The sequence below is a fragment of the Streptomyces sp. NPDC054794 genome (assembly GCF_053611585.1).
This window is the reverse complement of record NZ_JBSHAQ010000003.1, coordinates 170703-286045: the sequence shown is the minus strand read 5'-3', so window position 1 is coordinate 286045 and position 115343 is coordinate 170703. Positions and strand designations below refer to the sequence as shown.

General features: G+C 71.6%; 93 protein-coding genes, 2 tRNA genes, 2 pseudogenes and 1 riboswitch (2 of these 98 cut by a window edge). Of the genes and pseudogenes, 40 read left to right on the top strand and 57 right to left on the bottom strand.

Annotated elements, in window-relative coordinates; all coding sequences use genetic code 11:
- The 3 genes from cofD to ACWGKT_RS04940 all read left to right on the top strand — a co-directional run.
- On the top strand, positions 1-76 hold the final stretch of the coding sequence (gene cofD / locus ACWGKT_RS04950) for a 2-phospho-L-lactate transferase (protein ID WP_453272480.1). The gene continues 884 nt to the left of window position 1, outside the view; only the last 76 of its 960 coding nucleotides appear in the window; its start codon lies beyond the left edge, outside the window; its stop codon occupies positions 74-76.
- Between the two features lie 32 nt (positions 77-108).
- Complete coding sequence (locus ACWGKT_RS04945) at positions 109-1443, top strand: coenzyme F420-0:L-glutamate ligase (protein WP_453272495.1); 1335 nt, start codon at positions 109-111, stop codon at positions 1441-1443.
- Positions 1444-1602: 159 nt separating this feature from the next.
- Positions 1603-2610, top strand: a complete 1008-nt coding sequence (locus ACWGKT_RS04940; RefSeq protein ID WP_453272479.1) for a DNA-3-methyladenine glycosylase family protein — start codon at positions 1603-1605, stop codon at positions 2608-2610.
- Positions 2611-2829: 219 nt separating this feature from the next.
- On the opposite strand, the gene ACWGKT_RS04935 is transcribed toward ACWGKT_RS04940, so the two are convergent.
- Together ACWGKT_RS04935 and ACWGKT_RS04930 are read right to left on the bottom strand one after the other, a co-directional pair.
- The gene (locus ACWGKT_RS04935) at positions 2830-3912 is read right to left on the bottom strand and encodes a sugar phosphate nucleotidyltransferase (RefSeq protein WP_453272478.1); all 1083 of its coding nucleotides are present in this window, start codon (positions 3910-3912) and stop codon (positions 2830-2832) included.
- 164 nt (positions 3913-4076) lie between these two features.
- Positions 4077-4264: pseudogene (locus tag ACWGKT_RS04930) on the bottom strand (N-acetylmuramoyl-L-alanine amidase); the annotation flags it as partial.
- Positions 4265-4407: 143 nt separating this feature from the next.
- On the opposite strand from ACWGKT_RS04930, the gene ACWGKT_RS04925 reads away from it, so the two are divergent.
- The 5 genes from ACWGKT_RS04925 to ACWGKT_RS04905 all read left to right on the top strand — a co-directional run bounded on the left by ACWGKT_RS04925 (position 4408) and on the right by ACWGKT_RS04905 (position 12031).
- Entirely contained in the window at positions 4408-5163 is a 756-nt protein-coding gene (locus tag ACWGKT_RS04925; RefSeq protein WP_453272477.1) for a TIGR03089 family protein, read from the top strand.
- Positions 5164-5267: 104 nt separating this feature from the next.
- Positions 5268-6473: an LCP family protein gene (locus tag ACWGKT_RS04920; protein ID WP_453272476.1), complete on the top strand. Its 1206-nt coding sequence runs from the start codon at positions 5268-5270 to the stop codon at positions 6471-6473.
- Between the two features lie 233 nt (positions 6474-6706).
- Positions 6707-8476, top strand: a complete 1770-nt coding sequence (locus tag ACWGKT_RS04915; protein ID WP_453272475.1) for an LCP family protein — start codon at positions 6707-6709, stop codon at positions 8474-8476.
- Positions 8477-8604: 128 nt separating this feature from the next.
- The gene (locus ACWGKT_RS04910; RefSeq protein WP_453272474.1) at positions 8605-10209 is read left to right on the top strand and encodes an LCP family protein; all 1605 of its coding nucleotides are present in this window, start codon (positions 8605-8607) and stop codon (positions 10207-10209) included.
- 103 nt (positions 10210-10312) lie between these two features.
- The gene (locus ACWGKT_RS04905) at positions 10313-12031 is read left to right on the top strand and encodes an LCP family protein (RefSeq protein WP_453272473.1); all 1719 of its coding nucleotides are present in this window, start codon (positions 10313-10315) and stop codon (positions 12029-12031) included.
- Positions 12032-12053: 22 nt separating this feature from the next.
- On the opposite strand, the gene ACWGKT_RS04900 is transcribed toward ACWGKT_RS04905, so the two are convergent.
- Positions 12054-13082 (bottom strand): glycosyltransferase family 2 protein, encoded by a 1029-nt coding sequence (locus tag ACWGKT_RS04900; protein ID WP_453272472.1) that lies wholly within the window; start codon positions 13080-13082, stop codon positions 12054-12056.
- A 128-nt stretch (positions 13083-13210) separates the two neighbouring features.
- Here ACWGKT_RS04900 and ACWGKT_RS04895 point away from each other — a divergent pair, with 128 nt between their 5' ends.
- The gene (locus ACWGKT_RS04895; RefSeq protein WP_356144318.1) at positions 13211-14716 is read left to right on the top strand and encodes an LCP family protein; all 1506 of its coding nucleotides are present in this window, start codon (positions 13211-13213) and stop codon (positions 14714-14716) included.
- Between the two features lie 402 nt (positions 14717-15118).
- Here the strand turns inward: ACWGKT_RS04895 and ACWGKT_RS04890 are convergent, their stop codons facing one another.
- Positions 15119-15694, bottom strand: a complete 576-nt coding sequence (locus tag ACWGKT_RS04890) for an acyl-CoA thioesterase (protein WP_453272471.1) — start codon at positions 15692-15694, stop codon at positions 15119-15121.
- Between the two features lie 92 nt (positions 15695-15786).
- Between ACWGKT_RS04890 and ACWGKT_RS04885 the strand changes: the two genes are divergently transcribed.
- The gene (locus ACWGKT_RS04885; RefSeq protein WP_453272470.1) at positions 15787-17091 is read left to right on the top strand and encodes an LCP family protein; all 1305 of its coding nucleotides are present in this window, start codon (positions 15787-15789) and stop codon (positions 17089-17091) included.
- Between the two features lie 275 nt (positions 17092-17366).
- Here ACWGKT_RS04885 and ACWGKT_RS04880 read toward each other — a convergent pair whose 3' ends face one another.
- Both ACWGKT_RS04880 and ACWGKT_RS04875 read right to left on the bottom strand, forming a co-directional pair.
- The gene (locus tag ACWGKT_RS04880) at positions 17367-17729 is read right to left on the bottom strand and encodes a four-helix bundle copper-binding protein (protein ID WP_356144312.1); all 363 of its coding nucleotides are present in this window, start codon (positions 17727-17729) and stop codon (positions 17367-17369) included.
- A gap of 147 nt (positions 17730-17876) precedes the next feature.
- Complete coding sequence (locus ACWGKT_RS04875) at positions 17877-19034, bottom strand: acyl-CoA dehydrogenase (RefSeq protein WP_356144310.1); 1158 nt, start codon at positions 19032-19034, stop codon at positions 17877-17879.
- Positions 19035-19226: 192 nt separating this feature from the next.
- Here ACWGKT_RS04875 and ACWGKT_RS04870 point away from each other — a divergent pair, with 192 nt between their 5' ends.
- Positions 19227-20570, top strand: a complete 1344-nt coding sequence (locus ACWGKT_RS04870) for a UDP-glucose dehydrogenase family protein (RefSeq protein WP_453272469.1) — start codon at positions 19227-19229, stop codon at positions 20568-20570.
- Positions 20571-20683: 113 nt separating this feature from the next.
- Here ACWGKT_RS04870 and ACWGKT_RS04865 read toward each other — a convergent pair whose 3' ends face one another.
- Positions 20684-21190 (bottom strand): CGNR zinc finger domain-containing protein, encoded by a 507-nt coding sequence (locus tag ACWGKT_RS04865; protein WP_453272468.1) that lies wholly within the window; start codon positions 21188-21190, stop codon positions 20684-20686.
- Between the two features lie 112 nt (positions 21191-21302).
- Between ACWGKT_RS04865 and ACWGKT_RS04860 the strand changes: the two genes are divergently transcribed.
- Both ACWGKT_RS04860 and ACWGKT_RS04855 read left to right on the top strand, forming a co-directional pair.
- Positions 21303-21662: a VOC family protein gene (locus ACWGKT_RS04860; RefSeq protein WP_356144304.1), complete on the top strand. Its 360-nt coding sequence runs from the start codon at positions 21303-21305 to the stop codon at positions 21660-21662.
- 32 nt (positions 21663-21694) lie between these two features.
- On the top strand, positions 21695-22087 hold the full coding sequence (locus ACWGKT_RS04855) for a VOC family protein (protein ID WP_356144302.1): 393 nt from the start codon (positions 21695-21697) through the stop codon (positions 22085-22087).
- Here the strand turns inward: ACWGKT_RS04855 and ACWGKT_RS04850 are convergent.
- The 4 genes and pseudogenes from ACWGKT_RS04850 to ACWGKT_RS04835 all read right to left on the bottom strand — a co-directional run.
- Positions 22073-22591: pseudogene (locus tag ACWGKT_RS04850) on the bottom strand (membrane dipeptidase); the annotation flags it as partial. The gene ACWGKT_RS04855 and the pseudogene ACWGKT_RS04850 overlap by 15 nt on opposite strands.
- Before the next feature lie 99 nt (positions 22592-22690).
- Positions 22691-23869: a dipeptidase gene (locus tag ACWGKT_RS04845; protein ID WP_356144300.1), complete on the bottom strand. Its 1179-nt coding sequence runs from the start codon at positions 23867-23869 to the stop codon at positions 22691-22693.
- Positions 23870-23874: 5 nt separating this feature from the next.
- A complete protein-coding gene (gene purE, locus ACWGKT_RS04840) occupies positions 23875-24402 on the bottom strand; it encodes a 5-(carboxyamino)imidazole ribonucleotide mutase (RefSeq protein ID WP_453272467.1) in 528 nt (175 codons plus the stop codon).
- Complete coding sequence (locus tag ACWGKT_RS04835; RefSeq protein ID WP_235458206.1) at positions 24399-25538, bottom strand: 5-(carboxyamino)imidazole ribonucleotide synthase; 1140 nt, start codon at positions 25536-25538, stop codon at positions 24399-24401. Before ACWGKT_RS04835 ends, purE begins: the two co-directional genes overlap by 4 nt.
- A 174-nt stretch (positions 25539-25712) precedes the next feature.
- On the opposite strand from ACWGKT_RS04835, the gene ACWGKT_RS04830 reads away from it, so the two are divergent.
- Positions 25713-26213, top strand: a complete 501-nt coding sequence (locus ACWGKT_RS04830) for a GtrA family protein (RefSeq protein WP_356144366.1) — start codon at positions 25713-25715, stop codon at positions 26211-26213.
- Between the two features lie 355 nt (positions 26214-26568).
- Here the strand turns inward: ACWGKT_RS04830 and ACWGKT_RS04825 are convergent, their stop codons facing one another.
- Both ACWGKT_RS04825 and ACWGKT_RS04820 read right to left on the bottom strand, forming a co-directional pair.
- On the bottom strand, positions 26569-27840 hold the full coding sequence (locus ACWGKT_RS04825) for an ATP-binding protein (RefSeq protein WP_356144296.1): 1272 nt from the start codon (positions 27838-27840) through the stop codon (positions 26569-26571).
- A 107-nt stretch (positions 27841-27947) separates the two neighbouring features.
- Positions 27948-28625, bottom strand: a complete 678-nt coding sequence (locus ACWGKT_RS04820; RefSeq protein WP_018566970.1) for a response regulator transcription factor — start codon at positions 28623-28625, stop codon at positions 27948-27950.
- Positions 28626-29139: 514 nt separating this feature from the next.
- On the opposite strand from ACWGKT_RS04820, the gene ACWGKT_RS04815 reads away from it, so the two are divergent.
- Complete coding sequence (locus ACWGKT_RS04815) at positions 29140-30636, top strand: oligopeptide:H+ symporter (RefSeq protein WP_453272466.1); 1497 nt, start codon at positions 29140-29142, stop codon at positions 30634-30636.
- Between the two features lie 63 nt (positions 30637-30699).
- Here the strand turns inward: ACWGKT_RS04815 and ACWGKT_RS04810 are convergent, their stop codons facing one another.
- From ACWGKT_RS04810 to ACWGKT_RS04785, 6 genes are all read right to left on the bottom strand, one after another.
- A complete protein-coding gene (locus tag ACWGKT_RS04810) occupies positions 30700-32001 on the bottom strand; it encodes a hypothetical protein (RefSeq protein WP_453272465.1) in 1302 nt (433 codons plus the stop codon).
- A gap of 2 nt (positions 32002-32003) precedes the next feature.
- Complete coding sequence (locus ACWGKT_RS04805; RefSeq protein ID WP_453272464.1) at positions 32004-33077, bottom strand: hypothetical protein; 1074 nt, start codon at positions 33075-33077, stop codon at positions 32004-32006.
- Positions 33074-33955: a COG1470 family protein gene (locus ACWGKT_RS04800; protein ID WP_453272463.1), complete on the bottom strand. Its 882-nt coding sequence runs from the start codon at positions 33953-33955 to the stop codon at positions 33074-33076. The genes ACWGKT_RS04805 and ACWGKT_RS04800 overlap by 4 nt, the downstream gene beginning before the upstream one ends.
- Positions 33956-33986: 31 nt before the next feature.
- Positions 33987-34685 (bottom strand): LPXTG cell wall anchor domain-containing protein, encoded by a 699-nt coding sequence (locus tag ACWGKT_RS04795; RefSeq protein WP_453272462.1) that lies wholly within the window; start codon positions 34683-34685, stop codon positions 33987-33989.
- A 220-nt stretch (positions 34686-34905) separates the two neighbouring features.
- Positions 34906-35475 (bottom strand): ATP-binding protein, encoded by a 570-nt coding sequence (locus ACWGKT_RS04790; protein WP_356144284.1) that lies wholly within the window; start codon positions 35473-35475, stop codon positions 34906-34908.
- A 204-nt stretch (positions 35476-35679) separates the two neighbouring features.
- The gene (locus ACWGKT_RS04785) at positions 35680-36057 is read right to left on the bottom strand and encodes an STAS domain-containing protein (protein WP_356144282.1); all 378 of its coding nucleotides are present in this window, start codon (positions 36055-36057) and stop codon (positions 35680-35682) included.
- A 250-nt stretch (positions 36058-36307) separates the two neighbouring features.
- Here ACWGKT_RS04785 and ACWGKT_RS04780 point away from each other — a divergent pair, with 250 nt between their 5' ends.
- Positions 36308-37204 (top strand): RNA polymerase sigma factor SigF, encoded by an 897-nt coding sequence (locus ACWGKT_RS04780; protein ID WP_356144280.1) that lies wholly within the window; start codon positions 36308-36310, stop codon positions 37202-37204.
- A 143-nt stretch (positions 37205-37347) separates the two neighbouring features.
- A complete protein-coding gene (locus ACWGKT_RS04775; protein ID WP_453272461.1) occupies positions 37348-38937 on the top strand; it encodes a ricin-type beta-trefoil lectin domain protein in 1590 nt (529 codons plus the stop codon).
- Here the strand turns inward: ACWGKT_RS04775 and hutI are convergent, their stop codons facing one another.
- The 4 genes from hutI to hutU all read right to left on the bottom strand — a co-directional run bounded on the left by hutI (position 38938) and on the right by hutU (position 44409).
- Complete coding sequence (gene hutI, locus ACWGKT_RS04770; RefSeq protein WP_453272460.1) at positions 38938-40110, bottom strand: imidazolonepropionase; 1173 nt, start codon at positions 40108-40110, stop codon at positions 38938-38940.
- 62 nt (positions 40111-40172) lie between these two features.
- A complete protein-coding gene (locus ACWGKT_RS04765; RefSeq protein WP_453272459.1) occupies positions 40173-41534 on the bottom strand; it encodes a formimidoylglutamate deiminase in 1362 nt (453 codons plus the stop codon).
- The gene (locus ACWGKT_RS04760) at positions 41531-42748 is read right to left on the bottom strand and encodes an allantoate amidohydrolase (RefSeq protein WP_453272458.1); all 1218 of its coding nucleotides are present in this window, start codon (positions 42746-42748) and stop codon (positions 41531-41533) included. Before ACWGKT_RS04760 ends, ACWGKT_RS04765 begins: the two co-directional genes overlap by 4 nt.
- A complete protein-coding gene (gene hutU / locus ACWGKT_RS04755) occupies positions 42745-44409 on the bottom strand; it encodes a urocanate hydratase (protein WP_356144272.1) in 1665 nt (554 codons plus the stop codon). Before hutU ends, ACWGKT_RS04760 begins: the two co-directional genes overlap by 4 nt.
- Positions 44410-44538: 129 nt before the next feature.
- Here hutU and ACWGKT_RS04750 point away from each other — a divergent pair, with 129 nt between their 5' ends.
- The 5 genes from ACWGKT_RS04750 to ACWGKT_RS04730 all read left to right on the top strand — a co-directional run bounded on the left by ACWGKT_RS04750 (position 44539) and on the right by ACWGKT_RS04730 (position 48417).
- Positions 44539-46119 carry a diaminopimelate decarboxylase gene (locus ACWGKT_RS04750; RefSeq protein WP_453272457.1) on the top strand — a complete coding sequence of 527 codons (1581 nt, stop codon included), beginning with the start codon at positions 44539-44541 and terminating at the stop codon, positions 46117-46119.
- A 171-nt stretch (positions 46120-46290) separates the two neighbouring features.
- Positions 46291-46677, top strand: coding sequence for a hypothetical protein (locus ACWGKT_RS04745; RefSeq protein ID WP_235457609.1), 387 nt, complete (start codon positions 46291-46293; stop codon positions 46675-46677).
- Positions 46674-47486, top strand: a complete 813-nt coding sequence (locus tag ACWGKT_RS04740) for a transcriptional regulator (protein WP_356144268.1) — start codon at positions 46674-46676, stop codon at positions 47484-47486. The genes ACWGKT_RS04745 and ACWGKT_RS04740 overlap by 4 nt, the downstream gene beginning before the upstream one ends.
- A gap of 31 nt (positions 47487-47517) precedes the next feature.
- The gene (locus tag ACWGKT_RS04735; RefSeq protein ID WP_235457611.1) at positions 47518-48012 is read left to right on the top strand and encodes a roadblock/LC7 domain-containing protein; all 495 of its coding nucleotides are present in this window, start codon (positions 47518-47520) and stop codon (positions 48010-48012) included.
- Between the two features lie 30 nt (positions 48013-48042).
- Entirely contained in the window at positions 48043-48417 is a 375-nt protein-coding gene (locus ACWGKT_RS04730; protein ID WP_235457612.1) for a roadblock/LC7 domain-containing protein, read from the top strand.
- Between the two features lie 25 nt (positions 48418-48442).
- Here the strand turns inward: ACWGKT_RS04730 and ACWGKT_RS04725 are convergent, their stop codons facing one another.
- From ACWGKT_RS04725 to ACWGKT_RS04715, 3 genes are all read right to left on the bottom strand, one after another.
- Entirely contained in the window at positions 48443-48997 is a 555-nt protein-coding gene (locus ACWGKT_RS04725) for a hypothetical protein (RefSeq protein WP_453272494.1), read from the bottom strand.
- A gap of 169 nt (positions 48998-49166) precedes the next feature.
- Positions 49167-50027, bottom strand: coding sequence for a MurR/RpiR family transcriptional regulator (locus tag ACWGKT_RS04720; RefSeq protein ID WP_356144265.1), 861 nt, complete (start codon positions 50025-50027; stop codon positions 49167-49169).
- On the bottom strand, positions 50024-51532 hold the full coding sequence (locus tag ACWGKT_RS04715) for an aromatic amino acid ammonia-lyase (RefSeq protein ID WP_453272456.1): 1509 nt from the start codon (positions 51530-51532) through the stop codon (positions 50024-50026). Before ACWGKT_RS04715 ends, ACWGKT_RS04720 begins: the two co-directional genes overlap by 4 nt.
- A 179-nt stretch (positions 51533-51711) precedes the next feature.
- Here ACWGKT_RS04715 and ACWGKT_RS04710 point away from each other — a divergent pair, with 179 nt between their 5' ends.
- Together ACWGKT_RS04710 and ACWGKT_RS04705 are read left to right on the top strand one after the other, a co-directional pair.
- A complete protein-coding gene (locus ACWGKT_RS04710) occupies positions 51712-52461 on the top strand; it encodes a carbonic anhydrase (RefSeq protein ID WP_453272455.1) in 750 nt (249 codons plus the stop codon).
- Between the two features lie 66 nt (positions 52462-52527).
- Positions 52528-52959, top strand: a complete 432-nt coding sequence (locus ACWGKT_RS04705) for a hypothetical protein (RefSeq protein WP_356144259.1) — start codon at positions 52528-52530, stop codon at positions 52957-52959.
- Positions 52960-53340: 381 nt separating this feature from the next.
- Here ACWGKT_RS04705 and ACWGKT_RS04700 read toward each other — a convergent pair whose 3' ends face one another.
- A complete protein-coding gene (locus ACWGKT_RS04700; protein WP_356144257.1) occupies positions 53341-54732 on the bottom strand; it encodes a cystathionine beta-synthase in 1392 nt (463 codons plus the stop codon).
- Positions 54733-54892: 160 nt separating this feature from the next.
- Here ACWGKT_RS04700 and ACWGKT_RS04695 point away from each other — a divergent pair, with 160 nt between their 5' ends.
- The 3 genes from ACWGKT_RS04695 to ACWGKT_RS04685 all read left to right on the top strand — a co-directional run bounded on the left by ACWGKT_RS04695 (position 54893) and on the right by ACWGKT_RS04685 (position 58355).
- Positions 54893-55924 (top strand): SGNH/GDSL hydrolase family protein, encoded by a 1032-nt coding sequence (locus ACWGKT_RS04695; protein ID WP_356144255.1) that lies wholly within the window; start codon positions 54893-54895, stop codon positions 55922-55924.
- Positions 55925-56058: 134 nt separating this feature from the next.
- Positions 56059-57279: an acetyl-CoA C-acetyltransferase gene (locus tag ACWGKT_RS04690; RefSeq protein WP_453272454.1), complete on the top strand. Its 1221-nt coding sequence runs from the start codon at positions 56059-56061 to the stop codon at positions 57277-57279.
- A gap of 293 nt (positions 57280-57572) precedes the next feature.
- A complete protein-coding gene (locus ACWGKT_RS04685; RefSeq protein WP_453272493.1) occupies positions 57573-58355 on the top strand; it encodes a hypothetical protein in 783 nt (260 codons plus the stop codon).
- Positions 58356-58397: 42 nt separating this feature from the next.
- On the opposite strand, the gene ACWGKT_RS04680 is transcribed toward ACWGKT_RS04685, so the two are convergent.
- Positions 58398-58709, bottom strand: coding sequence for a hypothetical protein (locus ACWGKT_RS04680; protein WP_235457621.1), 312 nt, complete (start codon positions 58707-58709; stop codon positions 58398-58400).
- Between the two features lie 98 nt (positions 58710-58807).
- Between ACWGKT_RS04680 and ACWGKT_RS04675 the strand changes: the two genes are divergently transcribed.
- Entirely contained in the window at positions 58808-59038 is a 231-nt protein-coding gene (locus tag ACWGKT_RS04675) for a DUF4287 domain-containing protein (RefSeq protein WP_235457622.1), read from the top strand.
- Positions 59039-59114: 76 nt separating this feature from the next.
- Here ACWGKT_RS04675 and ACWGKT_RS04670 read toward each other — a convergent pair whose 3' ends face one another.
- The 4 genes from ACWGKT_RS04670 to ACWGKT_RS04655 form a co-directional block, all read right to left on the bottom strand.
- Positions 59115-59999, bottom strand: a complete 885-nt coding sequence (locus ACWGKT_RS04670; protein WP_356144252.1) for a Bax inhibitor-1/YccA family protein — start codon at positions 59997-59999, stop codon at positions 59115-59117.
- A 214-nt stretch (positions 60000-60213) separates the two neighbouring features.
- Positions 60214-61389 carry a 4-hydroxybenzoate 3-monooxygenase gene (locus ACWGKT_RS04665; protein WP_453272453.1) on the bottom strand — a complete coding sequence of 392 codons (1176 nt, stop codon included), beginning with the start codon at positions 61387-61389 and terminating at the stop codon, positions 60214-60216.
- A 246-nt stretch (positions 61390-61635) separates the two neighbouring features.
- Positions 61636-65472, bottom strand: coding sequence for a S8 family serine peptidase (locus ACWGKT_RS04660; protein ID WP_453272452.1), 3837 nt, complete (start codon positions 65470-65472; stop codon positions 61636-61638).
- Between the two features lie 287 nt (positions 65473-65759).
- Positions 65760-65842: transfer RNA gene (locus ACWGKT_RS04655), tRNA-Leu, on the bottom strand.
- Between the two features lie 416 nt (positions 65843-66258).
- On the opposite strand from ACWGKT_RS04655, the gene ACWGKT_RS04650 reads away from it, so the two are divergent.
- Together ACWGKT_RS04650 and ACWGKT_RS04645 are read left to right on the top strand one after the other, a co-directional pair.
- Complete coding sequence (locus ACWGKT_RS04650; protein ID WP_235457627.1) at positions 66259-67029, top strand: ABC transporter ATP-binding protein; 771 nt, start codon at positions 66259-66261, stop codon at positions 67027-67029.
- Positions 67029-69557, top strand: a complete 2529-nt coding sequence (locus tag ACWGKT_RS04645; protein ID WP_453272451.1) for an ABC transporter permease — start codon at positions 67029-67031, stop codon at positions 69555-69557. Before ACWGKT_RS04650 ends, ACWGKT_RS04645 begins: the two co-directional genes overlap by 1 nt.
- An 82-nt stretch (positions 69558-69639) precedes the next feature.
- Here ACWGKT_RS04645 and ACWGKT_RS04640 read toward each other — a convergent pair whose 3' ends face one another.
- From ACWGKT_RS04640 to ACWGKT_RS04570, 15 genes are all read right to left on the bottom strand, one after another.
- The gene (locus tag ACWGKT_RS04640; protein ID WP_453272450.1) at positions 69640-70929 is read right to left on the bottom strand and encodes a class I SAM-dependent methyltransferase; all 1290 of its coding nucleotides are present in this window, start codon (positions 70927-70929) and stop codon (positions 69640-69642) included.
- 941 nt (positions 70930-71870) lie between these two features.
- Positions 71871-73253, bottom strand: a complete 1383-nt coding sequence (locus ACWGKT_RS04635) for an NAD(P)/FAD-dependent oxidoreductase (protein ID WP_356144240.1) — start codon at positions 73251-73253, stop codon at positions 71871-71873.
- A gap of 455 nt (positions 73254-73708) precedes the next feature.
- Positions 73709-74650, bottom strand: coding sequence for a Ppx/GppA phosphatase family protein (locus ACWGKT_RS04630; RefSeq protein WP_235457632.1), 942 nt, complete (start codon positions 74648-74650; stop codon positions 73709-73711).
- On the bottom strand, positions 74647-75177 hold the full coding sequence (locus tag ACWGKT_RS04625; protein ID WP_453272449.1) for a DUF501 domain-containing protein: 531 nt from the start codon (positions 75175-75177) through the stop codon (positions 74647-74649). The genes ACWGKT_RS04630 and ACWGKT_RS04625 overlap by 4 nt, the downstream gene beginning before the upstream one ends.
- A gap of 243 nt (positions 75178-75420) precedes the next feature.
- Positions 75421-75897 carry an FtsB family cell division protein gene (locus ACWGKT_RS04620; RefSeq protein ID WP_356144237.1) on the bottom strand — a complete coding sequence of 159 codons (477 nt, stop codon included), beginning with the start codon at positions 75895-75897 and terminating at the stop codon, positions 75421-75423.
- 102 nt (positions 75898-75999) lie between these two features.
- On the bottom strand, positions 76000-77286 hold the full coding sequence (gene eno, locus ACWGKT_RS04615; RefSeq protein ID WP_453272448.1) for a phosphopyruvate hydratase: 1287 nt from the start codon (positions 77284-77286) through the stop codon (positions 76000-76002).
- 318 nt (positions 77287-77604) lie between these two features.
- A complete protein-coding gene (locus tag ACWGKT_RS04610) occupies positions 77605-78261 on the bottom strand; it encodes a transglycosylase family protein (RefSeq protein WP_453272447.1) in 657 nt (218 codons plus the stop codon).
- Between the two features lie 4 nt (positions 78262-78265).
- Positions 78266-78435: riboswitch (cyclic di-AMP (ydaO/yuaA leader) on the bottom strand.
- 182 nt (positions 78436-78617) lie between these two features.
- Positions 78618-79649: a transglycosylase family protein gene (locus tag ACWGKT_RS04605; protein ID WP_453272446.1), complete on the bottom strand. Its 1032-nt coding sequence runs from the start codon at positions 79647-79649 to the stop codon at positions 78618-78620.
- Between the two features lie 193 nt (positions 79650-79842).
- A complete protein-coding gene (locus ACWGKT_RS04600; protein ID WP_453272445.1) occupies positions 79843-81138 on the bottom strand; it encodes a cytochrome P450 family protein in 1296 nt (431 codons plus the stop codon).
- A 90-nt stretch (positions 81139-81228) separates the two neighbouring features.
- Positions 81229-82236, bottom strand: coding sequence for a nucleoside triphosphate pyrophosphohydrolase (locus ACWGKT_RS04595; RefSeq protein WP_356144229.1), 1008 nt, complete (start codon positions 82234-82236; stop codon positions 81229-81231).
- A 150-nt stretch (positions 82237-82386) separates the two neighbouring features.
- Positions 82387-83034 carry a SurA N-terminal domain-containing protein gene (locus ACWGKT_RS04590; protein WP_356144227.1) on the bottom strand — a complete coding sequence of 216 codons (648 nt, stop codon included), beginning with the start codon at positions 83032-83034 and terminating at the stop codon, positions 82387-82389.
- Positions 83035-83175: 141 nt separating this feature from the next.
- Positions 83176-84006, bottom strand: coding sequence for a glycoside hydrolase domain-containing protein (locus tag ACWGKT_RS04585; protein WP_356144226.1), 831 nt, complete (start codon positions 84004-84006; stop codon positions 83176-83178).
- 140 nt (positions 84007-84146) lie between these two features.
- On the bottom strand, positions 84147-85640 hold the full coding sequence (locus tag ACWGKT_RS04580; RefSeq protein ID WP_356144360.1) for a serine/threonine-protein kinase: 1494 nt from the start codon (positions 85638-85640) through the stop codon (positions 84147-84149).
- 38 nt (positions 85641-85678) lie between these two features.
- Positions 85679-86290, bottom strand: a complete 612-nt coding sequence (locus ACWGKT_RS04575; RefSeq protein WP_453272444.1) for a hypothetical protein — start codon at positions 86288-86290, stop codon at positions 85679-85681.
- Positions 86291-86584: 294 nt separating this feature from the next.
- Entirely contained in the window at positions 86585-88867 is a 2283-nt protein-coding gene (locus ACWGKT_RS04570) for an N-6 DNA methylase (RefSeq protein WP_453272443.1), read from the bottom strand.
- A 190-nt stretch (positions 88868-89057) separates the two neighbouring features.
- On the opposite strand from ACWGKT_RS04570, the gene ACWGKT_RS04565 reads away from it, so the two are divergent.
- Together ACWGKT_RS04565 and ACWGKT_RS04560 are read left to right on the top strand one after the other, a co-directional pair.
- Positions 89058-89753, top strand: coding sequence for a hypothetical protein (locus tag ACWGKT_RS04565; RefSeq protein WP_453272442.1), 696 nt, complete (start codon positions 89058-89060; stop codon positions 89751-89753).
- 132 nt (positions 89754-89885) lie between these two features.
- Positions 89886-90641, top strand: coding sequence for a hypothetical protein (locus ACWGKT_RS04560; protein WP_453272441.1), 756 nt, complete (start codon positions 89886-89888; stop codon positions 90639-90641).
- Between the two features lie 18 nt (positions 90642-90659).
- On the opposite strand, the gene ACWGKT_RS04555 is transcribed toward ACWGKT_RS04560, so the two are convergent.
- The 6 genes from ACWGKT_RS04555 to ACWGKT_RS04530 form a co-directional block, all read right to left on the bottom strand.
- The gene (locus ACWGKT_RS04555) at positions 90660-91403 is read right to left on the bottom strand and encodes an N-acetyltransferase family protein (RefSeq protein WP_453272440.1); all 744 of its coding nucleotides are present in this window, start codon (positions 91401-91403) and stop codon (positions 90660-90662) included.
- Between the two features lie 60 nt (positions 91404-91463).
- The gene (locus ACWGKT_RS04550) at positions 91464-92177 is read right to left on the bottom strand and encodes an HNH endonuclease family protein (protein WP_453272492.1); all 714 of its coding nucleotides are present in this window, start codon (positions 92175-92177) and stop codon (positions 91464-91466) included.
- 166 nt (positions 92178-92343) lie between these two features.
- On the bottom strand, positions 92344-93258 hold the full coding sequence (locus tag ACWGKT_RS04545; RefSeq protein WP_453272439.1) for an SCO6745 family protein: 915 nt from the start codon (positions 93256-93258) through the stop codon (positions 92344-92346).
- A gap of 200 nt (positions 93259-93458) precedes the next feature.
- Positions 93459-97010 carry a transcription-repair coupling factor gene (gene mfd / locus ACWGKT_RS04540; protein WP_453272438.1) on the bottom strand — a complete coding sequence of 1184 codons (3552 nt, stop codon included), beginning with the start codon at positions 97008-97010 and terminating at the stop codon, positions 93459-93461.
- A 259-nt stretch (positions 97011-97269) separates the two neighbouring features.
- Positions 97270-99837, bottom strand: coding sequence for an ABC transporter permease (locus tag ACWGKT_RS04535; protein ID WP_453272437.1), 2568 nt, complete (start codon positions 99835-99837; stop codon positions 97270-97272).
- Positions 99834-100622 (bottom strand): ABC transporter ATP-binding protein, encoded by a 789-nt coding sequence (locus tag ACWGKT_RS04530; protein WP_453272436.1) that lies wholly within the window; start codon positions 100620-100622, stop codon positions 99834-99836. Before ACWGKT_RS04530 ends, ACWGKT_RS04535 begins: the two co-directional genes overlap by 4 nt.
- A 406-nt stretch (positions 100623-101028) precedes the next feature.
- Between ACWGKT_RS04530 and ACWGKT_RS04525 the strand changes: the two genes are divergently transcribed.
- The 3 genes from ACWGKT_RS04525 (at position 101029) to ACWGKT_RS04515 (ending at position 104785) form a co-directional block, all read left to right on the top strand.
- Entirely contained in the window at positions 101029-102522 is a 1494-nt protein-coding gene (locus tag ACWGKT_RS04525; protein ID WP_453272435.1) for an MFS transporter, read from the top strand.
- Between the two features lie 236 nt (positions 102523-102758).
- On the top strand, positions 102759-103169 hold the full coding sequence (locus tag ACWGKT_RS04520; RefSeq protein WP_356144204.1) for a DUF485 domain-containing protein: 411 nt from the start codon (positions 102759-102761) through the stop codon (positions 103167-103169).
- Entirely contained in the window at positions 103166-104785 is a 1620-nt protein-coding gene (locus tag ACWGKT_RS04515; protein ID WP_453272434.1) for a sodium/solute symporter, read from the top strand. Before ACWGKT_RS04520 ends, ACWGKT_RS04515 begins: the two co-directional genes overlap by 4 nt.
- Before the next feature lie 104 nt (positions 104786-104889).
- On the opposite strand, the gene ACWGKT_RS04510 is transcribed toward ACWGKT_RS04515, so the two are convergent.
- The 3 genes from ACWGKT_RS04510 to ACWGKT_RS04500 form a co-directional block, all read right to left on the bottom strand.
- Positions 104890-105777 carry a cellulose-binding protein gene (locus tag ACWGKT_RS04510; RefSeq protein WP_453272433.1) on the bottom strand — a complete coding sequence of 296 codons (888 nt, stop codon included), beginning with the start codon at positions 105775-105777 and terminating at the stop codon, positions 104890-104892.
- A 248-nt stretch (positions 105778-106025) separates the two neighbouring features.
- The gene (locus ACWGKT_RS04505) at positions 106026-108926 is read right to left on the bottom strand and encodes an SUKH-4 family immunity protein (protein WP_453272432.1); all 2901 of its coding nucleotides are present in this window, start codon (positions 108924-108926) and stop codon (positions 106026-106028) included.
- An 8-nt stretch (positions 108927-108934) separates the two neighbouring features.
- Positions 108935-109930: an SMI1/KNR4 family protein gene (locus ACWGKT_RS04500; protein WP_356144198.1), complete on the bottom strand. Its 996-nt coding sequence runs from the start codon at positions 109928-109930 to the stop codon at positions 108935-108937.
- Between the two features lie 296 nt (positions 109931-110226).
- Between ACWGKT_RS04500 and ACWGKT_RS04495 the strand changes: the two genes are divergently transcribed.
- Together ACWGKT_RS04495 and ACWGKT_RS04490 are read left to right on the top strand one after the other, a co-directional pair.
- The gene (locus tag ACWGKT_RS04495; protein WP_453272431.1) at positions 110227-110769 is read left to right on the top strand and encodes a YwqJ-related putative deaminase; all 543 of its coding nucleotides are present in this window, start codon (positions 110227-110229) and stop codon (positions 110767-110769) included.
- Between the two features lie 169 nt (positions 110770-110938).
- Positions 110939-111433 carry an SUKH-3 domain-containing protein gene (locus ACWGKT_RS04490; RefSeq protein WP_356144194.1) on the top strand — a complete coding sequence of 165 codons (495 nt, stop codon included), beginning with the start codon at positions 110939-110941 and terminating at the stop codon, positions 111431-111433.
- A 27-nt stretch (positions 111434-111460) separates the two neighbouring features.
- Here the strand turns inward: ACWGKT_RS04490 and ACWGKT_RS04485 are convergent, their stop codons facing one another.
- A complete protein-coding gene (locus ACWGKT_RS04485) occupies positions 111461-112777 on the bottom strand; it encodes a sensor histidine kinase (RefSeq protein WP_453272430.1) in 1317 nt (438 codons plus the stop codon).
- A 166-nt stretch (positions 112778-112943) separates the two neighbouring features.
- On the opposite strand from ACWGKT_RS04485, the gene ACWGKT_RS04480 reads away from it, so the two are divergent.
- From ACWGKT_RS04480 to glmU, 3 genes are all read left to right on the top strand, one after another.
- Positions 112944-113804 carry a hypothetical protein gene (locus ACWGKT_RS04480; RefSeq protein ID WP_453272429.1) on the top strand — a complete coding sequence of 287 codons (861 nt, stop codon included), beginning with the start codon at positions 112944-112946 and terminating at the stop codon, positions 113802-113804.
- 14 nt (positions 113805-113818) lie between these two features.
- A tRNA-Gln gene (locus ACWGKT_RS04475) sits at positions 113819-113894 on the top strand.
- A gap of 123 nt (positions 113895-114017) precedes the next feature.
- Positions 114018-115343, top strand: the 5' portion of a protein-coding gene (gene glmU, locus ACWGKT_RS04470) for a bifunctional UDP-N-acetylglucosamine diphosphorylase/glucosamine-1-phosphate N-acetyltransferase GlmU (protein WP_453272428.1). 123 nt of this gene lie beyond the right edge of the window; 1326 of the gene's 1449 nt are visible here — the first part of the coding sequence; its start codon is at positions 114018-114020; its stop codon lies off the right edge, out of view.

The following is a 115343-nucleotide window of genomic DNA, read 5'->3' as shown; positions in this document are numbered from 1 at the left end:
GATGACCGACCTGGACGCGACCGCCCGGATGGCCCACGAGGCGCTGGAGCTCGCGGAGGAGGTGCGCGGAGCGTGAGCGGCGGGGTGACCGAGGGGACAGCCGGCGCGGTGGCCGAAGACGCCGCCGCGGCGAGCGGTGTGGGCGATGCGGGCGGATTCCGGGTCTGGGCCCTGGACGGGCTGCCCGAGGTGCGGCCGGGCGACGACCTCGCCAAGCTGATCGCGGCCACCGAGCCGGGACTGACCGACGGGGACGTGCTGATCGTCACCTCGAAGATCGTGTCCAAGGCGGAGGGCCGGATCGTCGAGGCGGCCGACCGGGAGGCGGCGATCGACGCCGAGACCGTACGGGTCGTGGCGCGGCGCGGGGCACTCAGGATCGTCGAGAACCGGCAGGGTCTGGTGATGGCCGCCGCCGGGGTCGACGCCTCCAACACCCCCGCGGGGACGGTGCTGTTGCTGCCCGAGGACCCGGACGCGTCCGCGCGGGCGATCCGGGACGGGCTGCGCGACACCCTCGGCGTCCACGTCGGGGTTCTCGTCACCGACACCTTCGGGCGCCCCTGGCGCACGGGGCTCACGGACGTCGCGATCGGCGCAGCGGGCGTAAGCGTGCTGGACGATCTGCGCGGGGGCACGGACGCGCACGGCAATCCGCTCAGCGCGACGATCGTCGCGACGGCGGACGAACTCGCCGCCGCGGGCGACCTCGTCAAGGGCAAGGCGACCGGGCGGCCGGTCGCCGTGGTGCGCGGGCTGGCCCACCTGGTCGCCGAGGGGCACGGGGACGGAGCGCGGACCCTGGTGCGCGACGCGCGCACCGACATGTTCCGACTCGGGACCTCCGAGGCGGTCCGGGAGGCGGTGACCCAGCGGCGTACCGTGCGGGCCTTCACCGACGAGCCCGTCGACCCCGGAGCGGTACGGCGGGCGGTGGCCGCGGCGGTCACCGCGCCGGCGCCGCACCACACGACGCCGTGGCGGTTCGTGCTGCTGGAGTCGCAGGAGTCCCGGACCCGGCTGCTGGACGCCATGCGGGACGCCTGGATCGCCGACCTGCGCCGGGACGGCAAGAGCGAGGAGTCGATCGCCAAGCGGGTCCGGCGCGGGGACGTGCTGCGCAACGCGCCGTACCTGGCGGTGCCCTGCCTCGTCATGGACGGCTCGCACACCTACGGGGACGCGCGGCGGGACGGCGCCGAGCGGGAGATGTTCGTGGTCGCCACGGGCGCGGGAGTGCAGAACTTCCTGATCGCGCTGGCCGGTGAACAGCTCGGTTCCGCGTGGGTGTCGTCGACGATGTTCTGCCGGGACGTGGTGCGCGAGACGCTCGGGCTGCCGAAGAACTGGGATCCGATGGGGGCGGTGGCGATCGGACGTCCGGCCGAGGACCCGCGGCCACGCCCGCCGCGCGAGGCCGGGGCCTTCATCGAAGTGAGGTGACGCGAGGGGGCGTGAGGTGGCGCCGCCGGGGCGTACGACCCCCTAGGCTCGAAGGGCGAACCTCGTGGCTCGCCCCGCTCACCTCGTTCACCTCGCTCGCCTCGGTCACCTCCTACCGCTCCGGCACCACTCCGCTCCGGCATCCCTGGGATCTCATCCGTGTCAGGACGTTTCGCTCCGCGGCCCACGCGTACGACCGTGCGCGGTGGCCATGTCGCCGTGCCCGCGGCGCCGGGCCTGCCGCGGCAGGCCGTGGCGCCGGGGCGGGTACGGACCTGGGCGCCGGCGGGGCCGCTCGACCTGGGGCTGGTGCTCGGGCCGCTGCGGCGCGGACCCGCGGATCCGACGTTCCGTACGACGACGGACGGGAGTGTGTGGCGGGCCAGCCGGACGCCCGCCGGGCCGGGGACGCTGCGGGTCGCGGCGTACGGCGGTGAGGTGCGCGCGCAGGCATGGGGGCCGGGGGCGCAGTGGCTGCTGGAGGGGCTGCCGGACCTGCTGGGCGCCGCCGACGATCCCGACGCGTTCGCGCCGCGGCACCGGCTGGTGGCACTGGCCCGGCATCGCCGACCGGGACTCAGGCTGACGCGGACCGGGCTGGTGCTGGAGTCGCTGATCCCCTCGATCCTGGAGCAGAAGGTCACGACCGACGAGGCGTACCGGGCCTGGCGGCTGCTGGTGCGGAAGTTCGGGGAGCCCGCCCCGGGGCCCGTGGACGGGCGGCTGTGGGTGATGCCCGAGCCGCGGACCTGGGCGCTGATTCCGTCCTGGGAGTGGCATCGGGCCGGCGTCGACAACAAGCGGGCGTCGACGATCCTGCGGGCCGTGCGGGTCGCCGCGCGGCTTGAGGAGGCGGTCCGGATGGAGCCGGCGCAGGCGCAGGCGCGGTTGGAGGTCGTGCCGGGGATCGGCCCCTGGACGTCGGCGGAGACCGTGCAGCGCAGTCATGGGGCGCCGGACGCGGTGACCGTCGGGGACCTGCATCTGCCGGGGATCGTGGGGTGGGCGCTCGCCGGGGACCGGCACGCGGACGACTCCCTCATGCTGGAACTGCTGGAGCCGTATGCCGGGCAACGGCATCGGGCGGCCCGCTTGATCCTGCTCAGCGGGAAAGCGCCGGCGCGGAGGGCCCCACGGATGCCTCGCGGCGATATCGGCCGGTTGTGAGCCGCGTTCGGGTCGGCTTCGGGGGTGCTCGGAGCTGCCGCTGGGCGGGGGTGGGTCGCGCAGCCCGGCGCTGACGGGGCGCGGCTGCGCCCACCCGTGCCGCCTGGGGGTCCCCCCTGCTCGAAGAGCTTGGGGGAGGCACGATTGCCCGCAGCTACGGCTGGGGCAGGGGGTTTGGGGGCGCAGCCCCCAAGGACCGGACCCTCAATCACCCACCCTTTACTGATCGGAAGAGAAGCGGAGCGCCCCCGCTGGGATTTGGGCGTCGCACCACACCCGTACGCCCTCGCGGAGTTCGTTGTCGGCGCCGACGACCGCGCCGTCGCCGATGACCGTGCCGGTGAGGACGGAGCGTTCGCCGACGCGGGCGCGGGTGCCGATGAGGGAGTCGGTGATGACGGCGCCGGGGCCGATCACGGCGCCCGGCAGGATCGTGCTGCCGAAGACCCGGACGCCCTCGGCGACGAACGCGCCCTCACCGACCACCGTGCCGCCGGTCAGCTTGGCGTCGGGGGCCACCGTGGCCGTGGGCAGGACGAGGCGGTCGCCGCAGCGGCCGGGGACGGCGGGTGACGGGGCCCGGCCCAGGACCAGGTCGGCCGAGCCGCGCACGAAGGCCGCCGGGGTGCCCAGGTCCAGCCAGTACGTCGAATCCACCATGCCCTGCAGATGGGCCCCGGCCGAGAGCAGGTCGGGGAAGGTCTCGCGCTCCACCGACACCGCGCGGCCGAACGGGATCGTGTCGATGACCGAACGCCGGAACACGTACGCCCCGGCGTTGATCTGGTCGGTGACGATCTCCTCCGGCGTCTGCGGCTTCTCCAGGAAGGCGAGGACGCGGCCCGTGTCGTCGGTGGGGACCAGGCCGTAGGCGCGCGGGTCCGTGACCTTCGTGAGGTGCAGGGACACGTCCGCGCCCGTCGACTCGTGCGTGTCCACCAGCGCCCTGATGTCCAGCCCGGTGAGGATGTCCCCGTTGAAGATCAGTACGGGGTCGTCCGGACCGGAGTGGAGACGGGAGGCCACGTTGCGGATCGCGCCGCCCGTGCCGAGGGGTTCGTCCTCCGTGACGTACTCGATGTGCAGGCCGAGCGCCGAGCCGTCGCCGAAGTACGGCTCGAAGACCTGCGCCAGATAGCTCGTCGCGAGCACGATGTGGTCCACGCCGGCAGCCTTCGCCCGCGCCAACTGGTGCGTGAGGAACGGGACTCCGGCCGCCGGAACCATCGGCTTGGGAGTGTGCACCGTGAGCGGACGCAGCCGGGTGCCTTTGCCGCCGACCAGGAGGATCGCTTCTGTCACCTGTCGTCTCTGCTTCCTGCCGGGACCGGCCGAACTGTGTTCCGGCCGGCCAGTGTATGCAGACCGTGCGACGGCGCCCTCGATGGCCGCGCGGTGTTCCGCGACATCCGCGTGCGGTTTCCCCCGGCTGCCCCCGACGGCGGTGAACGCGCGCCCCGACCTCGGCGCCCCTGGTGGCGAGCCGCGGTGGAACGGGCCGAGACGAGCCAGGCGTAGAACCGCTTGCCCGGGCAGTCCGTGGCGAACCCGTGGCGAACCCCAGTCGTACGTTCTTCCCCTTTGGGTAGAGATTGCCACCGTCGGACTTCAGGTATGTCTTTCCTCGCGGATTGGCCCCGTAGAGCCCGAGCTTCCCCTGCGCACGTGGTAGCGGTGGATACCGCGAATGACGCACGGGGCCTGCGAGCAGCCGTACTTGTCACCTCTGTCCGATCTGTCCGAGCCGGTGGCCCCGCCACCCGGTGCCCGGCATGGGCGCCGCGTACGCTTGCGCGGGTGAATGCCACCGATCGCACCCCTGCCGGCCTGCTGCGTTCCGCGCTCGCCGCGGACCCCGGACGCCCCCTGGTGACCTTCTACGACGACGCCACCGGCGAACGCGTCGAACTGTCCGTGGCCACCTTCGCCAATTGGGTGGCCAAGACGGCGAACCTCCTGCAGGGCGATCTGGCGGCCGCGCCCGGCGACCGGGTCGCGCTGCTGCTGCCCGCGCACTGGCAGACGGCGGTGTGGCTCCTGGCGTGTTCGTCGGTGGGCGCGATCGCGGACGTGGCGGGCGACCCGGCGGCGGCCGACGTCGTGGTCAGCGGTCCGGACTCGCTGGAGGCGGCGCGGGCCTGCCGCGGGGAGCGGGTCGCCCTCGCGCTGCGGCCGCTGGGCGGGCGCTTCCCGCAGCCGCCGGAGGGTTTCGTGGACTACGCCGTCGAGGTGCCGAGCCAGGGCGACCGCTTCGCGCCGTTCGCGCCGGTGGATCCCGAGGAGCCCGCCCTGATCGTGGCCGGGGCGGAGTACACGGGGGCCGAGGTCGTCGAGCGGGCGCGCGCCGACGCGCCCTCGCTGGACCTGACGGGGCCCGGGTCGCGGCTGCTGTCGGGGCTGCCGTACGACACCTGGGAAGGCCTCAGCGCGGGGCTGTACGCGCCCCTGGCCGTCGGGGGGTCCGTGGTCCTGTGCCGCCATCTGGAGGAGCTGGGCGAGGACGCGCTGGCCAAGCGGATCGAGAGCGAACGAGTGACCGCGTCCCGGCACTGACTGTCACCCGATCGGAGTAACACCGCCCGCCCTCGGCGCCCACTCGGGGCCATGGTCGTAAGAGCAGGACGACACGCTCGTACGCCATGAGGGGTGGCCCAGACGTGACCGACACCGCAGGTACGCCTTCTGGAGGCACCCTCGGTCCCGGCGCGGGTGCCTCAGCCACCGGCGACGGGCTCATACGCAGGCGCCGACGACGCTGGGTGCGGGGCGCGGCCCTGGGCCTGGGCGTCCTGGTGCTCGCGGCCGCCGGCGGCGGCTGGGCCGTGTACGCGAAGCTCAGCGCCAACATCACGCCCGACGAAGCGGCGGCGGCCGAGCTCGCCCGGTACGAGCGGGAGCGGCCCACCGCCCTGGTGCACGGCGCGCAGAACATCCTGCTGATCGGGTCCGACACCCGGGCGGGGGACGGCAACGGGAAGTACGGCAAGGACCTCGGCAGCGAGCGGTCCGACACCACGATCCTGCTGCATCTGGCGCACGACCGGCGCAGCGCGACCGCCGTGTCCATCCCCCGCGATCTGATGGTGGACGTGCCGGGCTGCCTGCGGGCGGACGGCCGCCGTACCGCGCCGACCTTCACGATGTTCAACTACGCCTTCGCGATGGGTGGTTCGGCCTGCACCATCCGTACCGTCGAGAAGCTGACCGGCGTTCGGATCGATCACCACGTCGTCGTGGACTTCCACGGGTTCAAGGAGATGGTCGACGCCGTCGACGGCGTGCAGGTGTGCCTGAAGGAGCCCATCGACGACAAGGCGGCCAAGCTGAAGCTGCCCGCGGGCCGGGTCACCCTCGACGGAGAGCAGGCGCTCGGTTACGTCAGGGTCCGCAAGTCGCTCGGCAACGGCAGCGACACTGACCGGATGGACCGGCAGCAGCAGTTCCTCGGGGCACTGGTCAACAAGGTGCGCAGCGGTGATGTCCTGCTGAACCCGGTGAAGCTCTATCCCGTCCTGGACGCGGCCACGTCGGCGCTCACCACCGATCCGGAACTGGCGAGTTTGCGCGGTTTGTACCAACTGGTGCGCGGGCTGCGAGACATCCCCACCGAACATGTGCAGTTCTTGACCGTTCCGCGGGAGTCGTACGTCTACGACCTCAATCGCGATCAACTCGTGGAGCCCGAGGCGGAGAAGCTGTTCGCGCTGCTGCGCGCCGACAAGCCGGTGACGATCGCCAAGTCGATTCCAGGGGAATCGACAACAAAGAGTGGTAATTCGGATAGCAACGGGGACGCTTCCGACACCCCCTCCGCCGCTCCCACGTTCCGCGGAAACACGGCCGCCGAGGACAGCTGCGAGTAAAGCACGCGCCAAGGCCGCGAACTTCGCTTCAGGAAAATGCGGCGGATTGCCCGGTTGTAGGGACGTGGAATTTGTCACCGCCGTCGCTTGACGCTGAACTGGGCGGATAGTGTGAGCGACCCGGTGCACCCAACCACGAGAACCTTCTTGGGGCCGTGCACTGATTGACCGAGACCCGAGCGCCTTTGAGGGGGGAAGGCGCCGCGTGGCCCCGACGGAGGATTCGGACAACCGTGGACGCGCAAAGCCGTGGGCGGGCGGACAACATCGATCCCGCAGACCAGTGGGTGCTCAATCCGAACACAGGCGAATACGAACTGCGACTGAGCCCTTCCACACCGCAGTCGGCGGTACCCGGTCCCCGTAGATCCGGAACACGCGGCTCGGGCCGTCCCGGTGGCGGGCCGCGGGACCGGGCCGGCGCGCCGGGGCGGGAGGGGCGCCAGGCGCCGGGCCGGGAGACTCGTGAGTCGCCCGACGGTGACGTGCCGCCGCAGCGCAGGCGCCGCGGCGAGCCCGAGCCATTGCCGGGGCGCCGCAACCGGCGGCCGGTGAAGAAGAAGTCGAAGGTCAAGAAGGTCCTGATGTGGACCGGCGGCACCATGGCGTTCGTGCTGCTCGCCGCGTGCGCGACCGCCTACCTCTACCTCAAGCACCTGGAGGGCAACGTCACCACGACGGACGTCGGTGACGCGGGCTCGAAGGGGTTCAGCAAGGACGAGGCCTTCAACATCCTGATCATCGGCACCGACAAGCGCACCGGCAAGGGCAACGAGGGCTACGGCGACCAGGGCAGCGTCGGGCACGCCGACACCAACATCCTGCTGCACGTCGCCAAGGACCGGACGAACGCCACCGCGATGAGCATCCCGCGCGACCTGATCGTGAACGTGCCGGACTGCCCGACGAAGCAGGAGGACGGCACCGACAAGGTCATCCCGGGCACACGGAACGTCCGCTTCAACACCAGCCTGGGCCAGGACGGCCGCGACCCGGGCTGCACGATGCGCACCGTCGAAGAGGTCACCGGCATCCACGTGGACCACTTCATGATGGCGGACTTCAACGCGGTGAAGACGCTGACGTCCGCGGTGGGCGGTGTGCAGGTCTGCCTCGCGCACCCCGTCAACGACAAGCAGTCGCACCTCAAACTGCCCGCGGGCAAGTCGGTCGTGGAGGGCGAGCAGGCCCTCGCCTTCGTCCGCACCCGGCACAGCTTCGGCAACCAGGGCGACCTCGACCGGATCAAGGTGCAGCAGCAGTTCCTGAGTTCGCTGATGCGCAAGATGTCCTCCGGCGACACCCTGACCGACCCGACCAAGCTCGTGCAGCTGGCCGAGGCCGCCACCAAGGCGCTGACCGTGGACACCGGCATCGGCAAGGTCAGCACGCTCAAGGACGTGGCCCTGGAGCTGAAGAAGGTGCCGACCAAGAACATCAGCTTCCTGACGGTGCCGGTGATCGACAACCCGGCGGAGAAGATCCACGCGACCGTCGTCGTCAACCAGACCACGGCACCCGAGGTCTTCGACGCGATCAAGAACGACGTCTCCTTCACCCAGGTGAAGAAGAAGCAGAAGGCCCAGAAGGACGCCCAGGCCGCCCGGCTCAAGGGCACCAAGGCCGCGGCCTCCGAGGTCCGGGTGCGGATCCTCAACGGCGGCGCCCCGGCCGGCAGCGCGCAGGAGACCCTCCAGTGGCTGCAGAACGACGAGGGTGTGCTCAAGTCGGAGAACGCGGGCAACGCCCCGGCGGCACTGGGCAAGACCACGCTGGAGTACGGGCCCGACCAGGCGGCCCAGGCACGCAGGCTGGCCGCGATCATGGGTCTGTCCGGATCCGCGATGAAGCCCGGCAAGAGCGTGACCAACTCCCAGGGGCTACCGGCGATGACGCTGACTCTGGGCAAGGACTTCAAGGGTGCGGGCGTGTCCCTCACCGCTCCGTCGAAGGCGCCGGAGGTCGACAAGTCAACTGCGGACAAGGTGAAGTGCGCCTCGTAGGTAACCCAACGGGCCCCTCGTGCGTCTAACCGGACGCGGGAGGGGCCCGTTGTCAGGCGCACGGTGGGGAGGGCAGGTCGTTGGCGCAGAGCAGTGTGCGGGGGGAGGTTCCTGCGGTGGAGGACACGATGTCACTCACGCCGCAGGGGCCGAGTACGTCCGACGGACAGGGCCGGCACGGCGGAGGCGGGCGGCGCAGAGGCGGCTCGAAGGGTGACGGCCCACGGCGCAGACGGCGCGCGTTGCGCTGGTCGGCGACCGTGCTGTCGGTGCTGATACTCGGCACGGCCGGCGCCGGATACCTGTACTACCAGCACCTCAACGGCAATATCCAAAAGGGCCGTCGGGACATCGGCGACTCCAAGGCGTCGAAGACCGCGCCCAACGCGGCCGGCCAGACGCCGCTGAACATCCTGCTGATCGGCTCCGACAGCCGTAACTCCGCGCGGAACCTGCAGCTCGGCGGACACCGGGAGAGCGTCGGCAGTCCGCCGCTGGCCGACGTGCAGATGCTCATCCACCTCTCCGCGGACCGCAAGAGCGCCGCGATGGTGAGCATTCCGCGCGACACCCGGGTCGAGATCCCCAAGTGCACGGACCCGGACACCGGCAAGGTGTACCCGGCGACCGACGACATCATCAACACGACGCTGGCCCGTGGCGGGGCCGGCTGCACGCTGGCCACCTGGCAGAACCTCACCGGGGTCTACATCGACCACTGGATGACGATCGACTTCGCCGGCGTGGTGTCCATGGCGGACGCCATCGGTGGCGTCGACGTCTGTGTGAAGCAGAACGTGTGGGACCACTCGACGCCCACGGTGCGCGGTGGCTCGGGACTGAAGATGACGGCGGGCACGCACAAGGTCAAGGGCGAGAAGGCCCTGCAGTGGCTGCGCACACGGCATGCCTGGGGCAGTGACCTGATGCGGGCCAGGGCCCAGCACATGTACCTGAACTCGATGATCCGCACGCTGAAGAAGCAGAACGTCTTCACCGACACCGGGCGGCTCACGGACCTCGCCGAGGCGGCCACCAGCTCGCTGAAGGTCTCCGAGGAGATCGGCACGGTCAAGAAGCTCTACGACCTGGGCATGGAGCTCAAGTCGGTGCCGACGGACCGCATCACCTCGGTGACGATGCCGAACGTCGAGGACGCGCGGAACCGCGATCACGTCGTGCCGGACGGCGCCAACGCCGACAAGCTGTGGCAGATGCTCCGCGACGACGTGCCGCTCGACAAGAACGGCAAGAACGACAAGGGCACGGACGCGAAGAAGACCGGCAAGGGCCCGGCCGCCAAGCCCGCCTCGGTCGACGCGAGCCGGCTCGGTGTGACGGTGCAGAACGCCACCGGGACCTCCACCGAGCCCGCGGTCGGCGGCCGGGCGAACGCCATCGCCCAGGAGCTCGCCGGCAAGGGCTACGCGGGGGCGGGGGCGGACCGGACGGCGGCCCTGTCCGAGGACAAGACGGTCGTGCGGTACCCGAGCGCGGAGTTGGAGGGGGACGCGCAGCGCGTCGCCAAGGCGCTGGGCATCCCGCTGAGCGCGGTGCAGAAGTCGACCGATGTGTCAGGTGTCACGGTCGTCGTCGGCTCCGACTGGCGTACGGGCGCGGCGTATCCTAAGCAGTCCGCGCCGAAGGCGGGCGACCTGCCCAGCAACTCCGACGCCATCAACGGCTCGGACACCAAGCAGTGCATGGACGTCTACAAGGTCTACCAGTGGTAGCGCCTTCTCCCTAGGACACCCGGTGCCGGTGCCCGCACACCGTGCGGGCACCGGCGAACCGCGTCTTCGTGCGCACAGGTAACTCTTACCTGTCTGCAGAACAATGCGGGCACGCCCGGGCCCGAAGGCCGGGCACCAGTGGCATGAGCGGGTGGGAGGGCAGGCAGTGGTGCGAAGCAGTGTGCGGGGCGAGGCTCCCCCGACCGGCGACACGACCGGCGGCACGACGTCCCCCACGCGGCACCGCCAGGACTCCCCGGCCGACGGTGACGGTGGCCGGCACGGCGGCGGGCGACGCGGTGGCCGCGAGGACGCCGGCGACGACCACAGACCTCGCAGACGCCGCGCCCTGCGCTGGTCGGCGACGATCCTGGCGGTCGTGATACTCGTCACGGCCGGGGCCGGATACCTCTACTACCAACACCTCAACGCGAACATCAAGAAGGACGCCCTCAACATCGGCGACGCCAAGGACAGGGCGGCCGCGTCGAGGGCGAACGCGGCGGGCCAGACCCCGCTGAACATCCTCCTCATCGGCTCCGACGCGCGGAACACCGAGGAGAACCAGAAGCTCGGCGGCGCCAAGGACACCTTCGGCACGCCGCCCCGCGCCGACGTCCAGATGCTGGTGCACGTCTCGGCGGACCGCTCCAACATGTCGGTGATCAGCATGCCGCGCGACACCCTGCTGCGGATACCGAAGTGCACGGACCCGGGCAGCGGCAAGGTGTACGAGGCGAGCACCTCGCTCGCGATGACGAACGACTCCCTGGGCCGCGGCGGCCCCGGCTGCACGGTGGCCACCTGGGAGAAGCTCACCGACATCCACATCGACCACTTCATGATGGTCGACTTCGCCGGCGTGGTGTCCATGGCCGACGCGATCGGCGGCGTACCGGTGTGCGTGGACGCCAACATCTACTCGCACACCGCCTCCGGCCACGGTTCGGGCCTGAAGCTGACGAAGGGCACCACCTCCATCAAGGGCAAGCAGGCCCTGCAGTGGCTGCGCACGCGCTACGGGTTCGAGGACGGCAGCGACATAGCCCGGACCGAGGCGCAGCACATGTACATGAACTCGATGGTCCGCCAGTTGCGCGCCAACGCCACGCTCAGCAACCCCAACAAGCTGCGCAAGCTGGCCGAGACGGCCACCAACGCGCTGACGGTGGACGACGGTCTCGGCACCGTCGCGAAGCTCTACGACCTGAGCACGGAGCTGAAGAAGGTCCCCACCAAGCGCATCACCATGACGACGATGCCGTGGGTGTACTCCTCGGACGGCAACCGGGTGCTGCCCAAGCCCGCCGACGCCGCGAAGCTGTTCCGGCTGGTGCGCGAGGACATCGCGCTGGACGGCAAGGACAAGAAGAAGACCACGAAGCCGAAGACGTCCACGGACCCGGCCGCGCCGGACGGCGAGATCGCGGTGCAGGTGCGGAACGGCACGCGCGGCGACAGCGGGGTGGCCGTCACCGGCCGGGCGGGCGCGATCACCCAGCTGCTCGTCGGCAAGGGCTTCGACAAGGCCGTGGCGGACCCCTCCGCGCAGCTCGGCGAGGAAAAGACGGTCGTCCGCTACCCGAGCGCCGACCTGGAGGGCGACGCCTGGCGGGTCGCCAAGGCGCTGGGCATCCCGGCCGGCCAGGTGAAGAAGTCGACTGACGTGTCCGGGGTCACGCTCGTGGTCGGCGCGGACTGGCGCTCCGGCACCAAGTACGTCGCCGTGGCGGACGACGACAGGACGCCGGAGTCGGCGAGCGCCCTCAACGGCGCGGACACCACGGCCTGTATGCACGTCGACCCGAACTACACCTGGTAGTCCGGGCCGGGGCGGGCGGTGCTCAGCGGGAGGTGAGCACCGCCGGACGACGGGACGCGATGACCTTCTTCGCCAGCGCCTTCGGGCTGGTGAGGAAGCCCCAGCCCCACGACATGTGCATGGTGGCGAGGGCCACGGGGATCTGCAGCCGGGCCTTGAGCGGCAGCCCCTTGCCGGCCGGTACGGAGCCGAGCGCGATCGCCGCGAGATAGCCGCCCGGGATCACGAGACCCAGCGGGGTCAGGGCCGCGCCGACCACGAGTCCGGCCGCGATCGCGCACACGGCGACCGGCGGGGCGAGATAGCGCAGGTTGATGGAGCCCTCGTGGTAGCGGGCGACGACGTGCCGCCAGCGGCCGTAGTCCTTGTACTGCTTGGCGAGGGCGCGCACGCTCGGCCGCGGCCGGTACGACACCTTCAGCTCGGGCGAGAACCAGATCAGTCCACCCGCCTCCCTGATCCGGAAGTTGAGCTCCCAGTCCTGGGCGCGGATGAACTCCTCGTTGTAGCCGCCCTGTTGCTCCAGGGCCACGCGCCGGAACACGCCGAGGTACACCGTCTCGGCCGGTCCGGCCGAACCGCCCGTGTGGAAGGCGGCGTTGCCGACCCCGATCTTCGAGGTCATCGCGGCGGCGACCGCGTGCTCCCAGTCGTTCTCGCCCTCGGCGTGCATGATGCCGCCGACGTTCTGCGCTCCGGTCTCCTCCAGGAGCCGTACGGCGGTGGCGATGTAGTTCGGCGAGAGCATGCCGTGACCGTCGACGCGGACCACGATCGGATGACGGGAGGCCTTGATCGCGGCGTTGAGCGCGGCGGGGGTGCGGCCGGTCGGGTTGGGGACGGTGTGCACGCGCGGGTCGTCCCGTACGAGCTCGGCGGCGATCTCGTCCGTGCGGTCCTTGGACGGACCGAGGGCGATCACGACCTCCATCTCGCCGGCGTACTCCTGCGCGAGGATCGCTTGGACGGCTCCGCGCAGATGCCGCTCCTCGTCGAGGACGGGCATGATGACGGACACGGCGGGGAGCTGCACGTCGGGATTGGCGTTCATAGGGGGCTCACGTTACCGCGAACGGGGGACACCGGTGCGCGCCGCCGGTCCGCCGCCGCGGGCTGGAGATCGTATGGGCCTACGGTGCTCACGATCCCACGTACGGCCCCGCCCCCAGCGGAGGTTCCATGCCCGCTCCACCGCCCCGCTCCCCCGCACGGCCGCGACAGAGCCCCCGGCCGCCCCAGCCGCGGCGTGCGCCGCAGTCATCCGTACGGCGCAAGCCGCCGCGCAGACGGCCGCGCTGGGCCATGCGGGCGGTGACCACCCTGTCCGTGGTGGTGCTGGCCTCGGCCGGGATCGGGCACGCGGTGGTCACCAGCCTCGACGCGGACATCGCCCGGGTGGATCCGTTCAAGGACATGAAGAACCGCCCGCGCGGGAGCCACGGCATGAACGTGCTGCTGGTCGGCACCGACGGCCGCGACAAGATCACCGAACAGGAGCGGCGCCGGTTCCGGCTGGGCGGGGCACCCTGCCACTGCACCGACACGATCATGATCGTGCACATCTCGCAGGACCGGGAGCGGGCGAGTGTGGTGAGTCTGCCGCGCGATTCGTACGCCGAGGTGCCCGAGCACGTCGACGAGGCGACCGGACGGTCGCTGGCGCCGCACCCGATCAAGATCAACGCGGCGTACGCGGAGGGCGGGCCGCAACTGACCGTGCGCACGGTCGAGAACATGACCCATGTGAAGATCGACCACTATCTGGAGGTCGACTTCACCAGTTTCATGCGGACCGTGGACGTGCTCGGCGGCGTGCGGGTCTGCACCGCGCAGCCGCTGAAGGACTCGTACACCGGCCTGGACCTGCCGGCCGGCACGCACACGCTGATGGGCGGGCAGGCCCTGCAGTACGTCCGGTCCCGGCACATCGACGGTGCCTCGGACCTCGGCCGGATGAAGCGCCAGCAGCGGTTCCTGGCGGCGCTGATCGAGCGGGCGACCTCCTCGGGGGTGCTGCTGAATCCGATGAGGTTCCGGGACGTGACGCGGGCGGTGCTGGGCTCGGTGCGCGCGGACAAGGGCTTCGGCGCGGACGAACTGCTCGACCTCGGCCGCGCGATGCGCAGCTTCTCCCCGTCCTCGTCCGAGTTCACCACCGTGCCGATCGGCCGGATGGGATTCCCGGTGAAGGGGATCGGCTCGACGCTGAAATGGGACCCGGCCGGGGCGGACCAGCTGTTCCAGGCCCTGCGCGACGACAAGCCACTGGCCCTGAAGCGCCCGCGGCACGAGCACGGCCCGGCGGCCGTGCCGGTGGAGGTGGCCCCGCAGCAGGTCCGCGTCCAGGTGGAGAACGGCACCGCGACGGCGGGGCTGGCCCGGCGGATGGACACGGCCCTGGCCGCGACGGGCTTCGCCACCACCCGGCAGCCGGTGACCTCCACGGAGCACTCCGTGCGCCGGACGGTGATCGTCTACGACCCCCGCTGGGACCGCTCGGCCAGGACCCTGGCGGCGGCCCTGCCCGGCAGCGAACTGCGGCCGACGCCGGGCCGGGGGCCAGTGCTGCGGGTCATCGCCGGCGCGGACTTCAAGGACGTACGCAAGGTGAAGCCGGACACCCTGGACCAGGGCCGAGCGGGAGTGGTCCACGGCGACGAGGTGGTGTGCCCCGGCAACGCGTGACCCAGGGCGCGCCCGCGACGCCGGGCCCACGTCACCGACACGAGCCACCGGGCAGACTCCAGGGCCTGTCCGGGGTTCCGGGCCCCGCGTCGCGCTGGCCGCCGGGTAGGGCCCAAGGCCTGTCCGAAGTGCCAGGGCCCCGCAACACCGGCGCGAACCGCCGGGCACAACCCAGGACCTGTCCGGGGTTCCGGGCCCCGCGTCACCGACGTGAGCCATCGGGCAGAGCCCAAGGCCTGCCTGGGGTGCCAGGCCCGCGTCACCGGCGTGAGCCGCCGGGGAGGGCCGAAGGCCTGTCCGAGATGCCAGGGCCCCGCAACATCGGTGCGAGCCGCCCGGCAGAGACCAAGGCTTGCCCGAAGTGCCAGGCCCGCGTCTTCGACAGGATCCGTGGGGCGGGCCCTAGTCCTCGAAGCCCTCCGCCGCGCGCCTCTCGCGGAGTTCCCTGATCTCGCGGCGGCGGGCCAGGCGGTGGGTGCGGCGGATCTGGGCCTCCTGGTAGCGGCGCTTGTCGCGTTCCGTCTCCGGGAGGACCGGTGGGACCCGGCGGGGCTTGCCGTCGGCGTCGACGGCCGCGAACACCAGGTAGGCGGAGCCGACCTGGGTGGGCGGGGTGGACTCGTTCCAGCGCTCGGCGAGGACCCGTACGCCGACCTCCATGGAGGTCCGGCCGGTCCAGTTGACCTGGGCCTTCACATGGACCAGATCGCCGACCCGGACCGGTTCCAGGAACGCCATCTCGTCCATGGACGCGGTGACGGCGGGACCCCCGCAGTGCCGGCCGGCCACCGCGCCCGCCGCGTCGTCGACCAGCTTCATGATCACACCACCGTGCACCGTCCCCAGAAGGTTGGTGTCGTTGTGGGTCATGATGTGGCTGAGGGTGGTGCGGGACGCCGAGGTCACCTTGCCCGGAATGTTCGGATCTATGTCCGCAGCCTGGTCTGTCATGGCCTCCACCTTATGCCGAAGCAACATGCGCGGACTTTGTGTCATCTTCGCAACAGCGCTGCCCTGATTTTTCGACGCCCCTTGTCGAGCACACAGTCCGTCCCTGCACACTGGGGCCCATGAACGATTGGCCCGAGCGATGGTCCGACGACAACGGCAACCGCTACGGACGCGGCAGTGCCAACGCGCAGCCCGAGAGCGCGCGGGTGATGCGCCAGGTCCGGCGCGGCCCGGCGGCCCCGTCCGGGCGCCAGGGCGGGTACGGCAACGGCGGCCCGTCCGCACCGCCGTACGGCGCCGGTGTCCCGCAGCAGCCGACGTACTCCGACGGTCAGGGGTACGACGACGGCTACGGTGACTACGACAGCGGCTACAACACGGGCCAGGTCTACGGTGGCGGCCCGGGCGGCGGCGACGGTACGCCCGACTACGGGCCTCGCCCCGCCCCGAACTGGCGGCGCCGCCTCAAGTGGACGGCGATCACCCTCGTGACCGCCCTGGTCGTCACCTCCGTGGCGACCTATTTCTGGGCCGACTCCAAGCTCCACCGCGACGTCGACCTGTCCAAGGTCATAGACCGGCCCGAGACGGGCGACGGCACGAACTACCTGATCGTCGGCTCCGACAGCCGCAAGGGCATGACGGCCGAGGACAAGAAGAAGCTGCACACCGGCTCCGCCGAGGGCCAGCGCACCGACTCGATGATGATCCTGCACGTCGGCGACAGCGGCGACACGCTGATCTCGCTGCCGCGTGACTCGGACGTGGTGATCCCGTCGTACAAGGGATCGGCGTCCGGGAAGGTCTACCCCGCCCAGGGCCGCCACACCAAGCTGAACGCGGCCTACGCCGAGGACGGCCCGACGCTCCTCGTACGCACCGTCGAGTTCAACACCGGCCTGCACATCGATCACTACGTGGAGATCGGCTTCGGCGGCTTCGCGAAGATCGTGGACGCGGTCGGTGGCGTCGAGATCGACATCGACAAGGGCTTCAAGGACAAGTACTCGGGCGCCGACTTCAAGGCGGGCAAGCAGACGCTGAACGGCGAGCAGGCCCTCGCCTTCGTCCGCACCCGGCACGCCTTCGCCACCTCCGACCTCCAGCGCACGAAGAACCAGCAGAAGTTCCTCTCGGCGCTGGCCCACCAGGTGGCCACCCCGTCGACGGTCCTGAACCCCTTCAAGTTCTACCCGACCATGGGCGCGGGCCTGGACTCGCTGACCGTCGACAAGGACATGAGCCTGTGGAACCTGGCCTCCATGTTCTGGGCGATGAAGGGCGTCAACAGCGGTGACGGCACCTCGCTGAACATGCCGATCTCCGGCTCCACCGGCGGCAACCTCGTCTGGGACAAAACGAAGGTCAAGACGCTGGTCAACGAGCTCAACAACGACGAGAAGGTGACCGTCACCGGCAACTAGGGCCGGTCAGTCCCAGGCCGTCGCGGCGGCGAGCAACGACACAGGGGAAGGGCCAGGTGCCCTTCCCCATCCGTTTCCGGGACGGTGAACCCGGCGCACAGCCGCGCGAAGCTTCTGCCGTAGGCCTCGGCACGGCCGTCCCGCGTGGCCCGCTCGGCGGCGTCGAAGGCTTCGGTCGCGCTCGGAGAGATCGTCATGGGGTGAGCCTGCCGCCGTGTGCGTCAGAAGAAGTCAAGGGCGCCCCGTGAGGCGCCCTTTGGTGGTGCTGGGGTGGGTCACATACGGGTGCCCGCCATCGCGCGGCACATGTCGGCGCAGCGGCGACACGCCTCGGCGCAGCGCATCATCTGGGGATCGTCCGGCATCGCCATACACGCCTCGGCGCACATGTCGCACGCCTTGGCGCACATCGCGCACATCTCGGCGGACATGGGCGAGCGGCGCATCATCATGTCGGCGCACATCCGGGTCATCTCGGAGCAGTCCATGAGCGCGCGCATGATCTGCATCTGGGCCTGTCCGCCCATCTGCATGCAGGAGCTCATGGTCTCCTCGCAGACCGTGTGGCAGGACATGCACGCCTCGACGCAGTCCTGCATCTGCTTGCTCATGGCGCTCATGGTTCCGGGCTGGGTCATGGCTCCTCCTGAGAGGCAGAGGGGCCCAGGGCGGGCCCCATGTGGTTCCGTCCTACGCCCGACCGCCGGGTAGTGCCATTCAGGAGACGCCCGTGGCCCTCCGTCCGGGCGGGACGAAGGGCCACGAAGCCGCGAAGAAGGCGTGCCCTACGGCAGGTTGCGGGCCATGACGATGCGCTGCACCTGATTCGTGCCTTCATAGATCTGGGTGATCTTGGCGTCGCGCATCATGCGCTCGACCGGGTAGTCACGGGTGTAGCCGTAGCCGCCGAGGAGCTGGACGGCGTCCGTCGTGACCTCCATCGCCACGTCCGAGGCGAAGCACTTGGCCGCGGCGCCCTGGAAGGTGAGGTCGCTGTCGCCGCGCTCGGAGGCGGCCGCGGCCTGGTAGGTGAGGGCGCGGGCGGCGGCGATCTTCATGGCCATGTCGGCCAGCATGAACTGGATGCCCTGGAAGTCGGCGATCGGCTTGCCGAACTGCTTGCGCTCCTGGACGTAGCCCTTGGCGTAGTCGAGGGCGCCCTGGGCGACGCCGAGGGCCTGCGCGGCGATGGTGATACGGGTGTGGTCCAGCGTCTTCATCGCCGTGGCGAAGCCGGTGCCCTCCTCGCCGATGATGCGGTCGGCCGGGATGCGGACGTTGTCGAAGTAGACCTCGCGGGTCGGGGAACCCTTGATGCCGAGCTTCTTCTCCGGGGCGCCGAAGGAGACGCCCTCGTCCGACTTCTCGACGACGAAGGCGGAGATGCCCTTGGTGCGCTTGGTCGGGTCGGTCACGGCCATGACCGTGTAGTACTCGGAGACGCCCGCGTTGGTGATCCAGCGCTTCACGCCGTTGAGGACGTAGTGGTCGCCGTCGCGGACCGCCTTCGTCGTCATGCCGCCCGCGTCCGAGCCCGCCTCCGGCTCGGAGAGGCAGTACGAGAACATCGCGTCGCCCTTGGCCAGCGGCGCCAGGTACTTCTTCTTCAGGTCCTCGGAGCCGGAGAGGATCACCGGCAGCGAGCCCAGCTTGTTCACCGCGGGGATGAGGGAGGAGGACACACAGGCGCGCGCCACCTCCTCGATCACGATGACCGTGGCGAGCGCGTCGGCACCGGCGCCGCCGTACTCCTCGGGTACGTGCACGGCGTGCAAGTCGTTGGCGACGAGGGCGTCGAGCGCCTCCTGCGGGAAGCGGGCCTCCTCGTCCACCGCGGCGGCGAACGGCGCGATCTTCGCCTCGACCAGTGAGCGGACGACATCGCGGAGCATGTCGTGCTCCTCGGACGGGCGGTACAGGTCGAAGTCAGCCGATCCGGCCAAGGTCTCTCACGCTCCAAAGACGCAGTGAATAATGGCGTGGCATTGATGCTAATTACCGTTAAGTAACTCAAATTTTAGGGCCCGGCCCCGGGGACGCCTACGTGAGCTTGGCGACAGCGGGAAAGTTGCCCTGCGCAGGGCCCGGATATGCTCGGGCCCGCACCACCGCCGTCCCGTCTGCTGGAGCACTTCATGAGCCTCAAGATCACCGTGATCGGCACCGGCTACCTCGGCGCCACGCACGCCGCGGCCATGGCCGAGCTGGGGTTCGAGGTGCTCGGACTCGACGTCGTGCCCGAGAAGATCGCCCTGCTCCAGCGGGGTGAGGTGCCGATGTACGAGCCCGGTCTCGAAGCCCTGCTGAAGAAGCACGTGGCGGGCCTGGAGGGGGCCTCCGGGCGGCTCCGGTTCACCATGGACTGGGCCGAGGTCGCCGCCTTCGGCGACGTCCACTTCGTCTGTGTGAACACCCCGCAGAAGCACGGCGAGTACGCGGCCGACATGTCGTACGTCGACAACGCCTTCGCCCTCCTCGCTCCCCATCTCACCAGCCCTTCTCTCGTCGTCGGCAAGTCCACCGTGCCCGTCGGCTCCGCCGAGCGCCTCGCGGCCTACCTGGCCGAGCACGCGCCCGCCGGTGCCGACGCCGAGCTGGCCTGGAACCCGGAGTTCCTGCGCGAGGGCTTCGCCGTCGCGGACACGCTGCACCCCGACCGGATCGTGGTGGGTGTGCACAGCGAGCGGGCCGAGAAGCTGCTGCGGGAGGTCTACGCGACGCCGGTCGGCGAGGGCACGCCCTTCGTGGTCACCGACTTCCCCACCGCCGAGCTGGTAAAGACGTCCGCGAACTCCTTCCTCGCCACCAAGATCTCCTTCATCAACGCGATGGCCGAGGTGTGCGAGGCCGCGGGCGGCGACGTCGTGAAGCTGGCGGAGGCCATCGGCCACGACGACCGGATCGGCAAGAAGTTCCTGCGGGCCGGGATCGGCTTCGGCGGCGGGTGCCTGCCCAAGGACATCCGGGCCTTCATGGCGCGGGCCGGCGAGCTGGGCGCCGACCAGGCGCTGACCTTCCTGCGCGAGATCGACTCCATCAACATGCGCCGCCGCGGCCAGATGGTCGAGATGGCCCGCGAGGCGCTGGGCGGCGGCTCCTTCCTGGGCCGCCGGGTCGCGGTCCTCGGCGCCGCCTTCAAGCCCGACTCGGACGACGTCCGGGACTCGCCCGCGCTCAACGTGGCGGGCCAGATCCACCTCCAGGGCGGCCAGGTGACGGTGTACGACCCGAAGGGCATGCACAACGCCCGCCGGCTCTTCCCGACCCTCGGTTACGCCGACTCCGCGTTGGACGCCGTCCGGGGTGCCGACGTGGTCCTGCACCTCACCGAGTGGCGGGAGTTCCGCGAGCTGGACCCGGCGGCGCTGGGCGAGGTCGCGGCGGCGCGGGTGATCCTCGACGGGCGCAACGCCCTCGACCCGCAGGTGTGGCGGCAGGCCGGGTGGACGTACCGGGCGATGGGCCGTCCCACCGCGTAGGGACGGCAGACGTACGCGTGACGCCGGTTCGGCCGAGGCTCAGTCGGCCGAACCGGCGTCTTGTTGCATTCTGCACCACGCGACCCCGGCATGGCCGGTGAACCTGCTGTGGCCTACGGCTCTTTGGCCCGGTACCGCCGCATCTTCGCGCGCGCCCCGCACACCTGCATCGAGCACCAGCGGCCGCGGCCGGCCGGGCTGCGGTCGTAGTACGCCCAGTGGCAGGTCACGGCCTCGCACGCCTTGAACCGGCTCCAGGTGCCCGCGACCAGCGCCTCGGCCACGGCGGCGGCGACCCGGGAGAGCAGGGGGCCGTCGCCCGCGGGGGCGAGGCTCGCGGAGCCGTCGCTCGGGTCGACGGCCAGGTACAGCGGGGCACCGGCGAGCAGGTCGCCCAGGGGGGTCACCTCGCGGTGCGGCGGGTGGCCTGCGTGGGCCAGCAGCGTGGCGCGCAGCGACTCGCGCAGCTCGCGCGCGCCCGGCAGCTCGTCCTCGGCGAGCCCGAAGGGGGCCCGGCCGTCCGGCGTGTCGAGCAGGTCGCCGTCGCTCGCGATGTCGAGCGTGTTCAGCAGGGCCTCGATCAGGGCCAGGCCTCCCGGCGCGGGCGATCTCTCACTCATGCCTGCAAGTTACCTCCCGAATTCACTTGCGACGTTACCTCCACTACGGGAGCATGCGGTAACCGTTACCGGTTGCCCGTCTCTATGGGTAACCCGCTCCGAGGAGGAAGTCATGGCACTCGCCAAGCTCGGCCCCGTCGTCCTGGACTGCCCCGACCCGCGCGCGCTCGCCGGCTTCTACGCCGAGGTGCTCGGCGGCACCGTGGAGGGCGAGGGCGAGTGGGTGGACCTCCGGCTGCCCGGCGGGCAAGCGCTGGCCTTCCAGGCCGCGCCCGGCTTCGTAGCGCCGCGGTGGCCCGCGGCCGATCACTCGCAGCAGTTCCACCTGGACCTGGTGGTGGAGGACCTGGACGCGGCGGAGAAGGGGGTGCTGGAGCTCGGCGCGCGGCCGCTGGACACCGACGACCGCTCGCGCGGCTTCCGTGTGTACGCGGACCCGGCGGGGCATCCGTTCTGTCTGTGCGCCAGCTGACAACAGGGCCGGCGAGGACCAGGGAGGACGTCATGGGCTCCATCGCCCGTTTCCGCAACGTCGTGATCGACTGCCCCGACCCGCGGGCGCTCGCCGCCTTCTACGCGGAGATCGTGGGCGGCACACCCGAGGTGGAGGACGACGAGTGGGTCGTCCTCCAGGTCCCGGACGGACCGCGGCTCGGCTTCCAGCGGGTGGAGAACCACACCCCGCCGGAGTGGCCGCGCGCGGATCGCAACGCGCAGCAGCTCCACCTCGACCTCGACGCCGGGTCGACGTGGGAGGAGGTGGACGCCGCCCACGAGAAGGTGCTCGCGCTGGGCGCGCGGCCGCTGGACCTGGAGGACCGGGAGGAGAAGGACTTCCAGGTGTACGCGGATCCGGCGGGGCACCCGTTCTGCCTGTGCCGGATCGAGCGGCCGTAACCCGGCTCCGCTCGACGTCCGGCGGGCGGCGCGGGCCGTGAAGTCGGCGGTGCGTAGCACCCGCTGGACGTTTCCCCAGGTCAGCAGGGCGAGCTCGATGTCGGACCAGCCGCGGTGGAGCAGTTCGGCGATCAGGTGCGGATAGCAGGAGGCGTCGGTGAGGTCCTGGGGGTGGGCGGCGCCGGAGTCGTGGGTGCCGGACAGGCCGACGCTCTGTGGCCCGGCGACCGTCCGCACGTGGTCGAGATGGTCGGCGACGTCCCGGACGTTCGGGCCGGTCTGCTCGGCGGTGAGCGGCACCATGCCGCAGGCCCTGGGCGGCGAGCAGGTTGGCGGGCGCAGGGCGCGGGCCGCGGAACGGGTGCACAGCACCGGTGTCCTGGAGAGCACGACGGCCCGGCCGACCGTGGCGTCGCAGGCACCGGAGACGTCGGCGAGCACGCCGAGCCGGTCCATCTCCCACAGGACCTCCTCGCCGAACCGGGTCAGCCCGGCCCCGCCTGCCCTGACCTGCGCTGCCGCGCCGACAGCGACGGCTCGGCCCCTTCTCCCGGGCCGAGCCGTCGCTCTGTCCCGGCGCGCTCCCCGCGCCGGATCCGGCGCTCAGCCGTCGAGTTCCTCGATCCTCGCGCGGGAGGGCGCGCGGGTCGCCCGCAGGTCCCGGGAGACGTCCTCCGCCGCGCCGAGCACCCGCAGCGAGTTCTGCCAGGTCAGCTTGGCCAGGTCGGGCTTGGACCAGCCGCGGTCCAGGAGTTCGGCGATCAGGTTGGGATAGCCGGAGACGTCGTTCAGGCCGTCGGGGGTGAACGCCGTGCCGTCGTAGTCGCCGCCGATGCCGAGGTGGTCGATGCCGGCGACCTCGCGCATGTGGTCGAGGTGGTCGGCCACCGTCGCCACCGTGGCGATCGGGCGGGGGGTGCGCTCCTCGAAGGCGGCGTGCACCTTCATCGCCTCGGCGGTGGTGTCGAGGTGGTGGAAGCCGTGCGCGCGCATGTTCTCGTCGGCCGCGGCCGTCCAGTCCACGGCCGCCTGGAGCACGAACTTCGGTACGAACGTCACCATCGCCACGCCGCCGTTCGCGGGCAGCCGTTCGAGGATCTCGTCCGGGATGTTGCGGGGGTGTTCGCACACGGCACGGGCCGAGGAGTGCGAGAAGATCACCGGCGCCGCCGAGGCGTCGAGCGCGTCGCGCATCGTCGTCGCCGCCACGTGGGAGAGGTCGACGAGCATGCCGAGGCGGTTCATCTCCCGGACGACCTCGCGGCCGAAGGCCGACAGACCGCCGACGTTCGGCTCGTCCGTCGCCGAGTCGGCCCAGTCGTTGTTGTCGTTGTGGGTGAGCGTCATGTAGCGCACGCCCAGCTCGTACAGCCCGCGCAGGGTGCCCAGCGAGTTGTCGATCGAGTGGCCGCCCTCCGCGCCCATGAGGGAGGCGATACGGCCCTCGGCGCGCGCCGCCTCCATGTCGGCGGCGGTCAGCGCGGCCCGCAGGTCTGCGGGGTAGCGGTCGATCAACTGCCGTACGCAGTCGATCTGTTCGAGCGTGGCCGGGACCGCGCCGGGCAGGTCCGAACGCACGAACACCGACCAGTACTGCGCGCCCACGCCGCCCTCGCGCAACCGCGGGATGTCGGTGTGCAGATGCGCGTTCTGGTGGGCGGCTATGTCGCGGGCGGCGAGGTCGTAGCGGACCTGCTCGCGCAGCGCCCAGGGGAGGTCGTTGTGGCCGTCGACGACCGGGAACTCGCGCAGGAGTTCCCGGGCTTCCTCCAGCGGGGCCATCGGCGTCACTTCCCCGAGCCGAAGCCGAAGCCGCTCGCGCCCTCGACCTTGGCGCGCAGGCGCTTGCCCTTCTCGGTGGCCTGGTCGTTCAGCTCCTGCTGGAACTCCCGCATCCGGCCGAGCAGTTCCTCGTCGTGCGTGGCGAGGATGCGGGCCGCGAGGAGACCGGCGTTGCGGGCACCGCCCACGGAGACCGTCGCGACGGGGACGCCGGCCGGCATCTGCACGATCGACATCAGGGAGTCCATGCCGTCGAGGTACTTCAGCGGGACCGGGACGCCGATCACCGGCAGCGGGGTGACCGAGGCGAGCATGCCGGGCAGGTGGGCGGCACCGCCCGCGCCGGCGATGATCACCTTCAGGCCGCGCTCGGCGGCCTGCTCGCCGTACGCGATCATCTCGCGCGGCATGCGGTGCGCGGAGACGACGTCGACCTCGTACGCGATCTCGAACTCGTCGAGGGCCTGCGCCGCGGCCTCCATGACGGGCCAGTCGGAGTCCGACCCCATGACGATGCCTACAACTGGGCTCATTCGGTGATGGTGCCTCTCAGGTAGCCGGCAGCGTGACGGGCGCGCTCCAGCACGTCGTCCAGGTCGTCGCCGTAGGTGTTGACGTGGCCGACCTTACGGCCGGGCTTCACGTCCTTGCCGTACATGTGGATCTTGAGCTTGGGGTCGCGGGCCATGCAGTGCAGGTACGCGGAGTACATGTCCGGGTAGTCGCCGCCGAGGACGTTGACCATGACCGTCCACGGGGCGCGCGGGCGCGGGTCGCCGAGAGGCAGGTCGAGGACGGCGCGGACGTGGTTGGCGAACTGCGAGGTGATCGCGCCGTCCTGGGTCCAGTGGCCCGAGTTGTGCGGGCGCATCGCCAGCTCGTTGACGAGGATGCGGCCGTCGCGGGTCTGGAACAGCTCGACGGCGAGGTGGCCGACGACACCGAGTTCCTTGGCGATGGTCAGGGCCATCCGCTCGGCCTGCAGCGCGAGGCTCTCGTCGAGGTCGGGGGCGGGAGCGATCACCGTGTCGCAGACGCCGTTGACCTGCTGGGACTCGACCACCGGGTAGGCGACGGCCTGGCCGTGCGGGGAGCGGACGACGTTGGCGGCGAGCTCGCGGACGTAGTCGACCTTCTCCTCGGCGAGGACCGGGACGCCCGCCCGGAACGGGTCGGCGGCCTCCTCGGCGGTCTCCACGACCCACACGCCCTTGCCGTCGTAGCCACCGCGGACGGTCTTGAGGACGACCGGGAAACCGTCGCCCTCGGACGCGAAGCGGACCACGTCCTCGGGATCGGACACGATCCGGTGGCGGGGACAGGGAACGCCGATGGCGTCGAGTTTGGCGCGCATCACCCCCTTGTCCTGGGCGTGCACGAGCGCGTCGGGGCCGGGGCGCACGGGGATGCCGTCCGCCTCCAGGGCCCTGAGGTGCTCGGTGGGCACGTGCTCGTGATCGAAGGTGATCACGTCACAGCCGCGAGCGAAGGCGCGCAGTGTCTCCAGGTCGCGATAGTCGCCGATGACGACATCGCTCACGACCTGGGCCGCGGAATCCTGTGGGGTGTCACTGAGGAGCTTGAACCTGATGCCGAGCGGGATGCCCGCCTCGTGTGTCATACGAGCGAGCTGGCCCCCGCCGACCATGCCGACTACCGGGAACGTCACGCCCCTAGGGTATCGGCCACGCCGCGCGGACCGGATTCCGCGCCTCTTACCTCACTTCTTACCTGGGCTTTTCCTGTGTGTTGCCCGTCAGTGGCCGGATGCGCGGGCGGGACGGGGAGGGGGGTGGTTAGCATGACTGGGCTGACGAAACCTACGGACGGGGACTGCACGATCATGGAACGTGGTTCCTCGGGGCTGGACAGGTTCGTCCACGAGGTCGCGAAATTCGGCGCCGTGGGCGCCCTGGGCACGGTCGTGAACTTCGGCGTGTCCAATCTGCTGTGGCACCTGACCAGCCTGCAGGCCGTGCGCGCCAACGTGATCGCCACGGTGGTCGCCATCGCCTGCAACTACGTGGGCTTCCGTTACTTCACGTACCGGGACCGTGACAAGGGCGCCCAGAGCCGGGAGCTCACGCTGTTCCTGGCCTTCAGCGCCGTCGGCCTGGTGATCGAGAACGGCATCCTGTACGCGGCCATCTACGGCTTCGGCTGGGACAGCTCCCTGCAGCGCAACATCTTCAAGGTCGTGGGCATCGGCATCGCCACCCTGTTCCGCTTCTGGTCCTACCGCACGTGGGTATTCCGCACCCTCCCCACCCACGAGGCCGTCGCCGACGCGGAATCCTTCCTGGAGGAAGAGACGAAGACCCGCAGAGCGACCCAGCGGGCCTGAACAGGTCCTGGACAACGCCTGCGCCGCCCATCGGGCCGGCCAAGCGGGTCACCGGCCCGGCGGGCAGGCCACGTCGGCCGGCGCACCGGTGCGTCGCCCGACGCACCCAAACACGGCGCCGCTGGATGCGGTGACCGCGCCGCAGATCCGGGTCGCCGGGCCGACCGCCCCAGCCGCCGAACCGCCCCGCCGGGCACCACACCACCGGATCCGGCCACCACACCCCCACGCCGGCTGTCTCACCGCCGACACACGGCCACCTGCCGCCCGCCCCGGTCACCGTGCGGCCCCGCCGGAAACCGCACCGCCCACGTCACCCGCCTCGCCGCCAGTACCAGAACCCGTGCCGGTCGGGTCAGCGGACCGTCGGGGAGTCCTCGTCCGGCTTTCGGGAAGGTGGGGTGCGGGAGAGGAACAGGCCGAAGACCGGGGGCTGGGACTGGAGGAGTTCCAGGCGGCCGCCGTCGGCTTCCGCCAGGTCGCGGGCGACTGCCAGGCCGATGCCCGTGGAGTTCCGGCCGCTGATGGTCCGCTCGAAGATGCGGGCGCCCAGGTCGGCCGGGACGCCGGGGCCCTCGTCGGTGACCTCGACGACCGCCTGGTTGCCGGTGACCCGGGTGCGCAGCGCCACCGTGCCGCCGCCGTGCATGAGCGAGTTCTCGATCAGCGCGGCCAGGACCTGGGCCACCGCGCCCGGCGTACCCACCGCCCGCAGATGCCGTTTGCCCGAGCTGACGATCGCCCGGCCCACGCTGCGATAGGCGGGCCGCCACTCGGCGAGCTGCTGCTGGATGACCTCGTCCAGGTCGAAGGAGACCGCGGAGCCGGTGCGCGGGTCGCGGGCGTTCGTGAGCAGCCGCTCCACCACGTCCGTCAGCCGCTCCACCTGCGTGAGCGCGACGTTCGCCTCCTCCTTCACCGTGTCCGGGTCATCGGTGAGGGTGATCTCCTCCAGCCGCATCGAGAGGGCCGTGAGCGGCGTACGCAGCTGGTGGGAGGCGTCGGCGGCCAGGCGGCGCTCCGCCGTCAGCATGCGGCCGATGCGCTCGGCCGAGGAGTCCAGCACATCGGCGACCCGGTCCAGCTCGGGGACGCCGTACCGCTTGTGCCGGGGCCGCGGGTCGCCGGAGCCGAGGCGCTCGGCGGTCTCCGCGAGATCGGTCAGGGGGGAGGCCAGGCGGTTGGCCTGGCGTACCGCCAGGAGGACCGCGGCCACCACCGCCAGCAGCGCCACCGCCCCGATGATCAGCAGCGTACGGCCGACCTCCCGGGTGACGGACGAGCGCGGCTCCTCCACGGTGACCGACTCACCCTCCTCGCCCTGCTGCGTGGCGCGGATGACGTCGCCCTCCGGCTTGGTGCCGATCTCGATGGGCGGCTGGCCGGGGATGCGGATCTGGGCGTGCTGGTCCTTGGTGACCTGGTTGCGCAGTATCTCGGCGGTCACGTCCTCCGCGCCGAGGATCCGGCTGTCCACGATGCTGGCCAGCCGCACCGCCTCGGAATCCACTCTTTCCTGGGCGCTGTTGCTGATGGTGCGAGTCTCGACGATCACCAGGGACACGCCGAAGACCGCGATCACCACCAGGACGACGGCAAGGGTGGACTGAATGAGACGACGACGCACGAGGCCCTCCGGGCGATGGCTTGACGACGACCAGTGTGCCCCGGGATCCGGACACACCGGTCTTCAACGGCGTGACGCGCGTAGTCGGCCAGGCCCGGCGGCAGCGGCTAGCTCTTCTCGAAGCGGAAGCCGACCCCGCGCACCGTGGCGATGTACCGGGGGTTCGCCGCGTCGTCGCCGAGCTTCTTGCGCAGCCAGGAGATGTGCATGTCGAGGGTCTTGGTGGACGACCACCACGTGGTGTCCCACACCTCGCGCATCAGCTGGTCGCGCGTCACGACCCGTCCGGCGTCCCGCACGAGCACCCGCAGCAGGTCGAACTCCTTGGCCGTGAGCTGGAGTTCCTCGTCGCCCATCCACGCGCGGTGCGACTCGACGTCGATCCGTACCCCGTGCGTGGCCGGCGGCTGCTGCGGCTCGGCGGCGCCGCGCCGGAGCAGGGCCCGTACCCGGGCGAGCAGTTCGGCGAGCCGGAAGGGCTTGGTGACGTAGTCGTCGGCGCCCGCGTCGAGGCCGACGACGGTGTCCACTTCGTCGGCGCGCGCGGTCAGGATGAGGATGGGCACCGTGTGGCCCTCGGCACGCAGCCGGCGGGCGACCTCCAGGCCGTCCATGCCGGGCAGGCCCAGGTCCAGCACGACCAGGTCGACGCCGCCCTGCATTCCGGCGTCGAGCGCGGTGGGTCCGTCCTCGCGCACCTCCACCTCGTAACCTTCCCGGCGCAGGGCACGGGCCAGCGGCTCCGAGATGGACGCGTCGTCCTCGGCGAGCAGTACACGGGTCATGAGGTGATGGTAGTCCGCCCGCGCGTAGTGCTGGGGTGTGATCGGAACCCGGGATTCTTACCTTGGGGCGCAGTGGTACGAACCTTGTGTCGCCTTGGTATGAACCTATGGCCAAAAGGTGCGATCGTAGGAAGAGCCTTCGAATCAGGTCCTGCGGTTCCATGGACACCTGTGATCCCTGTCTCAAGTCCTTCCATATCCGGCAGTGTCCTGACGTAAAGTGACCGTGAACGCCTGTAGTACACCGGGGACCTTTGGCGGGCACTTGACGCTGAAGGTCTCTTTTGTGTGCGGGCCGGACCCCCTCCGGCCTTGAAAGGAATGACCTCTGGCCGGGCGCCGGACGCACGACGCGTCACGGGGCGTGGATCCCGGTGGTCGCCGTCCACCGCTCCGCGATCCGGGGCGGACTCCCCCTGGGCGTGGGGTGGACGGACCGACCCGCCGGTGTCGGCCGAATCCCCCACCGGGCGCGCAACGCTCCAACGCGCGTCCCGACCAGCAAGGAACGACCATGGCGTCCAGCCTGACGAAGGACTCGGTCCACCCGGGCACCCCCGGTTCCGAGAAGACCTTCTTCGGCCACCCCCGCGGACTGGCCACTCTCTTCATGACCGAGATGTGGGAGCGTTTCTCCTACTACGGCATGAAGGCCCTGCTCCCGCTGTACCTGGTGGCCCCGGGCGGGCTGCACATGAGCGCGGCCACGGCGACCGCGATCTACTCGGTGTACCTGTCGCTCGTGTACCTGCTCGCCCTGCCCGGCGGCTGGTTCGCGGACCGCCTCCTCGGCCCCCGCAAGACGGTGGCGGTCGCGGGCACGATCATCATGGCCGGCCACCTCACGCTGGCGCTGCCCAGCTCCGGCACCTTCTTCGCCGGTCTGGGTCTGGTCGCGATCGGCTCCGGTCTGCTGAAGGCCAACATCTCCACGATGGTCGGTCACCTCTACGACGGCCCGGAGGACCCGCGCCGCGACGGTGGCTTCACCCTCTTCTACATCGGCATCAACCTGGGTGCGTTCGCCGCTCCGCTGGTCATCGGTACCGTCGGTGAGAACTACAACTGGCACCTGGGCTTCGCGCTCGCCGCGCTCGGCATGGCGCTGGGTCTGGTCCAGTTCCTGCTCGGCACCCGCCACCTGAGCTCGCGTTCCGACGTCGTCCCCACGCCGCTGTCGGACGCCGAGAAGAAGGCCACGCTGGCCAAGGCCGCCCTGTGGGCGGGCGTCGCGGCCGTCTTCTACCTGGTCGTCGGTGTCTCCGGCGTCTACACGCTGAACTGGCTGCTGGTCCCGATCACCATCGCGGGTCTGCTCATCCCGGTCGTGGTCATCGCCCGCATCAAGCGCGACAAGGACCTGAACCACGCCGAGCGGTCCAAGATGAGCGCCTACATCTGGTTCTTCGTCGCCGCGGCCGTGTTCTGGATGATCTACGACCAGGGTGGCTCCACGGTCTCCCTGTTCGCCGAGTCCTCGGCCAAGAACACCGTCTTCGGCTGGGAGTTCCCGGTCTCCTGGTACCAGTCGGTCAACCCGGTCATGATCATGGCGCTGGCCCCGGTCTTCGCCTGGGCGTGGCTGGCCCTGGCCCGGCGCGGCAAGGAGCCGAGCACCGCGGTGAAGTTCGCGATGGGCCTGGTCCTGATCGGCGCGTCCTTCTTCCTCTTCCTCGCTCCGCTGTCGATCGCCGAGGGCGGTCACAAGGCGGCCGCGATGTGGCTGGTGGCCATCTACTTCGTGCAGACCGTCGGTGAACTGATGGTCTCCCCGGTCGGCCTCTCCGTCACCACGAAGATGGCGCCCGCGAAGTACGCCTCCCAGATGATGGGTGTCTGGTTCCTGGCCGTCACCGCCGGTGACGCCACGACCGGTCTGCTCTCCATCGCCGGTGTCGACCTGAACAAGACGGGCATCGTGACCCTGCAGGCCGTCCTCGCCGTGGTCGCCGGTCTGGCGGTGGGGTGTTCCCGCACGGGGTTCACGGAGCTCTGGGGCGACGTCCACTGACGTACGCCCCGTGCGGGGGGGGGGGCCGTCCCCCCCGGGGGGGGGGGCGCCCCTCCGCGCATGTCAGCGGGTCCGCCGTCCCGGCATGAACGTGAACACCGCCGCGCCCAGCAGGATCGCGGTGCCCGCCACCAGGCCGAGGGCCTTGAGGGCGCCGTGGTCGCTCGCGCCGGTCTCGGCCAGGCCGCCGCTGCCGCTGCTGCCGCCGGACGAGGAGCCGCCGGAGGTCGACGAGCCGCCCGAGGCACCGTTCGCCTGCTGCGTGGTGTCGAGAGTGAGGGACACCTCGGACTTGGTCGGCGTGCAGGTCGTCGTCGTCCCGAGGGCCTTGATGGTCAGGACGCCCGGGGACAGCGTCGACTCACCGCTCGCGCCCGGCTTGTAGGTGCCCGTCAGGTCCGGGATCTCGATCGGGTCGCCGGACTTGATGGGGGCGGAGTTGGTCGGCCCCTCCACATGCACGGTGCCCTTGTCGGCGCCGCCCAGGGCCACCTCCATCGACGGCTTCACGGAGTCGGCCGGAATGTCGGCGGGGCTGTCCATCACCGACTTCTTGAACTGCACGGTGAGGTCGAAACTCCCGCCGTTCTTCTTGGCGTTGATCTGCACGGGCGAGGTCGCGTTCTTGTCGCCGATGGGCGTCTTGCAGGCGTAGGGGACCTGGACCTCCTTGCCGGTGAAGTCGGTCTGGCCGGTGCCGTCGCTCGGGCTCGCCGAGGCGGAGACGCTGGAGGAGTTCGTCGGCGTGGGCGTGGCCGACTGCGTGGCCGAGCCCGTCGGCGTCGGCGTCGTACTCGACGAACTCCCGCCGCCCGCCGTCACCTGGATGGTCGCCGCCTTCTGCACGGTCTCCTTGGGCGTGCACTTGGTGTCCGTCGACATGGCGTTGACGGTGTACGCGTCCGGCGTCAGCGTCACCTCGCCGGGCGCCGTCAGCTTCAGGCTGCCCTTCATGTCGGACAGCACCATGGCAGCGCCCTTGGGGATCGGGGGGTTCTGCCGCGGCCCCTGCATCGCGATGTCGGACGTCTGCGCGCCGGCCGCCTTGAGCGTGCCGGACGGCTGCACCGAGTTGGCGGGCAGGTCGATGATGTTCGGGTTCTTCGACGCGGCCTGCGTGAACTTCCACACGACGTCGACGGTGTCGCCCACCTTCGCGGTGGCCGGCGCGGTGATCTCGACCTTGGTGGTGCCGTCGACGGGGTCGATGCCCGCGGGCGGTACGCAGTGCGTCGCGAACGACACCTCCGCGGCCTGGGCGGGCCCGGCGGCCAGGCTCAGCACGACACCCGCCGAGCCCAGTACCAGCGCCGCCGCCAGCGCGCCCGCCCGCCGTCCGCCGGCCGGTGTGACTCTCCTTCGCATACTCACGTGGGTCCCTTCGTGGTGGGAGTCGTAGGACTCGTCGGGCTGTCGTCGTGCGGTGCGGAGAGCCGACCGGCCGCCGTGCCCGGATCGGAGTCCGGGGTGAACCACGGCAGGGTCGAAGTCGAGGTGGCGGAGGTGTCCGGCGCGCGGAGTGCCGGCATCCGCAGGGCGAGCCGAGGGCGTCCCCGGTGGCGGACGCCGCCCGCCGCGCGCGGCCGTACCCGGTCCACCACCGCCATGCCGGCGCGGAACACGGCGGCCGGTACGACCAGGCAGACCAGGATCCAGAACAGCGTCACACCCCAGGGGCGGCCGACGCCCCAGGGCTGTTCGGCGAGGACCCTGCCGCCGTACTTGAGGGAGACGGTGTAGTCGCCGTGCGCCCCGGCCGAGATCTCGACGGGCAGGCTGATCCGTGCCTTCCCGCCGGGTGCGAGGGTGCCGCGCCACTGCTGGTCGTCCCACTGCGGGGCGAACACGCCGTGCGAGGTGCCGACCTGGAAGACGGGGTTCTTCACGGCGGACGAGCCGACGTTGCCGACGGTGAAGACGAGTGTGCGGGAGGGCGGGGCGCCGAACCAGGTCAACAGCCCGCCGGCGCCGGTGAGCCGGGTGTCGGTGAGGATCGAGAGGCGGCCGCCGGACGGTTCGGCGGGCAGCGGTTCCACCGCGTGGCCGGCGACCTGGAGGACGGCGTCCGCCTCGGCCTTCGCCCCGGTCGCGGTGGCCACGTGCACCACGCAGGGGCACGGCACCGGCGGCTCGGCGACCGGCAGTTTCTTGCCGAAGGCGCCCTCGGCGTCGGTGGTGACGGCCCTGCCGTCGCCGTTGGCGCAGGAGTTGGTGCCGCCGATCACGCCCCGGGACGGGGTGGCCTGCCCGCAGATCAGCACCATCAGCAGGGTGTGCGGGCGCCAGCCGCTGCCGCTGGCGGTGACCGAACCTCCGGTCCCGGCCTGGGAGGCGGACAGCCGCACCGTCGGGCCGTCCGCCGAGGCCGCCGGCGCCGCGAAGGGCAGCAGGAGCAGCGCGAGCACCGCCGCCAGCGCGGGGATCCGCAGTCTGCCGCTCACCTCACCGCTCCCGTCAACTCGGCCCGCGCGCCCTCGGACGCGGTCGTCGGCTCGGGCTCGGGCCCGCGGCGCCCACGACGCCCGCGATGTCGTACGACCAGGCCGGCCCCGGCGAGGGAGACCAGCCCCGCGCCCAAGGCCACGGCGCCCCACGGCACGAACCGCGCGGACACCTCGGCCGAGTCGCGCGCGCCGCCCTCGGCCGTCACCGTCAGCCGTACGTCGACGGCGTCCAGGGCGGGCCGCCCGTGCCACGGTTCGTCGAGGGTCAGGCGGCGGCCCGGCGCCAGACGGACGGGCAGGGTGCGCGGGGCGCGGTCCAGGACCCGTCCGAAGACGCCGTCGGCGCGCACCGCGAGGGTCGGTACGAGGACGGTCGTACCCCGGTTGACGAGGTCGTAGGTGATGCGGTCGGCGTGTACGGCGACATGCTCGACGGTCAGCGCGGACAGCGCGGGGCCGGTCACGCGCAGGCGGACGGGGACGGTGGCGGTCCGGCCGTGGTCGTCCCGTGCGGTGATCGCCGCGGGGCGGTCGCCGGGGGCCGCCTGCGCCGGGACGGCCAGGGTGAAGGGGACGTCGGCCCGGGTGCGGGCGGGCACGCGGAGGCGGGTGCCGGCGAAGGTGACGCGCACGCCGGTGCCGCGCAGCCGTACCGTGACCGGCTTTCCGCCCGGGTTGGTCACGGACACCGTGTCCCGCAGGACCGTCCCGGGCGTGCCCTCCGCGTAGAAGGACGGGCGTCCACCGCCGGCGGGCGCGAGGGACCAGCCCCCGTGCCCTTCGAGCAGGGGGGATCCCCAGGCGGCCGCGGCCTGCGGCGCGGTGGCGAGCAGGGTCAGCAAGGACAGGCACAGGGCACGGGCGGCGGACGGCATCGGCGGCTCCAGCGGTCGAGGACCCGGGTGTTCAGCGACGTACGGTCTGGTTCCGCCGCGTCAGCCACAGGGCGCCCGCCGCGCCCGCGAGCAGGACGGTACCGCCGAGCGTGCCGAGCGCGATCGCCGAGTCCTCGGGGCCGGTCTGCGGCAGTTGGCCGCCGGAGTCGGTGCCGCTCTGCGAGCCGCCCTGGGACGTCCCCGTGGATCCGCCCGCACCGGCCGCCGTCACGTCCAGGCTCAGGGACGGCTTGGGGTTGTTGGCCGGCGTGCAGGTGGTGGTGGTGCCGAGCGCCTTGATGGTGAGCACGCCCGCCGTGAAGGTGACCTTGCCGGTCTTCTTCGGCGTGTAGGTGCCGCTCAAGTCGTTGATCTTGATGGGCGTGTTGGCGGGGATCGCGGCCTGGTTGGCCGGTCCGGACACCGCGAGCGTGCCGCTGTCGGCGCCGCCGAGCTTGATGGTGGCGCTCGGGCTCATCGCGCCCTTGCCCAGCTCGACCGGGCTGGAGGAGACGCCCTTCTGCCAGGACATGGTGATCTTGTATCCGCTGCCGCTCTTGACGCCCTTGATGTCGATCGGCGAGACGGCGCTCTTGTCGCCGATCGGTGTCTTGCACTGGTAGTTGACGTCGACGACGTCGGCCCGGGCCGCCGGGGCGGCCAGCAGCACCACCGAGCCGGCCAGCGCCGCGGCGGAGGCGAGCGCGGCGGCTCGTTTGGGGTACGACACGGCGGTCCACCTCGTTCCTGACGGCACATCAGATCGGCCGTCAAGGTACGCCCGGGGTCGTGAGGAAGGAAGACACGGCGCACCCCGGAGTTGTGACGATCCGGCGTGCGCGAAAGGGGGTTCGAGTGGAGAGAGGGGTCGCCGGTGACGACGGCCCGGGGCGCGGGGCCGAGGGAGGGCGGGCGCCGGGCGGGCGGCGGCGGAGGCCGCCCGTCACGTCCTACGCGGGTGCGCCCAGCTCCGCCCACACCGTCTTGCCCGCCACGCCCGGGGTGCGGACGACCCCCCAGTCCAGGCACAGCCGCTGCACGATGAACATGCCGTGCCCGCCGGGGCGCCCGGCCCGGTGCGGGGTGCGGGGTGCCGGCTGGCCGGTGCCCCGGTCGGTGACCTCCAGCCGGATCACCTTGTCGTCGCAGGCGAGGAACAGCTCCTCGGGACCCTCGGCGTGCAGGCACGCGTTGGTGACCAGCTCGGAGACGACGAGGAGGACGTCCTCGGCGGCGGCGCGCCGGTCGGCCGTAGCGGCGGGCAGCCAGCCCCACGCGTACAGCGCCTGGCGCGTGAAGTCGCGCGCCAGCGGGACGACCCCGCTCTCGCCGACCAGGCGCAGCCTGCGGACCTGACGGCCCTCGGAGCCTTCCGACGACACGGTCGACGTGGCCGACACGTTCGATACGGCCGCCCCCACGGACCCGCCGGTCCGCGGCGCTTCCCCCTCGGACGCCCCGGAAGCACCGCTGGGCTCCGGGCCGCGGTCGCCCGGCGAGCAGGGCCGGGTGGTGCTCATCAGCGCTTCACCTCACCGATTCACCAGTTCACGATTCACACGATGCAGAGGTCTGTATCGCTCGATACCTGTCACTACGTACGTCGTACGCAGGGCGTTCGCCGGTTCCACGACCCCCGTGGCCCAACAGGTCCAGGATGTCTCCTGCCCGGCAGATCCGGCGAAACACCCCCCTGTCCGGCGCGGCCGCGACACGGCCTCGGGTCAGCCGCTTTCCTCGGCCAGGGCCGCCTCGACGGAGTCGTGGACGGTGAAGACCGCCTCCGCCCCTGTGATCTCGAACACCCGGGCCACCACCGGCAGCATCCCCGCCAGGTGCACCCCGCCCCCGGCGGCCTCCGCCTTCAGGCGGGCACCGAGCAGCACGTTCAGACCGGTGGAGTCACAGAACTCCAGCCGCGAGCAGTCCACGACGAGCCGTGAGAAACCCTTCGCCAGCAGGTCGTCGAGTGGCTCACGCAACAGATCGGCGGTGTGGTGATCGAGCTCACCCGCCGGCGTCACCACCGCGCTGGAGCCCTCTTGTCGCACCTCCACCAGAAGCCGGCCCGACTGTGCGCTGCCGACCGTCCCGTGGTCCATGCGTCTCTCTCCCGAGGTCGTGCCTGCCCTGCTCAACGTTCTCGAACACTACGCCTTCCCTACGCCGTCCGACACCCGAACAACCGCCCACAATCGGACATATAGCCACAGAATGTACTTGCGATGGGGTCCGGAAAGCGGGTAGGGCTAGTAGGGACACGTAACCGACACGGCCGGCTTTGGAGGCGCCGCACACCGCAGTGCACGTGAACGGCTTCGGCAGCCTTATGCCGAGAACGATGGAGGCACCATGTCACCCCGGCTCGACGCATCGCATACCCGGACGGCGACGTCGACACCCCCTCCGGAACAACTGGATCCCTTCGCGGACCACGCGGATCCCCTGGACGGGCTCCCCGAGATCCCGCCGTACGACGAGGTCGGTCCGGTGGACGCACGGGCCCTCTCCAAGACGCTGTTCGAGCGGCTGGAGTCCCTCGAAGAGGGCACCCACGAATACGCGTACGTCCGCAACACGCTGGTCGAACTCAACCTCGCGCTGGTCAAGTTCGCCGCCTCCCGGTTCCGCTCCCGCAGCGAGCCGATGGAGGACATCATCCAGGTCGGCACGATCGGCCTGATCAAGGCGATCGACCGCTTCGAGCTCTCCCGCGGTGTCGAGTTCCCCACTTTCGCGATGCCGACCATCATCGGTGAGATCAAGCGCTTCTTCCGCGACACCTCGTGGTCGGTGCGCGTCCCGCGCCGGCTCCAGGAGCTGCGGCTCGATCTCGCCAAGGCCGGGGACGAGCTCGCCCAGCGGCTGGACCGCGCCCCCACGGTGGCGGAGCTCGCGGAGCACCTGGGCCTGTCCGGGGACGAGGTCGTCGAGGGCATGGCCGCGTCCAACGCGTACACGGCCTCCTCGCTGGACGCCCAGCCCGAGGAGGACGACTCCGAGGGCGCGCTCGCGGACCGCATCGGCTACGAGGACCACGGGATCGAAGGCATCGAGTACGTCGAGTCCCTGAAGCCGCTGATCGCCGAACTCCCGCACCGGGACCGGAAGATCCTGTCCCTGCGCTTCGTCGCGGGCATGACCCAGTCGGAGATCGGCGACGAGCTCGGCATCTCGCAGATGCACGTGTCGCGGCTGCTGTCACGGACGTTGGTACGACTCCGCCGGGGACTGACCTTGGAGGAATGAGCCTCCCGTCGCGCAGGGGCCACTCGGGTTACCCATAGAAACACCTTCCCCCAAAGGCCCCCCTCCACCACTATGGGCACGCCAAACCGGCCGGTACGTCAACGAGGACGCGCCGGCCGCACGGGGTGCAAGGAGGCGCGGACATGGGCCAGGGCGTCGACCCGGCCGACGACGGTGACGTCGACGACACACACGCGGGTACGGACGAGTCGCACGCGGACGCTCCGGACGCGCGGCTGACGGAGCTGCTGCGGGCCCGCACGGCGACCGCGTATCCGGCGCTGCGCGAGCTGCGTCGGCGCCACGGCGCCGCCGTCCATGCCTATGCCGGCCTGTGCACGGCGAGCGAGTCGTCGGCGCGGCAGCTGGCGATGCAGGTCTTCACCACGGCGGCGCGGGAGACGGCACGCGGAGTGGAGCCGCAGGTACCCCTGCGGCACCAACTCCTGCTGCTGACCGCCCGGCTGGCCGCCTCCTGGGCGCAGGACCAGCGGTCGGCGGGCCTGGACCCGGCCCTCCTGCTGATCCTCAACACGTCCCGGCTCCCCGGGGGCCCGGTCCCGCCGATGCTGGAGGCGTTCCGTTCGCTTCCCTCCCGCGGCCAGGGCCTGATCTGGTACGGGATCCTGGACGGCGAACCCGAGGACACGACGGCCACCTTCCTCGGCGCGAGCCGCGAGGACGTGCGGTACGGCACGCCGCAGGCGCTGCAGACCCTCGCCCAGGCCTGTCTGAAGTCCCGGCTGGCCGCCTCCGACGACCCGCGCTGCGGCGACTTCCGCCGGCTCATCGAGGAGTCGGCCCGTCCGGAGAACCCCCGCTACAGCGCCGACCTGCACGCCCACATGGCGCACTGCCCGCACTGCACGGCCGCCTACGAGGACCTCACCGCCCTGCGGGACGCGCCGCGGGCGGCACTTGCGGAGGGGCTGCTGCCGTGGGGCGGGGCGGCGTACATCCGGGGCGCCGCGCCGGACGGCGGCCCGCCGGTCGCGAGCGAATCGCGCGGGCACGGGAGCCGGCCGCCCGGGCGGCGCGTGCTGTTGACCTCGGCGGCCCTCGGCGTGGCCCTGGCGCCGCTGCTGGTCCTGCTGCTGTCGCCGACGGGTTCGCGGCACCAGAACGAGGCGGCGACGGTGACACCCACGAGCCCGCCGGTGACCGTGACGGCGACGGCCACGGTCTCCGCGCCGCCCCCGTCCCCCACCTCCGAGTCCCCGTCCCCGTCCCCGACGAAGACTTCGCGTCCGCCGGTCACCCCGTCCACCACGCCGAAGCGCAAGCCGAAGCCGAAACCCAGCCCGACCCCGACCCCGACGTTCGCGCCCCCGGGCAGCGCCTACGCCCAGGTGGTGAACGCCGCCACGGGCCGCTGCCTGGACGTCGACGGCGGCTGGTTCGACAACGGCACGGATGTCATCACCGCCACCTGCACCGGCTCACCCACCCAGCGCTGGCGCGTCGACTCCGACCGCGGTGTCCTGCAGTCGGCCGCGGATCCCGACTACTGCCTGGACAGCCGCGGCTCCGTCGATCGGGGCGTCGGCATCTGGACGTGCGACTCGGTGTACGGGCGCAACGGCCAGAACCTCCGGTTCGACGTGGACTCCGACGGAGTGATCCGCCCGGAGATCGCCATCGAGACGGGCCTGACCGCGCACGGCGACGACTGGCCGTCCCTGGACCCGTTGAACGGGGGGTCGGCGCAGCGCTGGCACGCGGGGGCCGCCTGATCAGACCTCGCGCACGCCCGCCCGCCACACTCCGCCGACCAGGGGAACTCCCGGCCGGTAGGCCAGGTGCACATGGCTCGGTGCGTCGAGCAGGATCAGGTCGGCGCGCGCCCCGGGGGCGAGGCGGCCGATGTCGTCCCGGCGCAGCGCCGCCGCACCGCCCGCCGTGGCCGACCAGACCGCCTCGTCCGGGGTCATGCCCATGTCCCGTACGGCGAGGGCGACGCAGAACGGGACCGACGAGGTGAAGGAGGAGCCCGGGTTGCAGTCCGTGGACAGGGCGACCGTGACGCCCGCGTCCAGCAGACGGCGGGCGTCCGGCCACTCGGCGCGGGTGGAGAACTCGGCGCCGGGCAGCAGGGTGGCGACCGTGCGGCCGCTCGCGAGGGCGTCGACGTCGGCGTCGGTCAGGTGGGTGCAGTGGTCGGCGCTGGCCGCGTCGAGCTCGACGGCCAGCTGGACGCCGGGGCCGTAGGAGAGCTGGTTGGCGTGGACGCGGGGGTGCAGGCCCCTGGCCTTGCCCGCCGTGAGGATCGCGCGGGCCTGGTCTCCGTCGAAGGCGCCCTTCTCGCAGAAGACGTCGACCCAGCGGGCGTGCGGGGCGCAGGCGTCGAGCATCTCGCCGGTGACCAGGGCGACATAGGCGGCGGGGTCGTCGGCGTAGTCCGGCGAGACGATGTGGGCGCCCAGGTAGGTGACCTCGTCCGTGTGCCGGGCGGCGATGCGCAGGGCGCGGGACTCGTCGGCGACCGTCAGGCCGTACCCGGACTTCGTCTCGAACGTCGTCGTGCCCTGGCGGAGGGCCTCGGCCAGATAGCGGGTGAGGTTGGCCTCCAGCTCCTCGTCAGTGGCGGCGCGGGTGGCGGCGACCGTGGTGCGGATGCCGCCCGCGGTGTAGGAGCGGCCCGACATACGGGCGTTGAACTCCTGCGTGCGGTCGCCCGCGAAGACCAGATGGGAGTGGGAGTCGACGAAGCCCGGCAGCACCGCCCGGCCGCCGGCGTCGACGCGATTGTCAGTGGCGGGTGTTTTGCTGGATTCACCGGTCCACACGACGCGGTCGCCGTCGATGACGACGGCCGCGTCCTGGATCAGACCGAGGGGAGTTCCGTCACCGAGGGAGGGGTCGTTGGTGACCAGCGTGGCGATGTTGGTGATGGCGGTGCTGCTCATGGCGTCGTCCTTGGGGTCCTCGGCGTCCTTGTCGGTGGCCGGTGTGGGTGGGGGTTTCGGGGTCAGCCGCGCAGCGCGTCGACCGCGGCCGCCAGTGCCTGCGGGACGTCGGGGACGAGCGTGTGCGCACCGTCGCGCACGACGTGCCGCCCTCCCACGATCGTGTGCCGTACGTCCGCTGCCGTCCCGGCGAATACGGCGGTCTCGGCGCCGAGCCTGGGCAGTGGCCCGGCGGTCCTGACCGAGTCGAGCGCGATCGTCGTCAGGTCGGCGAGCGCGCCGGGCTCGATGGTGCCGGCCCCGTCCCAGCCCAGGGCCGCGTGACCGTCGGCCGAGGCCGCGCGCAGCAGTGCCGCGGCGGTCCAGTGACCCCGGGTGCGGGTGCGCAGCCGCTCGTTCAGCTCCATCGCGCGGGCCTCTTCGAGCAGGTCGATGACGGCGTGGCTGTCGGAGCCTAGGGAGAGGGGCGAACCGGCCCGCTGCAGGGCGACGGCGGGGCCGATGCCGTCGGCCAGGTCGCGTTCCGTCGTCGGGCACATGCAGGTGCCGGTGCCCGAGCCGCCGATGAGGGCGATGTCCTCGTCGGTGAGGTGGGTGTTGTGCACGCCGGTGGTGCGCGGCCCGAGGACGCCGTGGTCGGCGAGCAGCCGGGTGGGCGTGCGGCCGTGCGCCTGGAGGCAGGCGTCGTTCTCGGCGGTCTGCTCGGACAGGTGCACATGGAGCGGGGCCCGCCGCTCCTCGGCCCACCGGGCCACCGTCGCCAACTGGTCCGCGGGAACGGCCCGTACGGAGTGGATCGCCGCCCCGATCCGTGCGTGATCGCGTTCCTTGAGAACTGAACAGCGTTCGGCCCAGGCCTCCGCGCTGCCGTCGGAGAAACGGAGCTGGTGGGCGTTGGGCGGCTGCCCGAAGCCGGAGGAGAGGTAGGCGGTGTCGAGGAGGGTGATGCGGATACCGGCCTCGGCGGCCGCCGCGACGAGCGCCTCGCCCATGGCGTTCGGGTCGTTGTACCGGGTGCCGCCGGGCGCGTGGTGCACGTAGTGGAACTCACCGACCGAGGTGACGCCCGCCAGCGCCATCTCGGCGTACACGGCGCGCGCGAGGGCGTGGTAGGTCTCCGGGGTCAGCTGGTCGGCGAAGGAGTACATCACCTCGCGCCAGGTCCAGAAGGTGCCGGAGCCGACCTGGACGGTGCCGCGCAGGGCCCGGTGGAAGGCGTGGCTGTGGGCGTTGGCGAGGCCGGGCAGGGTCAGTCCGCGCAGGATCTCGGCGCCCGGGGGCGGGGTGGGCACATCGGTGCGGACGGTGGTGATCCGGCCGTCCGCGCCCGCGGCGGAGCCGCTGATCGACACCGTGAGGGCCACGCCCGGCTCGACGTGGGTGTCGAGCCAGGCGTGCTCCAGCCAATAGGTCCGTGTGGTCACCTGCAGGCCAGCCCTTCCAGTACGTCGGCGAGCGCCGTCACCCCGGCCAGGCAGTCGTCCTCGGCGGCGAACTCGGCCGGGGAGTGCGAGACGCCGGTGGGGTTGCGCACGAACAGCATGGCGGTCGGGATGCTGCCGGAGAGGATTCCGGCGTCGTGTCCGGCGCCGGTGCCCAGGACGGGCACCGTCAGCTCGGTGTCCTGGCCGAGGATGCGGGCCAGTTCGTCGCGCAGGGCGTGGTCGAACTCGACGACGGGCGTGAAGGACTCACGGGTGACGTCGAGGTCGACGCCGTGCGCGGCGGCGTACTCCCGCGCGGCCTTCTCCACACCCGTGACCACGGTGTCCAGGGTCTCCTGGTCGGCGGCGCGGGAGTCGAGCCAGCCGCGCACCAGCGAGGGGATCGCGTTGACGCCGTTCGGCTCGACGGAGATCTTGCCGAAGGTGGCGACGGCGCCGGCGAGTTCGGCCTCGCGGCGGGCGGCGAGCACGGTCTCGGCGTACGACAGCATCGGGTCGCGCCGGTCCACCAGCCGGGTCGTGCCGGCGTGGTTGGCCTCGCCCCGGAAGTCGAACCGCCAGCGGCCGTGCGGCCAGATGGCGCTGGCGATGCCGACCCGGTCGCCGGACAGGTCCAGGGCCCTGCCCTGCTCGACGTGCAGTTCGACGAAGGCGCCGATGCGGGCGAGCCGCTCGGGGTCCGGTCCGATGGCCTCCGGGTCGTACCCGGCGGCCTCCATCGCCCTGGGCAGGGTGACGCCCTCGCCGTCGGTCAGGCGGTGCGCCTGCTCGACGGTGAGCTGCCCGGCGGTCAGCCGTGAGCCGACGCAGGCGAGCCCGAACCGGGCGCCCTCCTCGTCGCCGAAGTTGGTGATGGCGAGGGGCTTGGCGAACCGCGCTCCCCTGTCGCGCAGTTCGTCGAGGGCGGCGAAGGAGGACACGACCCCGAGGGGCCCGTCGAAGGCTCCGCCGTCCGGTACGGAGTCGAGGTGCGACCCGGTGACGACGGCGTTCCCCGCGGTGGGGTCACCGAGCCAGGCCCACTGGTTGCCGTTCCGGTCGACCTCGTAGGTCAGCCCGCGCGCCTCGGCCTGCTCCTTGAACCAGGCGCGGCAGTCGGCGTCGGCACCGGTCCAGGCGTAGCGCCGGTAGCCGCCGGAGGCGGAGCTGCGGCCGACCGGCAGCAGCTCCGTCCACATGCTGTGGAAGGTCACGCGTCGTCACCTTCACGCATCGGCACGCGCACGCCCCGCTCCTGCGCGACCGACTCCGCGATGTCGTACCCGGCGTCCACGTGCCGGATGACGCCCATGCCCGGGTCGTTGGTGAGGACACGGCGGATCTTCTCGCCCGCCAGCTTCGTGCCGTCGGCCACCGAGACCTGGCCGGCGTGGATGGAACGGCCCATGCCGACGCCGCCGCCGTGGTGGATGGAGACCCAGGAGGCGCCGGAGGCCACGTTGACCATGGCGTTGAGCAGCGGCCAGTCGGCGATGGCGTCGGAGCCGTCGAGCATGGCCTCGGTCTCGCGGTACGGGGAGGCGACGGAACCGCAGTCGAGGTGGTCGCGGCCGATCGCCAGCGGGGCCGCCAGCTCGCCGGAGGCCACCATGTCGTTGAAGCGCTCACCGGCCTTGTCGCGCTCGCCGTAGCCGAGCCAGCAGATACGGGCGGGCAGGCCCTGGAAGTGGACGCGCTCGCCGGCCATCTTGATCCAGCGGTGCAGGGACTCGTTCTCCGGGAAGAGCTCCAGGATCGCCTTGTCGGTCTTGGCGATGTCCGAGGCCTCGCCGGACAGGGCGGCCCAGCGGAAGGGGCCCTTGCCCTCGCAGAACAGCGGGCGGATGTAGGCGGGGACGAAGCCGGGGAAGGCGAACGCGCGGTCGTAGCCGGCCAGCTGGGCCTCGCCGCGGATGGAGTTGCCGTAGTCGAAGACCTCGGCACCGGCGTCCATGAAGCCGACCATCGCCTCGACGTGCTTGGCCATCGACTCACGGGCGCGGGTGGTGAAGCCGGCCGGGTCCTTGGCCGCGGCGGCGGCCATGTCCTCGAACTCCACACCCAGCGGCAGGTACGACAGCGGGTCGTGGGCGGAGGTCTGGTCGGTGACGATGTCGATCGGGGCGCCCTCGGCGAGCATGCGCGGCAGCAGCTCGGCGGCGTTGCCGAGCAGTCCGATGGAGAGCGGACGGCGGGCGTCGCGGGCCTCGACGGCGAGCTGGAGGGCGTGCTCCAGGGAGTCGGCCTTCACATCCAGGTAGCGGTGCTCGATGCGGCGCTCGATGGCGCGCGGATCGCAGTCGATGCAGATCGCGACGCCGTCGTTCATGGTGACGGCGAGCGGCTGGGCGCCGCCCATGCCACCGAGGCCGGCGGTCAGGGTGATGGTGCCGGCCAGGGTGCCGTTGAACTTCTTCGCGGCGACGGCGGCGAAGGTCTCGTAGGTGCCCTGGAGGATGCCCTGGGTGCCGATGTAGATCCAGGATCCGGCGGTCATCTGGCCGTACATGGTCAGACCCAGGGCCTCCAGACGGCGGAACTCCTCCCAGTTGGCCCAGTCGCCGACCAGGTTGGAGTTGGCGATCAGGACACGCGGGGCCCACTCGTGGGTCTGCATGACGCCGACCGGGCGGCCGGACTGGACCAGCATGGTCTCGTCCTGCTTGAGGGTGCGCAGCGTGCGGACCATGGCGTCGAAGGAGCGCCAGTCACGGGCGGCCTTGCCGGTGCCGCCGTAGACGACGAGCTTGTCGGGGTGCTCGGCGACCTCGGGGTCCAGGTTGTTCTGGAGCATCCGAAGGGCGGCCTCCTGCTGCCATCCCAGGGCGCTCAGTTCCGTACCGCGCGGCGCTCGTACGGGGCGGGGTCCTGACATGGTCTGCCTCCTAGCGGATTGCTCCCAGTGGATTTTTACTGCGGTTATTCACATCCTCGCGCCCTGAATAGAACTAGTCAATACATCGGCGCGCCAGCGTGAGCGCGTCGCGAGTGTTTGGCTGGATGCATGGGCACGGCAGACGACAGCACGGGGGGCGCTGTGGACGGTGACACGGGCAGGTACGGGGGCGTGGGCGGCGCGGCCGGGTACGGGGGCCGCGTCGGTGACGGTGACGCGGACGGGCACGGAGGCGGCGGCGCGGGCGGCTACGCGGTCGGCGACGGCGGTGCGGGCAGGCGTGGAAGCGACGGCGCGGGTGGGCGCGGCGCGGGCAGCGGTGCGGGCGAGTACGGGGGCGACGGACAGCGGGTCGTGCGGCGGGACGAGGCCGTGCGGGCCGCGGTGGAGCGAGGGCTGCTCGGGCCCGCGGCGCCCGTGGTCGGGCTGCTGGACGTGGCCGGTATCCGGGAGTCGGCGGCGGCGCTGCGGGCGGCCTTCGACGCGGTACTGGCGCCGGGGACGCCGGTGCTGCACGCCTTCGCGGTGAAGGCGACCCCGCTGGTGCCGGTGCTGCGGCTGCTCGACGCGGAGGGCATCGGCGCGGAGGTGGCCAGCCCCGGCGAGCTGGCGCTGGCCCGGGCGGCGGGGGTGCCGCCGACCCGTACCGTCCTGGACTCGCCCGCCAAGACGCCGGCCGAGCTGCGCGAGGCGCTGGCGCTGGGGATCGCCGTCAACGCGGACAACCCGCAGGAGCTGGAGCGCATCGACGCCCTGATGCGGTCGGCGCCCAGCCGCTCCCCGCTCGGGATCCGGGTCAATCCGCAGCTCGGCGGCGGTTCCATCGAATCGACCTCGACGGCGACGGCGACCTCGAAGTTCGGGGTGGCGCTGCGCGACGAGGGGGCCCGCGAGTGGGTCGTACGGGCGTATCTGGACCGGCCGTGGCTGACCCGGCTGCACGCGCACACCGGCTCGCAGGGCATCCCGCTGCCGCTGATGGCGCGCGGTGCGGCGGAGACGTACGCGCTCGCCGAGGAGATCAACGCGCGGGCCGGACGGCGGCAGATCGACACCCTGGACATCGGCGGCGGGCTGCCGGTGAACTTCGCCTCGGACGCGACGACGCCGACGTACGCGCGGTACGCGCGGCTGCTGCGGGAGGCCGTGCCGGGGCTGTTCGACGGGCGGTACGGGCTGGTGACCGAGTTCGGGCGGTCGCTGCTGGCCAAGCACGGGACCGTGGTGGCACGGGTGGAGTACGCCAAGAGCGCCGGCGGGCGACGGGTCGCGGTGACCCACGCGGGCGTGCAGGTGGCGACGCGGACGGTGTACGTGCCCGCCGCCTGGCCGCTCAGGATCGTGGCGTACGACGCGAAGGGGCGGCCCAAGTCCGGGTCCGAGGTGGTCCAGGACGTCGCGGGCCCGGCCTGCTTCGCGGGCGACCTGCTGGCCGAGGCGCGGGCGCTGCCGCGTCTGGACCAGGGCGACTACGCGGCGGCGCTGGACACGGGCGCGTACTACTTCGCCCACCACTACGCCTACAACTCCCTCGCCCGGCCCGGGATCTACGGCTTCGCGCCGGACGGTGCCGGGGGCACGGCCTTCGCGACGGTGCGCGAACCGCAGACCCTGGACGAGATCGTGGCCGAGGCCGGAGGGGCGCACGCATCGGCCCTCACCACCCTGCGCACACCAGAAAACCGCTGACGCACTCCCGTCGCGCCCGCGATGAACGTGCCTGAAATCAAGGCAAGTTGACCCACCTTAGTACGCCGACGGCAAGTTCCACCGGGAAATGCTGGAAGGCTCACTCCCCCCGCACACGGTGCGTAGCCTCACAGTCACTCAGCCGGAGTCCCAGGTGGGAGGGGAACCGCGGTGCCCGGAATCGACGAGTGCCTGCTCGAAGCCATGCGCGTGCCCGGCGCCAGGGGCGCCGCACTGGTGGACTGGACGAGCGGGCTGGCGCTGGGCACCGTCGGGGAAGCCCCCGGCGGCGACCACGAGACGACCGCGGCCGAGGCCGCCGAGCTGGCCCGGCTGGCCGCCGAGCACGGGGCGTTCGCGGCCGAGCCGGACGGCGAACGACCCCCGGTCGAGGACCTGATCGTCAGCAACCGGGACAGCTACCACCTGCTGCGGTTCGTGGTCACGTCCTTCGACAGCACCGTGTTCCTGCATCTGTGGCTGGCCCGTGACGAGGGCAACCTCGCCCTCGCCCGGATCCGGCTCGGGGAGATGGCGGATCGGCTGGTGCTGGCATGACCATGGTCGGCACCCCTCCCCCGCCACCGCTGCCGGTGCGGGACAAGGAGGGCGGACAGGGGCGGACCCAAGGTGCCCTGTCGCCGATGCTGAGCCGGCTCGCCGACGAGCGCGCCACCGGCGTCCTCATCCGCGAGCACGGCACGCTGCACCTGTCCGACGGTCACGTGGTGCACGCCGAGAGCCGCCTCGCCCCCGGTCTCGACCTGCTCCTGACGGCCCACGGCCCGCTCGGCACGGCGGACTGGCAGCAGGCGGGGCGCCGGACCGACAGCCTGCCCGGCGCCGCCCGGCTGCTGCTGGACGCCGGTCGGCTGACCACGGGCGTGCTGGAGCTGTGCCACCTGGGCGCGCTGTTCGACGCGGGGTACTTCGCGCTGGCCCCGAGCAGCGCCCCGGGCCGCTTCCGCTACGGCATCGCACCCGGTCCGGCGCCCCTGCGTCCGGTCCCGGTCACCGCCCTGGAGCGGGAGACCGTGCGCCGCCGCGAGCTGCTGCACCGCATCTGGCCGGACCCGGCCACCGACAGCGCGCCGCTGATCCGGGCCGACCCCGTCGCCGCCCCGCCGGTCACGTCCCGCCAGCGCGCGGTCCTGGAGCTGGTGGACGGCGTGCGGGCGGCACCGGACATCGCACGGGAGCTGGGCAGACGGACGTTCCAGACGCTGGTGGACGTGCGGCGGCTGGCGGCGGCCGGACTCGTCGCACCGGGCACGGCGCCCGGACCGTCACCCCCACCCCTGCCCCAGGTCACCGACCCCGACATCGCGCTGCTGAAGAGGCTCAGAGATGCGCTGGAGGCCCTTTGAACGCCAACGACCCGCCGAGAGGAGACACCTGATGGCGGCCGAGCCCGAGATCGACGCCGTCCTGGACGAACTGCGCCGGCTGCGCAGCCGCGTCCCCCAGCTCACCGGCACCCTGGCGGCCGGCGTCGACGGTCTCGTCATCGCCCACGACACGCCCGGTGTCGACCCGGAGGGCCTCTCGGCGCTCACCGCGGCCGCGCTCGGGGTCGCCCGGCGGATGTCGGACGCCACCGACCAGGGCGGCTTCCGGGAGCTGCTGGTCCGGGGCGCGGACGGCTACGTCGCCACCTACGCGGCCGGCGAGACCGCCGTACTGACCCTGCTCGCCGAGGACCGGGTCAACGTCGGCCGGCTGCACCTGGAGGGCCGCCGGGCGGGCGCCCGGATCGGACAGCTGGTCGACGCCGCCGAGGCCGCGGCGGCCAAGCGGTCCGCCCGGACGGAGGCCAGGTCCACCGCCCGCACCAGAACCACCCGCACACCGCGCACCAGCGCGGTCACCGAACCGCGAACCACTACCGACTAGTCGAATCACACAGAACGAGGGAGCACCGTCATGGCCAACACCGAAACCGCGCTGAAAGAGGCCCTCACCTCCATCGAGGGAGCCACGGGCGTCGCGCTCGTCGACTACACCAGCGGCATGGCACTGGGCACGATGGGCGGCGGCAAGAGCTTCGACCTGAACGTGGCCGCCGCCGGAAACACCGATGTGATCCGGGCCAAGATGCGCACCATGGAACACCTCGGCCTGAAGGGCGAGATCGAGGACATCCTGATCACCCTGTCCAACCAGTACCACCTGATCCGGCTGCTCAAGGGCCGCGGCGGCAACGGGCTGTTCCTCTACCTGGTGCTCGACCAGGCCCGCGCCAACCTGGCGATGGCCCGCCACCAGCTGAAGAGGATCGAGGAGGTACTCGAAGTCTGAGGCCGCTCGCGGGCCAGGACCGCGGTCAGACGCGTGCGGCGGTGCGGCGGCGGGTCCCGCCCGGGGCCGCGTCGCCCGCGGCGATGCCCGTGCCGCGGTAGCCCTTGGCGGCCTTGCCGGCCGGGCTCCCGCCGCGCCGGTCGAGCCAGTCGACGCGCAGCCACAGCAGCTGCTCCCCGGCCCGTTCGCGCCGGCCGAGCCAGGCCGCCTTCAGCCACAGCCCGGTGCCCGTCCCGGCGAGCAGCATGCCGCCGGCCGCGGGCACCACGAAGGAGCTGCCCAGCGCGACGGCGAAGGCGAGCAGCAGCCACCACCGGTGGCCCCGGCGCCAGTTGCGCGCGGTCACCGCGCGGTCCTGGAGCAGGTCGTGCTTGCCCGCGCGGGCCGTGCCTTCGGCGAGGGTGGTGTAGCGCCGTCGGCGCGTGAGCGCCACGACCGCGGCGCCGACGAGGAACAGGGCGGCCCCGGCCGGCAGGCCGATCCCCCGCCCGGTCACCCCGGACGGCACGGCTCCGATGCCCGCCGCGAACACCCCGCACCACCACAAGGGCGCCGCCCCGGCCCGTACGACGACGGCCACCCGGGCCAGGGCCTGCCCTCCGCGTACGCCGCGTACGCCGCGTCCTCCGCGCTCCCGGCGCTCTTCACGTACTCCGCGCGCCACGTTCCGCCTCCTCGTCCTCGCGGCACAGTTCCCGTCGGGCGGGCAGGCTAACGAGCCAAGGTGAGACGACTCTGAGAGACGCGCGTCACTCCACGAACAGCCCCCGGGCCGCCGCCCGCGCGTCGAACTCCTCCAGCCGTACCTGCGCCTCGGGCAGGTCGTCGCACATGGCCTCCAGCAGCACCCGCCCCAGCAGCATCGGCGCGCACGCCGTGTCGAAGGCGAGGCCGGTGCCGACGGCGGCGGGCAGCAGCAGGTCGGAGTACTTGGCGACCGGCGCGAACGCCGAGTCGGCGACCGTGACCACGGCCAGCCCCGCCTCCTTGGCGTAGGAGAGGGTGTCCACGACCTCGCGCGGATGCCGCGGCAGCGCGAAGCACAGCAGCGCGGAGGCGCCCGCGCGGACGGCGCCGTCGATGCGGTCGTGGATCATCGTGCCGCCCTCGTCCAGCAGCCGGACGTCCGGGTGGACCTTGCCGGCGAAGTACGCGAAGCCGTACGCCTGGGAGGCCGCGGCGCGCAGCCCGAGCACGGGCAGCGGGCGGGAGGCGGCGAGCAGCCGGCCGGCCTCCTGCACGGGGCGCGGATCGGCCAGCATCTGGGCCAGATGCCGCAGGTTCTCGATCTCGGCCTCGACGGCCTGCTGGTACTCGTTGTACGACCCCGAGCCCGGCGCCGGTTCGGCGGGCACGACCTCGCGCAGGTGCCGGCGCAGGGCCGGGTAGCCGTCGAAGCCGAGGGCCACGGCGAAGCGGGTCACGGACGGCTGGCTGACCCCGGCCAGTTCGGCCAGCTCCACGCTGGACAGGAACGGCACATCGGCGGCGCGCCGCACCATGCTGTGCGCGATGCGCCGCTGGGTCGGCGTGAGCCGGTGCCCCTCGAAGAGCGTCTGCAGCCGGGTGGCCGGGCTGTCCGCCACTCCCGCGCTCCTGTCCACACTCATGACGTGCTCCCCCTCCAGATGACCGTGAACCGGTCCAGCAGTCGGGCCGCCGCGCTCACGTCGTCCGTGAGCGGCCGGTCGGCCGGGTCCTCGTCGAGCACCGACTCGGCGACGGCCAGCGCCCGCCCCGCCGGAAGCTCCGGGTCGGGCTTCAGGTCGCGCTGGCGCAGTGCCCGTACGGCGGCGACGAGTTCGCAGCCGACCACCAGACGGTACGCACCGCAGGCACGCAGCGTCTGCCGGGCGGCGAGGGAGGCGAAGCTGGCCTGTTCCTCGACGCCCCGGGAGAGTACAGCGTGCCCGAGGGAGGCGGGCGCGGAGAAGGCGCGCAGATCGCCGAGGGCGGCTCCGGCGGCGTACTCCAGGATCATCACGCCGGAGGAGGCGGGCTCCTGGTCGGCGAGGAAGGGGCGCAGGCGGGTGTAGGCGGGCTCGTTGAGGGTGGACAGGCGGGACGTGGACAGGCGGGCCACCTGGGTCACGGCCAGCCTGAAGTGGTCCAGGGCGAGGGCGAGCTGGGCCTGGTAGAAGCCGCCGTGGTGGTAGGCGGCCAGATCCTCGGGGGAGATGAGCGGGTTCTCCGCGGCCGCGTTGATCTCGACCGTGAGCACCTGCTCCAGGGCGTCCGCCGCGTCCTGGGCGGGGCCGTGGATCTGCGGCAGGCAGCGGAAGCCGTACGGGTCCTGGATGCGGCCGAGCGGCGGCGCCGGCCGGTCCGCCGCGCCGATCAGCTCCCGCATCCGGCGGGCCACGTCGACGCTGCCCCGGTGCGGGCGGGCGGCGTGCACGGGGGCGGCGTACGCCTCGTGCGAGCCGTCCACGGCCAGCAGGGACAGGGCGGCCACGACCTGCGTGGCTCCGATGAGCCCGCGCAGCTCGTGCAGGGCGAGCGCGGACTGGCCGAGGGTGAGCGCGTTGCTGCTGATGAGGGCGAGGGCGTCGTTGTTGTCCAGCGGCTGGGCGGCGGGGGCGCCCGGCCCGCACCACGGGTGCTCCCCCGCCAGCGCGAGCCCCAGCTGCGCCAGCGCCGCGATGTCGCCGGTGCCGACCGAGCCGAACTCGTTGACCACCGGGTAGGCGCCCGACTCCAGCGCCTCGCACAGGGCCGTGACCACGCCGGGCCGCAGTCCTGCGCCGCCGGCGAGCAGCTGGTTGGCGCGCACGGCGAGCATCGCCCGCACCTGGCGGGCCGGGAGCGCCTCGCCGATGGCGCCGGCGTGGCTGCGCAGCAGGCGCAGACCGTGTCCGGCGGCGGCCTCGGTGGGCACGTCCTCGGTGCGGTTGGCGCCCACGCCGGTGGAGCGGCCGTACACCCGTCCGCCGGCCGCTATCCGCAGGGCGGCGGTCCAGGACTCCTCCACCCGGCGCAGTGCGTCGCCCGCCGGAACCGGGCGGGCGGTCGCGTCGGCGAGGCGTACGACGTCCTCGACGCCGAGGCCCCTCCCGTCGAGGACCACGGGTCCGGACCGCACGGATCCGGGTGCGTCCATCGTGCGCGACGCCATCACACCCCAGCTCCCCTCGATCCTGACCTCGCCCTTTGATGGCCTATTCACTCACCAAGAACTCTGCATGACGATATACAGCCGGGCAAGAGCCAAGCGTTATTAAAAGGGCACACAGGGTGACCGTCCGGATGCTTACGGTGAAGTAGCGCATCCAGCACGACACCCGAGGAAGCCGCATGGCCTGGAACCGCAGGGCCTTTCTGACGGCCACCGCCGTCGGCGCGCTGGCCGCCGCCCCCTCGGCGGCGGCCGACACGCCCCGTCCGCTCCCACCCGACGTACCCCGCCCCCGCCCACCCGACGTACCCCGCCCCCGCCCGCCGGACGCACCCCGCAGCACCTCGTCGAGGTCCTCGCCGGCCACCGCCCGCGCCGCGCTCGACGCCCTGCTGGCCGGCAACCGGCGCTTCGCCTCCGGCCACTGCCGGTACCCGCACCAGGACGGCGGGCGGCGCCGCACGCTGGCCCCCGGGCAGGACCCGTTCGCGGTGATCGTCGGCTGCGTCGACTCGCGCGTGCCGCCGGAACTGGTCTTCGACCAGGGGCTCGGGGACCTGCTGTGCATCCGGACGGCCGGCGAGGTCCTCGACGAGGCGGTGCTCGGCTCCGTCCAGTACGGCGTCCAGGAGCTGGGCATCCCGCTGGTGCTGGTGCTCGGACACGAGCGGTGCGGGGCGGTCGCCGCGACCCTGGACCACCTGCGCACCGGGGCGCTCGTGCCGGACCACCTCCAACTACTGGTCGCCGAGATCGCCCCCGCCGCGCGCCGGACCCACGCGGTCCCCGGCGACTGGGCCGAGCACGCGATGCGGGCGCACACGGCCTGGGTCCGCGACGCCATCCGCGCGGACCCGGCGTTCGCGCCGGCGCACATCGCCGCCGCCCGCTTCGACCTCGACACCGGACTCGTCTCCCTGCTGCCCTGAACCCCCGCGCGGACAGGGGGGTTAGCCCCAGTGCGACGGGCGGCCCGGCTCCCTAACCTGGCCCGTATGACGGGAATCGAAGCGCGGGACGCCGACCTGAAGAAGGAACTCGACGCCACGCTGCAGGCGCGCCGGGAACTGGGCGAGGAGTACGAGTCCGCCCTGGTCGACTCGTTCCTGGAGAAGGTCGACCAGCGCATCGACGGCGCGGTCGAGCGCCGGCTGCGCAGGCAACTCGCCGAGCAGCAGATGCAGGTCGCGCGTGGCGCCCGGTCCCCGAAGCCCACCGACACCTGGGGCGAGCGGTTCGGCTTCGGCATCATCTCGCTGGTGCTGGCGATCCCGCTGTCCGCGATCGGCGGCGGCATCGGCCACCTGCCCGGACTGCTCGTCGCCTGGGGCGGCATCGTCGGCGTCAACGCGGTCCAGGCCGCGCGCACCACTCCCGGCCTCTTCCGCCGCCGCAGGTCCTCCCAGGACAGTGACTGGGAGGAGTGACGGTCCGTCACAGGTGCCGACCGGCCGACGGATCGTCGAACCGCGCGCGTTGAAAGAGATGTGCGCGGGGACCGCCGCACCCCCGTTGCCGGGGGGCGGGACGACGGCGGTCCCCGCGAGGGACGCGGGCCGGGTCAGGGCCGGGCTGCGCGTCCGTGGCGTCCATGGAGGTCCGGGAGCCGCTCCGGAGGTCCTAGGCGCCGTTCGGCGCCGGCCGGGGCGGGGAGCCGCTCCCGCCCTGCCGACACCCCCTAATGTGCCGGACCCGTGTTAAGCGTGTGCTGCGCGCACGTGACACGCTCGTACCACTTCCGCGAAGTCCACCGCTTGGACAGGAAACCGCAAGTTCCCCTCCGCCACGGGCCGGTCACCGGAGGTTCGCTACGCCTTTCCGCCCTTGGCCAGGAAGGCCAGCAGGTCCTGCCGGCTGACCACACCGGTCGGCTTGCCCTCGACGAGGACGATCGCCGCGTCCGCCGTGCCGAGCACGTTCATCAGGTCGCCTACCGGCTCGCCGGAGCCGACCTGGGGCAGCGGGGCGCACATGTGCTTCTCCAGCGGGTCCTCCAGCGAGGCCCGCTTGTTGAACAGGGCGTCGAGCAGCTCCCGCTCCACGACCGAGCCGACGACCTCGGCGGCCATCACGTCCGGGTGACCGGCGCCCGGCTTCACGACCGGCATCTGCGAGACGCCGTACTCGCGCAGCACCTCGATCGCCTGGCCGACGGTCTCCTCGGGGTGCATGTGCACGAGGGAGGGGATGTGGCCGCCCTCCTTGTGGTCGAGGACGTCGGCGACGCGGGCGCTGGAGCCCTCGTCCTCCAGGAAGCCGTAGTCGGCCATCCACTCGTCGTTGAAGATCTTGCTGAGGTAGCCGCGCCCGCTGTCGGGGAGCAGGACGACCACGACGTCGTCGGGACCGAGCCGCTCGGCGACCCGCAGCGCTGCGACCACGGCCATGCCGCAGGAGCCGCCCACCAGGAGCCCCTCCTCCTTGGCCAGGCGGCGGGTCATCTGGAAGGAGTCCTTGTCGGACACGGCGACGATCTCGTCGGCGACGGTGCGGTCGTAGGCGGTCGGCCAGAAGTCCTCACCGACGCCCTCGACCAGGTACGGCCGCCCGGAGCCGCCGGAGTACACGGAGCCCTCCGGGTCCGCGCCGACGACCTGGACCTTGCCGTCGCTGGCCTCCTTCAGGTAGCGGCCGGTGCCGGAGATGGTGCCGCCGGTGCCGACGCCCGCCACGAAGTGGGTGATCTTCCCCTCCGTCTGCTCCCACAGCTCGGGGCCGGTCGAGTGATAGTGCGAAAGGGGGTTGTTGGGGTTGGAGTACTGGTCGGGCTTCCAGGCGCCGGGCGTCTCACGCACCAGCCGGTCCGACACGTTGTAGTACGAGTCCGGGTGCTCGGGGGCCACGGCGGTGGGGCACACGACGACCTCGGCGCCGTAGGCCCGCAGCACGTTGATCTTGTCCGTGCTCACCTTGTCCGGGCACACGAAGATGCACTTGTAGCCCTTCTGCTGGGCCACGATGGCGAGCCCGACGCCGGTGTTGCCGCTGGTCGGCTCGACGATCGTGCCGCCCGGCTTCAGCTCCCCGCTCTCCTCGGCGGCCTCGATCATGCGCAGGGCGATGCGGTCCTTCACGGAGCCGCCCGGGTTGAAGTACTCCACCTTGGCCAGGACGGTGGCCTGGATGCCCTTGGTCACGCTGTTGAGCCTCAGCAGCGGGGTGTTGCCGACGAGGCTGATCATCGAGTCGTGGAATCGCACCGTTGTCTCCGGTTGCTTGCAAAAAATGTGGTCTCAGTGGTTCCGCCAGCCTACGGCCACCGGGTGCGCCGCGGCGGGCGTTCACTCCCTGTTGAGATTGGCCGACGGGCTGTACGGGGCAAGGAGTGGTTGTACGGCTACGAGGAGGTGGCGGCGACGCATGACGAACATGTCCAGGGCGAGGGTGGCCCGGCGTATCGCGGCCGGTGCGGCGTACGGCGGCGGCGGGGTCGGGCTGGTCGGTGCGGCCGCCGTGGGGCTGTTGCTGGCCGAGGTCCAGATGGCCAAGCGCCATGTGGGCAACGGCACGGACAACCACGTCCCCACGGCGGAAGGCCTGTACGGCCTCTCCTACTCCGTCCCGGGCGAACCGCCCCTGCGCATGACACTGCTGGGTGACTCCACGGCGGCGGGGCAGGGCGTGCACCGGGCGGGCCAGACGCCGGGCGCGCTGCTGGCGTCGGGCCTGTCGGCGGTGGCCGAGCGCCCGGTGGACCTGCGCAACGTCGCGCTTCCCGGGGCTCAGTCCGACGACCTGGACCGCCAGGTCGCCCTGGTCCTGGCCAGTCCGTTCCCCACCCCGGACGTCTGCGTGATCATGGTCGGCGCCAACGACGTCACCCACCGGATGCCCCCGACGCGCTCGGTGCGCCATCTGTCGGCGGCGGTACGACGGCTGCGCACCGCCGGTGCGGAGGTGGTGGTGGGCACCTGCCCCGACCTGGGCACCATCGAGCTGGTGCAGCAGCCGCTGCGCTGGCTGGCCCGCCGGGCCTCGCGGCAGCTGGCGGCGGCCCAGACGATCGGGGTGATCGAGCAGGGCGGCCGCACGGTGTCGCTCGGCGACCTGCTGGGCCCCGAGTTCGCGGCGAACCCGCGGGAGCTGTTCGGCCCCGACAACTACCACCCCTCCGCCGAGGGGTACGCGACGGCCTCGATGGCGCTGCTGCCGACGGTGTGCGCGGCGCTGGGGCTGTGGCCCGCGGACGAGGAGCGGCCGGACGTCTCGCGGCGCGAGGGCTTCCTGCCGGTCGCGCGTGCCGCCGCCGAGGCGGCGGCGGAGGCCGGCACGGAGGTCACGGCGGCCATGCCCACCGGTCCGCGCGGGCCGTGGGCGCTGCTGAAGCGGCGGCGCAGGCGGCGGGTGCCCGAGCCGGAGCCGACGACCGAGCCGTCGACGCAGCCTTCGTGAGAAAAGCAAGCGCTTAGAAAATTGCGGCCAGTGTCACATCGCGACACCGGTGACCGACAAGGTACGTACGGGTAACTTCCCAAGCAGCCCTGCCCATCCCCGTACCGTTGAGTACGTACGCCCATGGAGCTGTGATGCCCGAAGCCGTCATCGTCTCGACCGCCCGCTCCCCCATCGGCCGCGCCGGCAAGGGCTCCCTCAAGGACCTGCGCCCCGACGACCTCACCGCCACGATCATCCAGGCGGCCCTCGCCAAGGTCCCCGAACTGGACCCGCGGGACATCGACGACCTCATGCTCGGCTGCGGCCTGCCCGGCGGCGAGCAGGGCCACAACCTCGGCCGGATCGTCGCCGTGCAGATGGGCATGGACCACCTCCCCGGCTGCACGATCACCCGGTACTGCTCCTCGTCCCTGCAGACCAGCCGCATGGCGCTGCACGCCATCAAGGCCGGCGAGGGCGACGTCTTCATCTCGGCCGGTGTCGAGACGGTCTCCCGGTTCGCCAAGGGCAGCTCCGACGGCCTGCCGGACACGCACAACCCCCTCTTCGCCGAGGCCGAGGCCCGCACCGCCGCCGTGGCCCAGCAGGAGGGCACCACCTGGCACGACCCGCGCGAGGACGGACTCGTCCCGGACGCCTACATAGCGATGGGGCAGACCGCCGAGAACCTCGCCCGCTGGAAGGGCGTCACCCGCCAGGACATGGACGAGTTCGGCGTCCGCTCGCAGAACCTCGCCGAGGAAGCCATCAAGAACGGCTTCTGGGAGCGCGAGATCACCCCGGTGACCCTGCCGGACGGCACCGTCGTCTCCAAGGACGACGGCCCGCGCGCGGGCGTCACCCTGGAGGGCGTCGCCGGCCTCAAGCCGGTCTTCCGCCCCGACGGCCTGGTCACCGCAGCCAACTGCTGCCCGCTGAACGACGGCGCCGCCGCGGTCGTCATCATGAGCGACACCAAGGCCCGCGAGCTCGGCCTGACCCCGCTCGCCCGCATCGTGTCCACCGGCGTCTCCGGCCTGTCCCCCGAGATCATGGGCCTCGGCCCGGTCGAGGCCTCCCAGCAGGCCCTGCGCCGCGCCGGCCTGACCATCGACGACATCGACCTGGTCGAGATCAACGAGGCCTTCGCCGCCCAGGTGATCCCCTCCTACCGCGACCTCGGCATCGACATCGACAAGCTGAACGTCAACGGCGGCGCCATCGCGGTCGGCCACCCCTTCGGCATGACCGGCGCCCGGATCACCGGCACGCTCATCAACTCCCTCCAGTGGCACGACAAGCAGTTCGGCCTGGAGACGATGTGCGTCGGCGGCGGCCAGGGCATGGCGATGGTCATCGAGCGCCTCAGCTGACCCCTACGCATTACCCATAAGTAACCCCCGAGGGACCCACCGTGACCCTCTGGCCCGGAGTTCGGGGAACATCCGAACTCCGGGCCGATTTGTGATCCAATCTCCCCCAGGATGTGACCTATCTCCCTTCGGGAAGGGATTCAGGCAGGTCAGAGCGGTTTCACGGCGAAACACCAGGCCCAAGTTCCTGTCCGGTTCGTGACGTTACGCACTGACAGCTGGTTAGTCCGCCCTTCAAGCTGATGTAGGAAGTCGGGGGTCGACTTTGAACCGGGAGAACGTCAGTGAGCGCCATGCCGATCGCCCTGCTGCTCACCACGGTCGCCACGGGCGCCGTGGGCGTCGCCGTGCTGCGCACCGTCCTGCTGCTGCGGCGCCAGGTCGCTGAGCTGCACACCCAGCTGGCCGAGAGCCAGGCGGCCGCGACGCGTGCCCTGCTGCCCGCCGCGCGCACCACGGCGGACACCGAGGAGATACGGGCCGCGGTGGCCGAGGCGCTCGCCGAGGAGCGGGAGCGGGAGCTGGCCGAGGCCCGCGCGTTCTGGGCGGCCCAGGAGGCCCGTGACACCTCCGACGCACCGTCGCTGCTCGGCCTGCCGGACAGCGAACCGTTCCTGCCCCGCCAGTCCGACTTCATCGGCCTGGAGCCGCTGGAGCCGGTGACCGAGTCGAGCACGGAGGCCGACGAGTTCCCCGGGGACTCCCCGGAGCTGGCCGCGGCCCGCCGCCGTCACCCCTCGCACCCCGACTTCGTACCGGTGCAGTCGCCGGCCGGGAACGACCACGAGCGCACGGTCAGCACGCTGGAGCAGCTGGCCGACTCCGGCGTCGAGCTGACCGACGTCCGCCCCGGCCCGCTGGGCACCCTCGACGTCTACGTCTTCGCCGACGGCACGACCCTGTGCATGACGCCGGGCCACCGCGAGACCGCGGAGCGGCTGGCGGCGGCCCTGCGCGCGGGCCAGACCCCGTATCTGCTCGGTGGTTCGGGCATCTCGGGGGCGTACACGCTGACGTTCGCGTGCGGCGAGGAGAACGTGTACATCCTGGCGGACCGGGTCATCGCGTCCCTGTAGACGCGGGTCGTACCCACGCACCGCACACGCGCGCCGGAGGTCTCAGACCCCGGCGCGTTTCTGTGCCTCCTCGACCAGTACCACCGCCTCCTCGACCTCGGCGTCGGTTTTCAGCACGAGTGCCAAGTCGTGTCCGGCGACGGTGATCTGGTCGGCCACCGCGAACATCCCGGCGTCGGGCATCTCATGAGGCTCCCCCGAGGGGTCCTCGATCCGTTGGGCACGGCGTGCCAACTCCCTGGCCAGGTCCAGCGCTTCGGCGGCCGCGCTGCGCTGCAGCCGGCTCTGCGGTGCGGCTCGCAGACGGTCCGCGAAGTGCTCCACAGCTCGGGTCAGAGGTGTCGTGTCAACCACGTCGCGAGACTACGCGTCGCGGCGGGACTGTTGCCAATACGCCAACGCTCAGGCACGGTGACGTGAAGGACCGGCTTCGAATGCGTCCGGAGGCGCCGATGTCCCAAGTCTTCTCCGAAGAGACCCATCGCAATATGCTCGCCCGCATCCCCCACTGCACCGGTCGTGAAGTCTCCGACTGGCTTCGCACCATGGAAGATGGACCCGCTCTCTTCCGCTTCGAGGAGAAGGTCAGCTGGCTTCGCCACGAGCACAACCTCGCGTACGGCCACGCCAAGGCAATCGTTCACGAATTCGACCTGAGGAGGGCCGCGCGCAAGCTGCTCTAGGCGCGCACCACCGGAACGACGAAGGGCCCCGGGAAGAACCCGGGGCCCTTCGCGCGGCGTCGGCCGCGGCGTCGTGCTAGTCGTTGTTGCTGAAGATCGCCACCAGCCGCAGCATCTCCACGTAGATCCATACGAGGGTCAGGGTGAGGCCGAACGCGGCCAGCCAGGCCTCCTCGCGCGGGGCGCCGTAGGCGATGCCGTCCTCGATCTGCTTGAAGTCGAGGGTCAGGAAGAACGCGCCGATCAGGATCGCGATGATGCCGACGATCGCGCCGAGCGGACCGAAGCTGCGCAGACCGCCGTCACTGGCCACGCCGAACGCGACCAGCAGCAGGTTGACCGCCGTGACCAGCACGAACGCGATCGCGATGGCCATACCGATGCGGGCGTAGCGAGCGGTGACGCGGATCCAGCCGGCCTTGTAGACCAGCAGGGTCGCGGCCGAGACCGCCATGGTGCCGAGCACCGCCTGGAACGGGGCGCCGCTCCACTGACTGTTGTACATCTCGCTGATCACGCCGAGGAAGACGCCCTCGAAGGCGGCGTATCCCAGGATCAGCGCGGGCGACGCCGTGCGCTTGAAGCTCTGTACGAGCGCCAGGACCATCGCGATGATGGCCGAGACGAACGCCAGGCCGTAGCTGGTGGTCGACACCGGCAGCAGCGCCCAGGCGAGGGCGGCGCCGACGGCGACCGTACCGAGCGTCATCGCCGAGCGCATGACGACGTCGTCCATCGTCATCCGGCCGGTGGTGACCGGGGCCTGCGGCGGGGCGCCGTACTGCTGGTCCTGCTGTGCGTACGGGTTGCTCGCGTAGGGGTTGCCGCCCTGGGCGTACGGGTTGCCCTGGGCGTAGGGGTTGCCCTGTGCGTACCCGGCCTGCGGCGCGGCGTTGAAGCCCGCGTAGCCGTTGTCGCGGCTGAACCCCCGTCGCGAGAAGACCGGGTTGCTACTCCTCATTGCACTCCTCCATGGCCACCCTTCGTGGCCTTGGCTCAAGAGTAATAGGTTGGCAAAGGATCGACCCTAATACCTGGGGAGGATCTTTCCCATGACGTGCTGGCCAACACGCTACGCGGACGCGTGATTCCCGGCCATGGAGGGCACCACTCCATGACCAACCCGCTACCTGCCCGGAACCGGCCGGATACCGGTCGGCCGCACGGACCGCCGGTCAGCCGACCGGGAAGCCGGTGTAGGCCTCGGCCAGGTCGGTCCCGGCCGCGCGCGAGGAGGCGATCCTTTCCAGCCGGGCCAGCTGGAGCCGGTCGTCGAAGGCGGTGGCGTCCGGGGCGCGGTGCAGGAGGGTCGTCATGTCGTAGGAGAACCGCTCGGCCTGCCAGACGCGGCGCAGACAGGTCTCGGAGTACGCGTCCAGGAGCTCCGGCGAGCCGGTCTCCTTCTCGTGGGCCAGCGCCCGGGCGAGGGTGACGACGTCACCGACGGCCAGATTGAGTCCCTTGGCGCCGGTCGGCGGCACGATGTGGGCGGCGTCCCCGGCGAGGAAGAGGCGGCCGTACCGCATGGGCTCGTGGACGTACGAGCGCATCGGTGTGACCGACTTCTGGGTGATCGGCCCGCGCTCCAGCCGCCACCCGTCGGCGGTCTCGAAACGCCGCTCCAGCTCGGCCCAGACGTCCTCGTCGTTCCACTGCCCCGCCTCCGTGCCGGCGGGCACCTGGAGGTAGAGGCGGGAGACGGACGGGGACCGCATCGACAGGAGGGCGAAGCCGCGGTCGTGGCGGGCGTAGACGAGCTCGTCGTGCGAGGGGGCGACGTCGGCGAGGATGCCGAGCCAGGCGTAGGGGTACGTCCGCTCGAACACCCGGGAGAGGGAAGCGGGTACGGCCTTCCGGGCCACCCCCCAGAACCCGTCGCACCCGGCGACGTAGGAACACTCCAGCACGTCCTCGCGCCCCGCGTGCCGGAAGCGGACACGCGGGGCGTCCGTGTCGGCGCCCTCGACGGCCAGCGCCTCCACCTCGAACAGCAGCGGGCCGCCCTCCTTCGTCTGCAGGGCGACGAGGTCCCGGCACACCTCGGTCTGGGCGTAGACCATCACCGACCGCCCGCCGGTGAGACCCGGGAAGTCGACGCGGTGCCGCCGCCGGGCGAACCGCAGCTCGATCCCGTCGTGCCGCAGTCCCTCCCGGTCCATCCGCTCCCCGGCCCCGGCGGCACGCAGCACGTCCACCGTGCCCTGCTCCAGGATCCCGGCCCGCTGCCGGTGCTCGACATGGGCACGGTCGCGGCTCTCCAGAACGACCGAGTCGATACCCGCGCCGCGCAGCAGCCGCGCGAGAAGGAGCCCGGCGGGGCCGGCCCCGATGATGCCGACGGTGGTACGCATCGGTCGTGTCCTCCCGGAGCGACTGCCGCTCGCTGCCTGTTCGTGAAGTGAAGTTTTCTTCACCTATTTCCTGACGGGAGTCTCCGACCACGAGCGTCCACTGTCAACGCTCCAGGGACGTTTTCGGGGGGCGAGACAGGTGCGGGAAGCGCCCGGAGCGCACACCGCGGCGGGTGCCGGAGACCGTATGGCCCTGGCACCCGCCGCGGTTCGATCGGGATGGTCCGCGTCAGCGTCGCCGACGGCTCACTCGGTGCCGCGGTGCAGGTACGCGCGCTTCACGGTCTGCTGGACGCTGTTGCCGGCGGAGTCCGTCGCGGTCACCCGCAGCGTCACGTACGCGTCGCCGTGCACGTTCGACGGCCGCTCCACGGTGGCGGTGAACGGTCCGTCGCCGACCTGCTGTTCGGTGCGCGTCGTGGTCCAGGTCCTCCCGTCGTCGTAGGACGCCTCGACCTTCAGCTTCACGCCGCGCGGGGCGGCCATGCCCTCCTGCATGCGGACGGTCAGGCCGAGGGTGTGCTCCCGCGCCCGTCCCACCGCGTTCTGTGCGTCGACCGGTACGTCGTAGTCGAGCTGGAGCAGCGGCAGCAGGGTCGCCTCGGCCGCGGTGTCCGAGCGGAACGTCCAGGACGTGTGGGTGTCGGTGGCGTAGCGCCAGTCGTCCGAGGTGCGGGCGGTGGTCAGGTCGAGCCGGTAGTCGGCGTTGCCCGCCGGCACCTCGAAGTTGCCCCACGCGCCGTTGTCGGACGTGGCGATCTGCTCACCGTTCCGGTACAGCACCGCCTTGGACGTGTCGCTCACGAAAGCCACGCCCGGGCCGCCGCCGATTCCGCCGAAGGGGTCGGCCTCCGCGAACGACCAGTGACCGGCGCCGGAGTCGTTGAACTCCGGGACGTACACCGACAGGGTGTCGCCGTTGCGCACCGACGACAGGCCCTTGCCGCGCGGGATCGACGGGCGGACCACCGCTCCGAACCACCGCTCCGTGGCTCGCCGGCCTGCCTGGTAGGTGTGCGTGGAGTCGTGCATGCCGGCCGACAGCGGGAAGTCGACATTGTTGACGATGTTGTGGTGCACGACGTGCTGCCACAGCGTGTCTCCGGCGCTCACGTACTCGACGCGTTCCTGTCCCAGCGGAACGTAGCGGCTGTACTGGTTCCACGCGGTGTCCTGGAACGGCCGCCACCCGAAACGCTGTTCGCTCGCCCAGGACGAGGCACCGGTGCGGGTGTACGTGCTGCGGACCTCCGCGGTGTTGCGATCCGAGACGGTGTAGACCACCTGCTTGGGGATGGAGCCCTTCGACACCTGCATCACGTCGTACAGATACGGGCTGCGCACCGTGCCGGAGAACTCCACCGTCGTGGTGCCCTTCTTGATGCGCTCCAGCAGGGCCGACCCGTTCTTCCAGGAGGTCTGCATGGTGGGCAGGGCCATCCGGTCACCGTCCGGCTGCCACCGGGTCCAATCGGAGAAGCCCTCGGGCTGCACCACCAGCAGCGCCTTGGCCCCGGCGTCCGCGGCGGCCTGCGCGAGAGCCGGTCGGTCGTACCACGCGGAGTTGTCGTCCCGTACGACGGCCAGCTTGCCGCGCGCCCCGCGGAAGTCGGGCGCCGCCGCCAGGCCGGCGGCCACGGCGGTCAGCTGCGCGCCCCGGTCCCCGAAGACCGGGGAGGTCACCTGGTAGTACGGCGCGAACTGCTGCGAGCTGCCCGAGACCTTGGCCCGCAGTTGCGGGGCCGTCATCTGCCAACGCGAGGAGTACTCGAAGACACCGTCGGTGACCTGGGCGGTGGGGCTGACGTAGAGCCGCTTGACGGTGTCGAAGAACAGGGCGCCCTGCATCAGGCCCTGACCGTCGATCTTGCGGTAGAACGTGGTGCTGAGGACGCCGTGCTGCTCGGCGGGGCGAGGCGTGCGGATCTTCACCTCGGTGACCTTCGAGGCGTCCAGGGTCACCGTCATGTCCTTGGTGACCTTCACCTCGGGGTCGACGATCTGGCCGGCCTCTTCGCCGTCATCGGTCCGGTCGTAGAAGCCGGCGCTGAGGTAGTACGTGCCCTCTTCCACGACGGCGACTCCCGCGTCGCGGTCCGTGTAGCCCACGAACCCGTCGGTGCCCCAGATGTTCGGCAGCCAGCCCGGCACGACCTGGCCGCTGCGGTCGCGGTAGACCACGGTGAGCCGGTGCTGGGGGGCGTGCACCACGAGGGAGACGGTGGTGTGGGCGAGCAGGGTGCCGTCGGCGGACTTGGCGGTGACGTATCCGTAGAACTTGCCGCGGACCGCGTGCGTCGCGTCGGTGCGCAGCGGCACGTCGGCGGTGGCACCGGGGGCCACTTGCACGGTGCCGGCGTCGGGGCTGACCACTCCGTCGGGCATGACCCGCCCGTTCTCGGTGGCCATGTTCACGGCCAGGGAGAGGGTGACGGCGTGATCGCCGGTGTTGGTGTAGTGGAGGGTGGACGCCTCTTGCTGACCCTGCGTGCCGCCAGTCGTCAGGGGGGCGAGGGTGACAGAGCCGGTGGCCGTGATCGGGCCCATGGCCGCGGCAAGGTCGATGCGGCCGCCGCCCTGTTCGGTCACCTTGGTGCCGGACACCGTGTGCGCGGTGCTGATCAGGGCGTCCTTGAGCTGCTGGGCGCTCCAGTCCGGGTGCTGCTGGGCCAGCAGCGCGGCGGCGCCGGCGACGTGCGGGGTGGCCATGGAGGTCCCGGACAGCGCCACGTAGTTGGCGTCGATCGGGTCGCCCAGGGTGGTGCCGGCCGCGCGGGCGGCGACGATGCCCACGCCGGGGGCGGTCACATCGGGCTTGACGGCTTCGTCGCCGAAGCGCGGGCCGCGGCTGGAGAAGGGGGCCAGGGAGTCGTCGCGGTCGACGGCCCCCACGGTCAGCGCGGAGTCGGCCGCGCCCGGCGTGCCGACGGAGTACGGATCCGGACCCGAGTTGCCGGCCGCGACGACGAAGAGCGTGCCGGTGGAGGCGGTCAGGTTGTCGACGGCCTGGCTGAGCGGGTCGGTGCCGTCGGTCAGCTCGGGCGCCCCGAGGCTCATGTTGACGACCTTGGCGTGCTCGGCGGTCGCCCACTCCATGCCGGCGATGATGCCCGACTCGTTGCCGTAGCCGTTGTCGTCCAGGACCTTGCCGATCAGCAGGTCGGCCTTGGGCGCGACACCGCGCCGGGTGCCGGCCGAGGCGGCGCCGGTGCCGCCGACGATGGAGGCGACGTGGGTGCCGTGGCCGAAGTGGTCACCGGTGTTCCCGCTGCCGGAGAAGTCCTCGGCCTGAGCGATGCGGCCGGCCAGGTCGGGGTGGTCGGCGTCGATGCCGGTGTCGAGCACGGCCACCTTGACGCCCTGGCCCTCGTAGCCGGCCTTCCAGGCGGTGGGGGCGTTGATCTGCGCCGTGCTGCGGTCCAGCATGGCCTTGACCTTGCCGTCCAGCGAAATCCGCGGGGTGACCGCGGCCCGGGCCGCGTCCGACTTCTCACCGGGGTTCAGCGTCTTCCAGAACGTCCCCAGGTCCTTGCCGGAGACCCGCACGGACCGCGCGTCGATGCTCGCCAGGGTGCGGGAACGCGTCGACTTGAGCGCCACCAGTCGGTCGGCGAGGTCCGCGGCGGCCTTCGATGCCCGTGCGCCGGCCCTGGCTCCCTGCCGGGACGGCGCGGAGGAGACGATCAGCGGAAGCGCGGACGTGTGGGCTTCGTCGTAGCCCTGGGAGATCAGGGCGGTCACGTTGAAGAGCCGACGGTCCAGCGTCCCGGCGGACACCAGCCCCTGGGCGTCGAACGGCATCACGGTCAGCGACTTGTCGTCGCCCTCGAACGTCTCGAAGGGCACGTGCTCACGCCCGGGGCCGGGCCGCACCGACGCGGTCCGCCGTCCGCCGGGCAGCGACGTCACGGTCACCCGGTCGCCCGTCACCAGCCGAACGGTCGCGGAGTGGGCCCCCGGTACGGCGGCGGGGTGAGTGGCGGGGCCGGTGACCGGCGCCCGTGCTGCGGCGACGGCCGGCGTCACACCGGCCACCACCAGCAATCCGGTCGATATCGCCGCCAAGCGGCGGATTCTTGCCATCAGGGGAACACCTTTCGTACAGCTGCACGCCACAACTGGCCGAAAGCATTCGTTGGTACGACCGGGCCTGTCACTGGCCACAGGTGTCGCATGTGTGACGTGGCCCAAACGCGACACGCGTCGCCTGCGCGGGTCAGCGACATGACAGGAGCCGCGCACGCCTGTTCCTCGAACGCATCCGCGTGCCGCGCACCGGCCTTGGCGATGGGGAAGCCGACAGCAGCCAGCGGGCCACTGTCGGATCACTCCCGAAGGTGGCCCGCTCGTTGCGCCGCAGGCGCGGCAAGTGCCCGGAACCGGACTTGAACCGGTACGCCCGCGAGGGGCAGCGAGGTTTAAGCTCGCCGTGTCTGCATTCCACCATCCGGGCAGGCCATGGGCTCCGCTTCGAGGTCCCGAGCCTATCGGGATACATCCCCCGAACAGCGGACGGGCGGACCGATGTTGTCTTATTTTATTGACGTCTGAGGGAGCATCAGCCCGCCGCACGCGCCATCCGCACTTGCCAATAGCGTTACGTGTGGTGGGTGCGCGCGTACGCGGAATGACGGAATTTCACCGTCCGAACGAGGGGGCTCCACCTGTTCTCGACGGGTCGTCACCCTTTCTCCGACTCGGCCGTCATCCCCAGGTATGACGCGAGACACTCCCGTCGGTATGACGCGAGGCCCTCCCGTCCGTCCGCAGTCGCCCCCCGGAACCGGAACAGCGGCTGACTACACGGCGGTGGGCGGCGGAGACGATGGATCGGTCCCTCGAACCACGTCCCGACAGGAGCGCCCACCCGTGACCACCACACCCATCGCCCCCCGGACCACCGCCGTGGCCGCGCGGGCCACGGATCTGTCGAAGATCTACGGACAGGGCGAGACCCAGGTGGTCGCCCTCGACCGGGTCTCGGTCGATTTCCGGCAGGCCGAGTTCACCGCGATCATGGGCCCCTCCGGGTCCGGCAAGTCCACGCTGATGCACTGCGTGGCCGGCCTGGACACGTTCTCCTCCGGGTCCGTGCGGATCGGCGAGACCGAGCTGGGCTCCCTGAAGGACAAGCAGTTGACCAAGCTGCGCCGGGACAAGATCGGGTTCATCTTCCAGGCGTTCAACCTGCTGCCGACGCTGACGGCGCTGGAGAACATCACCCTGCCGATGGACATCGCGGGCCGTAAGCCCGACAAGGCCTGGCTGGACCAGGTGATCCGGATGGTCGGCCTGTCGGACCGGCTCAGCCACCGCCCCTCCCAGCTCTCCGGCGGCCAGCAGCAGCGCGTCGCCGTCGCCCGTGCCCTCGCCTCCCGGCCCGACATCATCTTCGGCGACGAGCCGACCGGAAACCTCGACTCGCGCTCCGGCGCCGAGGTGCTGGGCTTCCTGCGCAACTCCGTGCGGGAGCTGGGCCAGACGGTGGTCATGGTGACGCACGACCCGGTGGCCGCCGCCTACGCGGACCGCGTGATCTTCCTGGCCGACGGCCGCATCGTGGACGAGGTCCTGCGCCCGACGGCCGACTCCGTGCTCGACCTCATGAAGCAGTTCGACGCGAAGGGCCGGACGAGCTGATGTTCCGCACCGCTCTGCGCAACGTACTCGCGCACAAGGCCCGGCTCCTGATGACCGTGCTCGCCGTCATGCTCGGCGTGGCGTTCGTGTCCGGGACGCTGGTCTTCACCAACACCATCGCGGACGCCTACCAGAAGAGCTCGGCCAAGGGCTTCGACCAGGTCGACGTCGCCGTCCGGGCCAAGTACCAGGACTCCGAGGGCGACAAGCTCGGCAAGACGCCCGACCTGACGCAGTTCGTGCTCGACAGGAGCGCGAAGGTTCCCGGCGCCGCGTCCGCCCTCGGCGTCGTCAACGGCTTCACCGCCATCGCCGACAAGGACGGCAAGCTGATCGGCGGGGGCTTCAGGTCCGAGGGCGGGAACTACTGGGGCGACAAGGACCCGCGCTACCCGCTCAAGTCCGGTTCGGCGCCGCACGGCGGCAACGAGGTCGCCATCGACGCGGAGACCGCGCGGCGGGCCGGCTACAAGGTCGGCGACACCGTCCGGATATCCGTCGACGGCCCGGTCCTCACCCCGAAGATCACCGGCATCTTCACCACCGACGACGGCAACGTCGCGGCCGGCGGCAGCCTCGCCCTCTTCGACACGGCGACCGCGCAGAAGCTGTTCGCCAAGCCGGGGGCGTACGACGAGATCGACGTGCGGGCGAAGGCGGGCACCAGCCAGGCCGCGCTGAAGAGCGCGCTGGACTCCGCCCTGCCGAAGAAGCTCGTCGAGACCACCACCGGCCGGCAACTCGCCGACGACCAGGCCAGGGTGATCTCCGCGTCGATGAGCGGGCTCAAGCAGGGCCTGCTGGTGTTCGCGGGCATCGCGCTCTTCGTCGGCACGTTCATCATCGCCAACACCTTCACCATGCTGGTCGCCCAGCGCACCAAGGAACTGGCGCTGCTGCGCGCGGTGGGCGCCTCCCGCCGCCAGGTCACCCGGTCGGTGCTGATCGAGGCGTTCGTGGTCGGCACGGTGGCCGGCGTGTCCGGTCTGGTCGCGGGTATCGGCATCGGCGTCGGCCTGCGCTCCCTGATGAGCACGCTCGGCGCGACCGTCCCGGACGGGCCGCTGGTCGTCTCCCCGGGCACGGTGGCCAGTGCGCTGGCCGTCGGCATCGTCATCACCATGCTGGCCGCCTGGCTGCCGGGCCGCCGGGCCGCGAAGATCCCGCCGGTGGCCGCGATGAGCAGCATGCACGCCAAGGCGACCACCAAGTCGCTGGTGCTGCGCAACACGCTCGGCGCGCTGTTCTCGGCGGCCGGTGTCGCCGTGGTCCTGGTGGCCACCACCATGGACGGCTCGTCGGGCCAGGCCCCGATGGGGCTCGGCGCGGTCCTCCTGATCATCGGCGTGTTCATCCTGACCCCGCTGCTGTCGCGCCCGCTGATCGCGGCCGCCGCCCCGGTGCTGCGCGTGTTCGGCGTCTCCGGCAACCTGGCCCGCCAGAACTCGGTGCGCAACCCGCGCCGTACGGCCGCCACGGCCTCCGCGCTGATGATCGGCCTCACCCTGATCACCGGCATGACCGTGATGGCGGGCAGCCTGCAGCAGGGCATCGACAAGATGGCCGGCTCCGCCATCCGCGCGGACTACGTGGTGTCGATGGCCAACGGCAACGAGCTCTCCCCGCACGTCTACACGACGATCAAGTCCACCGACGGCGTGACCGCCAGCAGCCCGATGCGCAACGCGCCCGCGCGCATCAACGGCCAGACCGAGTTCCTGACCGGCGTCGACGGCTCCGCGATCGGAAAGCTGACCGACCTGAAGGTCGACAGCGGCACCTTCGAGGTGGCCGGACCGCGGGTCGTCGTCGACGCCGACCTCGCCAAGTCCTACGGCTGGAAGGCCGGTTCGAGCTTCACCGCCCACTACGAGGACGGCAAGGCGCAGAAGCTGACGGTCGCCGGGGTCTACGAGGGCAACGAGATGATCCGGGGGATCATGCTCGACAACACTGCCCTGGCCCCGCACCAGAGCGACCCGTCCGACATGCAGGTCATGGTGAAGACGGCGGGCGGCGCGTCCGACGCGACGAAGGACAAGCTGGAGAAGGCCCTCGGCACCAACCCGGCGATCAAGGTCCAGGACAAGAAGGACCTGTCCAACTCCGTCGCGCAGATGTTCACGCTGATCCTGAACATGGTCTACGGCCTGCTGGCCATGGCGGTGATCGTCGCGGTCCTCGGTGTCATCAACACCCTGGCGATGTCGGTCTTCGAGCGCTCCCAGGAGATCGGCATGCTCCGCGCGATCGGCCTGGACCGCAAGGCCGTCAAGCGGATGGTCCGGCTGGAGTCCCTGGTCATCTCGCTCTTCGGCGGGGTGCTGGGCATCGGCCTCGGCATCTTCTTCGGCTGGGCGGCCGGTGAGCTGCTCGGCGCGAAGATGGCGACGTACGAGCTGGTACTGCCGTGGGCCCGGCTGGGTCTGTTCCTCCTGCTGGCCGCGGCGGTCGGCGTGCTGGCCGCCCTGTGGCCGGCCCGGCGCGCGGCCCGCCTGAACATGCTGACGGCGATCAAGTCGGAGTAGCGGGGCAGTAGCCGCAAGGCGGCGGTAGGGACGGCCGAGGGGCCCTCTCCGGCGACGGAGGGGCCCCTCGTGCGTACGGGCCTCAGGCGCCCCACGTTCGGGTGCGCAGCGGCAGTCCGGACGCGCCCGGCGCGGGGGTGCGCACCGCCAGCACCTGGTTGACGCCGATCCGGTTGCGCTCGAAGGCGAGGGCGCAGGCGGCCATGTACAGACGCCAGACCCGGGCCCTGCCGGGCGAGGTGAGGCGGACCGCGCGCGGCCAGTCGTCCTCCAGACGGGTGACCCAGCGGCGCAGGGTGAGGGCGTAGTGCTCGCGGATCGACTCCACGTCCCGGACCTCGAAGCCGGCCCGCTCCAGTTGGGTGACGGTGGTGCCGAGGGGGGCGAGTTCGCCGTCGGGGAAGACGTAGGCGTCGATGAAATCGTCCACCTGGTACGTCGTCTCGTCCGACTGCGGGCGGCGCGCGATCTGGTGGTTGAGGAGCCGGCCGCCCGGTTTCAGCAGGCCGTACAGATCGGTCGCGTACTCCAGGTACCGCTCGGCGCCGACGTGTTCGGCCATGCCGATGGAGGAGATCGCGTCGTAGGGCCCGTCGCGGACGTCCCGGTAGTCCTGGACGCGGATCTCGACCCGATCGGTGAGTCCCTCGTCGGCGACGCGCTTACGGGCGTAGGCGGCCTGCTCCTGGGACAGGGTGACGCCGACGACGCCCACGCCGTGCTCGCGGGCCGCGTGGACGGCCATGGCGCCCCAGCCGCAGCCGACGTCCAGCAGGCGCTGACCGGGGGTCAGGCCGAGCTTGCGGCAGATCAGTTCGAGCTTGTCGCGCTGGGCGGACTCCAGTGTCCCGCCGTCCTCCCAGTAGGCGCAGGAGTACACCATGGAGGGGCCGAGGACGATCTCGTAGAAGTCGTTGCCGACGTCGTAGTGGTGGCTGATGGCGCGCCTGTCGCTGTGCCGGGTGTGCAGGTGACGGCGTCTGCGGACCTCCTCGCCCGGCGGGGCCGGCGGGATCGGCGGTCCGGCGAGCCTCAGCAGCTCGCCGGCGGCGGAGCGGGCGTCGGGGTCGCGCAGCGTCCGCAGGAGGCCGCGGCCGCCCTTCTCGCGCTCCCAGACGAGTCCGGCCATGACCTCAAGGACGCCGTACAGGTCGCCCTCGATGTCCAGGTCGCCGGCGACCCAGGCCCGGGCCAGGCCCAGCTCACCCGGCTTGAACAGCAGGCGGCGCAGGGCGCGGCGGTTGCGTACGACCAGGGTCGGCGCGTCCGGCGGACCGGAGCGTGAGCCGTCCCAGGCTCGGACGCCCAGCGGCAGCGGTTCTCCCAGCAGCCGTTCGGCGAGACTCGTCAGCCGCGACGCGGCGTCGGCCATGACGCACCTCCGTGACGAAGGATCCCGGTGTCCGGATACCACGTAAACACCGGCGAGCGCCCGGCGCAGTCCCGCAAAGGAGTTACAGCCGCGCGAACCTCACCCACACGCCCGGTCCGAACCCCACGAGACCTACCGCACCACGCCCCCACACACCACGAAGGAACGCCGAGAAACCAACGACATCACGCGTCCGCACGCCGCCGGGCACGACCACGCCCGCCGCGGCGCACCACCGAGCGACCTGCCGCCCCCGCCTCCGTACATCGCGGCAGAACACCGAGGAACTCCCCACGCCTGACGACCGGGCGCGCCGCGGAGGGACACCGAAGAACCTGCCCGCACCACGCGGCCACGCGCCACCGAGGGACCCCGAGCACTCCCCGCACCACACGCCTACACGCACCGCGGAGAGCCTGCCCGCATCACGCGCCCACGGTCCGCGGAGAACCGCCAAAGAACCTGCCGCCCTACACGTCCACGCGCCGCCGAGGGACCCCGAGCACTCCCCGCACCACACGCCTACACGCACCGCGGAGAGCCTGCCCGCATCACGCGCCCACGGTCCGCGGAGAACCGCCAAAGAACCTGCCGCCCTACACGTCCACGCGCCGCCGAGGGACCCCGAGCACTCCCCGCACCACACGCCCACGCGCGCCGCGGAGAACCGCCGAAGACCTGCCCGCACCACGCGCCCACGCGCCGCCGGGGGGACACCAAGAACCTCCCCGCACCACACGGCCACGCGCGCCGCGGCGCAACACCGAGAAACCTGCCGCACCACGCCTCCGCCCGTCGCGGCGGAACACCGAGGAACTCCCCGCGCCAGACGGCCGCGCGCACCGCGAAGAACCGCCGAAGAACTGCCCCCACGAACGCCGAAGGACCTCCCGCACCACGGATGGCGGGAGGTCCTTCGGTTTGTTCGGGGACCGGGGAGGTCAGGAGGCCTTGGCCTTCTCCCCGGTCTTCTTGGCGGCAGCCACCGGCGCCGGCTTGGCCGCCTCGTAGAACTCCTCGCGCGGGTTCTCCATGGCGCCCAGGGACACGACCTCGCGCTTGAGGAACATGCCGAGCGTCCAGTCGGCGAAGATGCGGATCTTGCGGTTCCAGGTCGGCATCGCCAGACCGTGGTAGCCACGGTGCATGTACCAGGCGAGGCGGCCCTTGAGCTTGATCTTCATCTTGCCCATGACGATCATCGCCACGCCCTTGTGGAGGCCGAGACCGGCCACCGCACCCTTGTTGGCGTGCTCGTAGTCCTTCTGCGGGAAGCCCCGCATACCGGAGATCACGTTGTCGCCGAGCACCTTGGCCTGGCGCAGCGCGTGCTGGGCGTTCGGCGGGCACCAGGCGTTCTCGTTGCCCGCCTTGCGACCGACGAGGTCGGGCACCTGGGCGTTGTCGCCCGCGGCCCAGATGTAGTCGGTGCCGGCGACCTGGAGCGTGGGCTCGCAGTCGACGTGGCCGCGCGGGCCGAGGGGCAGACCGAAGCGGGCCAGGGCCGGGTTCGGCTTGACGCCCGCGGTCCACACGATGGTGTTGGAGTCGACCTCGAGGCCGTTCTTCAGCACCACGTGGCCGTCGACGCACGAGTCCATGGAGGTGGAGAGGTAGATCTCCACACCGCGGCTCTCCAGGTGCTCCTTGCCGTACTGGCCGAGCTTGGGCCCGACCTCGGGAAGGATCTTGTCGGCGGCGTCGACGAGGACGAAGCGCATGTCCTCACGGGACACGTTCTTGTAGTACTTGGCCGCGTCGCGGGCCATGTCCTCGACCTCACCGATGGTCTCCGCACCGGCGAAACCGCCGCCGATGAAGACGAAGGTGAGCGCCTTGCGGCGGATCTCCTCGTCCGTCGTGGAGTCGGCCTTGTCGAGCTGCTCAAGGACGTGGTTGCGCAGGCCGATGGACTCCTCGATGCCCTTCATACCGATGCCCTGCTCGGCGAGGCCGGGGATCGGGAAGGTGCGGGAGACCGCGCCGAGCGCGACGACGAGGTAGTCGAAGGGCAGCTCGTACGCCTCGCCGACCAGCGGGGCGACCGTGGCCACCTTGCGGTCCTGGTCGATGGTGGTGACCCGGCCGGTGAGGACCTCCGCCTTGGGCAGCACGCGCCGCAGCGGGACGACGACATGCCGAGGGGAGATGCTGCCGGCGGCGGCTTCGGGGAGGAAGGGCTGGTAGGTCATGTACGACCGGGGGTCGACGACCGTGACGGTCGCCTCTCCGTAGCGCATCTTCTTCTGGATGCGCCGAGCTGCGTACAGGCCTACGTACCCACCGCCTACTACGAGGATCCTGGGACGCTCCGTGGTGCTCATGGCATCGAGTATCCACCCGCCCCTGGAGGGTCGCTCGTGCGCCCCTTCACAAGCTCCTTGAGTGCCCGTGCTACACTCCGCGGCCCGCGTGACGCAGGTCATGGTCCCGACCGGAACCACGGTCCACTAGAGCCCGTTGTCAATGCCGCTTGAGCTGCCACTCCTGGCCGCCGGGCCCTGGGGACCAGCCCCTCACGATCCGATCGCGAGGCACCCTCGTCACAGTGTCCCGAGCGAGTTCACGGGGCCCCGGGGCCCCCGAAAGGGCTTGTCGGCCTCTTTCCGTCCCTCACCAGGCACGAAATCCTTGTGAAGAACTTCACGAACTTTTCCGACGACGCATCACCGAGGGGCCCGGACGGGCCCCTCCGGCACGCTCATACGCTATCCATCACGCTCAGCGGAGTGCTACTACTCAGTAGTAAAGGAGACCCAGACCACCCCGCCGTTGCGGCCTACGCCACGGACCAGGCGATGCCGTCGAGGATGTCGTGCTCGCTCACGACCACCTCGTCCGCCCCGATCCGCTCCATGATCGCGAGCAGGACGAGGGCACCGGCGCCGATCACGTCGACCCGGCCGGGATGCATGGAGGGGATCGCCGCCCGCTCGGCGTGCGTGGAGTGCAGCAGCCGCTCGGTGATCTCGCGGACGCGGTCGTGCGAGATGCGGGAGTGGTGGATGCGGGCGGAGTCGTACTCGGGCAGCTCCTGCGCGATCGCCGACACGGTGGTGACCGAGCCGGCGAGACCGACGAGCGTGTGCGCCTCGCGCAGCGGGACCGTGCGCTCGGCGAGGTCGAGCGCGGCCTCGATGTCGGCCCGTACGGCGGCGATCTGCTCCTCGCTCGGCGGGTCGGCGACGACGCCCTCGTGCACCAGGTGCCGCTCGGTCATCCGGACACAGCCGACGTCCACGGAGCGCGCGGCGCGCACGTGCGCGTCGCCGACGACGAACTCGGTGGAGCCGCCGCCGATGTCCACGACGAGGAAGGGCTTGGCCAGGTCGTCCCGGCCCGTCAGCTCCTTCGTCGCACCCGTGAACGAGAACTCGGCCTCCTGGTCGCCGGAGATGACCTCGGGCTCGACTCCGAGGATGTCGAGGACGCCCCGGACGAACTCGTCGCGGTTCTCGGCGTCCCGGGAGGCGGAGGTGGCCACGAAGCGGAGCCGCTCGGCCCCGTGCTCCTTGATGATCGCCGCGTACTCGCGGCAGGCGGCGAACGTCCGCTCCAGCGCCTCGGGGGCGAGCCGCCCCGTGCGGTCGACGCCCTGGCCGAGCCGCACGATCGTCATACGGCGGTCCAGGTCGACGAGTTCACCCGTCTCGGGGTTCGCGTCCGCGACGAGCAGGCGGATGGAGTTCGTACCGCAGTCGATGGCGGCGACTCGGGTCACTGGTCGTCCTCCTTCGGGAGCGTCACGCAGGCCCCCTTCAGCCACCACTCGGGCAGCATCGCGATGGCCTCGTCGCCGAGGGGGTTCACGCCCGGCCCGGCGGCCAGCGAGTGGGCGACCAGCACGTGCAGGCACTTGACCCGGTCCGGCATGCCGCCGGCGCTCGGGAAGCCCGTGAGCTCCTCGATCTCGTCCCGGCGCCGGATGTAGTCCTCGTGCGCGGCGCGGTAGGCGGCGGCCAGCTCCGGGTCGGTCGCGAGCCGCTCCGTCATCTCCTTCATCACGCCCTCGGCCTCCAGAGTGCCGATGGCGGAGTTCGCCTTCGGGCACGTCAGGTAGTAAAGCGTGGGGAAGGGGGTGCCGTCGGGCAGGCGGGGTGCCGTCTCCACGACGTCCGGCTGCCCGCAGGGGCAACGGTGCGCGATCGCCCGGAGCCCGCGCGGCGGGCGGCCCAGCTGCTGCTTGAAGGCTTCGACGTCCGCGTCGGTGGGCTCGGTGCGCGGAGTGGGCGGCGGAGGCGTTTCCATGACTGTCTTCAGGCTGTCTTTCTGTCGGTTCACTGGCCGGGGCTGATTCGAACCTACCGGCTCGCCGGCCGGGGCCGACGCGCAGCCGCCGACTCGACATCGGCGGCCGACTCGACGCTACCCGCTCCTCGGCCGCGGCTGACTCGAAGCGCCCCGGCCCGTCGGGCGCGACCGACTCGACGCCGCTGGCTACCGGCCACCGGCCGCCGGCTCCTCGGGCACGGTCGGCGGGAGGTCAGTGGCTCAGCGGTCGGAGGCGTCGGACTTGTCGACGCCGTCCCAGACGTTCGAGTACCAGGGGCGGTCGGCCGCCCCCAGCTCGGCGCGGGTCTGCTTGGCCGCGCCGGGGTCGATCACGACGTAGCCGGTCTCCCCCGGCATCACGTAGTGCAGCCGCCGCCGGATCTCCTGCTCGGCGTACGCGTCGTCCTGCCACCGGGCCTTGAGGTCGCGGAGCTGCTCGACGCGCTGCGCCGCCTGCTCCCGCTGCCGTCGCAGGTCGGCGACCTCACCGCGCTGGGAGACGTACTGGCGCATCGGATAGGCCAGGGCCACCACCATCGTGCAGAGGACGAGCGCGAGCAGCGCGGCCCGGCCGGTGAGCCGGGAGCGGCGGGCCTGCCGTTTGGTCTGGGAACGGTAGACGCGGGCCGCCGTCTGCTCGCCGAGCAGCCGCAGTCTGGTCGCGGTGGAGAACCGGTCCCGGTCCTTCACGGCCATGTTCCCCGCCTCCCGATTCATACGCGCGTACGTCCCCGCACACGGTACGGGACCGGGTACGGGGACGTACGTACGACTGGCTAAGCCTCACCCCAGGTTGGGTCAGCCCTTGAAGCGGGGGAACGCGCTGCGGCCGGCGTACACCGCGGCGTCGTCGAGGATCTCCTCGATGCGCAGCAGCTGGTTGTACTTGGCGACGCGCTCGGAGCGGGCCGGGGCGCCGGTCTTGATCTGGCCGCAGTTGGTGGCGACGGCCAGGTCGGCGATGGTGACGTCCTCGGTCTCGCCGGAGCGGTGGGACATCATGCACTTGAAGCCGTTGCGCTGGGCCAGCTCGACGGCGTCCAGGGTCTCGGTGAGCGAACCGATCTGGTTCACCTTCACCAGCAGGGCGTTGGCGGTGCCCTCCTCGATGCCGCGGGCCAGGCGCTCCGGGTTGGTGACGAACAGGTCGTCGCCGACCAGCTGGACCTTGTCGCCGAGCTTGTCGGTGATGACCTTCCAGCCGGCCCAGTCGTCCTCGAACAGCGGGTCCTCGATGGAGACGAGCGGGTAGGCCGCCACGAGCTCCTCGTAGTACTCCGTCATCTCGGCGGCCGAGCGGGACTTGCCCTCGAACTCGTACTTGCCGTCCTTGTAGAACTCGGACGCGGCGACGTCGAGCGCGAGCGCGATCTGCTCACCCGGGACGTAGCCGGCCTGCTTGATGGCCTCGAGGATGAGGTCGAGGGCGTCGCGGTTGGAGCCGAGGTTCGGGGCGAAGCCGCCCTCGTCGCCGAGACCGGTGGACAGGCCCTTGGTCTTCAGCACCTTCTTGAGGGTGTGGTAGACCTCGGTGCCCCAGCGCAGGGCCTCGGAGAAGGACTCCGCGCCGATCGGGGCGATCATGAACTCCTGGATGTCCACGTTGGAGTCGGCGTGCGAGCCGCCGTTCAGGATGTTCATCATCGGCACCGGCAGCAGGTGCGCGTTCGGGCCGCCCAGGTAGCGGAAGAGGGGGAGGTCGCTGGCCTCGGAGGCGGCGTGCGCGACGGCGAGGGAGACGCCCAGGACGGCGTTGGCGCCGAGCGAGCCCTTGTTGTCGGTGGCGTCCAGGTCGAACATCGCCTGGTCGATCAGGCGCTGCTCGGTGGCGTCGTAGCCGACCAGCTCCGGGCCGATCTGCTCGATCACGGCGAGGACGGCCTTCTCGACGCCCTTGCCGAGGTAGCGGTTGGGGTCACCGTCGCGGAGCTCGATGGCCTCGAAGGCGCCGGTGGAGGCGCCGGACGGAACGGCGGCACGACCCGTGCTGCCGTCGTCGAGGCCGACCTCGACCTCGACCGTGGGGTTGCCTCGGGAGTCCAGGATTTCCCGGGCTACGACGACGTCGATGGACGGCACGAGCATCTCCTTCTTGGGATGTGACGCTGGAAGTGCGGGGCTGGTGTGCCTTGCGACTAGAGCCTAACCGTCCCGGGGCCGTCGGCCACCGACCGACCGTCCCGTGGACAGGGTCTGACGGTACCCATTGTTTCCTGTCGGAACAAAGGGAGAGTGGAAAACGACTCGAAGCCCCGGCGAACGGCACACGAAAAACCCCGCCCCGGCGCGTACGGGGGATTACGCGCCGGGGCGGGGAGACCGTGGGGACGGGGGTGACCTCAGGTGCCCTCCGCGGTGGGGGCACGAGTGTGAGGGCGCCGTGGCTCAGCTGCGGGCCACTGATTACTTCAGGTGCAGCTGCTGGCCGGGGTAGATGAGGTCGGCGTCCTGGACGATGCCCTTGTTCAGCTGGAACAGCTTCTGCCAGCCGCCCTTGACCTTGTGCTTCGCGGCGATCGAGCCGAGGGTGTCACCCTTGACGACCTTGTACTCGCCGTCGCCCTTCTTGACCTTCTTGCCGGTCGGGGTGGTGACGGTCTTGGTCACGGCCGGACGCTTGGTGGAGCGGGTGGCGGCCTGCGGCTCGGTCGAGCGGGTGGTGGGCGCGGCGGCGGAGCCGCCGTACGGGGTGCTGGACAGGCCCGTGCCGCAGACCGGCCAGGCACCCTTGCCCTGGGCGGCGAGGACCTTCTCGGCGATCTCGATCTGCTGCGCCTTGCTCGCCTTGTCGGCGGTGGCGGCGTACTTCGTGCCGCCGTAGGCGGCCCAGGTGGAAGCGGAGAACTGCAGACCGCCGTAGTAGCCGTTACCGGTGTTGATGGACCAGTTGCCGCCCGCCTCGCACTGGGCGACCTTGTCCCACTCGGAGGCGGTGGCGGCGGAAGCGCTGCCGGAGGCGACCAGCGGAGCGGCGATGGCGGCGCCGGTGACACCGGCGATCGCGATGGCGCGGGTGGCCTTGGCCGGACGACGGTGCTTGCCCTTGCCGGAAAACAGCATGGATCGATCCCCTCACCGACGCCTGCGAGGTGAGCTGTCGGGTTCGGGCCGGTTGAGTTGCCCGGCCACACCTTCCGAGAAGGCGTGGCTTCACCCCAAGCCGGATCCGGCATCAACTGCCGGGCCCGGCACCTACCTTGGGTCCCCCGCTCCTGCCTACGGCGCGTGACGCGACGACTGTTCCCGTACGGCCGCTGACAGGATTCGGCGTTGCGGCAGCCGGGGCTCGTGGTGACGAGCGGTCCCGACCGTAGACACGTGATCCGGGGAATTTCAAAGACGATCAGGGCTTCTGAGACTCATCCCACACTTTCAGCAAAGCGGACATTGAGCCCGAATCGGGACGCCAACTCCCGCTACTTTGCACCCGTTTCGCCGCCAACTTCCAGGGTCTGACCGGCGGAGATGTCGTTCGGGTCGGCCCCGATGGACTTCTCGTTGGCGGCATAGAGCGCCCGCCATCCGCCGTCCACGTCAAGGGAGTCCGCGATGGAGACGAGAGTGTCACCGGAGCGCACGGTGTAGGTGGAGTCCCCACGAGTGGCGTGACGGCCGGAAGTTGTGGCGGTCTGTCCGCTTACGGCACTTTCGTCCGCGTCCTCGTCCGCACTGACCCCGCGGTGGCGGCCGCCGCTGCTCGCCCCGGTGTCGACCAGGCTCCAAGAACTACCGGTCTGCCACGAGTTGTCCGAGTCGTCCACCTTGGGAGACTCGGTGACCGAGCTGTGGGTTCCCTGCGAATCGCCCGAACCCTTGGAGTCGGGCGATGCCGACTTGTCCGACTTTGCGGAGTTCTCCCCCTCGCCCTTCTTGCCGGTGTCGGCGCTCGACGAGGGAGAGGCGGACGGTGAGGAACCGTGGGACGGAGCGGCACCGTCGGAGTCGCCGGACTCGTCGGACCCGCTGGACGAGTCGGACAAACCGGATGACTCATCCGAATCGCCGGAAGAGGCCTGGCCGTTGCCCTGCGAGCCGGATCCCCCGACACCGGTGTCGACGTCGACCGAACCGGAGTTCGCGGTGAGCCCGGACAGCAGGGCGCAGGTGGCCCAGTGCTCCGTGCCCTGGTCGGCGAGGATCCGCTCGGCGACGGCTATCTGCTGCGAACGGCTGGCCTGGTCGGGGCTGACGGCGTAGTGGAGGCCGCCGTACTTGTCCCAGTCGTCCTGGGACATCTGCAGGCCGCCGTAGTACCCGTTGCCCGTGTCGGCGCTCCAGGAGCCGCCGCTCTCGCACTCGGCCACCTTGTCCCAGGTGTTTCCGTCGGCCGCGTTCGCGGCGGTGGCACCGAGGAGCGGGATGGCGATGGCGGAGCCGGTCACTCCGGCCGCCACGAGAAGAGCCGGAGCCTGACGGGGGCGACGGTGACGACCGTTCCCGGAGAGCATGCGGAGACCTTTCGTGCGACAGCGTTGACCGGCGCGGCAGGTGTTGCAGGAGTACCGCGTCGATGGGTGAACGTATAGGCAGACGATCACTTGTCACAAGTTAATGCCGCGTAGATCACGTGAAGATCACAGCCCTGAGGGAGTGTCAGGTGTCGCTCCGGGTACGGATCTACGGAACTGCCCGTTCCGGTCATTACCGGACGGGTGTGAACTCCACCGGCAGGGTCCGCAGCCCGCGCATGATCAGCCCGCCGCGCCAGCGCAGCTCGTCCGGGTCCACCGCGAGCCGGAGGTCGGGGAGGCGGGTGAGGAGGGTGGCCAGCGCGGACTGGCCCTCCAGGCGGGCGAGCGGGGCGCCCAGGCAGTAGTGGATGCCGTGGCCGTACCCGAGGTGCTGGTTGTCCCGTCGGCCGAGGTCGAGGACGTCCGGGTCGGCGAACCGCTCCGGGTCCCGGTCGGCGGCGGCGAGGACGACGAGGACCGGGTCGCCGGACGCGATGTCCTGTCCGCCGATGGTGAGCGGCTCGGTGGCGAACCGCCAGGTGGCGAGCTCCACGGGGCCGTCGTAGCGCAGGAGTTCCTCGACCCCGGTCTCCAGCAGGTCCCGTTCGCCCGCGTCGAGGGAGCGCTGGAGGCGGTGGCGCTGCTCGGGGTGGGTGAGCAGGGCGTAGGTGCCGTTGCCGATGAGGTTCACGGTCGTCTCGAACCCGGCGAACAGCAGGATGAAGGCCATCGCGGCGGCCTCGTTCTCGGTGAGGTGCTCACCGTGGTCGGAGGCCCGGATGAGGGCGGAGATGAGGTCTTCGCCGGGGGTGGGGTCGTCGGGCAGGGCCTCGCGCTTCTTGCGGATGAGCTCGGCGAGATAGCCCCGCATCTTCTTCACCGACCGCGCGACCCCGCCCCGGGGCCCTCCCCCGTGCCGGATCATCATGCCCGCCCAGTCCCGGAAGTCGTCCTGGTCCTCGCGCGGGACGCCGAGCAGGTCGCAGATGGCGTAGATGGGGAGCGGGAAGGCGAACTCGTGGATGAGGTCGGCCGAGCCCCGCGCGGCGAACTGGTCGATGAGGTGGTCGGTGAGCTCCTGGACGCGGGGGGCGAACTCGGCGACGCGACGAGGCGTGAAGGCCTTGCTCACCAGCCGGCGCAGCCTCGTGTGGTCCGGCGGGTCGATGTTGAGCAGGTGTGTCATCAGCTCGGCCTTGCGCTCGCCGGGGATACCGGTCTTGCCCTTGGCGTGCGCGGGCTCGTCGTGATGCGCCGGGTTCTTGGACAGGCGGCCGTCGGCGAGGGCCTGCTTGGCGTCGCCGTACCGCGTGACCAGCCAGGCATCCACCCCGCTCGGCAGCTTCGTCCGGTGCACGGGAGCGTGCTCGCGCAGCCAGGCGTAGGCGGGGTAGGGGTCGGCGGCGAACTCCCAGGTGAAGAGGTCGGGGGCGGCGGGAGCGGGCGCGTCGGAGGCGGGGTTCGCGGGGTGGGGCTGGTCGGTCACTCCTTGACGGTATCCGGGATCGGGGGGTGGGCCTTGCCGGGGGGCGGGGCGGCGGTAGCCGTCGGGGTGAGGGTGGCCGTCGGGCGACGGCTAGCCCTCCGTGCCCTCGGCGGTGCGTATGGCGTCGCGGTAGGCGCGGGCCGCCGCGCGCAGGGCCGCTTCCGGGTCCACACCGTCCGCCTCGGCGCCGACCGCGAGCGCGAGCAGCTCGTATCCGATGCCCTCGCCCTGCGGCAGCGGCACCTTGAGGCCCGCGGTGCGCACACGGGAGGCGAGCTTCGCGGCGAGGGCGAGGCCGGGCTGGCCGAGCGGGACGCCCTCGGTCACCGAGGTGCGGCGCTTCTCCTCCGCCTTGGTGCGCAGCCAGTGCTCCTTGACGTCCTCGGGGGTCTGGGCCGTCTCGTCGCCGAAGACGTGCGGGTGGCGGTGGATGAGCTTGGCGACGATGCCGCCGGCCACGTCGTCGATGGAGAACGGCGCCTCGGGGTCCTCCTCGGCGATGCGGGAGTGGAAGACGACCTGGAGCAGGACGTCGCCCAGCTCCTCTCTCAGCTCGTCGCGGTCGCCGGCCTCGATCGCCTCGACGAGTTCGTAGGCCTCCTCGATGCCGTACTTGGCGAGGCCCAGGTGGGTCTGCCGGGAGGACCAGGGGCACTCGGCGCGGATGCGGTCCATGACCTGGACGACGTCGAGGAGGCGGGCGCCGGGCAGGTCGTAGGAGGCGGGGAGCAACTCCAGCTCCGGCATCCGCACGCGGCCGGAGCCGGCGAGGCGGGCTAGGCCGTCGGTGAGGGCCGGTTCGCCCTCGCCGGCGGCGACGACGACCACCGTGTGTCCGCCGACGCAGGAGTCGACCAGTTCCTGGGCGGTGGGGGACGCCTCGTCCACCGCTATCCCCGCCTCGCGCAGATAGGGCAGCTGGGGATGCGTCCCGTCCGCGCACAGCACGCGGTCGGCGGTGCGCAGCGCCTGCCAGGCGGGCCAGGACAGCAGGCCGGGGGCGACGCGGTGACTGGTGGTGAGCAGGACGACACGGCCGGGGGCGGGCTGCTCGTCCGGTCCCGGTACCTGGGTGTCTTCGAGGCGCGTGGTGTTCACGCATCGAACGTAACGCACCCCGCGCACCCGCCTCGCGCGTTGTCCACAGGCCCGGAACGACGATGCGATCGTATGACGGACGGTGATGGGTGGGCGGCCTCCCCACCCCACCCGCAGGCGACGTGCATGAGGTTCCCGCGACGGCGCCGGTCAGGCCGTCAGCTGCGTGCCGTTCGTGGTGACCTCGCGGACCCAGGGGGTCTTCGCGTCGACGCGGCTGCTCTTTTGCACGTCCCAGCTGCCGTAGCGCGGGTTGAGGTCGACGTGGAGTTCCTCGGACGCCGCGGACAAGGCCTTCCAGAAGGCGGGCTCGGTGGTGTTGGTGCCGAGCTTCTGGGCGAGCTTCTGCGCCTCCACCTGGAGCCGGAGGTTGTCGTCGAGACGCTCGGGGGCGACGCCGTACTTCTGCAGCCAGGCCGTCTCCAGCGCCTCGGCGCTGCCCGCCTGCTGCAACAGGCCGCCGCGCATCTGCTGGACCTCCTTGCGGGTGACCGTGATGCCCTGGTCCCTCGCGGCGCGGTGCAGCACCCGGTCGAGCACCATGTTGTGCAGGGTGTCGCGGGTGAGGCTGCTGGTGGAGGTGAGTACCTGCTCGTACTGCGCCTGGTCCGGCACCGCGGCCTTCTGCGCCCGGCGCACCTCGTTCACCCGGCTCTCCAGCTGGGCGACGGTGATCCGCTGACCGCCCACGACGGCCGCCGCGCCGGGATGCGCGTCGTCTCCGCAGGCGGTGAGAAGGGGGGCCGCGGCGACGATCACGGCGGACAGGACGAGCGCGGTGCGACGGCGGCGGTGCAAGGAAACCTCCCGAGGAGATTGTGCGGCGGTGCACAAAGTCTTGCGGTGATCGATGTTAGGCAGTGACCAGGCTCTGGCCAACCCATTCGACCAACGATTCACGTGTGCTTCGGGCACCGCCGTACCCGCGTGCGGTGGGCGTCAGCCGGTGATGGCCACCGGGGCGTCCCACGCGTCGCGGTCCACGGTGATCGTGTAACCGTTCCGCGTCTCCTTGCTGTTGACCATGTACTGGTGGGCGCGACTGTGGCCGGTGTACTGCGTCGCCCCCCACGGCCAGTCCGCGGTGGTGGTGTACTGCTTGTCCCACAGCGCGTACCAGAGGTTGCCCGGCAGGTCCGTCTTGTCCGTCGCGGTGGCGATCGCCTTGGCGCTGGAGCTGGTGAAGCCGTAGTAGCCGCCGCGGTACGTCTTGGCGCGCAGCGTCTTGCTGAAGGAGCGCACGTACGTCAGCACGGCGTCGTTGCACGCCTTGTTCGTGACGTCGTACGCCTCCATGTCGAGGTAGATCGGGCTGCCCGCCTTCATGCCGAGGGCGGAGGCCTTGGCGACGGCGTCGGCGGCGTCGCTCGCGCCGAGGGAGGCGGCGGTGGCGGCGCTGATCCTCTCCGGGCTGGTGCCGGTCTGGCAGGGCGGCTGGGCGCCCACGTAGAGCGGGATGAGCTTCCAGCCCACGTCGCTGACGGACTTGACCCAGGAGGGGGTGAGGTTGGGCTGGTTGCAGCCGCGGTTCCTGCCGCCGACGTAGACGGCCGCGGCACCGTAGAACCCGTTGCTGCGCCATGCCTTCATCGCGTTGAGAGAGGGCGCGGTGCAGGTGTCGAAGGCGTGCCCGGTGTATGTCCGCTGCGCGGGCCAGGTGGTGGCGGCCATGGAGGCCTGCGCGGCGATCCCGGCCCCGGCGACGACGGCGGCACCCGCCACCGCCCACGTGACGTACCTGCGCTTCTTGGTCTGCCGATGGCCGGCCATGTACCCCACCCTCGATCGCGCGTTGCCAGCGCTCTTGTTCTGCCTGGCAAAAGCGAAGGGCAACCTATCCAGCGCCGTTCATGCCTTCGGGAAACACAACCCCCCGAAGATCACAAGAATTGCCCAGGGAACGGCAAAATCTAGCCGCGCACCTGCCCCAGCCACTGCAGCGAGCGCCGGACCTCCGCGGCCATCGGATGACCGGGGCCGTTCAGGCGCTCCACGTCGAGCAGCAGCCGCGCGAGCGTGTCGTGGGCGGCGGAGCGGTCGCCGAGGGCGAGCAGCAGATGGCCGATGCGGCGGCGGACGTCGTGGGCGAGCGCGGGGTCCCCGGCGACGTACTGGTTCTCGTAGTACGGCAGCAGCGCGCGGTACTCCGCGAGCGCCGCCGCCGGTTCGCCGAGCTGTTCCAGGCACAGGGCGGCTTCGTAGCGGAAGCGCAGCGACTGCGGGTCGGCCTGACCGGCCTCGGCGGCGCGTTCGTCGGCCAGCCGGCGCAGTTCGGGCAGCGCGCGCCGGAACTGACCGTCGTCCATGAGCGTGGCCGCGTACTGCTTGCGCAGGGAGCGGACCACCGGGGAGTGCTCACCGTGCTGTTGGGCGGCGGCGGGCAGGATCGCGCCGAGGATGTCGACAGCCTGGGTGATACGGCCCTCCCCCAGGAGGCGCTTGACCTCGTCCACGGCGGCGGCCACATCGGGCTTCTCGGCCGCGTCCGGCACGGGCGTCACGGGGGCGGGCTGGGGCGCGGGCGTGCGCGCCCGGTCCGGCCAGGGGGCGTGCGGGCGCAGGAAGGGCCGCGTGGGGTCGAGGGGCGCCCCGGTGGGTATCCCGCGCGCGGGCAGGAGCAGCGCCAGGTGCTCGTAGACCTCCTGCGCGGAGGCCGGCCGGTGCTGCGGGTCCTTGGCGAGCAGCCGCAGGACGAGCGCTTCGAGCGCCTCCGGCACCTCGGGGCGCAGGCGGCGCACGGGCAGCGGCGGCTCGTACAGGTGCCGGTGCAGTACGCCGAGCGCCGTGGAACCGGAGAACGGCACGTCCCCGCTGAGCAGTTCGTGCATCAGCACGCCGAGCGCGTACAGGTCGGTGTACGGGCCGACCGCGCCGCCCATCGCCTGCTCGGGCGCCATGTACGCCGGCGAGCCGATGGGCGAACCGGTGTGCGTGAGGCGGGTGGTGTCGGTGTCCATGACGGAGGCGACGCCGAGGTCGAGCACGGTGACCGTGCCGTCCTGCTTCACCATCACGTTGCGCGGCTTGAGGTCGCGATGGACGATCGGCACGGCGTGCACGGCGCTCAGCACGGCGCACAGCTGCGCGGCGACCGCGACCGCCCACTGCCACGGGTAGGGGTCGTGCTCGGCGAGGTGGTCGGAGAGGTCGGCGCCGTCGACGTACTGCATGACGAGGAACAGCTCCTCGCCCTCGCTGCCCGCGTCGTGCACCGTGACCAGCCCGGGGTGGTCGACCTGCGCGGTGACCCGGCACTCGCGCACGAACCGGCGGCGCAGTTCGTCCGCCTCCTGCCCGGCGACCTTGTCGGGGCGCAGCAGCTTCACCGCCACGCGCCGGTCCAGCCGCTGGTCGTACGCCGTCCAGACCTGGCCCATGCCGCCCTGCCCGATGAGCGTGGACAGCTCGTAGCGGCCGGCGACGACGCGTCCTGTCGCCACGGTCACCTTCCGCCCTCGTGGTTGTCCTCGGGATACCCGTCGTGCTTGCGCAGGTAGTCACTGAGCTCGTCCAGCTCGGCGCGCACCTGGTCGATGCGGGCGGGGGCGGGACGCTGGTGCGGCGTGGAGATCGGCGGCCCGGGCGGGGGCGTGTGGGGCGTGAGCGGCATCGGCGCCACGGGCGTGCTCGGCACGGTCGTCGCGGTGTACGGCGACACGGGGCCCGGGTAGTTGTACGCCCGGGCCATCGGCTGCTGCGCGCGGTAGGCCTCGCGCTGGCGCGCGAAGTGCCGGATGTCCGCCGCGAGGTAGTAGACCGTCACGATGACGAGCGTGCCGAAGAGGATGCCGAGGCCCACGGCGCCGCCGGTGCTCACCTCGTCGGCGGGGTCACTGCCGATCAGCACCACGCTGATGATGTCGGCCGCCAGCGCCACGATGAACAGGCACCAGTCCAGCGGCTTGCGGGTCACGACGGCCAGGCGCAGCAGCATCGCCCAGGCCGCGAAGCCGATGCACAGGAACCCGATCACCACGAACAGGATGCGCAGGAAGACCAGCACCGCGGTGTCCGGCGGCTGCTTCACCGGCTGTGCGTAGCCGTGGCCTTGCATGGTTGCTCCTGTTACCTGAAGAGGGCGTACGCGTTCCGTCCGGCGCCGTCCGCGGTGCGGACAACCCCGGTCATGCGATTGTCGCTTCGAGCATATGGCCCGACACGGACAACCGGTTCGGGTTGTACCGAACCGTTGTCCGGCCGGTCACTTCCCACGACGGCGCAGGTGCGGACGGGGTTGCGCGGAGCAGGACGTTCCGGGCGCAAGAGCCGACGCAGGCGTCGCCCCCGCCGTACCACCGCCGTACCACCGCCGTCGCCCCACAGTCTGCCCCGCGGGTCCCCCGCCGCGTCATTCAGGTGCCACCGTTCCGTCCGTCAGACCGTCGTACATCCCGCGCACGAGCTGCTCCCCGAGCCGGCCCGCGTGCCGCAGCGCCCGCTCGAACTCGTCGAGTGCGCGAAAGCGCGCGCCGTAGCGACGCTGTTCGTCGAGCGGGAGCCGCGGCAACTGGAGGCGGCGCACGTCGAGGCGGGTGGCCGTGGACGCGTAGCTGCTGGCCTGGCGGTTGTTGGCGGTGCCGCGCAGGAAGCCGGCGAGGAACCAGGGGTCGAGCGCCGTGGGATCGGGGCGCAGGAGCGCGAGGTTGCGCCCCAGGGCGGCGCCCTCCGTCACCTCGTCGATCACGCGGGCCATCGAGCCGCCGCCGAGCACCGGCACGACGATGTCGCCCACCTCGGTGAGCACGGCCTCCTCGTCGCTCTCCGGGAGCGTCCCCGAGGGCGCCGTTCCGGCCAGCACGTCGTGGTCGGTGAGGACGGGCACGCGCGCGTGGCCGCCGCTTCCGCCGGTACGCAGCACCAGGGCGCCCCCGCGCGCGAGTTCACCGACGGTGGTGAGCGGCCAGCGCGCGGGGCGCGCGGCGTCGGCGGGCGGCGGAGTGAGGTCGGCGGTCAGGCGCAGCGTCTCGCCGAGGCGCTCCCGTACGGCCGTGAGCTGCTCGGCGCCGTCGGCCGCCGCGGCCGGCGGGAGGTGCCGGGCGGGGGCCAGGTCCACGTCGTCGTCGAGGAGTTCGATCACGGGCACGGAACGGGCCAGCCCCGGCCGCTCGTCGAGCCGCCCGGCGCGTTCGAAGGCGACCCAGGCGTCCAGTACGGCGTCCCGCACCGCCTGCCAGTCGGGGCCGCCGCGCCCCTCGGTGGCGAACTGCCCGGTGTCGGCGAGCAGCACCTCGGGCTGCGCGGGCGTCCGGTCCGGCCGGCGCAGCACCCATACGTGCAGGGGGATGTTGTACGGCGGCGCGGCGCCGACCGGCAGCGCGAGGACGGCGCGGAGCGCGCCGCGGCGCAGCAGGTCGGCGCGGATGCGCCGACCGGAGCGGCGGGAGGCGGCGGCGGGCGGCATCAGCAGTACGGCGGTGCCGCCGTCCTTCAGCCGGGCGAGCGCGTGCTGGACCCAGGCCAGCTCGGACTCGGTGCGGGCGGGGAAGCCGTACTCCCAGCGCGGGTCGTAGGCGAGTTCGTCGTGGCCCCAGTTGCGCTCGTTGAACGGCGGGTGGCACAGGACGGCGTCGGCGTGCAGCCACGGATACGCGTCCCCGCGCAGGGTGTCGCCGACGGCGGCGCGCACGGTGGAGCGGGCGTGCAGCGCGAGCCGGAGCGCGGTGAGCACGGCCAGGTCGGGCGCGCTGTCCTGGGCGTAGAGCTCCTGATCGGGGCGGGTATCGATGGCGCGCAGCAGGGCGCCGGTGCCGCAGGCCGGGTCGAGCACGGTACGGGCGGGGCCGGCGAGGTCGGCCATGAGGCGGGCGAGTTCGGCGGGCGTGAGCGTGTACTGGCGCGGGTTGGCGTCGAGGTGCCGCCCCAGCAGGAACTCGAACGTCTGCCGGGCCCCCCTCTCGGCCGCCAGCTCGGCGGCGCCGCGCAGGAGGGGGACGGAGGGAAGGAATTCGGGGCTGGTGGGGATGTGAACGGCCGGGGTGCCGATCACGGCGGGTGCGGTGTTCACACCGTGGGCGGCGTGCCCGGCATGTGCGGTGTGTGCGGCGGGCCGGGTGTTCACATCGCCGCCGGTGTTCACACCGGCTGGGGTCGTGACCGGCGAAGCGGTGCGTGACGCGGCCGGGGTGTTCACAGCGCCCGCGCTGTGAGCCGATGTCGGCGCGTTCACAGCCCCCGGAGCGTTCACAGCCGCCGCGCCGCCGCCGGCCCGCCCGCTGTGAACTCGGCGGCCCCGCGTCACACCGAAGCGCGGCACGATCACCTTTTCCAGTGTGTCGGGCAGCAGCGCGGCCAGCCGCTCGTCGGACCCGGCGCTCATCTCCAGCCACACGGTGGGCCGCTCGTGGATGAGCAGCAGGGCGCAGCCCGCGTGCACCAACGCGGTGACGGGGCCCTCGGGATGGCCGGCGAGTTGCTGCCAGACGCGTTCGCGGAGCGGGACCTCGGCGAGCTTGCCCTGCTTGCGCAGCCAGGCCTCCACCTCGACGAGCGCGAAGGACGGGCTGGTCTCGGTGCCGCCGACCGGTTTGGGGAAGTCGGCGTGCCGACGGCGCCAATTGCTGACGGCGGCACGGCCGACGCCGGCGAGCCGTGCGATTCCGGCGGCGGTCACCTCTGTCGCGTTGTCCTGCACCCGCCCCGCTCCCCTCGTCCATGTGTGACCACGAGCATACCGGTGAACACGTGATCCATCCCTTCACGGCCGTGTACGCGACTCATCGCGTGAACCGTGTTGACTCGGTTCACAGGCTCTGGTCTTATTGACCCAGCGAACGAGCGACCGCCTGAGGGGGGCGGTCGCCGACTCGGGAGGGGGCAGAGCCATGGGCATGAAGGGCAAGGCCGTGCTGGGGGCCGTCGTGGGGGTCATCGTCATCGGTGCCGTGTCGGCGAACGCCGGCGGCAGCGACAAGGGCGACGACAGCGGTTCCCACAGCGGCGGCAAGGGCTCTTCGCCGTCCGCCGAGCACCGGTCCGGCGGCAAGAAGGGGGCGAACAGACCGGAAGCCGCCGCGAAGAAGGCCGCGTTCGACGGGGACGGTGACTTCCAGGTCGGCAAGGACGTCAAGCCGGGCACCTACCGCACCAGCGGCAACACCGACGAGATGTGCTACTGGGAGCGCGCCAAGGACGCCTCGGGCGAGACGGACGCGCTGCTGGCCAACGACAATGTCACCGGCACCAGTTACGTCACCGTCAAGGCCACCGACAAGCTGTTCAAGTCCAGCGGCTGCAAGGGCTGGGAGGCCGTCGACCCGAAGGCGAAGGGTTCACCCGCCTCGAAGATGGCCGGCAAGGGCGGCATGTTCAAGGTCGGGACGGACATCGCCCCGGGCACGTACAGGTCCACCGGCAACGCCGACGACTCCTGCTACTGGGAGCGCACCAAGGACGCCGAGCACGGGCTCGACTCGATCATCGCGAACAACAACGTGACCGGCACCGCCGTCGTCACCATCAAGGCGTCCGACGCCTACTTCAAGACCACCGGCTGCAGGGACTGGAAGAAGACCGCCTGACCCCGCCGGCCCGTCTCCCCCCGCACCACCAACCGCCACACGCACGTCACTTCACCGCACCTCACTTCACCGCACCTCACCTCACCGCACCTCACCTCACCTCACCGCTCATCTCTTCACCAAGGAATTCCCATGCGTCGCACCGCACTTGCCGCCCTCTGCCTCGCCGCCGCGGCCACCGCCGGACTCACCGGCTGTCTGCCGGGGCAGCACAAAGACTCCGCGGACAGCAAGCCGAAGGGCCCGTTCGCCGGGCTGACGGGAGCCGAGATCGCCGACCGGGCGATGAAGGCCACCACCGGGGCCTCGTCGCTGCGGATGAAGGGCGATGTCCCCGACGACGAGAGCAAGGGCACCATCCAGCTCGACATGGCCCTGAACAGGAAGGGCGAATGCGCCGGCACCATGAGCATGAACGGGCAGGGCAAGGCCGACCTGATCAAGACCGGTGACGCCATCTACATGAAGTACGACGAGGCGTTCCTGCGCGCCCAGAGCAAGGGCGAGGCCAAGTCCGACACCGACGCGGCCGTGGCGATGCTGGCCGGGAAGTGGACCAAGATGGCCGTGAAGGGCCAGGACGCCAAGGACATCGCGGGCCTCTGCGACCTGGACGCGGTGCTCGGCGGCGCCGAGGACAGCAACTCGGACGCCACGCGCGGCAAGACGACCTCCGTCGACGGCACTCCGGCGATCGTCCTCCATGAGAAGGACGGCAAGGACAACTACACGCTCTACGTCGCCACCGAGGGCAAGCCGTACCTGCTGAGGGTCGACGGCACCTCCGCCAAGGAGCCGGTGAAGCTCTCCTTCAGCGACTACGACAAGCCCGTGCCGGCGCAGAAGCCCGCCGGCAAGATCATCGACCTGGACGCGCTGGGCGGCTGAGCCGCGTCCCGGCGCCGCTCACAGCGGGTGCCGCATCCACACATTGGGCTCGACGTACACGGCGTATCCGCGTTCCGGTTCACAGCGGACCGGGACGAGGGCGCCGGGTACGTCGATGTCGCCCTCCGTGTCGAAGGCCAGCCCCGTCCAGCGGCGCCATTCCTCCAAGGAGGCGGCCACGGTCATGGACGCCGGCGCGATGGAGTCGATGGTCGCGCCGGCCCGTGCGTGGACGCGCAGCCACGGGTCGTGCGGCAGACCGTCGGCGCGCACCCGGTGCGCGTACTCCGCGATGTCGGTACGCGGCTCCAGGTGCTTGGCGCTGGGCCGGACCGGCGCGACGACCTCGCCGAAGCCGTGCGCCCGGGCGTTGTCCCGCATCGCCGAGAGCATCCGTGCGGACAGCCCGCGGCCCTGCGCGTGCGGGGCCACGACGATGGCGATCGCGCTGACCGTGTCGGGGCGGGTGCCGCGGCGCAGGTCGGCGAAGGCCCAGCCGAGCACCTGGTCCCAGCCGCGGGCGGGCAGCGTGCCGCGTCCTTCGGCGCCGAGGGCGAAGGGCACGCTGTAGCCATGTGCGACCACGTCGCCCCGCTCGTCCTCGGCGAACAGCGCGTACTGCGGCAGTTCGGTCGGGATACGGCCGTAGTAGGCGCCGCCGACCGGGTCGTTGGTCGTGAACTCCGCCCAGGTGTCGGCCATCCCGACGACCTTCTCCAGCATCTCGGGCCTCTCGGCGAGGCTCGCCACCGTGACATCCATGCAGGCCACGCTATGCGAGAAGGGCGACGGCCGCGAAGAGAATCCGGGCGCCCGGGGCCGTCAGCGCGCCCGGAAACGCTCCGGCGCCTTGGTCGGGTTGCCGCCGGACGGGAGCTTCTGGTCCGGGCAGGAGGCGAGGACGTCCTTCATCGCGGCCTTCTCGGCGCCGGTCACCCACAGGCCGTACTTCTTCTTCACGGCGACCTGGGCTGCGACGTAGGCGCAGCGGTAGGCCTTGTTGGGCGGGAGCCAGGTGGCCGTGTCGCCGTCGCCCTTGCCGCGGTTGGTGCTCGCGTCGACGGCCAGCAGGTTGAGGGGGTCGTTGGCCAGGGCTATGCGTTTGCTGGGGTCCCAGTACTTGGCGCCCTTCTGCCAGGCGTCCGAGAGGGCGACGACGTGGTCGATGTCGACCTGGCTGCGGCCGCGCCGGTAGGTGATGGCCTTGCCGGAGTACGGATCGGGCTCCAGCAGGCCGTAGGAGACCTTGCAGTCGCCGCGGGTGAACCTCACCTCCTTCAGGTCGCGTTTGAGGATGTCGTCCCGGGTGTCGCAGGAGTTGGAGTCGGTGTCGGCCCAGGCGGTGCCGAACCTGGCCCGGGAGTAACCGGTCTTCGGCGCCCGGCCCTTGACGGCCAGTGACTCCGCGGCGGTCAGGGCGGCGCCCCCGCTCCCCGGCCGTCCGGCTCCCGAAGAACCCCTGGTGTCCTGGTCGGTGCAGCCGGCCACGGCGAGCAGCACGACGGCGGCGGTGATGGCCCCGCCCCTCAGACGCATCACGGCGCGTCCCCCTTGCCTCCCCTTGTTCCGCCCCCCGCACGGGCGGACGTTCCTGGACCCACCGTAGCGACCGGGTGGTTCGCGCCGGACGGGGGGTGGGGGGCGCGCCGGGGGCAGGCCGGCGTATCGGCGGTCGCTCGCGGCGGCCGTACGCTTGCCCGGCTCAGACCTTGCCGATGCCCAGCGTCGACTCGGCGGGGAGCAGTCCCGTGGACAGGACCGCGACCCAGTAGTCGCCGAGCAGTGCGGTCAGGCGGTCCACGGCGGGCAGGCCGAGGCTCTGCCAGGGGGCGGCGGCGAGGCGGTCGGTGTGCCGCTCGACCTCGCGGCGCAGCTCGCGGCCCGCGTCCGTGGCCGTACCGTTCGCGTCGACGAGGCCACGGGCGGTCAGGCGTTCGCGTGCGGCCGTCCACTCCTCGGGGCTCCAGCCACGGCTCTCGAAGCGCTCGACGGACGCGGCGCCTATCGCGGCGAAGGAGACCAGGGACTCGACGGGGTCGAGGCCGGCGACGAGGAGGGCGGCGAGATGGCCGTCGCCGCGGTGTTCGCGCAGGATCGTCGCCGCCTGCCACAGCTGCAGGTGGGGGGCGTCGGGCCAGGGCAGTTCGGCGTTGGCCGCGGCGAGCGGGCGGCCCGCGGTGTTCGCCGCCTGTGCCGCGCGCCGGGCCAGGGCCGCGGCCTCGGCCAGCTCGGGGCTGTCGACGCGGTCGCCCAGGATCGAGCGGTACGTCCGGTCGATCCCGCGCAGTCTCGCCCTCAGGACCGCCTCCGGGCCCGCGACCGTCCAGGCGCGGTCGCTGTGTTCGGCGACCATCCGGGGGGCGAAGCTGTAGAAGGCGGAGGCGACCCGCTCACCGCCGACCGCCCCCAACGGCGCCGCGCGGAACGGGAAGTAGGCCGGCCAGCGGTCCTCCGTCCCGTATCCGAGGGCGGAGGCCTCCTCGAAGACCTCCGGCGCGTAATACAGAACGGCGTGCAGGGGTTCCAGCAGGTGCCAGAGCGCGCGCACGCGCGTCGGCTCCACCCTGCCGTCCTGTCCCGTCCCACCCTCGGCGGCCTTGCTGACGTGCTCGGACATGGCGTGACTCCTCACCGGCATCGGATCGGTCGGCAACAGCTCACCATGTGACACGGACAGGACTGAGGTGTTTCGCACGCGGGCGGCCATGACGTCGGGACGGCGTCGGGCGGCCGGCCGGACGAGTGCCCCCGCCCGTGCCACACCCGAGCCGCCGCCCGCCCGTTCGCCCGGCGGGGCCCGCACGTCCTCGCCGTCGGCTACGACCCCAGGATCGACGCCAGGAACTCCCCGACCCAGCCGAGCAGTTCACGCCCGACCAGCGGCTTGCCGCCGACCTTCGCGGTCTTCGGGCGGGGCACCAGCACCTGGTGGACCGCCGGCTTGATGACCGTGCCCGGGTACAGCCGCTTGACGCGCAGTTCCTGCGACTCCCGCAACTCCACCGGGGCGAAGCGGATGTTGTTGCCCTGCAGCACGATCTCGCCGACGCCACACGCGCGCGCCAGCATGCGCAGGCCCGCGACGAGGAGCAGGTTCTCGACCGGTTCGGGCAGCTTTCCGTAGCGGTCGACGAGTTCCTCGCGGACGGCCTTGATGTCGTCCTCCGTGTTGGCGGAGGCGATGGCCCGGTAGGCCTGGAGGCGCAGTCGCTCGCCGGGCGCGTACTCGTGCGGGACGTGCGCGTCGACGGGGAGCTCGATCTTGACCTCCAGCGGCGGCTCCTCCTCGATCTCGCCGCTCTCCAGCTGGCGCCGGTAGTCCGCGACCGCCTCGCCGACCATGCGGACGTACAGGTCGAAGCCGACGCCCGCGATGTGGCCGGACTGCTCGCCGCCGAGCAGGTTTCCGGCGCCGCGGATCTCCAGGTCCTTCATCGCCACGTACATGCCCGCGCCCATCTCCGTGTGCTGGGCGATGGTCGCCAGGCGCTCGTGGGCCGTCTCCGTGAGGGGCTTCTCCGGCGGGTACAGGAAGTACGCGTAGCCGCGCTCGCGGCCACGGCCGACGCGTCCGCGCAGCTGGTGCAGCTGCGACAGGCCGAAGGTGTCGCCTCGTTCCACGATCAACGTGTTGGCGTTGGAGATGTCGATGCCGGACTCGACGATCGTCGTCGAGACGAGGACGTCGAACTTCTTCTCCCAGAAGTCGACGACCACCTGCTCCAGCGCGGACTCCGACATCTGGCCGTGGGCGGTGGCGATGCGCGCCTCGGGGACGATCTCGCGCAGCCGGGCGGCCGCGCGGTCGATCGACTCGACCCGGTTGTGAATGTAGAAGACCTGGCCCTCGCGCAGCAGTTCGCGGCGGATGGCCGCGCCGATCTGCCTCTCCTCGTACGGCCCGACGAAGGTGAGAACGGGGTGCCGCTCCTCCGGCGGGGTGGTGATCGTCGACATCTCGCGGATGCCGGTGACCGCCATCTCCAGGGTCCTGGGGATCGGGGTCGCGGACATGGTCAGGACGTCGACGTTCGCGCGGAGCTTCTTCAGCTGCTCCTTGTGCTCGACGCCGAAGCGCTGCTCCTCGTCGACGATGACCAGGCCGAGGTCCTTGAACTTCGTCTCCGAGGAGAACAGGCGGTGGGTGCCGATGACGACGTCCACCGAGCCCTCCTTGAGGCCCTCCAGGGCCGCCTTCGCCTCGGTGTCGGTCTGGAAGCGGGACAGGGCGCGCACGTTCACCGGGAACTGCGAGTACCGCTCGCTGAAGGTCCCGAAGTGCTGCTGCACCAGCAGCGTGGTCGGGACGAGGACGGCGACCTGCTTGCCGTCCTGGACGGCCTTGAAGGCGGCGCGCACCGCGATCTCGGTCTTGCCGTAGCCGACGTCGCCACAGATCAGGCGGTCCATCGGGACCGACTTCTCCATGTCCTCCTTGACCTCGGCGATGGTCGTCAGCTGGTCGGGGGTCTCGGCGTACGGGAAGGCGTCCTCCAGCTCCCGCTGCCAGGGGGTGTCGGCGCCGAAGGTGTGTCCGGGGGCCGCCATCCGCGCGCTGTAGAGCTTGATCAGGTCGGCGGCGATCTCCTTGACGGCCTTCTTGGCGCGCGCCTTGGTCTTCGTCCAGTCCGCGCCGCCGAGGCGGTGCAGGGTGGGCGCCTCGCCGCCGACGTACTTGGTGATCTGCTCCAGCTGGTCGGTCGGGATGTACAGCCGGTCGCCGGGCTGGCCGCGCTTGGCGGGGGCGTACTCGACGACGAGGTACTCGCGGGTGGCGCCCTGGACGGTGCGCTGCACCATCTCGATGTAGCGGCCGACGCCGTGCTGCTCGTGGACGATGTAGTCGCCCGCCTCCAGGCTGAGCGGGTCGATGGTCTTGCGGCGGCGGGCGGGCATGCGGGCGCCGTCCCGGCCGGCCGCCTTCTGGCCGGACAGGTCGGTCTCCGTCAGGACGGCGAGCTTGAGTGCCGGATCGACGAAGCCGTAGTCGATGGAGCCGCAGGAGACGTGCACGACGGAGGGGCTGAGCTCCCCCAGGTCGGCGTCGAGGCGGGCCGCGATGCCCTCGCCGCCGAGCACCTCGACCGTACGGGCCGCGGGGCCGTGGCCCTCGGTGACGAAGACCGTGCGCCAGCCGTCGGCCAGCCAGCCCTTGGTGTCGGCGAGGGCGCGCGCCGTGTCGCCGCGGTAGGTCTCGGGCGCGTGCATGCCGAGCTTGAGCGTGTCCGAGTCGCTCATCTCGTCGTCGGCGAAGGACTCGTCGGCGGCGAAGGGCGAGATGGACCACCACATCATGTCCAGCTCGCGCGCGCGGTCGCGGATGTCCGCGATGGACCACAGGGAGGCCGCGCCGACGTCGATGGGGGCCTCGCCGCCGCCCGCGGTGGCCGCCCAGGACGCCTGGAGGAACTCCTGGCTGGTGGCGACGAGGTCGGCGGCGCGCGTGCGCACCCGCTCCGGGTCGCAGACGAGTGCCATGGCGCCCTTGGGCAGCACGTCGAGCAGCAGCTCCATGTCGTCGACCAGGACCGGGGCCAGGGACTCCATGCCCTCGACCGCGATGCCCTCGGCGATCTTTCCGAGCAGTTCGCCGAGCTCCGGGTGCTGCTCGGCGAGGGCACGCGCACGCGTGCGGACGTCTTCCGTCAACAGAAGTTCACGGCAGGGCGGCGCCCACAGGCCGTGCTCGGCGACCTCCAGGGACCGCTGGTCGGCGACCTTGAAGTAGCGGATCTCCTCGACGTCGTCGCCCCAGAACTCGACGCGCAGGGGGTGTTCCTCGGTGGGCGGGAACACGTCCAGGATGCCGCCGCGCACGGCGAACTCGCCGCGCTTCTCCACCAGCTCGACCCGGGAGTAGGCGGCGCCCGCGAGGGCCTCCACGATGGCGTTCAGATCGGCGGTCTGCCCGGTCCTCAGGGCCACGGGTTCGAGATCGCCGAGCCCCTTGACCTGCGGCTGCAGCACGGAACGTACGGGTGCGACGACGACGGAGACCGGGCCGGTCTCGGGGTCGTCGGTGCTGGGGTGGGCCAGTCTGCGCAGCACGGCGAGGCGGCGGCCGACGGTGTCGCTGCGCGGGCTGAGCCGCTCGTGCGGGAGCGTCTCCCAGGAGGGGTACTCCACGACGGACGCCGGGGGCAGCAGCGAGCGCAGGGCGGCGGCCAGGTCCTCGGCCTCGCGTCCCGTCGCCGTCACCGCCAGCACCGGGTGGCCGGGCTCGCGGGCCAGGGCGGCGACCGCGAAGGGGCGGGCCGCCGGGGGGCCGACCAGGTCGACGTGCATGCGGTTGCCGTCCGCGGCCGCCTTGATCGCTTCCGCGAGGGCGGCGTCCTTGGCTACGGCGTCGAGCAGACCGTGCAGGCTCATGGAGGGGGCTTTCGTCCGGGGGGTGGGCAACACGAATGACCCGACGCGAGTCGCGGCCGGGGGGTCTCCAGCGTACGACGCCGCGCCCGCCGGTGCCGGGGGCTGTGGATAACGCCGGTTCTCTTGTGGCGCGGGTGGGTGTGCCGCTCACCCATGAAAAACGGACCCGGTGCCGGGAAGTCCCTCAGGACTCCCCGGCACCGGGTTCTCCCCCGCAACCCCCGTATGCGGTGGTCTGGCGTCGGCTCAGCCCGTGCGGCTAGTCCGTCGCGATCGCGCTCAGTACGTTCATCCGCCCCGCCCTGAACGCCGGGATCAGTGCCGCGAACAGCCCCACGAAGGCCGAGCCGACGAAGACTCCGATGATCGTCGGCCAGGGGATCTCCAGGACGTTCAGGCCCTCCAGGGCGAGGAGCCGCTGGGCGGTCGCTCCCCAGCCCATGCCCAGGCCGAGGCCGAGGAGGGCGCCGAAGAGGGCGATGACCACCGACTCCAGGCGGATCATGCGGCGCAGCTGGCGGCGGGAGAGGCCGATGGCCCGCATCAGGCCGATCTCCCTCGTCCGCTCGACCACCGACAGGGCCAGGGTGTTCACCACGCCGAGGACCGCGACGATGATCGCCAGGGCGAGCAGGCCGTAGACCATGTTCAGGAGCTGGCCGATCTGGTCCTTCAGTTCCTGCTTGTAGTCGGTCTGGTCCCTGACCTCGTACTGCGGCCACTTCTTCAGTGACGCCTTCAGAGCCGCGTAGGCCTGCTTCTCCTGGCCGTCCTTGGCCTTGGCGAACATGATCACGTTCGGCGGGACCTGGCTCTTCGGGACGTACTTCTCCATGGTCGCCATGCTCATGTAGCGCGCGCCCTTGTCGAGCGCGGTGTCGTCGTCCGTGATCGCGGCGACCTTGAGCTTCGCGGTGCGGCCGTGCTTGAAGGCGACGGTGATGGTGTCGCCGACGTGCACGCCGTGCTTCTTGGCGTAGTCGGAGCCGACCGCCATGGCGTCCGTGCCGTAGGCGTTCTTCAGGGTGCCCTCGGTGGTGGTGCGGCGCAGGTCGTCGGCGTACGACGGGTCCGCGGCCGTGACCCCCTTGTCGTCGGCCTTGCCGTCGGGCGAGGTCAGCGTGGCGTCGACCTCCTTGTAGTTGGTGACGTGGGCCAGGCCCGGCGTCCGCTCCATCGCGTGCTGGGCCTGCGGGAAGATCCGCTGGTGGCCCTGGACGATGAAGTCCGCGCCGACCGACTTGTCCAGCTCGTTCGTGGCGGAGGCGACCATGGAGGAGCCGACCACCGACAGGCAGGCGACCAGCGCCAGGCCGATCATCAGGGCGGCGCCCGTGGCCCCCGTACGGCGCGGGTTGCGCAGGGCGTTGCGCTCGGCCATCCGGCCGACCGGGCCGAAGGCCCGCAGCAGGACCGCGCTGATCACCCGGACCACCCCGCCCGCCAGCAGCGGGCCGATGATCACGAAGCCGATCAGGGAGAGGACGATGCCGGCGCCGAGGACGAGCGAACCGTCCTTCGCCTTGTCCGCCGTGGCCGCCGCGTACAGCGCCGCGGTGCCGGCGCCGGTGAGGACCAGGCCGATCAGGCCCCGTATCCAGCCCGCCCTGCCGTCGGCGGGCGTACCGGACTCGCGCAGCGCGGCCATCGGGGAGACCTTGCCGGCGCGGCGGGCCGGCAGATAGGCGGCGAGGACGGTGACGATCACGCCGAGGACCAGGCCGACCACGGGGGTGGTCGCCTTGACCGTCAGGTCCCGGGTCGACAGGTCCATGCCCATCGAGCTCATGATCTTCATCAGGCCGACGGCGATGCCGACACCGGCGCCGACGCCGAGGATCGAGCCGACGAAGCCGAGCAGCAGCGCCTCGACCAGCACCGAGCGGTTGACCTGCTTGCGGGAGGAGCCGATCGCCCGCATCAGGCCGATCTCGCGGGTGCGCTGGGCGACCAGCATCGAGAAGGTGTTGACGATCAGGAAAATGCCGACCAGGAACGCGATGCCGGCGAAGCCGAGCATGGCGTACTTGATGACGTTCATGAACTGGCCGATGCCCTTGCGGTTCTCGTCGGCGTTCTCCTTGGCGGTCTGGTACTTGTACGTGCCCGCGCCGAGCGTCCGGGTGACGTTCTGCTTGAGCCGCACGTCGGAGACGCCTGCCGAGGCGGTGACGTTGATCTGCGTGAACCGGCCGGTGGCGCCGAGCAGTTCGCGCTGGGCGGTGGCGGTGTCGAAGTAGACGACCGCGGCGCCGGGGTTGGTCACCTTGAAGGTGGCGATGCCGACGATCTTCGCCTTGAGGTCGCCGGTCTGCGCGATGGTGCGCAGCTCGTCGCCCAGCTTGAGGTCGTGCTTGTCGGCGGTGTCGGCGTCGACCATCACCTCGGTCGGCCCGCGCGGGGCGTGCCCTGAGGTGATCTCCATCGTCCGCAGGTCGTTCCGGGTCCAGTTGCCGGCGATGGTGGGTGCGCCGTTGCTGGAGCCCATGTTGTCGTTGTGGCTGTTGACAACGGTCACGTTCAGGGAACTGACCGCACCCTCGGCCGACTTCACGCCGTCGGCCGACTTCACCTGCTCCACGGCGGACGCGGGCAGCGACAGCGGCACGCCGTTCTGCGGGGTGTCGTCGTTCGACGCGCCCTTGGGCGAGACGGTGACGTTGGAGGCGGTCAGCGAGAACAGCTTGTCGAACGTCGTGTTCATGGTGTCGGTGAACACCAGCGTGCCGCAGACGAACGCCACCGACAGCAGCACCGCGATCGCCGACAGCGCCATGCGTCCCTTGTGCGCGAAGAAGTTGCGCATCGACGTCTTCAGGACGGTCATGACGTACGTCCCCGGGCGTCGAAGTCCTTCATGCGGTCCAGGACCTGGTCGGCCGTCGGCTGGTGCATCTCGTCGACGATGCGGCCGTCGGCGAGGTACAGCACCCGGTCCGCGTAGGAGGCGGCCACCGGGTCGTGGGTGACCATCACGATGGTCTGGCCCAGCTCGTCGACGGAGCGGCGCAGGAAGCCCAGCACCTCGGCGCCCGCGCGCGAGTCGAGGTTTCCGGTGGGCTCGTCACCGAAGATGATCTCCGGGCGGGCGGCCAGGGCGCGGGCCACGGCGACCCGCTGCTGCTGGCCGCCGGACAGCTGGGTCGGCCGGTGCTTGAGCCGTCCGGCCAGGCCCACGGTCTCCACGACCCGGTCCAGCCAGGGCTTGTCGGGCTTGCGGCCCGCGATGTCCATCGGCAGGGTGATGTTCTCCAGCGCGTTCAGCGTGGGCAGCAGGTTGAACGCCTGGAAGATGAACCCGATCCGGTCCCGGCGCAGCTGGGTGAGCTTCTTGTCCTTCAGGCCGGTGATCTCGGTCTCGTCCAGGTAGATCTGGCCGCTGCTCACCGTGTCGAGTCCGGCGAGGCAGTGCATCAGGGTGGACTTGCCGGACCCCGAGGGGCCCATGATCGCGGTGAACTGGCCGCGGGCGATGTCCACGTCGACGTGGTCGAGGGCGACGACACGGGTCTCCCCGGATCCGTACGCCTTGACGACCTGCCGGGCCCGCGCGGCAACGGCCGTAGGCCCTCCAGTACCCCCGTGCCTGGGAATGGTCACAGCCGATGTCACGGTAAGTCTCCTATATCGGTCGGTCGATGGGCGGCGCGGAGTGCCGCGTCGTCGTGCGGATCGGTACGTCGATGAGTCTCGTGGCCGGCGGGGGTTCGGCGCGCTGGTGCGAAGCCCCGTCTTGTGCGGGGGAAAACCCCACCCCCGCCGGTTCGGTCAGCCGCCCCCCAGCGGCGTAAAGCCAGGTTAAGGACAACCCGGGGTCCGGCTCGTCCTCCGGCGGTACGAACCCTCCCCGATCCGGATTACGGAGCTTCCCCTAGGGGCGGTCCACCGCGAGGTGGAGTCGTCCTAGGGGTCGGCTCCACCCTCCGGCCCAGTCAGGTTCCACCCTCCCGTGGCGTCATGGTCAAGTGGGAAGCTGTCGTCCGGCAGATAGGTGCAGGGGGCACGGGGAGGGATGAGGGTGGGAAGTACGAGGCCGGCGACACGGGACAGCACTCGACGCAACGCGGCTTCCCGGCGGGGGGCGGTAGTCGCGGCCCTGATGCTCGCGATGGCACTGGCCGCGCTCGACGCCACCATCGTCTCCACGGCCGTACCGCAGATCGTCGGCGATCTCGGCGGGTTCTCGGTCTTCTCCTGGCTGTTCTCCGGCTATCTGCTCGCCGTCACGGTCACGCTGCCCGTGTACGGGAAGCTGTCCGACACCTTCGGCCGCAAACCGGTGCTGGTGGCGGGCGCGGCCGTGTTCCTGCTCGGCTCGGTGCTGTGCGCGGCCGCCTGGAACATGGGGGCGCTGATCGCGTTCCGGGTGGTGCAGGGGCTGGGCGGCGGGGCGCTGCAGGGCACGGTGCAGACCCTCGCGGCCGACCTGTACCCGCTCGAGGAGCGGCCGAAGATCCAGTCCAAGCTGTCCACGGTGTGGGCGGTGTCGGCGGTGGCCGGCCCGGGGCTGGGCGGGGTGCTGGCGGCGTACGCGGACTGGCGCTGGATCTTCCTCATCAACCTGCCCATAGGGTCGGCGGCGCTGTGGCTGATCGTGCGTCATCTGCACGAACCGGCACGCACGCCCCGCGCGCGGGTGCGGGTGGACTGGGCGGGCGCGCTGGCGGTGTTCGCCTGCGGTGGCGTGCTGCTCACCGCGTTGGTGCAGGGCGGAGTGGCCTGGCCGTGGCTGTCCGCGCCGTCGCTCGCGCTGTTCGCCCTCGGGCTCGCACTGATAGCGGTCGTGGTGTGGGTGGAGCGACGGGCGCCGGAGCCGATCATTCCGGGCTGGGTGTGGCGGCGCCGTACGATCGCGGCGGTCAACCTGGCGCTGGGCGCGCTCGGCCTGCTGATGGTGGCGCCCTCGGTGTTCCTGCCGACGTACGCGCAGTCGGTGCTCGGCCTCGCCCCCATGGCGGCCGGGTTCGTCCTGTCCGTCTGGACGCTCAGCTGGCCGGTGTCGGCCGCGCTCAGCCAACACGTGTACCGGCGCATCGGCTTTCGCAACACGGCGATGCTCGGCATCGGCACCGCCGCGCTGATCCTGTTCGCGTTCCCGTTCCTGCCGTATCCGGGCGCGGCCTGGCAGCCGGCGCTGCTGATGCTGCTGCTGGGCGGCGCGCTGGGCCTGTTCCAGCTGCCGCTGATGGTCGGGGTCCAGTCGACGGTGGAGTGGGAGGAGCGCGGCACGACTACGGCCTCGGTGCTGTTCTGCCGGCAGACCGGGCAGACCGTCGGCGCCTCCCTGTTCGGCGCCGTCGCCAACGGGGTGCTGGCCGCACGGCTGGGCGACGCCGGCGATCTGGACTCCGTCACGCGCGCGTTGGACGCCGGTACGGCCCCGGAGGCGACCCGGCACGCCATCGCCGACGCCGTGCACGCGGTGTATCTGGGGGCGGCGGGCGCGGCGGCGCTGGCGTTCCTGGTGCTGCTGTTCCTGGCGCCGCGGCGCTTCCCCGTCCTCAAGGACTGAAGCCTTCAGCGGCGGGGCGACCGAAACAGCTTCCCGTCCCCGCGGGCGGAAAAAATCTGAGTCAACGCGGGTAACGCCCAGGGTCTGCGCCCCAGTCGTGGAGAAAGCGCATACCGACCGTCCAGTTCGCAGAAAAGGGCGCGCGCCCTGGATACCTGCGAGTAACGTGCATGGCTCCCACCCCCCATCTCCCTGCGGTCCGCCGCCACGGACCCGAGCCACGCAAGGAGCACGGGATGTCCCACGACCCGTACCCGCAGCCCCCGGAGTACCACACCTACCCCTGGCAGCCGGCACCCCCCACACCACCCCGGCCCCGCCCCCGACCCCGCCACGAATCGCTCGGCCACCACAGCGACCTGCGGATCCTGCGCGGCGCCTACCGCTGGCAGCGACGCACCGCCACGCTCACCGCTCTCGGCTACTTCACCCTGTTCCTCGTCCTGTCGGCGTTCGCGCCCGACTTCATGACGAGCCCGCTCGCCGACGGGATCCCCGCGGGCCTGCTCCTCGCCCTCCTCCAACTGCCCGTCACCTGTCTGGCGATCGCGCTGTACGAGTACACCGCGCGCCGCCATGTCGACCCGCTCGCGGACCGCATCCGCAAGCAGGCGGACGTGGACGCCAGGCGGGGGGCCGCGCGATGAGTGGGTTCACGGGCTTCAGCGGCTCGGCGCAGGCCATGTCCCTGGTCGCGTTCTCGGCCGTCGCCACCATCACCCTGCTGCTGTGCGTCATGACCGGCCCCGACCGCGACGACCTCGACGAGTTCTACACCGGCTACGGCTCCCTGTCCCCCATGCGCAACGGCCTCGCCATCGCGGGCGACTACATCTCGGCGGCCTCCGTCCTCGGTACCGGCGGCGTCATCGCGCTGTGCGGCTACGACGGCATCGTGCTCGCCCTGAGTACGGCCCTGTCGCTGATGCTGCTGATGTTCCTGCTGGCCGAACCCCTGCGCAACGCGGGCCGGTTCACCATGGGCGACGCGCTGGCCCGCCGCCTGCCCGGCCGTGGCGTCCGCGTCGCGACGTGCGCGGTGACCATCGCCGCGCTGCTGCCGCTGATGCTGGTGCAACTCGCCGGCGCCGGTCAGCTGATGGCGTTCATCCTCGGCTTCTCCAGCGAGTCCCTGAAGACGGGCTGTGTGATCGGGCTGGGCGCGCTGATGATCAGCTACGCCGCGATCGGCGGCATGAAGGGCACCGCCCTCATCCAGATCCTGAAGATCGTCATGCTGCTCGGCTCGGGCGCCCTGGTCGCCGTCCTGATCCTGCGCCGCTTCGCCTGGGACGCGGGCGCCCTGTTCGACGCGGCGGCGCGGCAGAGCGGGGCCGGGGACGCCTTCCTGCACTCGGGCCTGCAGTTCGCGGGCGGGGCCAGCCCCCGCCTGGACATGATCACGTCCGAGCTGACGATCGTCCTGGGCGGCGCCTGCCTGCCGCACATCACCATGCGCATGTACACCGCCTCCAGCGCCCGCCAGGTGCGCCGCTCACTGTCCTGGGCGGTGTCCAGCGTGGCCCTGTTCGTGCTGGTCATCACGGTCGTCGGGTTCGGCGCGACGGCGCTGATCGGCCGTGCGGCGATCGCCGCGGCCGACCCGCAGGGCAACACCGCCTACCTGCTGGGGTCCCGGGCCGCGTTCGGACCGGACGTGTCGACCGGCGAGACGTTCCTGTTCACCACGGTCACCACGGCCATCTTCCTGACCCTGCTGGCGTCCGTCGCCGGGATGATCCTCGCCTGCGCCAACTCCCTGGCCCACGACGTGTTCGCGGCCTACGCGCGTGACATGACGGCCCGCCGCGAGATGAGCCTGGCCCGGCTCTCGGCCCTGACGATCGGCGTTCCGGCGATCCTCCTGGCGACCCTGGTCCAGCACCGCAGCCTGCAGCCCCTGGTCACCCTCTCGTTCTGCCTCGGTGCCTCCGCCCTCGCCCCCGCCCTGGTCTACGGCCTCTTCTGGCGCCGCTACACCCGAACGGGCCTGATCTGCACCCTGATCGGCGGCTCGCTCACCGTGCTGCTGCTGATGCCGGGCACGAACCTGGTCTCCGGCTCGCCCGTCGCGGCCTTCCCCGACGCCGACTTCAACTGGTTCCCGTTCACCACGACCGGCATCGTCTCGATCCCGGCGGGCTTCGCCTTCGGCTGGCTGGGCACGGCGGTCTCCGGCCGGCGCAAGGCGGAGGAACAGCGCCGCCAGTACGAGGCGGTGGAGGGGTGGATCCTGGCGGGGGCGGTACGCAGGGGGAATTGAGCGGACGGGACGCGTACCGCCGGTGCGGGCGTGGGCGGGTGGGCGCGGGCACGGGTGCGAGTGGGCGCCGTGCTCCTTCGCGCCCACCCCGCGCGCCGACGGCTCTATTCGGCCGGTGCGCGCCCCGTCAGTGCCGTCAGGCTCTTGCGCACATGGTCCATGTGCGCCCGCACCTCGTCCCACTGCTCACCGTGTTCGCGCAGCACCCGCTGCGTGTCGCTCGCGATCCGGCCCTCCTGCATACGGGCCTCGGTGAGAATCTCGCCGGCACGCGCACGTGCCGCGTGCTGACACCGCCGCGACCACTCCTCCGCCTGCTCGACGGAGCGCTTCGCCTCGGCGAGCTCGGCCTCGGCCCGGGCCAGGCGCTCGGCCTGCTCCGCGTCGAACGCCTCGGCCCGCCCGACCGCCTCGCGCTTGGCCTCGGCCCAGCGCTCGGCGTGTTCCTTGGCCAACTCGCCGAGCATGGCCGAAGTCCGATCCCGCACCTCGCGCAGCGCCGCGAGGGCCTCGGCGCGTCGCTCCTTCACCTCCCGGCGCGCACCGATCCGCAGATCGTCGGCCTCGGCGCCGGCCGCGAGGAGCCGCTGACGGGAGCGTTCCTCGGCCTCCGCGCAGAGCTCGTCCGCGTACTCCTGTGCCGCCTGGCGCACGCTCAGCGCGCGCGCTTCCGCCTGCGCGACCTCTTCCTGCGTCTCGCGCCGCACGGACTCCCGTACGAGCGTGGCTTCCTCCACCACGAGCTGGAACAAGCGCTGGGCGCGCTCGCCGAGCGTCTCGTACGTCTGCGGAGCGAGCTGCGCGACCGTCTCGCGCAGCTGTTCCAGCTCCGCCTCCATGTCCTTGGCGAGGACGGTCAGCCGCGCCGCGCGTTCCCACGCGGCGTCGCGGTCCCGCGCGAGCGCGGCCGCGTAGGCGTCGACCTGCTCGGGGCGGTAGCCGCGCCCCCGGACGGTCTCGAACCCGTGCGGCATCTCCGATGCGCTGCTCACCGTGGGAACCCCTCTCCGCCCGACACGCACGAAATGATTATTTCGCGCACATCTTGATGGATCAGACGTAACGGTTCATAACGCGACACTCCGCCAGAAGTCACGGTCGATGTGTTTTCCGCCCTCCCGGCAGCGGATTCGGGCCGTCATGCCCGGCCCGGCACGGCATAAGCAGAGGGCCGGGTCCGGTCGACCGACCGGACCCGGCCCCAAGACCGGTCACCTGACGCGTGGCTGCCGAAGGCGGACTACAGCAGCCCGTCCCACATCTGCTCCAGCAGCACCGACCACCAGCTCTCCGGCGAGCCCAGCGCCGCCGGGTCGAGCGAGGCGAGCTGCCCCTGGAAGTCGACGGTCCAGCGGCCCGCCTGCTCCTGGTTCAGACCGAACCGCAGCCGCCACATCCGGCCCAGCAGGGCCAGGCAGCGCGCGAACTCCGGCAGACCGGTGTTCACGAACTGCGGCGGTACGGGCGCACCGCCCGGCCCCGCCTCGACGGGAACGGCGACGATGTTGGCGGTGCCGTACTGCACACAGATCGCCTTGCCGAAGTCGGTGCCCATCACGAGGTACGAGCCCGCGTCCGAGGCGGGCTGCACCCCGCGCTCCTGCGCCAGCTCGGCCAGCGTCGGCACCGGACGGCCCGGCTGGGCCTGCGCCCAGAAGAACGGACCCATGTCCAGCGGCAGTCCCGCCACCACCAGCGTGTGCGCCACGACCGGCGGCACGCCCTGCCGGGACACCGCCGCCTGCTCGAACCGGAACACGCCCGGCCCGAACGCCGCCGCCAGCTCCTGCGCGATGCCCTCCGGCGGGATCGGCGGCGCCGGCGGCACCTGCGGCACCGGCACCCGCACCGGCGCCGGCCGTGCGGGACCGTCCGCCACCTGGTGCAGCTCGCCCTGGTGCGCCAACAACTGCTGCATGCCCTGCTGCCGGCTCGCGTGGTCGGTGCCGTACGGCGCGATGCTCGTGATCCGCGCCTGCGGCCACTGCTCCCGGATCATCCGCGCGCAGTAGGCGCCGGGCAGCGCGCACGACTCCAGCTCCGTGTGCAGCTCCAGCACCTTGTCCGGCGGCACGTTCATGCCACGCAGCTCGTGGAAGATCTGCCACTCCGGGTGCGGGGTGCCCGGCGCCGAACGCCGGATCAGCTGCTGCTCGGAACCGTCCTGCGCGCGGTAGCGCAGCACCGCCTGATAGCCCGGGCCGACCGTCGGCTGCCCCGGCTGCGGGTAGCCGTAGGCCGGGGGCTGCTGACCGGGCACGGGCTGCCCGGGCGGCGGCATGGCTCCCGGCGGCACCGCTCCCGGCGCCATCGCACCGGGCGGCATCGGCTGCGGGGCACCGGGCGCCATGGGTTGCGGGGCACCCGGCGCCATCGGCTGCGGCGCGCCGGGGTGCATGCCGGGAGCGCCCGGGGCCCCGGGCATGCCGGGAGCCGGCGGCGGGGGTGCTCCGGGGCCGGCCACCGGGGGCCCGGACAGCACGGTCTCGGCGTGGTGCACGGCACCTCGCCCGCCCCCGGGAGCGCCCTGCCCGCCGGGAGCGCCCGGCATACCGGGGGCGGCCGGGGGCTGGGGTGCGCCGTAGGCGTTCGGAGGCGGCGGGGTGCCAGGGGCGCCAGGGCCGGCCGGGGTCGGAGGCATGCCCGGGGCGCCCGGAGGCTGCGGCGCGCCCACCCGGCCGGGGTCGGCGAACATCGTCTCCGCGTAGTGCACGTTGCCGGACGGCGTTCCGCCCGGCGCGCCCGGCGCCTGCGCGGCACCCGGACCACCCGGGCCCTCGGGCCCGTCCGGACCGAGCGACGACACGAGCTGCGTCGGCACGTACGCACCGCCCGACGCACCCGGAGCACCGGGAGTACCCGGCGCTCCCGGCGGCGGAGGGGTGCTGCCCGGCCGCGCACCCGGCGCACCGGGGACACCCGGCGGCGGAGGCGGCGCGCCCACCCCGCGGCGCGGCGGCGGCGCGGCCTTGCTCGTCGCGGCGTCCGCGATCTCCCCGGCGTTGGGCGCGAGCGCCCGTCCCGGCGCGCCCGGACCGGCCGGGGGCTGCGGCGCCTCCGGGGCGCCGTCCGGCGCCTGCGGATAGCCGTAACCAGGGGCGCCCGGCGGCACAGTGCCCGGCCCGGCGGGAGCGCCGGGGCCCTGCGGGTACGCGTAGGACGGCGCACCGGGCGCAGGCGTGCCGCCCTGCGGAGCGCCGGGCGCGGGCGGCGGAGGCGGCGTGGCCGGAGCCGCCGGGCCGTTCGGGTGGCCGTACGACGACGCGCCCGGCGGAGGCGGAGGCGTACTGCCGCTCGGCGCGCCCGGTGTGAAGCCCTGCCCGCCCGGCGCGTTCGGGGTACCGAGCGCCGGTGAGACCGCCGTGGGCGGCAAGTGGCTGCCACCCGACATCAGCGCGGTCTTGGCGTCCGCCGGCGTCCCGTCGTCGGAACCGCTCAGCGGCGGCGCGAACACCGTCGCGGGCAGCGGAACGGAACGGTCCTCACCGGCCTCGGCGTTGGTGTCCGTACCGGCCCAAGGCGTCGCCCCCGGAGGCACGTTCGGCGCACCCGGCGCACCAGGTGCGCCCTGCGCCGCGTCACGAGGCCCGGCGACCGCACCCGCGCCCGCCTCGCCGCCACCGGCGGACGGCCACGACGCACCACTGCCACCCGGCGCACCCGAGAGCGCGTCGGAAGACTCGCCCGCCCCGGCCGCAGTCCGTGCCGCCGGGACCCCGGCCTGCGTCTCGGGAAGCCCCCCGCCCCCCGAGGACCGCCGGTCCGGAATCCCCAGCTTGTCCGCCGCCTCCTGCAACCACTCCGGCGGCGACAGCAGGAACGACGTCTGATTCAGATCCACCCGCGCCGCGGGCGCCGGCGCGGCGTCCGCGACCTCGTCCTCCCGGCCGTACTCCTCCTCGTACCGGCGGATCACCTCGCCCACCGGCAGCGCCGGCCACAGCGTCGCCTCACCGCTGTCGCGGGCGATCACGAGCCGCTGCGCACCCGCGTCCGAACGCGGGCCCTCCGCACGGTCCTCGCCCCACACCACGAACCCGAGGTCGAACTCCCGCACCCGCACCTCACGATGCTGGTACGCGGGCACATCCCCGTTGATCCACTCTTCCGCGCGCTCCTGCGCCTGCGCGAACGTCACCATCGCTCAGCTCACTCCCCCACCGACACGGAAGAGACGGGCACGGCATGCGCGAAACCGCCGTCCACCATCAGGTTCGCCACCGTCTCCAGCTCCGGCGGACTGCCGGCCAGCCGCGACAGGAACACGTCGAAGTCGTCACCGCACGGCAGCAGCAACCGCTCCACCCGTTCCGCCGGCGGCATCGCGGGATCCACGTCCCGCGCGTCGTCGTAGGCGCAGAAGTACACCGAGCCGATCCGCTCGCCCTTCACCTTCACCGCCAGCAACCCGCCCTGCACGAAGGCCACACCGAGGTAGTCCTTCGTCAGATGGTCACGCAGGCACTTGTTGACGTACACCAGGTCATTGACCGCCGCCTCGTCCCGCACCGTGAAGAACGGCTGGTCCACCAGCAGGCCCAACTCCGCGTCCAGCGCCGTGCCCACCGGGGCACACCCGCCCGCCGCCTTCAAAAACGAGCGGTACGAGCCCGGCAACCGGTAGCCGAGATCCTCCTCGACCCCCTGCACCTGCTGCTCCGTCACCGCCACACCCGACTTCGGCAGCCCGAAGTGGGCCGGCCGCGTCTCCTGCAACGGCCGCGTCCCACGCTTGCCGTGGTCCACCCGCGCCGTCGCCACACCACCGTGATGCCGCAGCAAGGCCTTCACCTCGACCGGAACCAGCTCCAGTCGCCGCGAACCCACCACGTGATGCCACGTCCAGCCGTGCGGCGTCGCCACCGCCGGCACCGTGTCCCACAACTCGTGCCCCGACGCCGCCAGCGCGGCGTTCGCCGACACGTAGTCCGTCAGCCGCAGCTCGTCGACGCCGAAACCCTCCGGCGGATCGGCGATCTCCGCGGCCGCGCGCGCGTACGTGGAGAAGTCGGGGTAACCGTGCTCGTCGACACGTACCCCTCTCGGGTGACGTGCCGCCCGGACCGGATCCGGGAAATGCACGACCTGCCCGGCGTAGGCCGCGTTCGGCGGCGCGGCTTGCTGCCCGAGCCGACCTGTCGTCATGGCGGTTGCCCCCTGCGGCACTCTGTACGGATCGTAGTGACCACTTCTGGGCGCCCTACGACCCGTATCGACTGTCTCTCCCACGTCTCTGACGCGTTCACCGCACGCATCGCGGTGCCGACAGCCTATGCGGTACGCGGACACCGGTCACCGGGCCTCCGCTTCCGTGACCAGCCGTCACCCCGCCGTGACAGCCTGCCCAAACCCGGGCGTGTCGCACCGCCCCAGCTTCCGCACCAGCCACGGCATTTGGCACTCTGTGTCCTTCGGGGGGATGCCCGGGAGGGATGATGACCATGAACGTGACGCAAACGGGACCGCATACGGACACCCGCACCACCAGCCCGCCCAGCACCGGTTCGGGCGACCCGCGCATCGGCTGGAGCGCCACCGAAGCGCCCCACGCGCCCGCTCTCCTGCACCGCCGCGACGGCATCCTCCCCACCGTCGCCGCCGCCCTCTCCGTCCGCGGCGCCACCCTCACCGGCACCGCCGCCCGCGGCGACCAGCCGCCGGCCCTGCACCACCTCGTCCAGGACTTCCTCGACACCCTCACCAGCGCCCAACGCGACCGCTTCACCGGCCGCTGCGCCGAGACCATCCTCATCTCCCGCCACATCGCCGCCGCCGACGCCGCCCGCAGCAGGCGCTCGGCCCGCAAGCCGATGACCAACGGCGAAGCCCGCAAGGCCCTCAAGCAGGCCAAGCTCACCGCCCGCCGCATACGCGAGGACGGCGACCCCCTCCACGGCAGCTTCGCCGCCCCCTGCCGCGCCTGCGCCGCCCTCAGCGCGCACTTCGGCGTCCGCATCGTCGACCCGACGGCGACCGACGGCTGATTCCCCCGCGGCAGCAGAGGCACCGGCCGCCCCACCCACCCCCAGTCAGCGACGCGCCGCGGGACCGGCGCGCCACCAGCACGACCCGCCGCTCGACACGACGCACCACTCAGCACGACGCACCACCAGCACCACGCACCACCCCCGAACCTCGACGAACGAAGGGCAGATGCACGCCGACCGCGCCTCCTCCACCCGATTCGCCGTGCCCGTCGACGCCGCCCTGCGCGCCGCCGGCTGGCAGCCCGGCCGCTGGGACATAAAACAGGCCGAATACTGGGCCGACGCGCTGCGCGACCACGCCTCACCCGCCGGACACCGGCACACCGTCTTCCCCGCCGCCGTCGAGGCCTGGGCCGAATTCGGCAACCTCCACATCAGCCCCACCGGGCCCGGCCGCCAGGTGGCCCCCGCCACCCTCCACCTCGACCCCCTGCACGGCCTGCACCTCGCCCGCACCCTCGGCGACCTCGGCCGCGCCCTCGACACCGAGGTCTGTCCCCTCGGCGCAGAGACCGACACCCACGCGTTCCTCGCCATCGACGCCGAAGGCCGCGTCTACACCCTCGACCACACCGGCGACTGGTACCTCGGCCCCGACATCGACCACGCGCTGTCCGCACTCATCGCCGGAATAGAGCCGGTACGGCTGACGGCCGGCTGACCACCGGCCCGCCCGCGCGGCGCCCGGTCACACCGCCGGAATCACCGCCGACACCCGGAAACCACCCGCGTCCGTCGGCCCCGACACGAACACACCGCCCAGCGCGACGACGCGCTCCCGCATCCCCACCAGACCATTGCCGCCCGAAGGCAATCGCGCCGCCGCCGCCGACCCCGGCTCCGGCGGCGGCTCGTTCTCCACCTGCATCGCGATCTCCGACATCCGGTGCGCCAGCCGCACATGCGTCTTCGCACCCGCCGCGTGCTTGTGGACGTTGGTCAGCGCCTCCTGGACCACCCGGTACGCCGTCTGCTCGATCTGACGCGCGTACGACCGGATCTCCCCCTCCACCGACAGGTCCACGACCATCCCCGCGGCCGCCGACTGCCCGATCAGCTCGTCCAGCTCGGACAGGTACGGCCCCTCGGCCGCCCCCTCCTCCTCGACGGCCCGGGACACCGCCACCGCCGCGACCACACCCAGCGCGGCCGACGGCACCGGCGCCTGACGCCGCGCCGCGCCGCCATCACCCGAACGAAGCACCCCGAGCATCTCCCGCAGCTCGGTCAACGCCTGCCGGCCCATGTCCCCGACCAGCGCCGCGTTCCTCACCGCCTTGTCGGGATCCTTCCGCGCCACCGCCTGCAACGCCGCCGCGTGCACCACCATCAGGCTCACCCGGTGCGCGACCACGTCGTGCATCTCGCGCGCGATCCGCGTCCGCTCCTCGCCCCGCGCCCACTCCGCGCGCTCCTCCGCCCGCTCCGCGAGCAGCTGAAGCTCCCGCTCAAGACTGTCGGCACGCTCCCTGAGGCTCTCCATCAGCCGGCGCCGGGCGCCCACGTACAGACCGAGCAGGACAGGAGGGGCCGTCAGACCCAGCGACGTGGTGATGGAGGCGAACGGCACGAACCAGTCGCCCAGCGTCAGATCACCCCGGGCCATGTCCTGCCGCACCCGAACGAACGTCACGATCATCGTCCCGAGCAGCGACATGCCCGCCAGCGCCACGATGATCCGGCGCGGCAGCTCCGCCGCGGCCAGGGTGTACAGGCCGACGATGCCCATCAGGAAGCCCATCTGGGCCGGCGTGATCGCGATCGCGACGAGCACCACGGCGATCGGCCACTTGCGGCGCAGCAGCAGCACCGAGCCGGCCAGCAGACCGAACACGATCCCCACCGACACCGGTATGCCCGCGTCCTTGGCGAACGGGATGCCCTCCGCGCCGCACTCCAATGCCGACACCAGCGCGAGACTCCCGTCGAGTACCGCGCTGCGCCACCTCGCCCACCACCACGGGCCGGTCAGGCCCGTGACGCGGTCTTCCCCCGTCGTGGTCATGCATCCAGCCTACGGGCGCCCGGGGGCGCTTTTCCGGTGAGTTTCACCTACTGGCCTACACCACACTCCGTAATCGAATAACAACGAAACTCCCCGGAATCCCTCGAACTGCTGAACCACACCCACTCAACACCGGAACCCCACATTCCGGCCGGACGGTATGCGTATGGCACATTCACCTGGCAAGTACGCGAACTTCGAGGCCCTGCGCGAACAGGCACTCGCCCTGCGCCGCGCGGGCCACAGCCTCCGGCAGATCCGCGACGAACTGAAGATCTTCAACAACGACCTCCTCCACCAACTGGTGAAGGGGGAACCACCACCGGAGTGGACGAAGCGGCCGAACGCGAAGGACGACCTGCGGGAGAAGGCGCGGGAGCTGCGGCTGCGGGGCTGGACGTACGACCAGATCGAGGCGGAGCTGGGGTGCTCGAAGAGTTCGATCTCCTTGTGGGTGCGGGACCTCCCCCGACCCGCACCCCGCTACACGCCGGAAGAGCAACGCGCACTCATGAACGAGGGGCTCGCGAGGCGCCGCGCGGCGGAGAACGAGGAACGCGGCAGGACCAGGCTCGCGGCCAACCGCGAGATCGGCGAGATGACGGACCGCGAACTGTTCATGACAGGAGTGGCGCTGTACTGGGCCGAGGGCGCGAACAGCAAACCGTACGACCGGCGGGAGCGGGTCGTCTTCGTCAACAGCGATCCCGGGGTGATCCAGACCTACCTCGCGTGGCTCGACCTTCTCGACGTGGACCGGGAACGCCTGGGCTTCCGACTGCTCATTCACGAGTCGGCGGATGTCGAAGTGGCGCACCGCCACTGGGCGGAGATCGCCGACATCGACGTCTCGGTCTTCGCGAAGCCGACGCTGAAGAAGCACAACCCGAAGACGGTGCGCAAGAACACCGGCGACGACTACCACGGCTGCCTGGTCGTCACCGTGGCGCGCAGCGCCCACCTGTACAACCGCATCGAGGGCTGGTGGAACGGAATCGTGCTCCAGGCTCAGGCACGTCTCCGGTAAGGTCTGAGGCGCTGTCCCCCGTGGTGTAACTGGCAGCACACTGGTTTTTGGTACCAGCAGGACAAGGTTCGAATCCTTGCGGGGGAGCCACGGCGCACAAGACTCCGGTTCGGGCCCTGACTTATAGCAGTCGGGGCCCACTCCCATGTCCCCCGCGAAACGCCCCGGTATCCTGCGGATGTCCCCACCCGTCCACAGCCGAAGGGCAACTCCGTGAGCGTCATTCGCCCGGCAGCCGTCGTCGTTCTCGCAGCGGGTGAGGGCACCCGTATGAAGTCGGCCACACCGAAGGTGCTGCATCACATCTGCGGCCGTTCCCTGGTGGGCCATGTGCTCGCGGCCGCGCGCGAGTTGGACCCCAAGAACCTGGTCGTCGTGGTGGGACACGCCCGCGAGAAGGTCACCGAGCACCTGACCGGCACCGACCCGCACGTCCGTACGGCCGTGCAGGCGGAGCAGAACGGCACCGGGCACGCCGTACGGATGGCCCTGGAGGAGCTCGGCGGGACCGTCGACGGCACCGTGGTCGTCGTGTGCGGAGACACTCCCCTCCTCACCGGTGAGACGCTGAAGCGGCTCGCCACCACTCACCAGACGGACGGCAACGCCGTCACCGTGCTCACCGCCGAGGTCCCGGACGCCACCGGCTACGGCCGCATCGTGCGCGACGACGCCTCCGGCGCGGTCACCGCGATCATCGAGCACAAGGACGCCAGCGACGCGCAGCGCGCGATCCGGGAGATCAACTCCGGGGTCTTCGCCTTCGACGGGCAGCTGCTCGCCGACGCCCTGGGCAAGGTTCGGACGGACAACAGCCAGGGCGAGGAGTACCTGACCGACGTGCTCGGGATCCTGCGCGAGGCCGGGCACCGGGTCGGGGCGTCGGTCGCCGGGGACCACCGGGAGATCGCGGGGATCAACAACCGCGTGCAGCTGGCTCAGGCCCGCCGGATCCTGAACGACCGGCTGCTGGAGCGCGCCATGCTGGCCGGCGTGACGATCGTGGACCCGGCGACGACGTGGGTCGACGTGACGGTCTCGTTCGAGCAGGACGCGGTCGTTCACCCGGGTACGCAGCTGCACGGCACGACGCGCGTCGGCGAGGGCGCGGAGGTCGGCCCCAACTGCCGGCTCACGGACACGCAGGTGGGTGCGGGGGCGCGGGTGGACAACACCGTCGCCGACCGGGCGCAGGTGGGTCCGGGGGCGAGTGTGGGGCCGTTCGCGTATCTGCGGCCGGGTACGCGTCTGGGGCCGAAGTCGAAGGTGGGTACGTACGTCGAGACGAAGAACTCGTCGATCGGCGAGGGGACGAAGATCCCGCACCTGTCCTACGTCGGTGACGCGACCATCGGTGAGTACACGAACATCGGTGCCGCGAGTGTGTTCGTCAACTACGACGGGCAGGACAAACACCACACGACGGTGGGCTCGCACTGCCGGACCGGTTCGGACAATATGTTTGTGGCTCCTGTCACGGTCGGGGACGGTGCGTACACCGCCGCCGGCTCTGTGATCACGAAGGATGTGCCGCCCGGT

Bases quoted from the DNA above. Each gene is read 5' to 3' on its own strand.
- ACWGKT_RS04910 (WP_453272474.1), top strand. From the start codon at position 8,605: ATGTCACTCACGCCGCAGGGGCCGAGTACGTCCGACGGACAGGGCCGG.
- ACWGKT_RS04905 (WP_453272473.1), top strand. From the start codon at position 10,313: ATGCGGGCACGCCCGGGCCCGAAGGCCGGGCACCAGTGGCATGAGCGG.
- ACWGKT_RS04900 (WP_453272472.1), bottom strand. From the start codon at position 13,082: ATGAACGCCAATCCCGACGTGCAGCTCCCCGCCGTGTCCGTCATCATG.
- ACWGKT_RS04895 (WP_356144318.1), top strand. From the start codon at position 13,211: ATGCCCGCTCCACCGCCCCGCTCCCCCGCACGGCCGCGACAGAGCCCC.
- ACWGKT_RS04890 (WP_453272471.1), bottom strand. From the start codon at position 15,694: ATGTTGCTTCGGCATAAGGTGGAGGCCATGACAGACCAGGCTGCGGAC.
- ACWGKT_RS04885 (WP_453272470.1), top strand. From the start codon at position 15,787: ATGAACGATTGGCCCGAGCGATGGTCCGACGACAACGGCAACCGCTAC.
- ACWGKT_RS04880 (WP_356144312.1), bottom strand. From the start codon at position 17,729: ATGACCCAGCCCGGAACCATGAGCGCCATGAGCAAGCAGATGCAGGAC.
- ACWGKT_RS04870 (WP_453272469.1), top strand. From the start codon at position 19,227: ATGAGCCTCAAGATCACCGTGATCGGCACCGGCTACCTCGGCGCCACG.
- ACWGKT_RS04865 (WP_453272468.1), bottom strand. From the start codon at position 21,190: ATGAGTGAGAGATCGCCCGCGCCGGGAGGCCTGGCCCTGATCGAGGCC.
- ACWGKT_RS04860 (WP_356144304.1), top strand. From the start codon at position 21,303: ATGGCACTCGCCAAGCTCGGCCCCGTCGTCCTGGACTGCCCCGACCCG.
- ACWGKT_RS04855 (WP_356144302.1), top strand. From the start codon at position 21,695: ATGGGCTCCATCGCCCGTTTCCGCAACGTCGTGATCGACTGCCCCGAC.
- ACWGKT_RS04845 (WP_356144300.1), bottom strand. From the start codon at position 23,869: ATGGCCCCGCTGGAGGAAGCCCGGGAACTCCTGCGCGAGTTCCCGGTC.
- purE (WP_453272467.1), bottom strand. From the start codon at position 24,402: ATGAGCCCAGTTGTAGGCATCGTCATGGGGTCGGACTCCGACTGGCCC.
- ACWGKT_RS04830 (WP_356144366.1), top strand. From the start codon at position 25,713: ATGGAACGTGGTTCCTCGGGGCTGGACAGGTTCGTCCACGAGGTCGCG.
- ACWGKT_RS04820 (WP_018566970.1), bottom strand. From the start codon at position 28,625: ATGACCCGTGTACTGCTCGCCGAGGACGACGCGTCCATCTCGGAGCCG.
- ACWGKT_RS04815 (WP_453272466.1), top strand. From the start codon at position 29,140: ATGGCGTCCAGCCTGACGAAGGACTCGGTCCACCCGGGCACCCCCGGT.
- ACWGKT_RS04810 (WP_453272465.1), bottom strand. From the start codon at position 32,001: ATGCGAAGGAGAGTCACACCGGCCGGCGGACGGCGGGCGGGCGCGCTG.
- ACWGKT_RS04800 (WP_453272463.1), bottom strand. From the start codon at position 33,955: ATGCCGTCCGCCGCCCGTGCCCTGTGCCTGTCCTTGCTGACCCTGCTC.
- ACWGKT_RS04790 (WP_356144284.1), bottom strand. From the start codon at position 35,475: ATGAGCACCACCCGGCCCTGCTCGCCGGGCGACCGCGGCCCGGAGCCC.
- ACWGKT_RS04785 (WP_356144282.1), bottom strand. From the start codon at position 36,057: ATGGACCACGGGACGGTCGGCAGCGCACAGTCGGGCCGGCTTCTGGTG.
- ACWGKT_RS04780 (WP_356144280.1), top strand. From the start codon at position 36,308: ATGTCACCCCGGCTCGACGCATCGCATACCCGGACGGCGACGTCGACA.
- ACWGKT_RS04775 (WP_453272461.1), top strand. From the start codon at position 37,348: ATGGGCCAGGGCGTCGACCCGGCCGACGACGGTGACGTCGACGACACA.
- hutI (WP_453272460.1), bottom strand. From the start codon at position 40,110: ATGAGCAGCACCGCCATCACCAACATCGCCACGCTGGTCACCAACGAC.
- hutU (WP_356144272.1), bottom strand. From the start codon at position 44,409: ATGTCAGGACCCCGCCCCGTACGAGCGCCGCGCGGTACGGAACTGAGC.
- ACWGKT_RS04750 (WP_453272457.1), top strand. From the start codon at position 44,539: ATGGGCACGGCAGACGACAGCACGGGGGGCGCTGTGGACGGTGACACG.
- ACWGKT_RS04740 (WP_356144268.1), top strand. From the start codon at position 46,674: ATGACCATGGTCGGCACCCCTCCCCCGCCACCGCTGCCGGTGCGGGAC.
- ACWGKT_RS04735 (WP_235457611.1), top strand. From the start codon at position 47,518: ATGGCGGCCGAGCCCGAGATCGACGCCGTCCTGGACGAACTGCGCCGG.
- ACWGKT_RS04730 (WP_235457612.1), top strand. From the start codon at position 48,043: ATGGCCAACACCGAAACCGCGCTGAAAGAGGCCCTCACCTCCATCGAG.
- ACWGKT_RS04720 (WP_356144265.1), bottom strand. From the start codon at position 50,027: ATGAGTGTGGACAGGAGCGCGGGAGTGGCGGACAGCCCGGCCACCCGG.
- ACWGKT_RS04715 (WP_453272456.1), bottom strand. From the start codon at position 51,532: ATGGCGTCGCGCACGATGGACGCACCCGGATCCGTGCGGTCCGGACCC.
- ACWGKT_RS04710 (WP_453272455.1), top strand. From the start codon at position 51,712: ATGGCCTGGAACCGCAGGGCCTTTCTGACGGCCACCGCCGTCGGCGCG.
- ACWGKT_RS04705 (WP_356144259.1), top strand. From the start codon at position 52,528: ATGACGGGAATCGAAGCGCGGGACGCCGACCTGAAGAAGGAACTCGAC.
- ACWGKT_RS04695 (WP_356144255.1), top strand. From the start codon at position 54,893: ATGACGAACATGTCCAGGGCGAGGGTGGCCCGGCGTATCGCGGCCGGT.
- ACWGKT_RS04690 (WP_453272454.1), top strand. From the start codon at position 56,059: ATGCCCGAAGCCGTCATCGTCTCGACCGCCCGCTCCCCCATCGGCCGC.
- ACWGKT_RS04685 (WP_453272493.1), top strand. From the start codon at position 57,573: ATGCCGATCGCCCTGCTGCTCACCACGGTCGCCACGGGCGCCGTGGGC.
- ACWGKT_RS04675 (WP_235457622.1), top strand. From the start codon at position 58,808: ATGTCCCAAGTCTTCTCCGAAGAGACCCATCGCAATATGCTCGCCCGC.
- ACWGKT_RS04670 (WP_356144252.1), bottom strand. From the start codon at position 59,999: ATGAGGAGTAGCAACCCGGTCTTCTCGCGACGGGGGTTCAGCCGCGAC.
- ACWGKT_RS04665 (WP_453272453.1), bottom strand. From the start codon at position 61,389: ATGCGTACCACCGTCGGCATCATCGGGGCCGGCCCCGCCGGGCTCCTT.
- ACWGKT_RS04660 (WP_453272452.1), bottom strand. From the start codon at position 65,472: ATGGCAAGAATCCGCCGCTTGGCGGCGATATCGACCGGATTGCTGGTG.
- ACWGKT_RS04645 (WP_453272451.1), top strand. From the start codon at position 67,029: ATGTTCCGCACCGCTCTGCGCAACGTACTCGCGCACAAGGCCCGGCTC.
- ACWGKT_RS04640 (WP_453272450.1), bottom strand. From the start codon at position 70,929: ATGGCCGACGCCGCGTCGCGGCTGACGAGTCTCGCCGAACGGCTGCTG.
- ACWGKT_RS04635 (WP_356144240.1), bottom strand. From the start codon at position 73,253: ATGAGCACCACGGAGCGTCCCAGGATCCTCGTAGTAGGCGGTGGGTAC.
- ACWGKT_RS04625 (WP_453272449.1), bottom strand. From the start codon at position 75,177: ATGGAAACGCCTCCGCCGCCCACTCCGCGCACCGAGCCCACCGACGCG.
- ACWGKT_RS04620 (WP_356144237.1), bottom strand. From the start codon at position 75,897: ATGGCCGTGAAGGACCGGGACCGGTTCTCCACCGCGACCAGACTGCGG.
- eno (WP_453272448.1), bottom strand. From the start codon at position 77,286: ATGCTCGTGCCGTCCATCGACGTCGTCGTAGCCCGGGAAATCCTGGAC.
- ACWGKT_RS04610 (WP_453272447.1), bottom strand. From the start codon at position 78,261: ATGCTGTTTTCCGGCAAGGGCAAGCACCGTCGTCCGGCCAAGGCCACC.
- ACWGKT_RS04605 (WP_453272446.1), bottom strand. From the start codon at position 79,649: ATGCTCTCCGGGAACGGTCGTCACCGTCGCCCCCGTCAGGCTCCGGCT.
- ACWGKT_RS04585 (WP_356144226.1), bottom strand. From the start codon at position 84,006: ATGGCCGGCCATCGGCAGACCAAGAAGCGCAGGTACGTCACGTGGGCG.
- ACWGKT_RS04575 (WP_453272444.1), bottom strand. From the start codon at position 86,290: ATGCAAGGCCACGGCTACGCACAGCCGGTGAAGCAGCCGCCGGACACC.
- ACWGKT_RS04565 (WP_453272442.1), top strand. From the start codon at position 89,058: ATGGGCATGAAGGGCAAGGCCGTGCTGGGGGCCGTCGTGGGGGTCATC.
- ACWGKT_RS04560 (WP_453272441.1), top strand. From the start codon at position 89,886: ATGCGTCGCACCGCACTTGCCGCCCTCTGCCTCGCCGCCGCGGCCACC.
- ACWGKT_RS04555 (WP_453272440.1), bottom strand. From the start codon at position 91,403: ATGGATGTCACGGTGGCGAGCCTCGCCGAGAGGCCCGAGATGCTGGAG.
- ACWGKT_RS04550 (WP_453272492.1), bottom strand. From the start codon at position 92,177: ATGCGTCTGAGGGGCGGGGCCATCACCGCCGCCGTCGTGCTGCTCGCC.
- ACWGKT_RS04545 (WP_453272439.1), bottom strand. From the start codon at position 93,258: ATGTCCGAGCACGTCAGCAAGGCCGCCGAGGGTGGGACGGGACAGGAC.
- mfd (WP_453272438.1), bottom strand. From the start codon at position 97,010: ATGAGCCTGCACGGTCTGCTCGACGCCGTAGCCAAGGACGCCGCCCTC.
- ACWGKT_RS04535 (WP_453272437.1), bottom strand. From the start codon at position 99,837: ATGACCGTCCTGAAGACGTCGATGCGCAACTTCTTCGCGCACAAGGGA.
- ACWGKT_RS04520 (WP_356144204.1), top strand. From the start codon at position 102,759: ATGTCCCACGACCCGTACCCGCAGCCCCCGGAGTACCACACCTACCCC.
- ACWGKT_RS04515 (WP_453272434.1), top strand. From the start codon at position 103,166: ATGAGTGGGTTCACGGGCTTCAGCGGCTCGGCGCAGGCCATGTCCCTG.
- ACWGKT_RS04505 (WP_453272432.1), bottom strand. From the start codon at position 108,926: ATGGTGACGTTCGCGCAGGCGCAGGAGCGCGCGGAAGAGTGGATCAAC.
- ACWGKT_RS04500 (WP_356144198.1), bottom strand. From the start codon at position 109,930: ATGACGACAGGTCGGCTCGGGCAGCAAGCCGCGCCGCCGAACGCGGCC.
- ACWGKT_RS04495 (WP_453272431.1), top strand. From the start codon at position 110,227: ATGAACGTGACGCAAACGGGACCGCATACGGACACCCGCACCACCAGC.
- ACWGKT_RS04490 (WP_356144194.1), top strand. From the start codon at position 110,939: ATGCACGCCGACCGCGCCTCCTCCACCCGATTCGCCGTGCCCGTCGAC.
- ACWGKT_RS04485 (WP_453272430.1), bottom strand. From the start codon at position 112,777: ATGACCACGACGGGGGAAGACCGCGTCACGGGCCTGACCGGCCCGTGG.
- ACWGKT_RS04480 (WP_453272429.1), top strand. From the start codon at position 112,944: ATGGCACATTCACCTGGCAAGTACGCGAACTTCGAGGCCCTGCGCGAA.